This is a genomic window from Geodermatophilus sp. SYSU D00691, from assembly GCF_054050275.1.
In genome coordinates, this window is the sequence record NZ_JBJGYZ010000014.1 from 1 (window position 1) to 112,437 (window position 112,437).

The window sequence follows — 112,437 nt, forward strand, 5'->3', positions numbered from 1 at the left end:
AGCGGTCAAAAAAAACCCATAGTGTCCAGGTAAAATACCGCCCCCCACAACTGCGGCGGCGCCCGGGCCCCCCCCCCCCCCGCCCCTCGCTGGTCCCCGGGGTCGGGGGGATTGTGTCGGGCGTCGCCCGCCCCCTAGCGTGAGAACGGTCACCGCTGACCGTTCTGCCCTGGGAGGGCCCGTGTCCCTGGACGCCGCCGCCGTCGACCCGGACGCGATCGACCTGTCCGACCGCGAGTTCTGGGGCCGGCCGCCGGCCGAGCGCCACGCCGCCTTCGACGCCCTGCGCCGCGAGCGCCCGTTCGCGTTCTTCGCCGAACCCGTCGTGCCGTTCATCCCGGTGGGCCCCGGTTACCACGCCGTGACCCGCTACGCCGACCTCGATGCGATCAGCTCCCAGCCGCAGGTGTTCTGCTCGGGCAGGGGCGCGGTGTCCATCCCCGACATGCCGCCCGACCTCAACGAGTTCTACGGCTCCATGATCAGCATGGACGACCCCCGGCACGCCAAGATCCGCCGGATCGTCTCCAAGACGTTCACCCCCCGGATGCTCGAGCGGGTGGTGGAGTCGGTGCAGACGATCGTCCGCGACGTGGCCGTCCGGGCGCGGCGGAAGGCGGAGGAGGGCGACGGCACCATCGACGTGGTCGCCGACTTCGCCGCGCCGATCCCGCTGTGGGTCATCTGCGACATGATGGGCATCCCGGAGGAGGACCGGGCCCTGGTCCTGCAGAAGTCCAACATCATCCTGTCGCAGGGCGACCCGGATCTCATCGCGGACGAGAACCAGATCGTGACCGAGTTCCTCGACGCCGGCGCGGTGCTGTCCGACCTGCTGAACAGGCTGGCCGCCGAGCGGCGGGAGCACCCGGAGGACGACCTCATCACGGCGCTCGTGCACTCCGAGGTCGACGGCGAGACGCTCACCCACCAGGAGATCGCGTCGTTCTTCATCCTGCTGTGCGTCGCGGGCAACGAGACCACCCGCACGGCGATCGGCCAGGGCGTGCTGGCGCTGTCGGAACACCCCGAGCAGCGGGCGCGGTGGATGGCCGACCCCTCGCTGACCCGCACCGCCGTGGAGGAGATCGTCCGCTGGGTCAGCCCGGTCACCTGGATGCGGCGCACCGCGACGCGCGACGGCGAGGTCAACGGCCACCGGTTCACCGCCGGCGACAAGTTCGTGCTCTTCTACGCGGCGGCCAACCGCGACCCCGAGGTGTTCCCCGACCCGCACGTGTTCGACCTGGCGCGGGACCCGAACCCGCACGTCGGCTTCGGCGGCCACGGTCCGCACTTCTGCCTGGGGGCGCACCTGGCCCGCCGGGAGATCGGCGTGGCGTTCCGCACGCTGTTCGACGAACTGCCCGACCTCGAGGTCACCGGCGAGCCGCGCCGGCTGCGCTCGTCGTTCGTCAACGGGCTCAAGTCGCTGCCGGCCACCCTGACGGGGGTGCAGTGACCCGGATCGAGGTCGACCGCGACCTGTGCGCCAGCACGGGCGGGTGCGAGGCGCTGGCGCCGGACGTCTTCGAGATCGGCGACGACGGGGCCCTCGTCGTCCTCGTCCCCGAACCCGGGCCGGCCGACCTGCCCGACGTCCGCAACGCCGTCCAGGCCTGCCCGACCCGGGCGCTGCGGCTGGTCGGGTGAGGGCGGCGGAATCGGGCGCCCACGGCGGGAGTTGGGGCGAGGCGTGGAACCCACCGTGATCGACGCCCCCGACGAGCACCGGTACGAGATCCGCGAGGGCGACCGCGTGCTCGGCATCGCGGCCTACCGCCGTCGCGGCGACGTCCTGGTCTTCACCCACACCGAGGTCGACCCCCACGAGGGGCGCTCCGGGCTGGGCAGCACGCTGGTGCGCGGCGCCCTGGACGACGTGCGGGCGAAGGGCGGCAAGCTGATCGCGCAGTGCCCGTTCGTGCGCGGCTGGATCGAACGGCACCCCGACTACGCCGACCTCGTCCTGCACGAGTGCTGAACGCGGAGTGCCAGGACGCGGGAAGTGCGGTCCTGGACTCCGCTACAGCACCTGGGTGCCGTACATCTCCCCGAGCGGGTCGGCGATGAGTTCGATGCGGGCGCCGTCGGGGTCGCGGAAGTAGACCGACACCCCGCTGTGCACCTCGTGCGCGACCCCGGCCTCCTCCAGCCGGCCCACCAGCTCCTGCCAGTGGTCGGGGTCGACGCTGATCGCCATGTGGTGCAGCCCGCCGAGCACCTCGGCGTACGGGCCGACGTCGAGCCCGGGGAAGTCGAAGAACGCCAGCAGGTTGCCGTTGCCGATGTCGAAGAAGAAGTGCGACGAGCCCGGGTAGTCGCGGTTCTCGATCAGCTCGGTCAGCGGGAAGCCCAGCACGTCCTGGTAGAAGCGCACGGTCCGCTCGACGTCGCTGCTGATCAGGGCGGTGTGGTGCAGCCCGCGCGCCGTCGACGCGGGCCGGTCGCCCTTCGGCCGCAGGTGGGTGTCCCGGATCCGGGCCCGCTCGGCCTCGAGGACGTCGAGGTCGCGGCCGTCGGCGGTGGTCGTCATGCCCGCATTCTGCTCCCGGAGCGGGCCCTTCAGGCGAGTGCCTGCTCCAGGTCGGCGAGCAGGTCGTCGACGTCCTCGATGCCCACCGACAGCCGCACCAGGTCGCCGGGCACCTCGAGCGGCGAGCCGGCGGCGCTGGCGTGGGTCATCCGCCCCGGGTGCTCGATGAGCGACTCGACGCCGCCCAGCGACTCGGCCAGCGTGAACAGCTGCGCCCGCTCGCACACCCGCAGAGCCGCCTCCTCGCCGCCGGCCAGCCGGAACGAGAGCATGCCGCCGAAGCCGGACATCTGCTTGGCGGCGATGTCGTGCCCGGGGTGGCCGGGCAGGCCGGGGTAGAGGACGGCGGTCACCGCGTCGTGCCGCAGCAGGAAATCGGCGACGGCGGCCGCGTTGGCCGAGTGCCGGTCCATGCGCACGCCGAGGGTCTTGATGCCGCGCAGCACCAGCCAGGCGTCGAACGGCCCGTTGACCGCGCCCATCGCGTTCTGGTTGAAGGCGATCTCCTCGGCGAGCCCGGCGTCGGCCACGACCAGCGCACCGCCGACCACGTCGGAGTGCCCGCCCAGGTACTTCGTCGTCGAGTGGACGACGACGTCGGCGCCCAGCGTCAGCGGCTGCTGCAGGTATGGCGAGGCGAAGGTGTTGTCGACGACGAGCAGCGCGCCGGCGTCGTGCGCGACGCCGGCCAGGCCCGCGACGTCGGCGATGTTGAGCAGCGGGTTGGTGGGCGTCTCGCACCACACCACCCGGGTCTCCGGCTGCACCGCGGCGCGGACGGCGTCGAGGTCGCCCAGGTCGACCGGCGTGTGCGTCACGCCCCAGCGGGCCAGCACCCTCGCCAGCAGCCGGAACGTGCCGCCGTAGGCGTCGCCGGCCAGCACGACGTGCGAGCCGGGCACGCAGACGGTGCGCAGCAGGGTGTCCTCGGCGGCCAGCCCGGAGGCGAACGCCAGCCCGGCCGCGCCCTGCTCCAGCGCGGCCAGCGCCTCCTGCAGCGCGGTGCGGGTCGGGTTGGCGCTGCGGCTGTACTCGTAGCCGCCGCGCAGCCCGCCGACGCCGTCCTGCTTGTAGGTGGTCGTCAGGTGCAGCGGCGGGATCACCGCGCCGGTCGCCGGGTCGGGGTCCTGCCCGGCGTGGATCGCCCGCGTGTTGAAGCCGGTCATCGGCCCACCGTAGGAGCCAGCCCGGCGAGGTGGCCGAGCACGTCCTGCCGGGTGACCACCCCGGCCGGCTTGCCGTCGACGTGCACCACCAGCGCGTCGGCCTCGCCGAGGGCCGCCACCGCGGCGCTCACGGGCTCGCCCGAACCGATGATCGGCAGCGGCGCGGACATGTGCCGCTCCACCCGGTCGGCCAGGGTCGCCCGGCCGGCGAACAGCGCGTCGAGCAGCACCTTCTCGTCGACCGAGCCGACCACCTCACCGGCCGTGACCGGCGGCTCGGCCCGCACCACCGGCAGCTGGCTGACCCCGTACTCGCGCAGGATGTCGATCGCCTCGCGGACGGTCTCGTTCGGGTGGGTGTGCACCAGCGTCGGCGTCGCGCCCGACTTCGCCGTCAGCAGCTCGCCGACGGTCTCGCCGCCGGCGACGTCGAGGAAGCCGTAGTCGGCCATCCACTGGTCGTTGAAGATCTTGCCGAGGTAGCCGCGGCCGCCGTCGGGCAGCAGCACCACGAGGACGTCGTCCCTGGTCAGCTGCTCGGCCACCCGCAGCGCGGCGACGACGGCCATGCCGCACGAGCCGCCGACGAGCATGCCCTCCTCGCGGGCCAGCCGGCGGGTCATCGCGAAGGAGTCGCCGTCGGAGACGGCGACGATCTCGTCGGGCACCGACTTGTCGTAGGTGGACGGCCAGAAGTCCTCGCCGACGCCCTCGACCAGGTACGGCCGGCCGGTCCCGCCGGAGTAGACCGAGCCCTCCGGGTCGGCGCCGACCACGCGCACCCGGCCGCCGGAGACCTCCTTGAGGTAGCGCCCGACGCCGCTGATCGTGCCGCCGGTGCCGGCCCCGGTGACGAAGGCGGTGATGCGGCCCTCGGTCTGCGCCCAGATCTCCGGGCCGGTGGTCTCGTAGTGCGAGCGCGGGTTGGCCGGGTTGGAGTACTGGTCGGGCTTCCAGCCGCCGGGGGTCTCGCGGGCCAGCCGGTCGGACACCGAGTAGTACGAGCGCGGGTCGGCCGGGTCGACGGCGGTGGGGCAGACGACGACCTCGGCGCCGTACGCCTTCAGCACGTTGATCTTGTCCTGTCCGACCTTGTCGGGGCAGACGAAGATGCACCGGTAGCCGCGCTGCTGGGCGACCAGCGCCAGCCCGATGCCGGTGTTGCCGCTGGTGGGCTCGATGATCGTGCCGCCGGGCCGCAGCAGGCCGGCCTCCTCGGCGGCGTCGACCATGCGGACGGCGATGCGGTCCTTCACCGACCCGCCGGGGTTGAGGTACTCGACCTTGGCCAGCACCAGCGGCGCGTCGGGGCCCAGGTCGCGGGTCACGCTCCGCAGCCGGACCAGCGGGGTGCCGCCGATCAGGTCCAGGACGGACTCGGCGTACTGCACGGTGGTGCCTCCTCGGGCGCGCGGGCTGTGCGATCCATCCCACCAGACGGCGCTTGATCGCGGAAAAGCGCACGGGGGAGAGTGACGGCATGAGCACGCCCGAGACCGATCCGAACTGCGGCGTCGCCCACGGCGCGGCCGCCGAGCGGCCCGCCGGCCGCGTGCTGGTGGCCGTGTTCGCCTCGCCGGTCTCGGCCTGCCTGGTCCGCTACGGCAGCGACCTCGGCTTCCGCACCGTGCTGGTCGAGCCCGACGCCGGCCGCCGCCCGGAAGACGCCGCCGCCGACCTGGTGGTCGCCGGCTTCGACGAGCTGGACGACGACCTGGCCGGGCCCGATGCCGACGTCGTCGCCGACCACCACCGCGAGGAGCTCGGCGGGCAGCTGCGCGACGCGCTGGCCCGGCCGGTGCGCTGGGTGGGCGTCATGGGCAACCCGCGGCACGAGGGGCCGCACGTGGCGGCGCTGGCCGCGCTCGGCGTCCCGCCGGAGGAGGTGGCGCGGGTGCACCGGCCGATCGGGCTCGACATCGGCTCGCGCACCCCGGCCGAGATCGCGGTCTCCACGCTCGCGGGGCTGCTCGCCGACCGCAACGGGCGCACCGGCGGCTTCGCGCACGCCCGCTGACCGGCGGTGGACGTCGTCCTGGGCGCCGACGTCGGCACCAGCGGGCTGAAGCTGGTCGCGCTCGCCGCCGACGGCGCGGTGGTGGCCGAGGCCGAGGCCGGCTACGAGCCCGACCGCCCGCGGCCCGGGTGGGCGCAGAACGACGTCGCCACCTGGACCGCCGCGCTCGACGAGGCGCTGGCCCGCCTGCCGCTCGGGGGGCGCGTCCGCGGGCTGGGCCTGTCGGGGCAGATGCACGGCGCGGTGCTGGTCGACCGGGCCGGGACGGCGCTGGCGCCCGCGCTGCTGTGGGCCGACTCCCGCGCCACCGGCGAGCTCGCCCGCTGGCGGGCGCTGCCGCCGGCCGACCGGGCCGCGCTGGCCAACCCGCTCGTGCCCGGCATGACCGGTCCGCTGCTCGCCTGGCTGGCGGCGCACGAACCGGCCGTGGTCGACCGCGCCGCCGCCGTCCTGCTGCCCAAGGACGCGCTGCGGGCCACCCTGGTGCCCGGCTCGCTCGTCACCGACCGCAGCGACGCCTCGGCCACGCTGCTCTGGGACGTCGTCGCCGACGGCTGGTCGGCCGCGGCGGCCGGCGCGGCCGGGGTGCCGGCCGGCCTGCTGCCCGCGGTCCGGCCGTCGCACGAGGTGGTGGGGACGGCGCGGCTGCCGGTCGGGGAGGTGCCGGTGGTGGTCGGCGGCGCCGACACCGCGCTGGCGCTGCTGGCCTCCGGGGTGGGCGAGGGCGTGCTGGTCAACCTCGGCACCGGCGTCCAGGTGCTGCACGCCGGTGCCCGGCCGGTGGCGGCCGACGACCCGCCGGTGCACCGGTACGCCGACGTCGACGGCGGCTGGTACGCGATGGCCGCGCTGCAGAACGGCGGCTCGGCGTGGGCGTGGGTGCGCGAGGTCCTCGGGCTGTCCTGGGCCGACTTCTTCGCCGCGGCGGCCGCGGCGGACGACGGGGCCGGCGGCGTGCGCTTCGGCCCGTTCCTCACCGGCGAGCGCGGCGGCGTCGCCGGGCCCGACGACCGCGGGAGCTGGACCGGGCTGGGCCCCGGCACGACGCGGGCCGACCTGGCGCGGGCCGCCGTCGAGGGGGTCGTGCACGCGGTCGGGGCGGCGTTCGCGCTGCTCGACCGGCCGGACGGCGACGTCGTCCTCACCGGGGGCGGAGGACGGGACCCGCTGGTCCGGCGGCTGCTCGGCGACGTCCTTGGCCGGCCGGTCCGGTACCTGCCGATGCGCAGCGCGTCGGCGTTCGGCGCGGCGGTCCTGGCCGCCCGCGCAGCGGGGTGGCCGGAGCCACGCATGGAACGGGCCCCGGGCGGGCATCGTTCGAACAGGTGACGGGCCGCTTCCCCTGGCCCCCGGCGCGGAGGAGGAGCGCGATGAAGTCGTCGATGTTCGACAAGGTCAGCCAGTTCGCGAGGAGCCCCAAGGGGCAGCAGGTGATCCGGGAGTTCGCCGGCAAGGCGCAGCAGTTCGCCAAGGACCCGAAGAACCGGGCCCGGATCGAGGACGCCCGGCGCCGCTTCTCCGGCGGCCGCGGGGGCACGACTCCTCGCTAGCCAGCACGTCGAGAGGGCGCGCTCCCACCCGGGGGCGCGCCCTCCTCATGCCGCGTCGAGGGGCGGGCGGACGGTGCGCAGGGCCGCGTCGTGCAGCGCGCCGTTGGTCGCCAGCGCGCTGCCGCCGGCCGGGCCGGGCTTGCCCGTGAGGTCGGTGAACCGGCCGCCGGCCTCGCGGACGATGACGTCGAGCGCGGCGAGGTCCCACAGCGACACCTCGGGCTCGCAGGCGATGTCGACCGCGCCCTCGGCCAGCAGCACGTAGCTCCAGAAGTCGCCGTAGGCGCGGGTCCGCCACACCGCCCGGGTCAGGTCGAGGAAGCCGCCGAGCAGGCCGCGCTCCTCCCACCCGGAGAGGCTGGAGTAGCTGAGGCTGGCGTCGGCCAGCGTGCGCACGCCCGACACCTGGCAGCGGGTCGCCGACTCCAGCCGCCGCCCGGTCCAGGCGCCGACGTCCTTGGCCGCCCACCAGCGCCGGTTCAGCGCCGGCGCCGACACCAGGCCGACGACCGGTTCGTCGCCGTCCAGCAGCGCGATGAGCGTGGCCCAGACCGGCACCCCGCGGACGAAGTTCTTCGTGCCGTCGATGGGGTCGAGGACCCAGCGGCGGGAGCCGTGGCCGGTGGTGCCGAACTCCTCGCCCATGACCGCGTCGCGGTGCCGGGCCCGGTCGAGGGTGATGCGCAGCTGCTCCTCGACGGCCCGGTCGGCGTCGGTGACCGGGGTGAGGTCGGGCTTGGTCTCGACCGTCAGGTCCAGCGCCCGGAAGCGCTCCATGCTGATCGAGTCGGCCTGGTCGGCCAGCACGTGGGCCAACCGCATGTCCTCGTTGAAGCCCCGACCAGCCGTCATGGCACCCGAACCTACTGGGCGCCGCGCCGCGACGAGCGCATACGGTCGGGGAGTGGACGCCGCGACCCTCGTCGGGCTGCTCGCCGACGACACCCGGTTGAAGGTCGTCGCGGCCCTCGCGCTCGGCGCCGGGACCATCGAGGAGGTGGCGGAGGCGACCGGTCTGCCGCTCAAGGACGTCGCCCTGGCCGCCCGCCGGCTCGCCCGCGGCGGGCTGGTGCGCCGCGACGGGCGCGGCCTGGAGCTGCTCGCCGACCGGTTCGGCGCCGCGGCGCGTGCCGCGGCCGAGGCCGCCCCCGCGCCGGAGCCGCTGTCCGACGACCCGGCCGAGGACGCCGTGCTGTCGGCCTTCGTGCGGGGCGGTCGGCTGGTGTCGATCCCGGCGCAGCGGTCGAAGCGGCGGATCGTGCTGGAGCACATCGTGCGCGTCTTCGAGCCCGGGATCCGCTACCCGGAGCGCGAGGTCAACGCGCTGCTCGCCGTCTGGCACCCCGACCACGCGGCGCTGCGCCGGTACCTGGTCGACGAGGGGCTGCTCAGCCGCGAGGGCGGCCTGTACTGGCGCACCGGCGGTTACGTGGACGTGTAAGGACCTCCCTGCCCCCCACCGCTCGCGCGCTCGCGGCGGGGCCCTGCAGGGAGGCCACACTGTGGTGTGCCCACCGCCGACGACTTCGCCGCGCTCGCCCGGTCCTCGCCGTGGCGCTGGTCGGCGCTGCGCTTCACGTCGGGGCGGTACCGGGACGGCGCGTGGCAGCCGGTGATCCGGGCGTGGGTGCGCCGGCCCGATGCGCTGCGCGTGGAGACCGCCGACGGCGCGGTGCTGCGCGCCGGCTTCGAGCCGCCGGCCGTCGGCAGCCGCGCCGTCCTCGCGGCACCGGGCGACGAACCCGCGCAGCTCCGCGAGGTGCCCCCGCCGGTGTTCCGGCCGGACGGGCTGGTGGCCGGACGGCCGTCGCGCTGGGAGCAGCCCGAGCTCGACGCGCCCTTCTTCGAGAACTACTTCTGGGTGGCGGTGCTCGACCCGGTCGAGCTGGCCGACGGCCAGGACGGCCCACCGCTGACGGTCGAGGACGTCGCCGAGGTGGACCACCACGGCCGGCCGGCGTGGGAGGCCGTCGTCCGGACGACGCCCCGCTACGACCCCCGCTGCGGCTGCTGCCCGCTGCTGGACTCGCTCGACAACGCGCGACTCGAGTACGAGTCGAACGGCTACCCGCTGCCGCGCCCGCCGGAGGCCTACCCGGAGCGCTGGCGGGTGCGACTCGACGTGGGCACCGGCGTGTGCGTGCTCACCGAGGAGCTGCTCGACCTGCCCCGCGGCAACGGCCACGAGCTGCGCGTCGAGGCCGTCGACGAGCCCATGGACGACGCCCTGTTCCGTCAGTAGCCGGGACCGAGCTGGCCGACGGCGTCGACCAGGCGGCGGAAGCTGGCCAGCCGCTCGGCCCGCGCGGGCGGTCCGGCCGCCGCCCAGGCGTCCAGCGCGCAGTCGGGGTCCTCGGCGCCGTGCCCGCAGCCGGGCGGGCAGTCGACCGAGGCCTCCTCGAGGTCGTCGAAGGCGGCGAGCACGTCCTCGGCGGTGACGTGCGCGAGCCCGAACGAGCGGATGCCGGGGGTGTCGATCACGGTGCCGCCGCCGGGCAGGTCGAGCAGCACCGCCGACGACGACGTGTGCCGGCCCTTGCCCACCTTGGTCACCTCGCCGGTGGCCCGGTAGGCGTCCGGCACGAGCCGGTTGACCAGCGTCGACTTGCCGACGCCGGACTGCCCGACGAGCACGCTCATCCGCAGGTGCAGCCGGTCGACCAGCTCGTCGAGCGGCTGGTCGCGGGAGACCGCGACGGCGTCGAGGTCGAGGCCGGCGTAGCGGTCGAGCAGCGGCTGCGGGCTGCCGAGGTCGGTCTTGGTGAAGCACAGCACCGGGTCCAGCCCGCCGGCGTAGGCGGCCACCAGGCAGCGGTCGAGGAAGCCCAGCGCCGGCTCGGGGTCGGTCACCGCGGTCACCACCACCAGCTGGTCGGCGTTGGCGACGACGACCCGCTCGGTGGGGTCGGTGTCGTCGGCGGTGCGCCGCAGCACCGTCGTCCGCTCCTCGATGACGACGATGCGGGCCAGGGTGTCCGGCCGGCCGCTGGTGTCGCCCACGATGCGCACCCGGTCGCCGACGACGACGCCGTGCCGGCCGAGCTCCCGGGCCCGCATGGCGGTGACCTCGACGCCGGACTCCTCCAGCCGCACCGTCATCCGGCCGCGGTCGACGGCGATCACCAGGCCGGGCAGCGCGTCCTCGTGAGCCGGCCGCTGCCGGGTGCGCGGGCGCGAGCCGCGCCGGTTGGGCCGGACGCGGATGTCGTCCTCGTCGGACCGGCTGTCCAGCCTCCGCGGGCTCAGCGGTCGGCTCCGACCGGGTCCCCGAGCAGCCCGTTCCACCGCTCGACGAAGTCGGGCAGCGTCTTGGCCACCGCGCCGGGATCGGCCACCTCGACCCCGTCGACGGCCAGGCCGAGGACGGCGCCGGCGTGCACCATGCGGTGGTCGGCGTAGGAGTCCAGCCGGGCGGGCCGGCCGGGCCCCGGCTCGATGACCAGGCCGTCGGGCAGCTGCTCGACCCGCGCGCCGACGGCGGTGAGCACCTCGTCGAGCGCCTGCAGCCGGTCGGTCTCGTGCCCCCGGAGGTGGCCGATGCCGGTGAGCCGGGACGGTCCGTCGGCCAGCGCGCACAGGGCGGCGAGCACGGGCGTCAGCTCGCCCACCTCGCCGAGGTCGGCCGCCAGCGGCCGGATCGCGGGGCCGCCGGTGATCCGCAGGTCGTCGCCGGTCCGCTCGACGGTCGCGCCCATCGCGCGGAGCAGCCGGTCCAGCTGCGCGCCCGGCTGCGTGGTGACCTCGGGCCAGTCGCGGACGGTCACGCGGCCGCCGGTGACCAGCGCCGCGGCGAGGAAGGGTGCGGCGTTGGACAGGTCGGGCTCCACCACCCGGTCCCGCGCGGCGACCGGGCCGGGGGAGACCCGCCAGCCGCGCGGGGTGGCCGCCACCTCGACGCCGTGCTCGCGCAGCGTGGTCACGGTCATCTCGACGTGCGGCATCGACGGCACGCCGCCGGCGAGCGCGAGGTCGAGGCCCTGCTCGAACCGGGCGGCGGCCAGCAGCAGGCCGGAGACGATCTGCGAGGACTCGCTGGCGTCGACGCTGATCGCGCCGCCCTCGACCCGGCCGGTCCCGTGCACGGTGAACGGCGCCCGCCCGCGTCCGCCGTCGTCCACCTCGACGCCGAGGGCGCGCAGCGCGGCGAGCAGGCCGGCGTTGGGTCGCTCGCGCAGCCGCGGGTCGCCGTCCACCCGGACCGGGCCCTCGGCCAGTGCCGCGACCGGCGGCAGGAACCGCAGGACCGTGCCGGCCAGGCCGGCGTCGACCTCGGCGGGGCCGCGCAGCGGACCGGGGGTGACCACCCAGTCGTCGCCGTCCTCGTCGACCCGGACGCCGAGGGCGCGCAGCCCCGCGGCCATCAGGTCGGTGTCGCGGGCACGCAGCGGCCGCACGACCCGGCTCGGGCCGTCGGCCAGCGCGGCCACGACCAGCGCGCGGGCGGTGATCGACTTGGACCCGGGCAGGCGGACGACCGCGTCGACCGGCGTCGAGCGGTGCGGCGTCGCCCAGATGTCCGTCACGGGCGTGATTCTGCCCGGTCGGGGACGCCGCACCGCTCGCGCATCGACCTAGCCCGCCTGCGGCTTGCTCGCCTTCTTGGCCGGCAGCACGCGGGTCAGCTTGCGGTTGGCGAACTCGAACATGCCCAGCTCCGACAGCTCGCGGCCGTAGCCGGAGCGCTTCACGCCGCCGAAGGGCAGCTCGGGGGAGGAGCCGGTGGGCTGGTTGACCCACACCATGCCGGCGTCGATCCGGTCGGCGACGCCGCGGGCCTTGTCGAGGTCGCTGGAGAAGACGGCGGCGCCGAGCCCGAAGTCGCTGTTGTTCGCCAGCGACACGGCCTCGTCGGCGTCCTTCACCTTGTAGACGACGGCGGCCGGGCCGAACAGCTCCTCGTTGTACGCGCGCATCTCGGGGGTGACGTCGGTGAGGATCGTCGGCTCGACGAACGCGCCGGGGTGGTCGGGACGGCTGCCGCCGGTGACCACGGTGGCGCCCTTGTCGACCGCGTCCTGGATCTGCGCGTGCAGGTCCTTCGCCGCCTGCTCGCTGGAGAGCGGGGCCAGCGACGTCGACGGGTCGCTCGGGTCGCCGGGGGCGAAGGTGGAGAAGGCCTGCCTGAGGCCCTCGACGAACGGCTCGTAGATGTCCTCGGTGACGATCAGCCGCTTGGCCGCGATGCAGGCCTGGCCGCTGTTCTGCATCCGGCCCATGGTGGCGGCCTTGACCGTGCGGCCGAGGTCCTCGGTGTCGAGCACGATGAAGGGGTCGGACCCGCCGAGCTCCAGCACCGACTTCTTCAGGTACTTGCCCGCCAGCGAGGCGACGGCGCTGCCGGCCCGCTCGCTGCCGGTGAGGGTGACGCCCTGCACCAGCCGGTGGGCGATGACCTTCTCAACGTCGGGGATGCGCAGGAAGACGTTGGTGTAGACGCCCTCGGGGACGCCGGCGTCGCGGAAGCACCGCTCGATCGCCAGCGCGGTCTGCGGGTTGAGCTCGGCGTGCTTGAGCAGGATCGCGTTGCCCAGCACCAGGTTCGGGCCGGCGACGCGGACGACCTGGTAGAGCGGGTAGTTCCACGGCTCGATGGCGAGGATGACGCCGATGGGCTCGTTCTCGACGACGGCCTCGCCCTGCATCACGTCGATGCGCCGGGGCTCCAGGAAGCGGGGGCCGTTCTCGGCGTAGTAGGTCAGGATGCTCGCCGCCAGCATGACCTCGCCGGCGGCCTCCTGGATCCGCTTGCCCATCTCGCGGGTCACCAGGGCGGCGAACTCGTCCTTGCGCTCGAGCATCAGCTCACCGGCCCGGCCGACGATCCGGGCGCGCTCCTCGACCGGCCGGCGGCGCCACTCGAGGAAGGCGGCGTGCGCCTGCTCGACGACGCCGTCGACGGCGTCGCTGTCGAGGAAGGGGAACTCCTGCTCGACCTCGCCGGTGTAGGGGTTGACCGTCCGGTACGGGCGGGCGCCCGCGTCGCTGGCGGTCTTCGGCTGCTCGACGGGTGGGTTCTGCGTGGCGGTCACGGCTCGATCCTCGTCCTCGGTCCTCTGTCTGCGGTAGCGCCCTACCCGCCGCCCGGGGCGTCACGCGTCGCCCGGGGGCTGTCACCCGCGCCACCTAGAGTCGGGGGTGCAGCCGCCTCCCGAGGAGCCCCGCATGTGTGGTCGCTACGCCGCCAGCCGCAGCCCCGACGACCTCGTGGTCCAGTTCGAGGCGGTGCGCGCCGAGGGCCAGCAGCCGCTGCCCGCCGACTACAACGTCGCCCCGACCAAGGACGTCTACGTCGTGCGGCACAAGAAGGAGCGCGACGCCGAGGGCGCTCTCACCGGGGGCGGCCACCGCGAGTTGCGCGCCGTCCGCTGGGGACTGGTGCCCACCTGGGCCAAGGACCCGGCGGTCGGCAACCGGCTGCTCAACGCCCGGGTCGAGTCGCTCACCGAGAAGCCGGCGTTCCGCACGGCGGCCCGCTCGCGCCGCTGCCTGGTCCCGGCCGACGGCTGGTACGAGTGGGCCAAGCGGTTGGACAAGCCGGGCAAGCAGCCGTACTTCATCACCCCGCAGGACGGGTCGGTGCTCGCCTTCGCCGGGCTGTGGGAGGTGTGGGGCCGGGGTGAGGACCGGCTCTACACGTGCACGGTGGTCACCGCGCCCGCGGTCGGGGCGCTGCAGGAGATCCACGAGCGCATGCCGCTGGTCCTGCCGCAGGACCGGTGGGCCGACTGGCTCGACCCGGCCCGCGACGACGTCGAGGCGCTCACCGGGCCCACCCCGCCGTCGCTGGTCGAGTCGCTGGAGCTGCGGCCGGTGAGCACCCTGGTGAACAACGTCAAGAACAACGGTCCCGAGCTCGAGGCCCGAGCGGAGTCGGTGAGCGAGCCGGCCGACCAGCCCGCGCTGTTCTGACGTGGCGTCCTCCCGGACGGCGGCGCGCGACCGCTCCGCCGCCCTGCCCGGCTGGGCCGCCGCCGGCGCGACGTTCCTGTCCTCGGGCGTGGTGCTGGTCCTGGAGATCGTCGGGCTGCGGCTGATCGCGCCCTACGTCGGGATCACCCTGCAGACCAACACCGCGGTCATCGGCTTCGCGCTCGCCGCGATCGCGCTCGGCGCCTGGTCGGGCGGGGCGGCCGCCGACCGCGGCGACCCGCGCCGGCTGATCCCGCCGCTGATGGTCGGCGGCGGCGCGCTGACCGTCGCCGTCCTGCCGCTGGTGCGGTTCACCGGGGAGGCGCTGTCGGGGGCGCAGGCGGGCAACGTGCTCCTGCTCGCGGCGGTCGCCGTCGTCGTCCCGGCCGCGCTGCTGTCGGCGGTGCCGCCGATGGTCGTGAAGCTGCAGCTGGCCAGCCTGGACGAGACCGGCGCCGTCGTCGGCAAGCTGTCCGGCATCGGCACGCTGGGCGCGATCGCGGCCACGTTCGCCACCGGCTTCCTGCTGGTCGCCGTGCTGCCGAGCAGCGTCATCCTGGTTGGCGCCGGGCTGCTCATGGTGGCCGCCGGGGTGGCGATGGCGCTGCTGCTGCGGCGGCGCACCCCCGAGGCGAGGCCGCCGGCGGCGCTGGTCGCGGTGGCCCTCGCGGTGTCGGGGCTGGCCGCCGTCGCCCCGAGCCCGTGCGAGGAGGAGACCGCCTACCACTGCGCCCGCGTGGTGGCCGATCCCGAGCGCGAGAGCGGGCGGGTGCTGGTGCTCGACACGCTGCGGCACTCCTACGTCGACCTCGACGACCCGACGTACCTGGAGTTCCAGTACGTGCGCGCGATCGCCGCGGTGGCCGACTCCGTGGCCCCCGCCGGCCGGCCGATCTCGGCGCTGCACCTCGGCGGCGGCGGCCTGACCGTGCCGCGCTACCTGGAGCGGACGCGGCCGGGCACCGACAGCCTCGTGCTCGAGGTCGACCCCGGCGTGGTCGCGATCGACCGCGAGCAGCTGGCGCTGGAGACGTCCGACCGGCTGCGCGTGCGGGTGGTCGACGCGCGGGTCGGGCTCGCCGACGAGGCGCCCGGCGGCCGCGACCTGGTCGTCGGCGACGCCTTCGGGGGGCTGTCGGTGCCCTGGCAGCTGACCACCGTCGAGGCGATCGAGCTGGTCGACGCCGCCCTGGCCGACGACGGCATCTACGCCGCCAACCTGATCGACCACCCGCCGCTCGGCTTCGTCCGCGCCGAGCTGGCCACCCTGCGGGAGGTGTTCCCGCACGTCGCCCTGCTGGCCCGCGCGCCGGTCCTGGCGGGGGAGGACGGCGGCAACGTCGTCGTCCTGGCCTCCCGGTCGCCGCTGCCGCTGGGCGCGATCGAGCAGGCCATGGCCGCCCAGGACGTCACGTGGCGAGCGGCCGAGGGCGGGGAGCTGACCCGCTTCATCGGCGACGCCGAGCCGCTCACCGACGACCACGCCCCGGTCGACCAGCTCCTCAACCCCTACAGCTCGTAGCGCTCCCCGCGGGGAAACGGGCGGTCAGCGGCCGATCGGGGCCGTCCGCGCGCGGGTGAGGCGCACCAGCTCGGCGGGCGGCAGCTCCACCTGCAGCCCGCGCCTGCCGGCGCTGACGTAGACGGTGTCGAAGTCGAGCGCCGAGTCGTCGACCACCGTCGGCAGCGCCTTGCGCTGGCCGAGCGGGCTGATCCCGCCGACGACGTAGCCGCTGCTGCGCTCGGCGTCGGCCGGGTCGGCCATCACCGCCTTGCGCCCGCCCGCCGCGGCGGCGAGGGCCTTGAGGTCCAGCGAGCCCCCGACCGGGACGACGGCGACCGTCAGCGCGCCGTCCACGCGGGCCACGAGGGTCTTGAACACCCGCCGCGGATCGGCGCCCAGCGCGGCCACCGCGGCCTCGCCGTGGCCCAGCGCGGCCGGGTGCTCGGGGTCGTACGGGTGCAGCGTGTGCGGCACCCGGGCCTTCTCCAGCACCGTCACCGCCGGGGTCCCTGCCACGGCGCAGGAGCGTAGCGATCACGCGTCCGGGGAATCGGTCCCGTGCCGGCGCGGTTGGAGGAGGCGTGAGCAGCACCGTCTCCGCCGCCCGTCGGCAGTCCGTACGCAATCGGCCCCCGGGCCGCCCGGATGCCCCGCGACTAGGATCGACCGACGTGGTCTCCCGCATGCGGGGGTCGCAGAGAGGACGGTCGGTGCCCGAGGAGCCCACCAGCATCAATCCGGTCGACGAGCAGGACGACGCCCCGGTCGCGGGCGCCCCGGTCGAGGTCCCGGAGGCGGGGGAGGGCGGTAGCCGCACCCAGGCCGCCGAGACCCGCGAGGAGCGCGACGCCCGCTTCGAGCGCGACGCCCTGCCGTACCTGGACCAGCTCTACCCGGCCGCGCTGCGGATGACCCGCAACCCGGCCGACGCCGAGGACCTGGTCCAGGAGACGTTCGTCAAGGCCTACTCGGCCTTCCACCAGTTCGCCGAGGGCACGAACCTCAAGGCCTGGCTGTACCGGATCCTGACCAACACCTACATCAACAGCTACCGCAAGAAGCAGCGCCAGCCGCAGCAGTACCCCACCGACCAGGTGCAGGACTGGCAGCTCTACGCCGCCGAGGAGCACAGCTCCAGCGGGCTGCGCTCGGCCGAGATCGAGGCCCTGGACCACCTGCCGGACTCCGACATCAAGGAGGCCCTGCAGCAGCTGCCCGAGGACTTCCGGCTCGCGGTCTACCTCGCCGACGTGGAGGGCTTCGCCTACAAGGAGATCGCCGAGATCATGGGCACGCCCATCGGCACGGTGATGTCCCGGCTGCACCGCGGCCGGCGGGGGCTGCAGAAGCTGCTGGCCGACTACGCGCGCGAACGAGGGTTCGTCCGCGCCGGTGCCGGGGAGGAGGCGAGCTCCAAGTGACCGACGACGACCACGTGGGCGAGCCGATCGAGATCCACTCGTGCGACGACGTCCTGTCGCACGTCTTCGAGTTCCTGGACCACGAGACCGACGACTCGCGCCGGGCGGTGATCGCCGAGCACCTCGAGGACTGCTCGAGCTGCCTGCGCCAGTTCGGGATCGAGCAGGAGTTCAAGGCCCTGGTCCGCCGCCGCTGCGGCGGCGACGTCCCGCCCCCCGGCCTGCGGGAGCGGATCAAGCTGCAGCTGACCACCGTCTCCTTCGAGGAGGACGGCACCCAGGTCACCGTCGAGAAGGTGACGTCCGAGGTGGTCCGCGAGGCCGGCGAGCGGCCGACCCCCGCCTGACCCGTACGCACGAGGGCCCGGCTCCCCTCGTGGGAGCCGGGCCCTCGTGCGTTCAGGCGTTCGGCCGCTTGCCGTGGTTGGCGTTGCTCTTCTTGCGGCTGCGACGCTTGCGTCCGCGCTTGGACATGGCTGCCTCCTGGGGAGTCGGGGGATGCCGGAAAATTGGCGCCCAGGGGTGTACGTGGGCGGCCGACCGGCCAAGCTGACAGGGCAAGCCTCTCACGGGGAGGTCCGGCACCGGGCCGGACGGGGCAGTTGCGGGGAGCTGGGCAGAGATGGACCTGGGGATCGAGAGCGTGCTCGTCGCCGGCCGCGGACCCGCGGCCTGCGCCGTCATCGCCGCGTGCACCCGGCTGGGGGTCAAGGCGATCGCCGTCCACTCGGAGGCGGACCGGAACGCCCGGCACGTGCGGCTGGCCGACGACGCCGTGCTGCTCGGCCCCGCCCCGGCGGCCGAGTCCTACCTCGCCGTCGACCGGATCGTCGAGGCCGCCCTGCGCAGCGGCGCCGCCGCCGTGCTGCCGGTGCCACCCGCGCTGGCCGGCAACGTCCGCCTCGCCGCGGCGGTGCGCCGGGCGGGGCTGACCTGGATCGGTCCGGTCGCCGACGTGCTCGAGCGGCTCGGTGGGGACGGCGTCGAGCCGGCCAGCGAGCGCGGCTTCCTCGCCTGGGTCACCGACGAGGGCCTGCGCTACCTGACGCCGGTGTCCCGCGACCGCGCGGCCGGCATCGCGCGGGTGTCGTGGACCCCGAGGTCGGTCGAGGTGCCGCCCGCCGCCCGTCGGCTCAAGGACGTCGGCTGGCGGGGCCTGGTCACCGTCGGCATCTCCCCGGACGGCGAGCTGACCGAGGTCGCGGCGGGCTTCTCGCTGGACATGGCGGTGCTCGAGCGGGCGCACGCGGTCGACGCGGTCGAGCTGGCGCTGCGCAGCGCCTCCGGTCGCCGGGCGCGCGCCGCCGACCCGCAGCCGGGCACGCCGCGGGCGGCGGTCGCCGTCCAGCTGCGGTCGACGCTGCCGCCCGGCACGGCGGGGCGGGTCACCGGCCGGCTCCCGGCGTCCGGGCGCACGTCGGTGGCCGGTGCCGACGTCGTCGCGGTCAGCGGCTACGACCCCCGGGACCGGCTCGACGGCTGGTACGACGCGCTGCTGGCCACGGTGAGCGCCGGCGCCGAGGACACCCGCACGGCCGCGCAGGCGGTCAGCCAGGTGCTCAGCGGCCTGCCCGAGACCGGGGTGCCGCACGACGGCGAGGAGATCTGCGCCGTCCTCGAGCGGCTCGCCGCCGGGTCGCCGATCCCCGCCGGCTGATCCCCGCCGTCCGCCCGACGTGCCAGGATGTCCACGACAGCGGACGGCGAGTGCGGAGGAGGCCCGGCGTGGCGGTGGAGGAGATCCACGCGGAGATGGTCTCCAGCGTCTGGAAGGTCCTCGTCACCGCGGGCAGCGAGGTCGCGGCCGGTGACACGCTGGTGATCCTCGAGTCGATGAAGATGGAGATCCCGGTGCTCACCGAGCGGGCCGGGACCGTCAAGGAGCTCCACGTGAGCGAGGGCGAGGTCCTCCAGGAGGGGGACCTCATCGCCACGGTCGAGGATTAAGGACCCCCTGCCCCCCACCACTCGCACGCTCGCGGTGGGCCCCTGCAGGGGGCCTTAGAACTCCAGCACGTAGGCCATCAGGTTCACGCCGGGCAGCGGGGACCAGTCGCGCTCGGGCAGGCGGGTGAAGCCGAGCCGCTCGTAGAGCCGGTGGGCGGCCACCATCTTCGGGTCGGTCGACAGCACCATCCGCCGCTTGCCGGCCGCCCGCGCCTCGGCCAGGCAGGTCTCGACGAGCAGCTCGCCGACCCCGCGCCCGCGCGCGGCCGGGTCGACGACGAGCATGCGGAACGCCGCCTCCTCGGCGGAGTCGGTGATCTCCCCGAAGTCGCCGTCGAGCACCAGTGCCACGCTGCCGACGACCGCGTCGCCGTCGCGGGCCACGAGCAGCTGCGCCCGCTGCGCCCGGCCGGCGACGTCGCGCAGCTCGGCCAGGTACTCCTCCGGCGCCAGCCCCTCGTCACGGTAGACGCCGGCGGTGAGCTCCGCGATCCGCGGGAAGTCCTCGGGCGTCGCCGCGTCCACGCGCAGGGATGACGTCTCGACCACGCCGGCAGCGTAGGCGGTGGCGCCTCCTACGCTCGGAGCCACCATGAGAAGCCTCTCCGAGCGCCTGAACCGCGGGTCGGCGTCCTCCCCGTCCCAGGTCGACCACGCCCGCCGGCTGGTCGCCGACTGGCAGCTGCTGGCCGATCTCGCGTTCGCCGACCTCACGCTGTGGGTGCCGCTGCAGACGGGCAACTGGTGGTGCGTCGCGCAGGTCCGCCCGCTGACGGCGCCGACGAGCCAGCCCGACGACCTGGTCGGCGCCGAGTCCTCCGGGCCGGCCGCCGAGCCGTTCGTCGTCGCCTACCGGGAGGGCCGGCCGGTCACCGAGGGCGAGCCCGACTGGTCGGGGGCCAGCCCCCGGCGGCGCGAGGTGATCCCGGTGCGGCACGACGGCGTCGTCGTCGCCGTCCTGGCCAAGGACACCAACCTCGCCGTCACCCGCTCGCCGTCGACCCTCGAGCTCACCTACCTCGACATCGCCGCCGACCTCTGCCTCATGGTGTCGGCCGGCACCTTCCCCCCGCAGAAGCTGCAGGACGCCGAGATGAGCCCGCGCGTGGGTGACGGCCTGGTGCGCCTCGACGCCGAGGGCCGGGCCACCTACGCCAGCCCCAACGCGCTGTCGGCCTACCGCCGCATGGGCCTGACCGGCGACCTGTTCGGCGCCGACCTGGCCGAGCTGACCCGGTCGGCGTCGGCCGACCGGGTGGCGGGGGAGGCCGTGGCCGCCGGCATCACCGCGGCGGTCGCCGGCCGGTTCCCCGACCCCATGGACGTCGAGGGGCCGGCCGCCACGATGCTGGTCCGCGCCCTGCCGCTGCAGGCGCCCGGGGCGGAGGCCGGCGCGCTGGTGCTCGTGCGCGACGTGACCGACGTCCGGCGCCGCGACCGCGCGCTGCTGACCAAGGACGCGACCATCCGGGAGATCCACCACCGGGTGAAGAACAACCTGCAGACCGTCGCGGCGCTGCTGCGGCTGCAGGCCCGCCGCATGACCGAGCCGGCGGCGCGGGCCGCGCTGGAGGAGTCGGTGCGGCGGGTGGCGTCGATCGCCGTCGTCCACGAGACGCTGGCCGGCAGCCGCGAGGACGTCGTCGCCGTGGACGACGTCCTGGACCGGGTGCTGCCCATGCTCGGCGACCTGACCGTGGTCGGTCCCGCCGCGCGGGCCCGCCGCGTGGGCACGTTCGGGGAGCTGCCCGCCTCCGCGGCCACACCGCTGGTCATGGCGGTCACCGAGCTGCTGCAGAACGCCGCCGAGCACGCCTTCGGCGACGGCGAGCCGGGCACGATCGAGCTGGTCGCCGAGCGCGACGGGCCCGACCTCGTCGTCCGCGTCCGGGACGACGGGCTGGGGCTGCCCGAGGACTTCGACCCGGCGGCCAGCGACGGGCTCGGGCTGCAGATCGTGCGCACGCTGGTGACCGGAGAGCTGGGCGGCGGCCTCGAGATGGGGCCGGCCGCCGGCGGCCGCGGGACCGAGGTGGTCCTCAGCCTGCCCGGCGCCGGGCTGCCGCGCCGCTGAGCCCCGCAACGCCGCGAGGCCGGTCCGGGGGATCCGGACCGGCCTCGCGGCGTGGTGCGCGGGGTGCCGCGCCAGTGGTGCTCGGGACTCAGGCGGTGTACGCCCGGGTGCGGGCCTGGCGGCGCTTGAGCGCGCGGCGCTCGTCCTCCGACAGACCGCCCCAGACACCGGAGTCCTGGCCCGACCGGAGCGCCCAGTCGAGGCACGACTGGACGACCGGGCAGCGCCGGCACACCGCCTTCGCCTGCTCGATCTGCACGGTCGCCGGACCCGTCGTCCCGATGGGGAAGAACAGCTCCGGGTCCTCGTCGCGGCACAGGGCGCGGTGGCGCCAGTCCATGGCGGTGTACTCCTCGGTGTCGTCTACGGTTTGCGACAGGTCGCACGGCTTCGGTCCGCTCCGCGGTCCGACACCGGTTGCCCAGCGCCGTGGCTCAGCGACTACCTGCTTTGTTACCGGCAGGTTGCGTTCCTCTCGCGATGTTTTCACGAGCCGGACGCCTGTCAAGCGATTCGAGGTCGGGTGGGACCCCCTCGTGAGCAACCTCACCACGGGCGTGATAGGCGCGCCACTCGACGTGTCCACCACACCGGCGAAGGGCTTGACCGCAAGGGCCGGTTCCGTGCTAGGCGCCAGGTCAGCGCCTGTGCGCGGACCGTGTGGGACCGGTGGTCAGCAGATGACGCGCAGGGCCGCGGGGACGTCGCGCACGCGCAGCCCCGTCGCCGTCCCCAGGTGGTCGCCGTCGACCTGCCAGCCCTGCGGCCGGGACGCCGAGATCTCGACCTCCGGCAGGTCGTGCCAGCGGTGCACGCCCCGACCGCGGGCGTCGGGACGGCGGGCCATCACCTGCCGCAGCGTGTGCAGCATGCGCAGCGGGCCCATCCGGCCCATCGCGAAGACGTCCAGGCCGGTGTCGAACGAGGCCTCGGGGCTCGGGTTGACCGGCCGGGCGCCCAGGTAGGTCCAGGGGCTGACGTTGGAGAACAGGCACAGGAACAGCTCGTCGACCGGCGGCTCGCCGTCGACCCGGAGCGTCATCGCCGGGCGCCGGCGCTCCGTGCCCAGCAGGAAGGCGCTGGTGGCCTCGCGGACGTAGAGCGCGCCGGTGGAGCGCCGGCCCCGCGCCCGCTGGGCCTCCACCCGCGCGATGACGTCGGCGTCGAAGCCCAGCCCGGCGGCGAAGACGAACCAGCGCGGTGCGGTCCAGGTGGGGTCGGCGGCGGCGTCCGCGGCGGCGACGGCCGGCGCGCTGGCCTCGTCGTGCTGCGCCACCGGTGCGGTGCTGGTGCCGGTGGCGCTCGCCGTGCCCAGGGAGATCAGCCGGCTGCGGCCGGTGCGCAGCGCCTCGAGGATCTGGGCGGTGGCCTCGATCGGGCGGCGGGAGAGGCCCAGCGCCCGCGCGAAGACGTTCGTCGAGCCACCCGGGACGACGGCGAGGTTCGGCAGGTGCGGCGCCGGACCGTGCTCGAGGAGGCCGTTGACCACCTCGTTGACCGTGCCGTCGCCGCCGAGGGTCACGACGACGTCGACGCCGTCGGCCACGGCGCGCCGGCCCAGCTCGTGGCCGTGGCCGCGCCGCTCGGTCTCGACGACGTCCACCTTGAGCTCGCTGGCGAGCGCGCCCACGAGGACGTCGCGGCCCCGCGCGGTCGTGGCGGTCGCCGCCGGGTTGACCACCACGAGCGCGCGCATACCGCCAGGCTAGCCAGCGCGGGGCCACTGCACCGGCTGGAGACGGGAGCCGGGGGGCTGGTGTGGCGCGCGTAGTCTCGCGGCCGTGACGACGGAGCCCTCCCGCAGGCGCAGCCGCGCCGACCGGCTGCTGGGTGCCGCCGCCGAGCCGTCGGCGCCCAAGCCCGCGCGCGAGGAGTCGGTGACCCCGCGCAGCGTCCGGTGGGCGGCGCTGGTGGTGGCCCTGGAGGCGGTGTTCCTCGTCGTCGTCGCCACCTACCTGGGGCTGCGGACCCTCACCGGTGAGGCCGACAGCGACTCGGGCGCGTGGGGGCTGGTGGTGTTCGCCCTGCTCGGTGCGGTGCTGCTCGCCGCCTGCGCGCGCGGGCTGTGGCGGCTGTCGGCGTGGGCGCGGGGTCCGGTGGTGGCGGTGCAGCTGCTGCTGGGCGCGATCGGCCTGACGGCCGCGTTCGAGTACCAGCAGCAGCAGGTCGGCATCCCGATGCTGGTGCCGGTCGCCGTCACCCTCTACCTGCTGTCCACCCCCGAGTCGCGGCTGGCCTTCTTCCAGCGCCGGGGCGACTGAGGAAGGGCCCCTCCGCCCCCCACCACTCGCACGCTCGCGGCGGGCCCCTGCGGAGGGGCCCTAGACCAGGTCGATGACGTCGGCGATCGAGTCGCAGATGCGGCTGGGCCGGAACGGGAACCGCGAGACGTCGCCGGCCTTGGTCGAGCCCGAGAGCACCAGCACGGTCTCCAGGCCGGCCTCGATGCCGGCGACGACGTCGGTGTCCATGCGGTCGCCGACCATCACCGTCGACTCCGAGTGCGCCTCGATCCGGTTCATCGCGCTGCGGAACATCATCGGGTTGGGCTTGCCGACGAAGTAGGGCTCGGCGCCGGTGGCCTTGGTGATCATCGCGGCGACCGAGCCGGTGGCCGGCAGCGGGCCCTCGGGGGAGGGGCCGGTCACGTCGGGGTTGGTGGCGATGAACCGGGCGCCGTCGCCGACCAGCCGGATCGCGCGGGTGATGGCCTCGAACGAGTACGTCCGCGTCTCACCGAGGACGACGTAGTCCGGGTCCGTGTCGGTGAGCGTGTAGCCCGCCTCGTACAGCGCGGTGGTCAGCCCCGCCTCGCCGATGACGTAGGCGGAGCCGCCCGGCAGCTGGCTGGACAGGAAGTCCGCCGTCGCCAGGGCCGAGGTCCAGATGGCCTCCTCCGGCACCTGCAGCCCCGACCGCGAGAGCCGCGCCGCGAGGTCGCGCGGCGTGAAGATCGAGTTGTTGGTCAGCACCAGGAAGCGGCGCTCGCGCTCGACCAGCCGCCGCAGGAAGTCGGCCGCCCCGGGGAGCGCGTTGCCCTCGTGCACCAGCACGCCGTCCATGTCGGTGAGCCAGCAGTCGGCCCTCTTGCGCTCGGTGCTCACAGGGGCGGAGCCTAACCGGGCCTCAGCCGCCGCCCCTGATCAGGCGCAGGTGCGGCGCGGTCTCGACGTCCACCCGCGCGTCGGGGACCTCCGGCAGCCCGGCCAGCCGGCGCACCCGGTTCTCCGGCACGCCCAGGGCGGCGGCGAGCGCGACGGCGAGCCGCTCGCTGATCGGGCCGCGGTGCCGGTCGGCGGCCAGCCGCCCGATCGTCTGCGGGGAGACGGCCCACCGGGCCAGGCGGGAGGCCTGCTCGGGGGTGAGGTCGAGCTCCGTCATGCGGCGCCGCACGAGCGCCGGGAGGTTCTCGTCCGCCATCCCCCGAAGGCTAGGCGGGTCCCGGCGCGCCCGCCTCCCGGTCGGCGAAGCCGCGCAGGGCGTCGTCGGTGAGCCGGAAGACGGTCCACTCGTCCATCGGCACCGCGCCCTGGGCGCGGTAGAAGTCGATCGAGGGCGTGTTCCAGTCCAGCACCGCCCACTCCAGCCGGTCGTAGCCGCGCTGCACGCAGGTCTCGGCCAGCGTACGCAGCAGCTCCTTGCCCAGGCCCGTGCCCCGGTGCTGCGGCTGCACGTAGAGGTCCTCGAGGTAGATGCCGTGCGTCCCGCGCCAGGTGGAGAAGTTGAGGAACCACAGCGCCGTGCCGACGACGGCGCCGTCCACCTCGGCGACGTGGCCGAACAGGGCCGGGCGCTCGCCGAACAGCGACGCGGTGAGCTGCTCCTCGGTCAGCCGCACCTCGTGCAGCGCCTTCTCGTAGTCGGCCAGCTCGCGCACCAGGCCCACCACGGCGGGGACGTCGTCCGGGCGGATCGGGCGGACCGTCACGTGAGGGCTTCCTTGACCTTGTCCGGCACCAGCCTGCCCAGCGGCGACACCAGCGGGACCAGGACCGGCGCCAGCAGGTAGCCGTAGGCCAGGACGACGCCGGTGACCACCGGCACCGTCAGGAACCCGACGAGCAGCAGGACGGCGGTGGCGATCAGCCCGTAGGGCCGCCGGCTCTTGGGGCTGACCAGCGACCGGAACGAGCGGAACCGGACCCGGCTGATCATCAGCAGCGCCGGGACGGCGACGATGAGCAGCACCCACAGCCGGTCGCGGCCCTGCATCTGGTCGCCGAACGCGAACACCGAGGCGAGCACGACGCCGGCCGCGCCGGGGCTGGGCATCCCGACGAAGTACCGCTTGTCGGCCGTCGGGTCGATCGTGGTGTTGAAGCGGGCCAGCCGGATCGCGGCGCACGCCACCCACAGCGCGCAGGCGATCCAGCCGAGCGGGTCGAAGGCGTCGTCGCCCTCGGAGAAGAGGGTGAAGGCCAGCAACGCGGGCGCCATGCCGAAGGAGACCAGGTCGGCCAGCGAGTCGAACTGCAGCCCGAACGGGGTCACCGCCCCGACCAGGCGGGCCACCGCGCCGTCGGCGATGTCGAAGACCACCGAGAGGCCGACCAGGATCGCGGCGAGGGTGTACTGCCCGCGGATGGACACGAGGATGGCGGCGAAGCCGCACATCATGTTGGCCAGCGTGAACAGGCTGGGCAGCGTGGCGAGCGTGCGGCGGCGGGCGCGCCGGCCGGAACCGCGGACGAACTCGACGGTCGCCGTGCGGCGGGTGGGTGGCATGCGCTCAGCCCCCTCAGCGGGTTTCGGGCCAGCGCGCGACGACGGTCTCCCCGCCGCGCACGCGCTGCCCCTTCCGCACGGTGATGGTGCACTCCCGGGGCACGAAGACGTCCATCCGCGACCCGAACTTCATCAGCCCCATGCGCTCGCCGGTGGCGAGCCGCCGGCCGGTCCCGGTGCGGGTGACGATGCGCCGGGCCAGCACCCCCACGATCTGCCGGAACACGACGGTGCGCTCGCCGTCGCGCAGCCGGATCTCGCTGCGCTCGTTGCGGTGCGCCGACTCCTTGCGGTACGCGGCCAGGAAGCTGCCCTTGCGGTACGAGCTCTCGACCACCTCGCCGTGGTACGGCGAGCGGTTCACGTGCACGTCGACGACCGACAGGAACACGCTCACCTGCTGCCAGCCGCCCTGGGGCGCGTCCTCGGGGGCGACGCCCTCCTGCGGCTCGCCGGCGACCATCACCACGCCGTCGGCGGGGGAGACGACGTCGTCCGCGGCCGGGGCCTCGACGTCGCAGCGCCGGTCGGGGTCGCGGAAGAACACCGCCATGTAGGCGGACAGCAGGACGAACGGCCAGGCCAGCAGTCGGGTCCCCCGCCGCCGGGTGACCGCCAGGACGGCGGCGGGGGCGAGCGGCCCGGTGATGAAGGGCCACCCGGCCCGGTCGATGCGCATCGTGCGCAAACGGTACCGGGCGGGCCCCGGCGGCACCGCCGCGCACAGCCCAGCGCCCTCGGCCGTCGCGGACGCGCGGTCAGGCGCCGCCGGGCCGCCGGGGAGCCGAGGCCAGCTCGCGGTCGGCGCCGTACGTGCTGTCCCGTTGCCGGGGTGGCCCGCCGTACCAGTCGAGGCACACCAGGGTGGCGTCGTCGCGGAGGTCGTGGGCGGTCGCCCGCAGGACGGCGTCGCCCAGCGCGTGGACCACCTCCCGGGGATGCAGGTCGGCCGTGGCGACCAGCGCCCGGGCGACGTCGAGCGAGGCCGCGTTGCGCTCCTGCATGCCGTCGGTCAGCAAGACGACCCGGTCGCCCGGCTCCAGCGCGAGCCGCTGCAGGGTGAACCCCTTACCGGGCACGACCCCGAACGGCGGCTCGACGGCCAGGCGGATCTCCGCCACGCGACCGTCCCGCAGCCGGAGCGGGAACGGGTGGCCGGCGTTGAGGATCACGCCGGCCCCGGTGCGCAGGTCGATCCGGATCAGCTGGCCGGTGACGAACTGTCCGGGCGACGCGTGTGCGGCCAGGGCGTCGTTGGCGTACCGCGCCTGCCCGCCGAGGTCCAGCCCCTTGCGCCGGGCGTTGCGCAGGGCGCCCACGAACAGCGTCGCGAGCAGGGCGGCCGCGACCTCGTGGCCCACCGCGTCGGTGATCGACACCTGGAGCGCATGGCGGTCCAGCGCGTAGTCGAACGTGTCCCCGCCCACCGAGGCGGCCGGCTCCAGCCAGCCGGCGAGGGTGAACTGACCGGCCTCGCAGGTGTACGAGCTCGGCAGCAGGCGGCGCTGGATCTCCGCGGCGAGGGAGAACGGCGTGGTCCGCTGACCCCACTCGAACACGTCGGTGTGGCGCCGGGCCGCGATCACGACGTAGGCCAGCGCGTGCGCGGCGGCGGCGACGTCGGCCACGACCTCCGCACCGGGGGGACCGGGCAGGTCCAGCTCGATCAGCCCGATCGCGTCCCCCCGGTCGGTGACCGGGACGACCAGCCGGGCGCCCTCGTCCACCGGCTGCACGTCGGCCACCTGGGTGCGCAGGACCCGCTCGTAGCGGCTGCCCGGTAGCGGGACCGTCTCCGCCTGCTCGGCGGAGCGGGTCCGGCTCCCCTCGATCGCCGGGCCCCCGCTGGTCAGCCGGACCAGGGAGCGGCCGCTGAAGTCGGCGATCAGGAAGGTGACCCGGTGCGCGCCGGCCCACTCGCCGAGGGCGGCGGCGACCTGCTCGACCGCTTCGATGGGCGCGGCCGCCTCCACGCGGTCGAGCAGCGCGCCGACGTCGAAGGACGCGGCGCCGGAGGGATGCATGGGCAGACCCTAGGGGTGCGCGGTCCGCGTGAGCCGCACGGACGACGCTGCCGGGCCGCCCGTGCGGGCAGCCCGGCAGCGACCGGTCGGAGGGAGGATCAGGCCGCGGCCTTGGTCTCCCAGAAGATCTTGTCGATCTCGGCGATGTAGTCGAGCAGCTTCTGGCCCTCGGCGGGGTCCATGCTGCCCTTGCCGCCGGCCGCGCCGGCCTGCTTGGTGGCCTTGTTGAACAGCTCGTGCAACTGCGGGTACTTCTCGAAGTGCGGCGGCTTGAAGTAGTCGGTCCACAGCACCCACAGGTGGTGCTTGACCAGGTCGGACCGCTGCTCCTTGATCAGGATGGCGCGGGTGCGGAACGCCGGGTCGTCGTTGGCCTGGTACTTCTCCTGGATGGCCTTGACGGACTCCGCCTCGATGCGGGCCTGGGCCGGGTCGTAGACGCCGCAGGGGAGGTCGCAGTGCGCGGTGGCCTCGACGGCGGAGAACATGCGGGTCAGACGCATGGGTGTGCCTCCGGATGTCGTGAGATCGGGTCGTCTGCGACCCTACTCGCGGTGATCGGGGACGACAGGGGGAGCGGTGTGAGCCCGCTCGGGACGTCCTGGGTGCTGGCCCGCGTCAGCGGCCCGTCGATGTCGCCGACGGTCCGGCACGGCGACCGCCTGCTGGTCCGCCGGCTCCGCCCGGGGGCCGCGGTCGCGCCCGGCACCGTCGTCCTCGCCCGGTTCCCCGCCCGGCCGGAGCTCCTGGTGGTCAAGCGGGCCCTGCGCCCGGAACCGGGCGGCGGCTGCTGGGTGGTGGGCGACAACCCGCTGGTCACCGACGACAGCCGCGCGTACGGCGTCGCCGTGCCGGTGGGCCGGGTGGTGGCCCGGCTCTGGCCACGGCCGGGCCGGCTGGACGGACCTCCGCCCGACGTCCCGGAGCCGGGCGCGTAGCCGGCCTACCCTGCGCTGCCGCCCCGCAGGGGGCGTCAGGGGGCTGCCGCGGCGGGATTACGCTCCCCGTTCCATGGGTGACCAGCGCAACGATGCGGACAGTCCCGACCGCTTCGCCGGCGACCCGGCGTTCGCGGTGCACGAGGGCGGCAAGCTGCGGGTACGCCCCACCCGGTCCATCGAGTCCATCGCCGACCTGGCCCTGACCTACACGCCGGGCGTCGCCCGGGTCTCCAGCGCCATCGCCGCCGAGCCCGCCCTGGCCCGCCGCTTCACCTGGGCACCGCGGGTGGTCGCCGTCGTCTCCGACGGCACCGCGGTCCTCGGCCTCGGCGACATCGGCCCGGCCGCCTCGCTGCCGGTGATGGAGGGCAAGGCCTGCCTGTTCAGCGAGTTCGCCGGGCTGTCCGCCGTCCCTGTCGTGCTGTCGACCACCGACGTCGACGAGATCGTCGAGGCGGTGGCCGCGATCGCGCCGTCGTTCGGCGGGATCAACCTGGAGGACATCAGCGCGCCGCGCTGCTTCGAGATCGAGGACCGGCTGCGCGAGCGGCTCGACATCCCGGTCATGCACGACGACCAGCACGGGACGGCGATCGTCGTCCTCGCCGCCCTGCGCAACGCCGCGAAGGTGGTCGGGCGGGAGATCGGCGACCTGCGGGTGGTCGTCGCCGGCGCCGGCGCGGCCGGTGTGGCGTGCACGAAGATCCTGCTCGGGGCCGGGATCGGCGACATCTCGGTGGCCGACTCCAAGGGGGTCCTGCACGCCGGGCGCGAGGACCTCACCCCCGTCAAGCGCTGGCTGGTCGAGAACACCAACCGCGCCGGGCACGCCGGCACGATGGTCGACGCGCTCGCCGGCGCCGACGTCTACCTGGGGCTCTCCGGCGGCTCGGTGCCCGAGTCGGCGATCGCCTCGATGGCCGACGACTGCATCGTGTTCTCCCTGGCCAACCCGATCCCCGAGGTCGACCCGGACATGGCGGCGAAGTACGCCGCCGTCGTCGCCACCGGGCGCAGCGACCTGCCGAACCAGATCAACAACGTGCTGGCCTTCCCCGGCGTCTTCCGCGGGGCCATCGACGCCGGCGCCACGGCGATCACCGAGGAGATGAAGCTAGCCGCGGCCACCGCGATCGCCGACGTGGTCGGCGACGACCTGCGGCCGGACCACATCGTCCCCAGCCCGCTCGACCGGCGGGTGGCCGAGGCGGTCGCGGCCGCGGTCGCCGCCTGCGCCCGCGCGGAGGGCGTCACCGCCTGAGCGGAGTGGATCCGTCGCGGTGACGACGACGGATCCACTCCGACAGCACAGCACAGCACCGCGGCCACGGCCCGGAGGGCGGTCACGGTCGGGCGGGCCGGTAGACCAGGTCGAGGACGCCGGCCAGCAGCCGCTCGGCGACCGGTCGGGGGAGGGCGGCGACCAGGGCGTGCACCGGCGCCATGCGCTCGGGCAGCCGGCCGCCGCCGACGCCGGCGACCTCGAGCAGGGCGTCGACCTCGGCCACGGTGAGCGTCGCCGGGTCGATGGTGGCCGCCGCGGCGACCAGGTCGGGATCGGCTACCGGTGCGGGCAGGGCCGCCGCGGCCTTGGCGGCGTCGGCGAGATCGGCCAGCAGGGCGTCGACCCGGCCGGCGGTGGCGCCGGTGACGGTGAGGTGCAGCGTCGCTGGCAGGTCGGCGCCGCCGAGCTGGGCGAACGGCGGCTGGGGCTGCAGCAGCCAGCCGCGCGTGGTCATCTCGTCGGCGAGGTTGAGCACGTCGACGCCGTCCGGGCCGTCCTGCGCGACCGCGACCAGGGTGGCGACCGGTGCGCCGACGACCCGCAGGCCCTCGATCCCGGCGATGCCCTCGGCCAGCGCGACCGTCGCCGCGCGGGTGCCGCGGGCCAGCCGCCGGTAGCCGTCGTCGCCGAGGTACCGGTGCACCGCCCAGGCGGCGGCCATCGGCCCGGCCGGGCGGGTGCCGGCCAGCGTCGGGTTGACCACCGGGTAGCCGGGCCAGCCGGCGGTCGAGAACCAGTGCGCCTGCCGCAGCTCGGGCTCGGCGGTGAGCAGCACGGAGACGCCCTTGGGCGCGTAGCCGTACTTGTGCAGGTCGACCGAGAGCGAGGTGACCCCGGGGACGGCGAGGTCGAACGGCTCGGGGACGTCGTCGAGGAACGGCAGCACCCACCCGCCGATGCAGGCGTCGACGTGGCAGGGGACCCCCGCGGCGGCGGCGAGACCGGCGATCTCGCCGACCGGGTCGAGCACGCCGTGCGGGTAGGACGGCGCGCTGACCACGACCAGCGCCGTCCGCCCGTCGAGCGCGGCGCGGACCGCGGCCGGCACGGCGCGGCAGGTGTCCGGGTCGACCGGGACGTCGACGACGTCGAGGCCGAAGAGGTGTGCGGCCTTGCGGAACGCGGCGTGCGCGGTGACCGGCAGCAGCAGGGTCGGCGGTGCCGGGGTGGGCGGGGAGGCGTGCAGCGAGCGCCACCGCTCCCGGGCGGCCAGCACCGCCAGCAGGCAGCTCTCGGTGCCGCCGGAGGTGAGCGTGCCGACGGCCCCGGGCGGGCCGTGCAGCAGCTCCAGCGCGGCGCCGACCAGGTCGTCCTCGATGCGCGCGACGCTGGGGAAGGCGGTCGGGTCGAGCGCGTTGGTCCACTGGTAGGCGGCCTGGGCGGCGGCCGCGAGGTCGTCGAGGTCGGCGAGGCCCGAGTCGTAGACGTAGGCCATGGTCGCCCCGCCGTGGGTGGGCACGTCGCCGGCCTGCAGCGCGGTGAGCTCGGCCAGGACGTCGTGCGGGTTCACGCTGCCTCCAGTCGGTAGCGGGCGAAGACGGGGACGGCGGCCAGCACGATCAGCGCCGGGATCACGCTGAAGCCCAGCCGGACGGCGGTGACCGCGGCGGAGGTCTGCGCGACGTCGTCCCCGGTGGAGGAGACGTAGCCGGCCACCCCGAGCAGCAGGCCGAGCAGGCCCGGGCCGACGGCGAGACCGAGGGTCTCGGCGGCGGTCCAGACCCCGGTGAAGACGCCGGCCCGGCGCTGCCCGGAGGCCGCCTCGTCGGCGGCGATCACGTCGGGCAGCATCGCCAGCGGGAACATCTGCATGCCGGCGTAGCCGATGCCGACCAGCACCACGAGCGGGAGCATCGCGCCCGTGCCGCCGTCGTCGCCGAGGGCCAGGGCCGCGGCGCCGAAGGCGAACAGCACCGAGGACATGAGCAGGCCGGCACGCTTGCCGAGCTTCCGGCTGACCCGCAGCCACAGCGGCATGACCAGGATCGCCGGGCCCACGAGCGCCGCGAACAGCAGCGTGCCGGCGGCCTCGTCGCCGAGCACGTGCTGCGAGTAGTAGGGGACGCCGGCGAGCATCACGCCGATGCCCAGCGCCTGGACGACGAAGCCGATCAGCAGCACGCGGAACGGCCGCGAGCCCCAGGCCAGCCGCAGCGTCGTCCCGAGCCGGCCCTCGCTGCGCACCCGGGTGAGGGTGGGGGCGTCGCGGGTGCCCCACACCGCGCCGAGCATGCCCACGGCGAGCAGGACGGCGACGAACGCGGCCATCGCCAGGTAGCCGCCCCGGCCGCCGCCGGCCGCGTCGACCACCGCGGGCGCACCGGCCCCGGCCAGCAGGATGCCGACGGCCAGCGCGGCGACCCGCCAGGACATCAGCGTGGCCCGCTCGCCGGGGTCGTCGGTGATCTCGGCCGGCTGGGCGACGTAGGGCACCTGGAAGCAGCCGTACGCGGTGGCGGCCAGCAGGAAGGTGACCGCCACCCAGGCCGCCGCGACACCCGGCGAGCCGCCCGGCCCGGCGAAGACCAGCACGAACAGCAGCGGGAGGGTCAGACCGCCGGCCAGCATCCACGGCCGCCGCGGCCCCCAGCGGCTCTCGGTGCGGTCGGACCGGCTGCCGATCCACGGGTTGAGCAGCACGTCCCACGCCTTGGGCGCGAACACCACCGCGCCGGCCAGCCCGGCGGCCACCCCGAGCACGTCGGTCAGGTAGTAGAGCAGCAGCAGCCCGGGCACCGTGCCGAACGCCGCCGTCCCGATCGAGCCCACGGCGTACCCGACGTGCGTGCCCCGGCCGAGCCGCGCGGGGGAGGAGACGGCGGTCACGGCCGGAACCGTAACGGCTCGTGCGCCTGGAACCGGCCCCCCGCAGGGGCCCGCCGCCGAGCGTGCGAGCGGTGGGGGCAGGGGGTCCTTCGTCAATCGCCTTTGACGTTCACCAGCTGGCGGAGCGTGTGGCGGATCTCGACGAGGTCCTTCGCGTCCTCCATGACGACGTCCACCGGTTTGTACGCCTGGGGGATCTCGTCGAGGAAGACGTCGCTGTGCCGCCACTCGATGCCCGTCATCGCCTCGTCGAGCTGCGCCCGCGTGAACGTCCTCCGGGCGGCGCTGCGCGAGTACGCCCGCCCCGCGCCGTGCGGTGCCGACTCCAGCGCCAGCGGGTTGCCCAGGCCGGTGGTCACGTAGCTCGCCGTCCCCATGGAGCCGGGGATGAGCCCCTCCTGGCCGTGCCGGGCCTGGATCGCCCCCTTGCGCGACACCCACAGGTCGACGCCGTCGTGCGTCTCCCGCTGGGTGAAGTTGTGGTGGGCGTTGATCCGCTCGTGCTCGGGCGTCCCGTCGGCGCGCATGTGCCGGGCCAGGCAGTCGGCGACCCGGTCCATCATCTCCTCGCGGTTGAGCAGGGCGAAGTGCTGCGCCCACCGCAGCTCGGCGATGTACCGGTCGAACTCCGCCGTCCCCTCCTCGAGCCAGGCGAGGTCGCGGTCGAGCAGGTCGAGCCGTTCCCGGCGGGCCCGCTCGGCGGCGATCGCGATGTGCTTCTGCGCGATCTTGTTGCCCACCCCGCGGCTGCCCGAGTGCAGGAACAGCCAGACCCGCTGCCGCTCGTCGGCGGTGACCTCGATGAAGTGGTTGCCCGAGCCGAGGCTGCCCAGCTGCAGCGGCCAGTTCGGCGCCGTCGAGTTGACCGAGCCGAGGACGCCGAGCTCCTCGCCGTAGCGCTCGAGCCCGGCGACCCGCGCCTGCGCCGTCGCGGTCAGCCGCTTGTTGTACCGGCCGGCCGAGAGCGGCACCGCGCGCTCGATGTCACCGCGCAGCGGCGCGAGCGGCCCGCGGGCGCGGACGTCGTCCACCGACCACGGGGTGCGGACGGCGATCATGCCGCAGCCGATGTCCACCCCGACCGCCGCCGGGATGATCGCGCCGCGGGTCGGCAGCACCGAACCCACCGTCGCGCCCTTGCCCAGGTGCGCGTCGGGCATGAGGGCGACGTGCGGGTGCACGAACGGCAGGGACGCGGTGCGCTCGGCCTGCATCCGGGTCTGCTCGTCCAGGATGCTCGCCCAGTTCAAGAGCTTCTCGGACAGCTGTTCCACGCCGTCGGGCTACCCCCGGGCGGCGGCGGATCACCCGCTGCCGGTGATGCGGTCGACGACCGGCTCGACGGCCGCCGAGACGCCGGTGTTCAGGTACAGGAAGACGAGCGTCGCCACCGCGAACGCCGGGACCAGCAGCACCTTCTCGATCGTCGCGCCGGTGCGCAGGTGGATCGGCGAGAGCCGGCACCTGCGGATGGCCCAGAGCACCGGCACGGGGATGCCCTCGCGGGTGAGGAAGTCACCCACGATGTGCGCGAGCACGCCGACGCCCACCGCGTAGGGCAGCCACATCGGCGCGGGGGAGTGGTCGAGGAACAGCCAGGCGCCACCCCACGAGATGACCAGGTTGCCCAGGATCGTGTTCTCGGCCCGGCCCGGGATGACGAAGTGCAGCGCGCGCAGGGCCAGGCCGATCGCCAGGGCCAGCACCAGGAGGCTGGTGGCGAAGTTCTTCGCGGCGGCCATCGCCAGGAAGCCGAACACCAGCGGGGCCAGGACCGCGTCGTGCGTCCCCCAGCGGTGGCCGCCGGAGATCTTGTTGATCAGCGCCGCGGGCAGGTCGGTGATCGGCCCCCACATGCGCGAGATCGTCGTCCGCTGCTGGTCGAGGTCGGGCAGCATCGCGAACCCGCCGGCCGCGGCGACCCAGGCGCCCTGCGCCACCGCGCCGTGGACGGGCGCCCAGGGCAGGGTGGCCGCGCCCGCGGCGAGCCCCGAGAGGGCATGGGAGTGACCGAGCACGCACACAGCGTGCCGCCCACCTGCATCGACGTGGGGAAGGCGCACCGACGAGAACGGCGGTCTCGCACGCTTCGAGGGGTGAAAGCGTGCGAGACCGCCGATGTCGACGCGGGGACGACGCGGGTCCTTCAGTCCTCGTCGTCCTCGGTGCCGCCGCGGGCCAGCCAGGTGGCCAGCCGCTCGATCGGCACCTCGAAGTCGGGGTGCTGGTCGACGAAGGCCTGGAGCTGGTCGGCCAGCCAGGCGAGGGTCACCTGCTCCTCGCCCCGCCGGTCGGCCAGCTCCTCCAGCCCCCGATCGGTGAAGTACACGTCAGCGGGCGAAGGCCGACGCCACCAGCTCGCGCTGCTCGACGTCGTGCACCTTGGCCGAGCCGACCGCCGGGCTGGCCGACGCCTTGCGGCTGACGCGGCGCAGCGCACGGCCGCCGAGCTCCTCCGGCAGGTTGATCGCCATGAACTGCCAGGCACCCATGTTGGCCGGCTCCTCCTGCACCCACACCAGGTCGTCGGCGTTCGGGTACCGGTCGAGCACCTCGCGGATCTGCGCGGCGGGCAGCGGGTAGAGCTGCTCGACCCGGACGATCGCGGTGTCGGCGAGGCCCTCGGCCTCCCGGTGCGCGCCGAGGTCGTAGGCGACCTTGCCGCTGCAGAGCAGCACCCGGCGGACGGCCGACGGGTCGAGCGGCTCGCCGCCCACGCCCGGGTCGCCCAGCACCGGCTGGAAGTTCTCCTCGGTGAAGTCGGCGACCTGGCTGACCGCCGCCTTGGCCCGCAGCAGCGACTTCGGCGTGAACACCACCAGCGGCCGGTGCACGTCGGAGAGCGCCTGGCGGCGCAGCAGGTGGAAGTAGTTCGCCGGCGTCGTGCAGTTGGCGACCGTCAGGTTGTTCTCGGCGCACAGCTGCAGGAACCGCTCGATCCGGCCGCTGGAGTGGTCGGGCCCCTGGCCCTCCAGGCCGTGCGGCAGCAGCAGGACGACGCCGGAGCGCTGCCCCCACTTCGCCTCGCCGGAGCTGATGAACTCGTCGATCACCATCTGGGCGCCGTCGACGAAGTCGCCGAACTGCGCCTCCCACAGCACCAGGGCCTTCGGGTTGGCCACCGAGTAGCCGTACTCGAAGCCGAGGGCGGCGTACTCGGAGAGCAGCGAGTCGTAGACGAAGAACTTCGCCTGGTCCTCGGAGAGGTTCAGCAGCGGCGTGTACTCGCGGGCGTTGTCCCGGTCGATGAGCACCGAGTGCCGCTGCACGAAGGTGCCCCGGCGGGAGTCCTGGCCGGCGAGCCGGACGGGGACGCCCTCCATGAGCAGCGAGCCGAACGCGGTCAGCTCGCCCATCGCCCAGTCGATGTTGCCCTCGCTGGCCATCGCCGCGCGCCGCTCGAGCATCCGCTTGAGCTTGGGGTGGACCGTGAAGTCCTCGGGCAGCGAGACGTGGGCGTCGCCGATGGTCTTGAGGACCTCGGTGCTGATCGCCGTCCGGACCGTGGACTCCTGCGGGGTGCGCGGGTCCATCACCGGCTCCGGCTTGGCCGAGTCCTGCGCGTCGTGGGTCTCGGCGAACGCCCGCTCCAGCTGGCCGCGGTAGTCCTTGAGGGCCTCCTCGGCCTCCTGCAGCGTGATGTCGCCGCGGCCGACCAGCGCCTCGGTGTACAGCTTCCGGACCGAGCGCTTGCGGTCGATGATGTCGTACATCAGCGGCTGCGTCATCGACGGGTCGTCGCCCTCGTTGTGCCCGCGGCGGCGGTAGCAGATGAGGTCGATGACGACGTCCTTCTTGAACGCCTGCCGGTAGTCGACCGCAAGCCGCGCCACCCGGACGCACGCCTCCGGGTCGTCGCCGTTCACGTGGAAGATCGGCGCGCCGATCATCCGCGCCACGTCGGTCGAGTAGAGGCTCGACCGGGCGGCGGCCGGGCTGGTGGTGAAGCCCACCTGGTTGTTGATGACGACGTGCACCGTGCCGCCGGTGCGGTAGCCGCGCAGCTGGGAGAGGTTCAGCGTCTCGGCGACCACGCCCTGGCCGGCGAAGGCCGAGTCGCCGTGCAGCAGGACGGGCAGGACCGTGAAGCCGCTCTCGCCCTTGTTGATCATGTCCTGCTTGGCGCGGGCGATGCCCTCGAGCACCGGGTTGACCGTCTCGAGGTGGCTCGGGTTGCTGGCCAGCGAGACGTCGATCGAGGCCTCGCGGAACGGGTTGGCGAAGGTGCCCTCGGCGCCGAGGTGGTACTTCACGTCGCCGGAGCCCTGCACCGTCGAGGGGTCGAGGTTGCCCTCGAACTCGCCGAAGATCTTCGAGTAGCTCTTGCCGAGCACGTTGGCCAGCACGTTCAGCCGGCCGCGGTGGGCCATGCCGATCGCGACCTCGTCGAGCTCGTAGTCGGTGCCGGCGATGAGCACCTCGTCGAGGATCGGGATGACCGACTCGCCGCCCTCGAGGCTGAACCGCTTCTGCCCGACGTACTTGGTCTGCAGGAAGGTCTCGAACGCCTCGGCGGCGTTCAGCCGGCCGAGGATGTGCTTCTGCTTCTCACGGTCGGGCTGCTCGTGCTTGACCTCGATGCGCTTCTGCAGCCACTCGCGCTCCTCGGGGTCGGTGATGTGCATGTACTCCACGCCGACCGTGCGGCAGTAGGAGTTGCGCAGCACGCCGAGGATGTCGCGCAGGGCCATCGTGCGCTCGCCGGCGAAGCCGCCGACGGGGAAGTGCCGGTCGAGGTCCCACAGGGTCAGCCCGTGCTCGACGATGTCGAGGTCGGGGTGGGTGCGGACCTTGAACTCGAGCGGGTCGGTGTCGGCCATCAGGTGGCCGTTGCGCCGGTAGGCCTCGATGACCTCGATGACCCGCGCTTCCTTGTCGATCTGCCCCTCGTGGCTGATCCGCACGTCCGGCACCCAGCGGACCGGCTCGTAGGGGATGCGCAGCGAGCGGAAGACCTCGTCGTAGAAGCCGTCCTCGCCCAGCAGCAGGCCGTGGATGCGGCGCAGGAAGTCGCCGGACTCGGCGCCCTGGATGATCCGGTGGTCGTAGGTGGAGGTCAGCGTGATGATCTTGCTGACCGCCATCTCGGCGAGCGCCTCGGGGCTCATCCCCTGGAACTCGGCCGGGTACTCCATCGCGCCGACGCCGATGATCGCGCCCTGCCCGGCGGTGAGCCGCGGCACCGAGTGGTTGGTGCCGATGGTCCCCGGGTTGGTCAGGCTGATCGTGGTGCCGGAGAAGTCCTCGACGGTCAGCTTGCCCGCGCGGGCGCGCCGGATGATGTCCTCGTAGCCGCCCCAGAACTGGGCGAAGTCCATGGCCTCGGCGGCCTTGATGTTGGCGACCACCAGCGAGCGGGTGCCGTCGGACTTCGGCAGGTCGATCGCCAGCCCGAAGTTGACGTGCTCGGGCTGCACGAGCACCGGCTTGCCGTCGACCTCGGCGAAGGCGTTGTTCATGTTGGGGAAGTCGCGCAGCGCCCGGACCAGCGCGTAGCCGATCAGGTGCGTGAACGAGACCTTCCCGCCGCGCGAGCGCGCCAGGTGGTTGTTGATGACGATGCGGTTGTCGGCGAGCAGCTTCGCCGGCACGGCCCGGACGCTGGTCGCCGTCGGGACGGCCAGCGACGCGTTCATGTTCTTGACGACGCTGGCCGCGGCACCGCGCAGCGGGGTGCGCTTCACGCCGTCGCCCTCTGGGCGGGTGGGGGAGGACGAGGCGGGCGCCGGCTTGGCGGCCGGCTTCGGGGCGGGGGCGGCCGCCTGCTGCTGGTCGGCGCGGTCGGCGGCCCGGCCCACCACGGTGGCCTCGGTGCGCTCGGGGACCGGGGTCGCGCGCGGCGCGGACTCGGGGGCGCTCGGGGCGACGGCGGGGCCGCTCTGCTGGGTGGCCGAGCCCTGCGTGGCCGCGGCGGCCGGGGCGCTCTTGGAGGTGGCGGGCTCCGCCGGAGCGGGGGCGGGCGCGGGCTCGGCGGGCGCCGGGGCGGGGGCCGCGCCGTTCGGCTGGGCCGGCTGCTCGCGGTCGAGACCGGAGGACACCGGGCTGCCGGGTCGGTAGTCGGCGAAGAACTCGTGCCAGGCCTGGTCCACGCTGGACGGGTCGGCGAGGTACTGCTGGTACATCTCCTCGACCAGCCACTCGTTGGTGCCGAATCCCGCCACGGAGGAGGAGTTCGTGGAGGACGGCCGGGATGAGCTCACGCTTGACACGGGGGCGAGTGCCTTCTTCGTCTGTGGACGTTTTCGGACCGGGTGGCGAGTCTACGCCCGGGGCCTGCCCGGACACCGGGCGAACCCGGCCATGACGACTCGTCTCACACCGGGGGTCAGTCGGTCGCGCCGTGCGCCACGAGCAGCTCGGCCAGGGCGTCGCTGCGGGATGCCTGCCCGTCGTCGTGCCTGCGCGAACGCGCGGCGGTGACCCGGCTGATGTCGAGCGCGCTGGCGCCGTCGTTGGTGGTGGCGTTGACGTCGGCCCCGGCGGCCAGCAGGAGGCGCACCACCTCGGGCGCGTCGCCGGTGCCGCCCGCGGCCACGGCCGCGTGGATGGGGGTGCGGCCGGACTCCGGGTCGCGGCGGTCGACCTGCGCGCCGGCGTCCAGCAGCATCCGCACCAGCTCCACGTGCGCCCGCCCGGCGGCCGCGTGCAGCGCCCCGCCGTCGGCGTCGGCGCCGCGGTCGAGCAGCAGCCGGGCGGTGCCCGCCGCCCCGCCGTGCGCGGCGAAGGCCAGCAGGTCCACGCCGGTCACCGGGTCGGCGAGGCGGGCGCCCGCGTCGAGCTCGCGGGCGAGCTGGTCGACGTCGTCGAGGAACGCCGCGCTGGCCGCGTCGACGGGGGCGCCGAGCTCGCGCAGCACGGCCACCAGCTGCGGCGCGAACTCGAGCGCCACGTGCAGCGGCGTGCGGTCGTGCTCGGTGACGGCGTGGACGTCGGCCCCGGCCGCGACGAGCAGCCGGACGATCTCCTCCTGACCCTCGGCGACGGCCACGTGCAGCGGCGTCCACCCGCTGTGGCCGTCCCGCTCCGCGGTGCGCGCGAGCAGCCGCGGGTGCTCCGCCACGGCGGTGCGGACCGCCTCGGCGTCGCCGGCGGCGATCAGCCGGACCAGGCGTTGGACCGTCATGCGGGTGGTCATGCGCGATCGCCCCCGTCCCGGGTCGTCGGTGGCCGCGTGCGCAGCTCCCGGGGCGCCCGGACGACGTCACACGACGTCGCGCCGGACGGCGAGGAACGTCCCCAGGACGGCCGCCACCAGACCGTAGCCGAGCAGCAGCAGGCCGCCCTGCCAGGGCTCCAGGAGGTCCGGCGCCTGGAAGTCGGAGGTGACGGCCTGCACCGCGCCGCCGGGCAGCCACTTGTAGGCGCCCTGGATGGCGCCGATCGAGGAGACGATCGGCTCGACGACGTAGAGGTAGACCAGCGAGCCGACGATCGCGCCGACCTGGTTGCGCAGCAGCGCGCCCACGCCGACGCCGATCACGGTGAAGACCACCAGCACGAGGCCGGCCGCGGTGAGCGTCTGCAGGTTGTCGGCGTCCAGCGCGGGCGCATTGCCGCGGGCCCCCGCGTAGAGCAGGACCACGAGCACGTTCACGGCGAGGACCAGCAGCGCGAACGGCACCGCGACCAGCGCGTACGCCAGCACCTTGGCGGCCACGACCCGGCCCCGCTTCGGGGTGGTGAGGAAGGTCGGCGTCGCCGTCCGGTGCCGGTACTCCTGCGTCATCCCGATGATGCCCAGGATCAGCAGCAGCACGCTGGCGTTGGCCGCGACGGAGAAGACGAGCTCGGCGTACTGGGGATCGTCCACCGCCGGCAGGCCCGGCTGGCCGTTCTGCTCCACGCCGGCGAGCCCCGTGAACAGCGCGGCGAAGCCGCCGGCCATGACGCAGGCGCCGACGAGCAGGCCGATCCACACGCGGGTGGTGAACAGCTTGGTCCACTCGGCGCGCACCAGCCGCGTCATCGGGAGGTCTCCTGGGTGGGGATCGGGGTGGACGCGGCGTACTGCTCCTGCCCGGCGGTGAGCCGGAAGTAGATCTCCTCCAGGCCGCTGCTCCGCGGGCGCAGCTCGTGCAGCTCGACGCCGGCGGTGAACGCCTGGTGGCCGATGGCGGCCGCGGGCAGCCCGGTCACGGTCAGCGTCTCGCCGTCCTGGGCCGCGACGGCGTGCCCGGCGGTGCGCAGCACGTCGGCCAGCCGGTGCGCCTCGGGGCTGCGCACCAGCACGGTGCCGGCGCCGTCGGCACCGGAGCGCAGCTCGGCGATCGAGCCCTCGCGCACCAGCCGGCCGGCGCCGATGATCACCACCCGGTCGGCGGTGTGCTCCATCTCCGACAGCAGGTGGCTGGAGACCAGCACGGTGCGGCCCTCGTTGTGCGCCATGTGCTGCAGGAAGCCGCGCAGCCACTGGATGCCCTCGGGGTCCAGCCCGTTGGCCGGCTCGTCGAGGACGAGGACGGCGGGGTCGCCGAGCAGCGCGGTGGCCAGCGCCAGCCGCTGGCGCATGCCCAGCGAGTAACCGCCGGCGCGCCGCTTGCCGGCGTCGGCCAGGCCCACCTGGTGCAGCGCCTCGTCGGCCCGCGCGAGCGGCAGCCCCGCCGCCCGGCAGTACACGCGCAGGTGGTTGAGGCCCGACCGCGCGGGGTGGAACGCCGTCTCCAGGACCGCGCCGACCGTGCGGGTCGGCTCGCCCAGCGCCGCGTACGGGACGCCGTCGAACGTGGCCTGGCCGGCGTCCGGGGTCTCCAGCCCGAGCACCATGCGCAGGGTCGTCGTCTTGCCGGCGCCGTTGGGCCCGAGGAAGCCGGTGACCGAGCCGGGCTCCACGGAGAACGACAGCGTGTCGACGGCGCGGACGGTGCCGAACGTCTTCGTCAGCCCGCTGACCTCGACGCGCACGGGGTGGGCGCGGGGGGCGGTGGCGCTGGAGATGGCGCACTCCTCGGGTGGGTCCGGGCAGGTCGGTGCCCATCCAAGCGCACCCGCGCGCCGATCCGGGTCATGCCGGGCCCGCAACCGGTCCGCCGTCGGCGAACGGTCGCGGAACGGGAGGCGAACGGCCGCGGTCAGCCGGGGCAGACGTCCGGCACGAAGTGCTGGCTCGACCGGGGCGGGCGGACGTAGTCGTCGCGCACCGGCGGACGGGGCGGGAGCACCGGGGCTGCGGGGGTGAGGTCCTCGTAGGGCACCTGGCCGAGCAGGTGGCTGATGACGTTGAGCCGGGCGCGCTTCTTCACCTCGGCCTCGACCACCCACCACGGCGCCTCGGGGATGTCGGTCGCGGCCAGCATCGCGTCCTTGGCCCGGGAGAAGTCGACCCACCGGTTGCGCGCCTCGAGGTCCATCGGGCTGAGCTTCCAGCGCTTGGTCGGGTCGTGCAGCCGCGCCTGGAAGCGCCGCTCCTGCTCGGTGTCGCTCACCGAGAACCAGTACTTGACGATCTGGATGCCGCTGCGCACGAGCATGCGCTCGAACTCGGGGCACGAGCGCAGGAACTCCCAGTACTCCTCGTCGGTGCAGAAGCCCATGACCCGCTCGACGCCGGCGCGGTTGTACCAGGAGCGGTCGAACAGGACCATCTCGCCGCGGGCCGGCAGGTGGGCCACGTAGCGCTGGAAGTACCACTGCCCCCGCTCGCGCTCGGTGGGCGCGGCGAGCGCGACGATCCGGGTGAAGCGGGGGTTGAGCTGCTCGGTGATGCGCTGGATCGCGCCGCCCTTGCCCGCGGCGTCGCGGCCCTCGAAGACCACGACCACCCGCAGGCCTTTCGCGCGGATGTACTCCTGCTGCTTGACCAGCTCCACCTGCAGCCGGGTCAGCTCCTGCTCGTAGTACTTGGTGCTGAGCCGAGCGGCCGGCCGCGGAGCCTCCTCCACCGATGTCTTCGGGTGAGCAGCCATGCGCGGCAGCATGGTCCGGGCGGCGTCCCGCATCAACGGGTCCGGCCCTGCCGCGCTCACCGCGGCGGCCGGTCGTCGCGCTCCGGGGTGCCCCCGACCGGGGGAAACGTGGCGACCCGCCCCACAGGCGGTACCGCGCGTCACATACAGTGCGCGCCGTGAGCGACACCCCCTACCGGACCGTGGTCGTCGGCACCGACGGCTCGGAGTCCTCGCTGCGCGCGGTCGCGCGGGCCGGCGCCATCGCCGGGGCCTGCGGGGCCGCCCTCGTCGTCGCCTGCGCCTACCTCCCCTCCGACGCCGACGAGCGCGAGCTGGCGCGGGCGCAGGACGTGCTGGGGGACGAGGCCTACCAGGTGGTCGGGTCGCACCCGGCCGAGGACACCGTCAGCCGCGCGGGGGACCGGGCGCGCCAGGCCGGCGCGCGCGACGTGCGCACGGTCGCGGTGATGGGCTCGCCGGTCGAGGCCCTCCTCGACGTCGTCCGGCGGGAGGACGCCGACCTGCTGGTGGTCGGCAACAAGGGGCTCAACGGCATCAAGGGCCGGCTGCTCGGCTCGGTGCCGGCCGACGCCACGCGCCGCTCGGCGGTCGACGTGCTGGTCGTGCACACCACCTGAGAGGCACCATCCACCCATGGACGACGCCGGGCCGGCCGAGGGCCCGGACCCCCGCGAGGCGCTCGAGCGGCTGCTGCTCGGCGGCCCGCGCCGCTACACCCGGCTGCAGGTGGCCGAGCTCTCCGGCGTGCCCCTCGAGCGCACCCAGCGGCTGTGGCGCGCGCTCGGGTTCGCCGACTCCCCGGACGACGACCCGGCCTACAGCGACGCCGACATCGCCGCGCTGGGCGTGCTGTCCTCGCTGATCGACTCCGGCTTCGTCGGCCCCGACACCGAGGCGACCATCGCCCGCGCCATGGGCCAGGCGCTGTCGCGGCTGGCCGACTGGCAGACCGACATGCTCGCCGACGTGCTGGCCGGCGCGGCGACGCACGAGGGTCGCGGGGCGACGCCGGAGGAGGCGGTCGAGGCGGCGCGCCGGCTGCTGCCGCTGCTGCGCGACGTCCAGGACTACGTCTGGCGCCGCCACCTCGCCGCCAACGCCGACCGGCTGCTCGCCGCCGGCGCCACCGGGGACCGCCGCGAGCTGGCCGTCGGGTTCGCCGACCTGGTCGGCTACACCTCCCGCAGCCGCGGCATGGGCGGTCGCGAGCTCGGCGACATGGTGGAGGACTTCGAGAGCACCGCCGCCGAGGTGATCGCCCGGCACGGCGGCCGGGTGGTCAAGACGGTGGGGGACGGCGTGCTGTTCACCGCGGCCTCCGCGGTCGAGGGCGCCGAGATCGCCCTCGACCTGCCCGAGCGCTGGGCCGCCGAGGACCGCCCGCCGCTGCGGGTGGGCGTCGCCTACGGGACGGTGCTCACCCGGCTCGGCGACGTCTACTCGCCCGTGGTGAACCTGGCCAGCCGGCTGACCTCGATCGCGCACCCGCAGGCGGTGCTCGTCGACCGCGAGCTGGCCCGCCGGCTGCGCGGGCTGCCCGCCTACCGGGTGCGGCCGCTGCGCCGGGTGTCGGTGCGGGGCTACGACCACCTGCAGCCGTGGCTGGTGCGCCGCCGCCCCGGCGAGGGCGAGGACATCGCGCTGGAGGCCATGCTCGACGAGATGGCCGACGAGGTGCTCGCCCGGGACGACGAGATCGGCGGCTGAGCCCGCGCGGCACCCGCTACAGTGGGCCCGTGCTGTGACCCGGTGACCGACGTCGTCCGTCCTCGACCGCACCGGGAGCACCCCCCCACCATGAGCGCCACCCTCGTCGCGCGCGGCCTGGCCGCCGGCCACGGCGCCCGCGTCCTCTTCTCCGACCTCGACCTCGTCGTCGCCCCGGGCGACGTCGTCGGCCTGGTCGGGGTCAACGGCGCCGGCAAGTCCACGCTGCTGCGCACCCTCGCCGGCGAGCTGCCCGCCGAGTCCGGCAGCGTCGCGCTGTCCCCGCCCACGGCGACCATCGGCTACCTGCCGCAGGAGACCGAGCGCCCGGCGGGGGAGACGGTGCTCGCCACGCTGGCCCGGCGCACCGGCGTGACGGCGGCGCAGGCGGCCCTCGACGAGGCCACCGCGGCGCTGAGCGAGGGCCGGCCGGGGGCCGACGACGCCTACGGCGACGGGCTCGAGCGCTGGCTCGCGCTCGGCGGGGCCGACCTCGAGGAGCGGGCCGCCGAGGTGGTCGCCGAGGTGGCACCGGGCATCCCGCTGGACGCCGCGACCGCCGGCCTGTCCGGCGGTCAGGCCGCCCGCGTCGGCCTGGCCGCGCTGCTGCTCGCCCGCTACGACGTCCTGCTGCTCGACGAGCCGACCAACGACCTCGACCTGACCGGCCTGGCGCAGCTCGAGCGGTTCGTCGAGCAGGCGCGGGCCGGCATCGTCGTGGTCAGCCACGACCGCGAGTTCCTCGCCCGCACGGTCACCCGCGTCGTCGAGCTCGACCTCGTCCAGCAGCTGGTGCGGGTGCACGACGGCGGCTACGACGGCTACCTGGTCGAGCGCGAGGTGGCCCGCCGGCACGCGCGCGAGCAGTACGAGGAGTACGCCGAGACCAAGGCCGAGCTCGAGGCGCGGGGGCGGATGCAGCGCAACTGGATGGCCAAGGGCGTCCGCAACGCGGTCCGCAAGGCCGGCAGCGAGCCGGACAAGAACATCCGCGCGCACATGCGGTCGACGTCGGAGAAGCAGGCGGCCAAGGCGCGGATCACCGAGAAGCGCATCGAGCGGCTCGAGGAGGTCGAGGAGCCGCGCAAGGAGTGGGAGCTGCGGATGTCGATCGCCGCGGCCCCCCGCGCCGGCGCCGTCGTGGCCACGCTGCGCGGCGCGGTGGTGCGCCGCGGCGCCTTCACGCTCGGCCCCGTCGACCTGCAGGTCGACTGGGGCGACCGGCTGGCGATCACCGGCGCCAACGGCTCGGGGAAGACGACGCTGCTCGGCGCCCTGCTCGGCCGGGTGCCGCTCGACGGGGGGACGGCGACGCTGGGGCCCTCGGTCCGCATCGGCGAGATCGACCAGGCCCGCGGCCGCTTCCTCGGCGGCGAGCCGCTGCTCGACGCGTTCTCGGCCGAGGTCCCGTCCTGGCCGACCGCGGAGGTGCGCACGCTGCTGGCCAAGTTCGGGCTGGTCGCCGACCACGTGCTGCGGCCCGCGGCCACCCTCTCGCCGGGGGAGCGCACCCGCGCCGGGCTGGCCCTGCTGCAGGCCCGAGGGGTGAACGTGCTCGTCCTCGACGAGCCGACCAACCACCTCGACCTCCCGGCGATCGAGCAGCTCGAGCAGGCGCTGGCCGGCTACGAGGGCACGCTGCTGCTGGTCACGCACGACCGCCGCATGCTCGAGGCGGTGCACACCACCCGCCGGCTCGTGGTCGACGGCGGCCGCGTCACCGAGCGGTGAGCGCCGTCCCCGACCGCGTCCGGTGGGCGGTCGAGCTGCTCGACCCCCGGCCGGACGACGTCGTGCTCGAGGTCGGCTGCGGACCCGGGGTCGCCGCCGAGCTGGTCTGCGCCCGGCTCACCACCGGCCGGATGGTCGCCGTCGACCGGTCGGCGGTGGCCGTCGAGCGCACGACCCGCCGCAACGCCGAGCACGTCGCGGCCGGGCGGCTGACCGTCGTCGAGGCGGCGCTGGACGGGCTGGACCTGCCCGAGCACGGGGTCGACCGGGCCTTCTCGGTGAATGTGAACCTGTTCTGGACCGGGGACCCCGCCGCGGAGCTCGCGGTGCTGCGCAGGGCGCTGCGGCCCGGTGGGCTGCTGCTGGTCCTCTACGGCACCGGTCCGGGCGGTCCCGACAAGGCGACGGCCGCGGTCGCCGGGGCGCTGGCGGCGCACGGGTTCACCGGGGTGGAGCGCGTCGGGTCCGCGGCCGGCAGCGGGGTGCGCGCGCTCAGGGGATCGCAACCGCCTCGGACGAGCCCACCTGCACCAGGCGCGTGACGCCGGTCAGCGGGTCGAACACGGCCTCCTCCAGCCAGAAGACGTAGACCCCGCCCCGGGTCAGCCCCGTCAGGGTCGTGGTGACCGGTGTGCAGCCGGCCGGCTGGGCGACGGTCCGCCGGACCGGGTCGGGCTGCTCGCCGGGCACGACGTCCTGGGAGACCGCCTGCACGCGGTAGCCGGTCACCTCGGGCCGGCCGTCGGCCATCCAGCTGATGGTCGCCGTCCCCGGACCGGGGGTGGCGCCGGGGTTGATCCGCACCGGGTTGGCGTAGCCGCCGCAGACCGCGGGCGGCGGCTCGTCCTCGATGCCGACGCCGTGGGGCACCACGGGCGGCACGAACTCCGGCACCGACGGACGCGGGACGACCGGGGAGAGGCCGACCTCCGCGGGCTCGGACAGGTCGGGCACCGGCGGGACGACGCCGCCCGAGTCGAGGAACCAGGTCTGCCCGGCCGCCTGGCGGGTCGCCGCCGCCGGCTGCACGTCCGCGTCGGCCGCCGCGCACCCGGCGAGCGCCGCCGAGCACAGGACGAGGACGCCGAGCCGTCGCCGTCCGCCCGCGCGCATCCGCCACCGTCCTCGTCCGGGGAGCCGGTCTCCCTCCAGGACAGCGTCGGCACGCGGCCGCCCGGACTTGACCCGAGCCGGTCAGCCCGGGTCCGCGCCGAGCTCCTCGGGCAGGCCGACGGTGTCCATGCCCGACCACGTCTCGCCGACGTGGTGGGCCAGCACCATCAGGTCGCGCAGCCGGCCCTCCCGGTCGCGGATCTGGTCGCGCAGCAGCGCCTCCCCGCTGAACCCGAGCGCGGTGAACAACGCCAGCGCGGCGCCCTGCTCGGCCACCACCTCGACGACGAGCTTGGTCAGCCCGGCCCGCACCCCCTCGACGAGCGCGTGCCGTGCCAGGTCGCGGCCGAGCCCGCGGCCGCGCGCGTCCGGCGCCACCACCAGCCGGACCTCGCCGACGTGGTCGGACCAGCCGGGCAGCCGCAGCACGGCCACGTAGCCGTGGATCCGGTCGCCGTCCCGGGCGACCCAGCGCTCACCGCCGGTCGTCCACGACCGGACGGTCTCGGCGTCGGTGACGTCCTCCCGGATGAACGTGCGGTCGCCCTCGGGCAGCTCGCGGAAGAAGCGCAGCAGCGCCTCGCAGTCCTCCGTCGCCAGGGGGACGACGGCGGTCACGCGGCCTCCTCGCTGCGCCGGCGGAGGAAGTCCAGGATCGTCGGCACCGTCGTCCGCGCCGCCGTCCGCCCCACCACCAGCCCCATGTGGCCGGCGTCCAGGCACAGCTCGTGCTTGTCCGGGGAGCCGACCAGGTCGATCAGCGGGGCGGTCGCCGCCGGCGGCACGATGTGGTCGCGGACGGCCCGGACGGTCAGGAACGGCACGGTGACGTCGCGCAGGTGCACGGGGTCGCCGGCCACGGTGAGCCGGTCGGTGAGCATGCCGTTGTCGCGCACCAGCATCCGCACGGTCTCGCGGGCGGCCGCGCCGGGGAACGGCACGTGGTCGTCGGACCAGCCGGTCATCGCCTGGTAGGCCGCGACGTACTCGTCGTTCCAGAGCTGCTCCCAGAGCGTCACGTAGCGGGTCACCTCGGCGGTCGGGGTCAGGCTGCGGAAGCCCTGGACGACGACCGACGGCGGCACGTTGCCGTTGTCGTCGAGCACGTCGTCGACCTCCAGGCCGCCCACCCGGAAGAGGTCGGCCAGCGGGCCCATGTGCCGGAAGTCGACCGGGGTGGCCAGCACGGTCAGGCTGCGCAGCGGCGCGTCGGGGTGGTGCGCGGAGTACAGCAGGGCGAGGTCGCCGCCGAAGCAGTAGCCGAACAGGTTGACCTCGTCGCAGCCCGACAGCTCGCGGACCCGGTCGACCGCGGCGGGGATGTAGTCGTCGACGTAGTCCTCGAGCCGGTTCTGCGCGTCCCGCTCGTCCGGCTCGCCCCAGTCGACCAGGTAGACGTCGAACCCGGCGGCCAGCAACTGCTCGACGAAGCTGTTCCCCGGTGCCAGGTCGAGGACGAAGCTGCGGCTGATCAGGCTGAAGACGACGAGCAGCGGCGGCCGGTAGCGGACTCCGCCGGTGACGTCGGGGTCGCTGCGGTAGTGCCACAGCTGGCACCGACCGCGCTGCCAGACGACGTCCTTGGGAGTGAGGCCGACGCCCGGCCGGTCCAGGCCCGCGGCGAGCTTGATGCCGTTACGGGCCCGCAGGGCGTTGCGCTCGACGTCGCGCCGGACGCGGTCGAGGATCGTCTGCGGGCTCGGCACCGTCGGCACGGAGGTCCTCCACGATGGTCGGGTCGGTGGTCGTCCGGGAGCCCCGGCGCCGTTCGGTCTCCAGCTGCAGGTTCAGGCGGCGGACCTCGCGGTCGAGCGCGCCGATCTGCGCCCGCAGCCGGCTGACGTCGGAGCCGGCGGGGAGGTTGAGCAGGTGCCAGGCCCGGGCGGTCAGCCCGCGCGCCGAGTCCCGGGCCAGCTTCTGCGCCCGCTGCACGAGGGCGGCTCCCTGGGCGAACCCGGGGGTCCGCACGAACGCCTCCGCCCGCGGCGTCACCGCCCTGTCGACGGCGTCGTAGGCCTGCCGCCACCGGGGTCCGCTCGATGCCACATCGCTCCCGCGGGCCGCTCCGCTCCTCGCTCGTTCCTCGCTGCGATGCTCACGGCCCTGTCCGCTCATCGCACGCCCTCCGGCACCTCCACGGCGCGGCGCAGGATCTTGCCGGTCGGCCCCTTGGGCAGCGCGTCGACCAGCCAGACGTGCCGCGGGTACTTGTAGGCCGCCACCCGGGCCCTGGCCCACTCGCGCAGCTCGTCGGGTTCGGCGGTGGCGCCGGGCTTCAGCGCGACGGCGGCGGCGACCTCCTCGCCGAGCTCGGGGTGCGGCACGCCGACGCAGGCCACCTCGGCGACCGCGGGGTGCTCGTAGAGCGCCTCCTCGATCTCCCGCGGGTACACGTTGTAGCCGCCGCGGATGATCATCTCCTTCTTGCGGTCGACGATGAAGAAGTAGCCGTCGGTGTCCTGGCGGGCCAGGTCGCCGGTGCGGAACCAGCCGTCGGGGATCGCCTTCGCCGTCTCCTCGGGCTTGCCCCAGTAGCCGGTCATCACGTTCTCGCCGCGGATGGCGATCTCGCCGACGTCGCCCCGGCCGACGTCGCGGCCGTCGTCGTCGACCAGGCGCATCTCCACCCCGCGGATCGGCGTGCCGATCGAGCCCGGCTTGCGCTCGGCGTGGGGATGGTTGAAGGAGGCCACCGGCGAGGTCTCCGACAGCCCGTAGCCCTCCAGCACGATGCAGCCGAAGGTCTCCTCGAACGAGCGCATGACCTCCACCGGCATGGCCGAGCCGCCGGAGACGCACAGCCGCAGGCTCGAGACGTCGGCCTGGCCGGCCTCGGGCGCGTGCAGCATCGCGGAGAACATCGTCGGCACGCCCTCGAACACCGTCACCCGGTCGCGCCCGATCACCGACAGCGCCTTGGCGCCGTCGAAGCGGGGGACGAGGGTGAGCAGCGACCCGGCGAGCACGCCGGCGTTGAGCGCGCAGGTCAGGCCGAAGACGTGGAACAGCGGCAGGCAACCCATGATCACGTCGTCCGGACCGGCCTCGAGCAGCGTCTCGGTGGTGGTGCGCGCGTTGCTGCGCAGCCCGGCGTGGGTCAGCTCCGCGCCCTTCGGGGGCCCGGTGGTCCCCGACGTGTAGAGGATCACCGCCGGGTCGTCGTCGGCCCGCTCGACGGCCTCGGGGAGCCCGTCGGGTGCCATCGCCTGCTCGGGCAGCACGGGGTCGACGGCGATGGCCTCGATGCCGACGGTGGCCGCGGCCTCGGTCGCCGCCTGCGCGACCTGCTCGGCGGCCAGCACCAGGCGGGCGCCGGAGTCGCGCAGGTAGTACTCGACCTCGCGCGCCTTGAGCAGCGGGTTCATCGGGACGACGGCGGCGCCGGCCAGCTGCGCGCCGTAGAACAGCACCGGGAACGCGACGACGTTGGGCAGCACCATGCCCACCCGGTCACCGGGCTCGATGCCGCGCTGCGCGAGGAACGCGGCCACGCGGGCGGCGGCGTCGCGGAACTCGGCGTAGGTCAGCACGGCGTCGTCCATGCGCAGCGCGGGCCGGTCCCCGTGCCGCTCCGCGGTGTCGAGCAGGTTGTGCGCCAGGTTGCCCATCGATCTCTCCCCCTCGAGCACGCCGGGTGCGCGGTCTACCCGCCGGGTGACCTGTGCAACACCTGACCTACCGTCAGGTCGACGGCACGCGACGAGAGGGGACCTTCCGTGAGGGACCGCACGATCCTGGACCTGTTCCGGCTCGACGGCCGGGTGGCGATCGTGACGGGGGCGTCCTCCGGCCTCGGCGTCGACTTCGCCCGGGCGCTGGCCGAGGCGGGGGCCGACGTCGTCCTGGCCGCCCGCCGCGAGGACCGGCTGGGGCACGCCCGCAGCCTGGTCGAGGAGGCCGGCCGCCGGGCGCTCACCGTGCGCACCGACGTGTCGGTGCCCGAGGACTGCCAGGCGCTGGTCGACGCGGCGATGGCCGAGTTCGGCAAGGTCGACATCCTGGTCAACAACGCCGGGGTCGGCACCGCCGTCCCGGCGACCCGGGAGACCCCGGAGCAGTTCCGGCAGGTCATCGACGTCAACCTCAACGGCTGCTACTGGATGGCGCAGGCCTGCGGCCGGGTCATGCAGCCCGGCAGCTCGATCGTCAACATCTCCAGCATCCTGGGCCTGACCACCGCCGGGCTCCCGCAGGCGGCCTACGCGGCCAGCAAGGCCGGCCTGATCGGCCTGACCCGCGACCTGGCCCAGCAGTGGACCGGCCGCAGGGGCATCCGGGTGAACGCGCTGGCCCCCGGCTTCTTCGCCTCCGAGATGACCGACAGCTACCAGCCCGGCTACCTCGACTCGCAGCTGCCCCGCGTGCTGGTGGGCCGCCCCGGCGAGCCCGACGAGCTGGCCGCGGCGCTGCTGTTCCTGGTGAGCGACGCCGGTGGGTACGTCACCGGGACGACGCTGCCGGTGGAGGGCGGTCTGCTCACCAGCTGACCGCTGCGCCCGGACGGGTGACAGCGGGACCGACGACGCTGCCGCCGGCGGTCCCGGTGACATAGCGTGACCGCCGTCGGCCCGGTGCGGGCCTCGAGCGAGCGGGAGCGCGGCGTGAGCGATCCGTACGCCGGTCAGGGCTGGCCGCCCGGGCAGCCCTGGGGTGGTCAGCAGCCCGGGTGGGGGGTCCCGCCGGCGGCGCCGGACCCGCCGCCCTGGCAGCAGGCGCCACCGCAGCCGCCCGCCTGGCAGCAGCAGCCGGCCTGGCAGCAGCCGGCGCGGTCCTGGGGGTCGCTCGGCACACCGGGTGGCGGCGGGGGGACGAGCCGGAAGGGCCTCTGGTGGACCCTCGGTGCGGCCGGGCTGGCCCTCGTCGTCGCGGCCGGTGTCGTCGTCTTCCTGCTCCTGCGCGGTGTCGGCGAGCCCGGCGCCGTCGCGGTGGACGCCGACGACGACGGCCGGGTCGTGGTGAGCTGGGAGGCCGCGCCCCGCGCCGAGAGCTACGAGGTCTACCGCGACGCCGACCTGCTGGGCACGACCACCGAGACCAGCTGGCCCGATCCCGAGGCCCCGGGGGCGACGGAGGTGCGCTACTCCGTCGTCGCCGTCGGCGAGGACGGCGACCGGTCGGAGTCCGTGGCCGCCGACCCGTTCGTCACCCCGCTCGACGCCCCGGCCGCGGTGACGCTGACGGTCGAGGGCCCCGACGTCGTCGTCAGCTGGCGGGCGGTCGACGGTGCGGAGCGGTACGAGGTGCTCCGCGACGGCGAGGTGGTGGCCGCCGACGTCGCCGAGACCACCTTCACCGACGTGGTCCCCGAGAACGGTGACCACGTGTACGGGGTGGTCGCGCTGGACGACGACGGCGCCGGCCGGTCGACGGTGACGGAGCAGGAGGTCTTCGCCCCGGGTCCGTGGGAGGAGGCGTGGGCGATCGGGCAGGCCTTCCCCGACCTGGTGGGGCCCAAGCCGGGCGCGGCGGCCTGGATGGGCGCCACCTGCGAGATCAACACCGTGGACACGCTCGAGGCCTTCGTCTTCTGCGAGTACCCCAACGGGCTCTACGTCGAGGTCCTCCAGTTCCCCGACGTGGCGGCCCAGGACGCGCGGGTGGAGGAGATCCGCGACATCGCCGAGCCGGGCAACCGGACCTGGACGGGGCCGTCCGGCGAGGAGGAGGGCGGGCTGTTCCGCAGCCCGGCCGCCTCGGCGACCCCGTGGCTGTTCCTGACCTTCTGGGACGGCGAGCTCGACCTGTTCGCCGTCTACGCCGACTGGGAGGGCGGGCACACCGCCCAGGAGCTCGACGAGGTCTGGTTCGCCTACGCCCCGCTGCTCCCCGAGTGACCCGTCAGACCCGCTCGGCCCGCTGCACCAGCGCGGCGATCCGGTCGGTCAGCTCCGGCCAGACGGCGCGGGGCAGGTCGTGGCCCATCCCGTCGACCACGAGCAGCTCGGCGCCGGGGATCGCCGCGGCGGTGGCCCGCCCGCCGCTGACGTCGACCAGGGCGTCCTGCGCGCCGTGCACGACCAGCGCGGGCACGCCCACCGCGGCCAGGTCGGCGGTGCGGTCGGGCGTGCTCAGGATGGCGGCGAGCTGGCGGGCGACGCCGGCCGGGTTGTACCGGCGGTCGTAGGAGAGCCCGGCGCGCTCGCGGACGGCCGCCTCGTCGAGCTCGAAGCCGGGCGAGCCGATGACCCGGTAGGTGTCGACCGCGCGCTGGGCGGCGCTGTCCCGGTCGGTGGCCGGCGGTGCGAACAGCACACCCATGCCCGCCTCCGACGGCGTCCCCACCGCGGGGTCGCCGGTCGTCGACATGATCGAGGTCAGGCTGCGCACCCGCGCCGGGTGCCGGATGGCGACGAGCTGGGCGATCATGCCGCCCATCGAGGCGCCGACCACGTGCGCGCTGTCCAGGCCGAGCGCGTCGAGCAGCCCGACGGTGTCGTCGGCGAGGTCGGCCAGCGCGTACGGGACCGTCGACCGGTCGCCGCCGAGCACGGCGCCGAGGTCGGGCACCCCGCGGTCGTCGAGGTGGGTGGACAGGCCGATGTCGCGGTTGTCGAAGCGGACGACGAACAGCCCGCGGTCGGCCAGGCCGCGGCAGAACTCGTCCGGCCACCCGATCATCTGCGTGGCCAGGCCCATCACCAGCAGCACCGGTGGGTCCGAGCGGTCCCCGAACGTCTCGAAGGCGAGCTCGAGCCCGCCCGCCTGCGCCCGCTGGATCCGCGGCTCCGTCGTCGTCACGCCCCGGACGGTAGCCCGGCACCACGGGCGCGACCGCACCGGTCGAGGAAGGCGAGCGAGCGCTCGACGATGAGCTCCGTCGCCGCGGGGTCGTGGTCGTCGAGGCCGTCGTCGCAGACCAGGTGGCCGGTGCCGGGGTAGCGGAAGAGCTCGGCGCCGGGCACGGTGCGGGCCAGCTCCTCGGCGGCGGGGCGGTCCTCCTCGCTCCACGGGTCGTCGTCCACGAGGTGCAGCTGCAGCGCGACACCGTCGGGCCACGACCCGAACTCCTCGGCCGGCACGGCCGAGAACAGCAGCAGCGCGCCGAGGGCGCCGGCCCGCTCCTGCGCGAGCCGCTGGGCCGGCAGGACGCCGAGCGACAGGCCGGCGTAGACGGTCTCGGGCGGCAGGTCGGCCACGGCCGCGGCCCCGCGCTCCAGCACCGTGCCGACCCCGATCTCCTGCGCGTGCGCGACGCCCTCGTCGATCGAGCCGAAGGTCGCCCCGTCGAACAGGTCGGGGACGGTGACCCGGTGGCCGCCGGCGGACAGCCGCCCGGCGAACCGGCGGACGCCGTCGGTCAGCCCTCGGGCGTGGTGGAACAGGACGACGTCGGTCACCCTCGATCGTCGGCGTCGGCGCCGGCGGCCAGGCGGTCGGCCTCGGCGTCTGCCGCGCCCACCGCCTCGCCGCCGTCGGTGGCGCGCTCGGCGTCCGCGCCGGCGTCGAGCGCGCCCTCCTCGACGGTGTCCCGCAGCGGGGTGTCGCGGTCGGCGCCCGCCCGCCGGGCGTCCTCGGCGGCGTCGGCGGCGCCGACGGTCTGGCCGTCCTCGGTCGTGCGGTCGATCATGTCGTCCTGCGCGTCGCCGGCGGCGACGGGCGGGACGCCCTCGGAGCTGGACTGGATGGACATCGTCGGCCTCCTGGTGTTCAGCGGCGACCCCGCCCATACCCAGGGCGGACGCCGATCACAACGTCGCGGCGCGGGCCACCTGCTCGAGCGTGCGGGCGGGGTGCCCGGTGAGGTCGGGGACGGCGGTGCTGACGCCGGCCAGCTCGCCGGCGGCGATCGCGGTGTAGGTCGACACCCAGGCGTCCACCTGCCAGTCCGGCGCCCCGTAGGAGGCGCGCGAGGCGTAGGCCTCCTCGACCGTCTCCGGGACGTAGCGCACCTCCCGCCCGGTGACGCGGCCGAGCACCTCGGCGACCTCGGCGAGCGTCAGGGCCTCGGGCCCGGTGAGGTCGTAGGTGCGGCCGGCGTGCGGGGCGGGATCGCGCAGCACGGCCGCGGCGACGTCGGCGATGTCGTCCTGCGCGACCGCGGCGACGCGGCCCTCGCCGGCCGGGCCGCGCAGCACGCCGTCGTCCCCGATCATCTGCGGGAAGAAGTCGGAGTAGAGGTTGTCGCGCAGGAACGTGAACCGCAGGCCGGAGGCCCGGACGTGCTGCTCGGTGGCCCAGTGGTCGCGGGCCAGGGTGAACGTCGCGTCCGGCGCCGCGCCGACGAGGGAGACGTAGACGAGGTGCTCGACACCGGCCGCCGCGGCGGCGTCGACGAAGGTGCGGTGCTGGTCGACGCGGTCGGGGGTCTCGGCGGCCGACACCATGAGCACGGTCGGCAGGCCGGCCAGGGCGGTGCGCACGGCGTCGGCGTCGGCGTACGCCGCCCGGACGGCCTCGGCGCCGGGCAGCTGCGGGGCGCGGGCCGGGTCGCGGGCGAGGAGGCGCTGGGGCAGGCCGGCGTCGGCGAGGCGGCGGGCGATCCGCCCGCCCAGCCGGCCGGTCGCGCCGGTGACGGCGAGGGGGTGCGACATGCCCGCGAACGCTAGGGCACGCTAGGACAGGGGCAGCCCGGCCAGCCCGGCGGCGAGCCCGAGGACGGCGCAGACGCCCAGGGTGCGCAGCACCGACCACCGCACCCGGAACAGCAGCGCCGCGGCCACCAGGGCGATGGCGAGGGGCACCCACCTCAGCGTGGTCGGATCGGGCAGCTCCAGCGCGAACGGACCGCCGTCGACGGCCACGGTCTCGGAGAACAGCGTGTGGACGGCGAAGTAGACGCCGAGGTTCGCGATGACCCCGACGACCGCCGCGGTGATGCCCGACAGCGCCGCCGACAGCGACCGGTTCCCACGAAGCCGCTCCATGTACGGGGCGCCGAGCAGCACGAACAGGAAGCTCGGCACGAAGGTCACCCACGTGACCAGCAGCGAGGCCAGGACGGCCGCGACCCACGGGTCCAGGTCGCCCGGTGCGCGGTAGGCGCCGAGGAACGCGACGAACTGCACGACCATGATCAGCGGACCGGGCGTGGTCTCGGCCAGCGCCAGGCCGCGCACCATCTCGCCGGGGGAGAGCCAGCCGTAGACCTGCACCGCCTGCTGGGCGACGTAGGCGAGCACCGCGTAGGCGCCGCCGAACGTGACCACCGCCGCGCCGGAGAAGAACAGGCCCTGCTCGGTGAACACGCTGCCGGCACCGGTGAGCAGGGCGACCGCCGCGACCGGCAGCCCCCAGACGAGCAGCCCGACGACCAGCACCCGCAGGGTGCGGCGGGCGCTGGGGGTCTCGTGGTGCAGCACGTCGTCGGAGACCACCGGCGGCGGGCCGGCGTCCGGGCCCTCCGCCGCACGCTTCTGCGGCAGCGCGGCCGGCCGCCACCGGCCGAGGGCCCAGCCGGCGAGCCCGGCGACCGCCACCACCACGGGGAACGGGACGGCGAAGAGCGCGAGGGCGAGGAACGAGGCCACGGCGATCGCGACCAGCGCCGGGCTGTCCAGCGCCTTCTTCGCGACCCGGACGACGGCCTGGACCACGATGGCGAGCACCGCGGCGGCGAGGCCGGTGAACAGCGCGGTGACGGCGGTCGTGGTGCCGAAGGCGACGTAGACCGCCGAGAGCACCAGCAGGGCGACCACGCCGGGGAGGACGAACAGGCCGCCGGCGACCAGGCCGCCGCGGGTGCCGTGCAGCAGCCAGCCGACGTAGGTGGCCAGCTGCTGCGCCTCGGGCCCCGGCAGCAGCGTGCAGTAGTTGAGGGCGTGCAGGAACCGGCGCTGGCCGATCCACCGCCGCTCGTCGACCAGGGTGCGCTGCATGACCGCGATCTGGCCGGCCGGACCGCCGAAGGTCTGCAGCGAGATCAGGAACCAGGCCCGCACCGCGGTGCCGAACGGCACCCCGGTCTGCTGCGCCGGGCGGGTGTCGGGGTCCATGCGTCCTCCGGGTCAGGCCGGTTCGCGGCCGAGCAGCAGGCGGCGGCGGTGGAACTCGTAGAGGCCGTCGAAGAGCGGCCCGGAGACGGCGAGGGTGCGCCCGTCGGTGCCGGTCATCGACAGCCCGCGCAGGACGACGTCCAGTCCACGGGCCTCGGGGGCGTCGAAGCGCTCGTCGTCCAGGTCGGCCTCGTGCACGATCTCGGCGATCCGCCAGAGCACCGGGTCGGTGATCCCGTGGCGCCGGAGGATCGTCTCGAAGGAGCAGTCGCCGCCGGAGTGGCCCAGCTCGGCGCCGCGCATGTCGAACGGCGTGGCGTCGGCGGGCACCTGGGCGGGGTCGGAGACGAACACGAACTCCGCCTCGGGGTCGAGGAAGCGCCGGATCAGCCAGGCGCACGCGGCGCGGTCGATGTGCACGCCGGCCCGGGTCGCCCACCTCACCGCGCCACCGCCGTCTCCGCGGCGGCCACCGCGTCGGCGAGCTCGCGCAGCGCCGCCGCGGCGGTGTCCCGCTCGGCCGGCGGGAAGAAGTCGCGCTTGTCGATCGCCCGCCACTCGCCGCGCAGGCGGCGCAGCGCGCGGCGGCGCTCCGCCGGGTCGGCGTGCAGCGCCTCGCGGCACTCCTGCGCCAGCGACCCGTACTCCGCCGCCCGGGCCGCGGCCATCCCGGCGGCCAGCCGGCGCTCCTGCGCCTCCGACGTCGGCCGGGCGAGCCAGACGTCGGCGGTCCCGTCGCCCTCGACGACGTCGCCGGCCAGCCACTCCAGCTGCTCGCGCGTGCGCGCGTCGGCGGGCAGGGCCACCAGGCCGTCGGCGAGCTGGGCCACCCCGAGCCGCCGGAGCCGCCGCCACAGCGTCGTCCGCGGCCCGGACGGCTCGCGGGGGAGGCGGTAGGCCAGGAGCACCCACTCGCCGGGAGCCGCCGTCGTCACGGCGCCGATGCAACCACGGTTGCACTTCGGTGTCCAGCCAGGGGCGGCGTGCGGGGTCCCGTGTCTCACCGGTGTGCGCCGCGCCCACCGGCCCCCGCCGCCCCCCGACTTCGGACCGCTCGGCTGGTGGGAGCGGGTGCTGGTGGCCGCGGGGGTCATGATCTGCACGGCCGGCGTCCTGCTGGCCGGGGGAGCCGTGCCGTGGTGAGGGGACGTGGCGGAGGACGACGACTTGACGGAGTTCGTCCTCGAGCACCGCCGCGGGCGGTCGGGACGCCGCGCGGCCGAGCTGCACGACGAGTTCCTCGCGGTGCGCGACTGCCTGGTCGGGAACCGGCTTCGCGCCCGACCCGCCGGGACGCCCTCGTGCGCGCGGACGGCGAGGGCTGGGGCTCGTACGACGGGCTGCCCGGGAGCGCCGTGGTCGAGGGGGCCGGCGTCTGCCCGCTCCCGGCGGGCTGACGGTGGTGGTGTGTGCCCCCGGCAGGATTCGAACCTGCGCACCCGCCTCCGGAGGGCGGTGCTCTATCCCCTGAGCTACGGGGGCTCGTGTCGGTGGGGCAGGGGAGAAGTTACCAGCCGCCCCGGACCGACCTGCGCGCGCCCGTCACGGTGCCGGCAGCGGGTTGCCGCCGCGCGCGGTGAGCATGGCCGCCATCGTCGTCGTCTCGGCGTCCTGCGTGTCGGCGATCCGGCCGGCCAGCGTGCTGACGGCCCGCACCTCGGCGTGCTCCGCGGCGTGCTCGGCCATCTCGAAGCCGCCCTGGTGGTGCCGGATCATCAGCTGCAGGAAGCGGACGTCGAACGCCGTCCCGGTGAGCGACCCGAGCTCGCGCAGCTCCTCCTCGGTGGCCATGCCGGGCATGAGACCGCCGTCCGCGGCGTCGTGGTCGTGCCCGGACGCGCCCATCCAGGCCATGGGCTGGTCGCCGTTCTGCGACAGACCCCACAGCGACAGCCAGCCCTGCATGCGGCCGGCCTGGTTGGTCTGGGTGGACGAGATGTCGAAGGCCAGCTGCCGGACCTCCGGGTCGGACGTCCGGCTCAGCGCGAGGTTGGCCATCTCCACGCCCTGCAGGTGGTGGCGGGACATGTCGCGCGCGAAGCCCGCCTCCACGGAGTCGGCCGTCGGCGGCTCGTCGCGGCCGACGCCGAGCGCGACCGCGCCGCCGGCGCCGAGCAGCAGCAGCGCGACGCCGATCACCGCCAGCAGGGCGGTCCGCAGGGGACTGCGCCCCGGCGCGGCGGCGGGGGGCTGCTCGGCGGTCTCGGTCGGCTCGGCGGTCATCGTCATCTCAGGGGGTGCCGCTGCTGCTCTCGGCGGTCGGCGTGGTCGCCATGTCGCTGGACCCCACCGGCGCGCTCTCCTGGCCGGCGACCAGCGGGCTGGCCGCGAACTGCGGGTTCTCGCAGCTGGCGCCGATCTCCGGGTAGGCGTTGTCGACCTCGGAGTTGAAGGTCATCAGGTCGGCGAACTGCTCGACGCGCTCGTCGGTGGCTGAGTCGACCTTCAGCTGGTGGTTCCACGACTGGAGGCTGACGGCGGTGTCCAGGCCGGCGTACGGCGACAGCATGCGGCCGGCCTCGCCGTCGACCAGCTCGGCCAGCCGGTCGATGTCGTCCTGGCTGACCAGGTCGGGGTTGTAGGTGATCCAGACGGCGCCGTGCTCGAGGCTGTGCACCGCGTTCTCGTGGCGGACGTCGACGGTGTAGACGGTCCCGGTGCAGTCGGCCCAGACGCCGTCGTGCGGCCCGCCGACCGGCGGGGACTCGGTGTACTCGACCGGGGTGGTGACGTGCTGCTGGCCGGCCGCGTACTCGAAGGCCTGCACGCCCTCGATCTCGTCGATCGACGTCACGCGGCCCTCGTTGGCCTCGTTCACCCGGATGGTCGCGTAGGTGATGACCGCGGCGGCGAAGAGGACGACGGCGACCGCCGCGGCGATGAGGCCCCAGGGCTTGCGCTGCGCCGTGACGACCTGCGTCGGCGGCCGGGTGCGGCCGCCCTTGCGCGCGGTGCCGCTGCCGGCGCCCGCTGGCCGGGAGCCGCTCGAGCTGCCGGACCGGCTCGACCCCCCGCGGGTCTCGCCGCGCGTCGCGCGGGCGTTGTCGGGCTTGCGGTCCTTGGCCAAGGCCACTCCTCGTGCTGGGCGCGGTCGCGCCGCTGTCGTCGGGCGCAGAGGCCCTCCATCCGCGCGGGAGTCTAGGTCGGCATGCTGTGCGGACCGCGGAACCGCAGGACCTCCGGCCCGGGACGTCCGACACACGGCGGCCGGGGCCGGACGGCCGCTCAGTACGCTCGACCGGTGACACCCGAGCAGCTGCGCGACGTCGTCCGGACCGCCGTGGCCGCGGCCGTCGACCGAGGCGCGCTGTCGGTCGAGGTCCCCGACGACGTCCTCGTCGAGCGCCCGAAGAACCCCGAGCACGGCGACTACGCCACCAACGTGGCCCTGCGCCTGGCGAAGGCCGCCGGCCGCCCGCCCCGCGAGGTGGCCGAGGCGCTGGCCGCCGAGCTGCGGGCGCACGACGGCATCGCGTCGGTCGACATCGCCGGCCCCGGCTTCCTCAACCTGGTGCTGGCCAAGGACGCCCTGGGCCAGATCGCCGTCCGGGCCGTGACGGCGGGGGAGGCCTACGGCCGCACCGACGTCCTCGCCGGGCAGCGGCTGAACCTGGAGTTCGTCTCGGCCAACCCGACCGGGCCGGTGCACATCGGCGGCAGCCGGTGGGCGGCGGTCGGCGACGCGATCGGCCGGCTGCTCGAGGCCAGCGGGGCCGCGGTGACCCGCGAGTACTACATCAACGACGCGGGCGCCCAGATCGACCGGTTCGCGCGCAGCCTGCAGGCCGCGGCCAACGGCCGGCCGGTGCCCGAGGACGGCTACGGCGGCACCTACATCGCCGACATCGCGGCCTCCGTGGTGGCCGAGGTGCCCGACCTGCTCGCCCGCGACGAGGCCGAGCAGGTGCAGGTCTTCCGCGACCGCGGCGTCGCGCTGATGCTCGACGAGATCCGCCGGTCGATGGTGGACTTCGGCGTCGTCTTCGACGTGTGGTTCAGCGAGAAGTCGCTCTACGAGACCGGCGCGGTGGACAAGGCCATCGCCCGGCTGCGGGAGCAGGGGCACGTCTACGAGGCCGACGGCGCGGTGTGGCTGCGCACGACCGACTTCGGCGACGACAAGGACCGCGTCCTCGTCAAGGCCGACGGCGAGACGACGTACTTCGCCTCCGACTGCGCCTACTACCTCGACAAGCGGGCGCGGGGCTTCGACAAGGCCGTGATCATGCTCGGCGCCGACCACTCCGGCTACGTCGGGCGCTACAAGGCCCTGGTCGCCGCCACCGGGGACGACCCGGCGCAGAACCTCGAGATCCTCATCGGCCAGCTCGTCAACCTGCTCCGCGGCGGCGAGCCCGTCCGCATGAGCAAGCGGGCCGGTACGATCGTGCTGCTGTCCGACCTCGTCGACGCGATCGGCGTCGACGCCGCGCGGTACGCGCTGGCCCGGGCCTCGGTCGACCAGCAGATCGACATCGACATCGACCTGTGGAGCCGGCAGACCAGCGACAACCCGGTTTTCTACGTGCAGTACGCGCACGCCCGGATCGCCTCGGTGCTGCGCAACGCCGCCGATCTGGGGCTGCCGCTGGGCGAGGCCGGCGCCGTCGACACCGCGCAGCTGTCGCACCCGCGGGAGGGCGACCTGCTGCGGGCGATCGGCGAGTTCCCGCGGGTGCTCTCCACCGCGGCCGAGCTGCGGGCGCCGCACCGCGTCGCCCGCTACCTCGAGGAGCTGGCCGGCACCTACCACCGCTTCTACGACAACTGCCGGGTGCTGCCCCGCGGCGACGAGGAGGTGGGCCCGCTGAACACCGCGCGGCTGTGGCTCTGCGCCGCCACCGCGGTCGTGCTGCGCAACGGGCTGGGCGTCCTCGGCGTCTCCGCGCCGGAGCGGATGTGAGGGCGCACCCTGCGGGTCCCCTGCACGGGAACCTGCAGCAGCCCACGCCGGCCGGTCCGCCGCCGGCCGACCTCGGCGTGGTCGACCCGCATGTGTGGCCGCGCACGGCCGAGCGGGTCGACGGCGAGCTGCACCTCGGCGGCCGGCCGGTGACCGAGCTGGCCCGCGAGCACGGCACCCCGCTGTTCGTGCTCGACGAGTCCGACTTCCGCGGCCGGGCCGCCGACTTCGCCGCGGCCTTCGACGGCGCCGACGTCCACTACGCCTCCAAGGCGTTCCTGTGCGGGCAGGTGGCCCGCTGGATCGCCGAGGACGGGCTGCACCTCGACGCCTGCTCCGGCAACGAGCTGGCCCTGGCGCTGGCGGCCGGCTTCCCGGCCGCGCGGATCGCGCTGCACGGCAACAACAAGTCGCTGCTCGAGCTGCGCATGGCCGTCGAGGCCGGGATCGGCCGGATCGTGCTCGACTCCTTCGACGAGATCGAGCGGCTGGTCCCGCTGGCCGCCGCGCGCGTGGCCGCCGGGGGCGCTCCGGTCGCCGTCCTCGTCCGGGCCACCGTCGGCATCGAGGCGCACACCCACGAGTTCATCGCCACCGCGCACGAGGACCAGAAGTTCGGCTTCTCGCTGGCCACCGGCGACGCGCTGACCGCCGCGGTCCGGGTGATCCGCGAGCCGGCGCTGCACCTCGCCGGCCTGCACAGCCACATCGGCTCGCAGATCTTCGACACCGCCGGGTTCGAGGCCGCCGCGCACCGCGTCGTCGGCCTGCTCGGGCAGGTCCGCCAGGCCACCGGCGAGGCGCTCGGCGAGCTCAACCTCGGCGGCGGGTTCGGCATCGCCTACCTCTCCGACGACGACCCGGTGAGCCCGCACGACGTCGCGGCGAGGCTGCGCGCCGTCGTGGCCGCCGAGTGCGCGGCGCTGGACCAGCCGGTCCCGCGGCTGGCCGTCGAGCCCGGGCGGGCCATCGCCGGGCCGGGCACCGTCACCCTGTACGAGATCGGCACGATCAAGCCGGTCCGGCTCGGGGCCAGCGGCACGCCGGGTGCGCCGCTGGTGCGCAACTACGTCTCCGTCGACGGCGGGATGAGCGACAACATCCGCACCGCCCTCTACGACGCGGCCTACACCTGCGTGCTGGCCAACCGCACCTCCGACGCCCCGCCCGCGCTGTGCCGGGTGGTGGGCAAGCACTGCGAGAGCGGCGACATCCTGGTCCGCGACCTGTGGCTGCCCTCCGACGTGCAGCCCGGCGACCTGCTGGCGGTCGCCGCCACGGGCGCCTACTGCTGGTCGATGGCGAGCAACTACAACTACCTGCTCAAGCCCCCGGTGGTGGCTGTGCGCAACGGCACTGCCACCGAGGTGGTGCGGCGTCAGACACTGTCCGACGTGTTCGCCCTCGACGCGGTCCTGGCCGACGTGCCCGCGCCCACCCCCGCCCCCTCCCAGCCGGCGCCCGAGCACGCGGTGGTGCGGTCGTGACGCCGGCGCTGCGCGTCGCGCTGCTGGGCTGCGGCACCGTCGGCTCGGCGGTGCTGCGGCTGATCGCGGAGCAGGGGGAGGACCTCGCCGCCCGCATCGGCCGCCGGGTCGAGGTGGTGGGGGTCGCCGTCCGCCGTCCCGACCACCACCCCGACGTCCCGGCGGAGCTGCTCACCACCGACGCCGAGGCGCTGGTCACCCGCGACGACGTCGACCTCGTCGTCGAGGTCATCGGCGGCATCGAGCCGGCGCGCACCCTGCTGCTGGCCGCCTTCGAGGCCGGCAAGCCCGTGGTGAGCGCCAACAAGGCGCTGCTGGCCGAGGACGGCGTCGCGCTGCACGCCGCCGCGGCCAAGGCCGGCGTCGACCTGTACTACGAGGCCGCCGTCGCCGGCGCGATCCCGCTGCTGCGTCCGCTGCGCGAGTCGCTGGCGGGCGACCAGCTGCGGCGCGTCGTCGGCATCGTCAACGGGACGACGAACTACATCCTCTCCCGCATGGCCGAGACCGGCGCCGGTTTCACCGAGGCGCTGGCCGAGGCCACCGAGCTCGGGTACGCCGAGGCCGACCCCACCGCCGACGTCGACGGCTTCGACGCCGCCTCCAAGGCCGCGATCCTCGCCTCGCTGGCGTTCCACACCCCGGTCTCCGGCACCGACGTCTACCGCGAGGGCATCTCGGCGGTGACCGCGACCGACGTCGCGCGGGCCGCCGAGATCGGCTGCGTGGTCAAGCTGCTGGCCATCTGCGAGCGGGTGGCGGGGGAGGACGGCGACTCGGTGGCCGTCCGCGTGCACCCGGCGATGATCCCGACCTCGCACCCGCTGGCCGGGGTCAACGGCGCGTTCAACGCCGTGTACGTCGAGGCCGAGGCGGCCGGGCAGCTGATGTTCTACGGGCAGGGCGCCGGCGGTGAGCCCACGGCCAGCGCCGTCCTCGGCGACCTGGTCGCGGTGGCGCGCAACCGGCTGGCCGGTGCGCCCGGCCCGGCCGTCACCTCCTACGCGGGGCTGCCCGCGCGGCCGATCGCCGAGACCCCGACCCGCTACCACGTGAGCCTCGACGTCGCCGACCGCCCGGGTGTGCTCGCGGCGGTCGCGCACGAGTTCGCCGAGCAGGGGGTCAGCATCGCGACCGTCCGCCAGGACGGGCACGGTGACGCCGCCACGCTCGTGATCGTCACCCACAGCGCCCCGGACGCCGCCCTGTCGGCGACGGTCGCCGCGCTGCAGGGGATGCCCGCGGTCCGCGGGGTGACCAGCGTGCTGCGGGTGGAGGGCCTGACGTGACCGGGCGCGCGAGGTTCCGCGGGGGCAGAGCACCGTCGGGCGTGACGACGACGAGCGTCAGCGAGGAGTTGTCGTGACCGTTCCGAGGACCGTCTCGCCGTTCTGGCCGGGGCTGATCGAGGCCTACCGCTCCCGGCTGCCGGTCAGCGACACCACCCCGGTGGTGACGCTGCAGGAGGGCGCGACCCCGCTGGTGCCCGCGCCCGAGATCTCCCGGCTGACCGGCTGCGAGGTCTACCTCAAGGTGGAGGGCGCCAACCCGACCGGCTCCTTCAAGGACCGCGGCATGACGATGGCCATCACCAAGGCCGTCGAGGAGGGGTCGCAGGCGGTCATCTGCGCCTCGACCGGCAACACCAGCGCCAGCGCCGCCGCCTACGCCGCGCGCGCCGGCCTGGTCTGCGCCGTCCTCGTGCCGCAGGGCAAGATCGCCACCGGCAAGCTCGCCCAGGCGCTGGTCCACGGCGCCCAGCTGCTGCAGGTGCAGGGCAACTTCGACGACTGCCTGGCGCTGGCCAGCAAGCTGGCCATCGACTACCCGGTCAGCCTGGTCAACAGCGTCAACCAGTACCGGATCGAGGGGCAGAAGACCGCCTCGTTCGAGGTCGTCGACGTGCTCGGCGACGCCCCCGACGTCCACTGCCTGCCGGTGGGCAACGCCGGCAACATCACCGCCTACTGGCAGGGCTACCGCGAGTACGCCGCCGACGGGCCGGCGACGAAGCTGCCGCGGATGTGGGGCTTCCAGGCCGCCGGCGCCGCGCCCATCGTCACCGGCCAGGTGGTCGAGCAGCCGACGACGATCGCCACCGCCATCCGCATCGGCAACCCGGCGTCCTGGACCAAGGCGCTGGCCGCCCGCGACGAGTCCGGCGGCCGGATCGACGCGGTCACCGACCGGGCGATCCTGGCCGCCTACCGGCTGCTCGCCCGCAAGGAGGCGGTGTTCGTCGAGCCGGCCTCGGCGGCCTCGGTCGCCGGGCTGCTGCAGGTCGCCCAGGCGGGAGAGCTGCCCGCCGGCTCGCGGGTGGTCTGCACCGTGACCGGCAACGGGCTCAAGGACCCGGAGTGGGCCATCTCCGGCGCGCCCGCCCCGGTGTCGATCCCGGTGGACGCGGGCGCGGCCGCGGCCCAGCTGGGCCTGTGACGGCCGGCGTCCGGGTCCGGGTGCCCGCGACCACCGCGAACCTGGGTCCGGCGTTCGACTGCGCCGGCCTGGCGCTCTCGCTCCACGACGTCCTGGAGTTCACCGTCACCGACGGCGGGCTGTCGGTCGAGGTGACCGGCGTCGGCGCCGGCGAGCTGCCCACCGACGAGTCGCACATGGTGGTCCGCGCGTTCCGCGCCGCCTGCGACCAGCTCGGCTGGGCCCCGCGAGGGCTGCGGCTGTCGGCCGCCAACGAGATCCCGCAGGGGCGGGGGCTGGGCTCCTCGGCGGCCGCGGTCGTCGCCGGCGTGTACGCCGCCTGGGCGCTGTGCCCCGACGTCGGGACCGTCGACGGCGACGCGGTCCTGCGGCTCACCACCGAGCTCGAGGGGCACCCCGACAACGTGGCCGCGTGCCTGCTCGGCGGCGCCACCCTCTCGTGGCTGACGGCGGACGGCGCCCGCGCCGACAACTTCGACGTCGCCCCCGACATCGCCCCGGTCGTGTTCGTGCCGGCCACCACCCTGTCGACGCACGTGGCCCGCGGCCTGCTGCCGCAGGTCGTGCCGCACGCGGACGCCGCGTTCAACGCCGGCCGGGCCGCGCTGCTGGTGCACGCGCTGACGCGGGAGCCGGGGTTCCTGCTCGAGGCCACCGAGGACCGGCTGCACCAGCGGCAGCGCGGCGCCGCGATGCCCGCGTCGCTCGAGCTCGTCGACCGGCTGCGGGCGGCCGGGCACGCCGCCGTCGTCTCCGGCGCCGGCCCGAGCGTGCTGGCTCTCGCCCGGCGTCCCTCCGTCGCCCGGGTGACCGAACTCACCCCCACGGGGTGGCAGGCGCTGCCGCTGGACGTCGATCCGACCGGCGCGCGCGTACTCTCGGTGCAGGGCGCTCGTGGAGCAGAGGTATCGTCCTGATAACGAGGAACACGCCGGGACCGACCGGTGTTGTCGTGTCCGTGGGTCGCGTCTAGGCTCACGACGTAGCCGCCCCCAGGGGCGAGCCTCGCGCGGGGCGTTGCAGACGAACACCATCCGTCGCCGCTGATCCGCCTCGCACCCATGAGATCCGTCTTCTTCGGTGTCCCCTCTTCCCGACGGAGCCGACGAGGACGGGTCACCCCCTGCGCCAGTGGGCGCAGGTCACCGCAGGGAAGGACCTGTACGTGAGTGAAAGCACCGACCTCGCCGTGACCGGCGCGCAGGACGCGCCCGGCTCGAGCGGGGCACCTGCCGCTTCTGGGACGGCGGGACGTTCCCGTCGCCGCGGCAGCGGGCTGTCGGGGATGCTGCTGCCCGAGCTGCAGCAGCTGGCAGCCGAACTGGGCATCACCGGCACCGGCCGGATGCGCAAGGGCGACCTGGTCGCCGCCATCTCCGCCCGCCAGGTCGGGAGCGAGGCCAACGGCTCCGTGCCGGCGCCCGCCGCCCCCGCCGAGGGCACCGTGAACGGGCGCACCGGCGCCCCCACCGCGGCCGAGCCGCTGGAGGCCCCGGTCAGCGGCGGCGCCAACTCCGGTCCGGTCGTGGGTGACACCGCGGGCGCTCCCGCCCGCCGGCGCCGCGGCGCCAGCCGGCCCGCCGGCTCCCCGTCCGCCGAGGACGCCCCCGAGGCGCCCGCCGCCGAGGCCCCCGCGCCCGTCGAGAGCGCGGCGCCGGCCGACACGGCCACGCCCGCCGAGGAGCGCACCGACGCCGACCGGCCGGCGCGTTCCCGTGACCGCGACCGGAACCGTCGCGACAACCGGGACGGCGACCGCGTCGAGGGCGACCGTCCGGCGCGCACCCGCGACCGCGACGGTGGCCGTGCCGAGAACCGCGACGGTGGCCGAGCCGAGGGCCGCGACGGTGGCCGTGCCGAGGGCCGCGACGGTGGCCGTGACGGCGGGCGCACGGAGAACCGCGACGGCGGCAACCGCGGCCCCGACCGCGGCGACCGCCCGGCCAACCGGAGCGACAACCGCACCGACCGCGGTGACCGCACCGACCGCGACGGCGGCCGCAACGACCGCGACGAGGACGACGACGACTTCGAGGGCGGCCGCGGCCGCCGCGGGCGCCGCTACCGCGACCGCAACCGGCGCGGGCGCGACCGCTTCGACCAGACCGAGCCGACCATCAGCGACGACGACGTGCTGCTGCCGGTCGCCGGCATCCTCGACGTCCTGGACAACTACGCCTTCGTGCGCACGTCCGGTTACCTGACCGGCCCGAACGACGTCTACGTCTCGCTGTCGCAGGTGCGCCGCTACGGCCTCCGCCGCGGCGACGCCATCACCGGCGCCGTCCGGCAGCCGCGCGAGGGCGAGCGCAAGGACAAGTACAACGCCCTCGTCCGCCTCGACACGGTCAACGGCCTGGACCCCGAGCAGGCGCGCCAGCGCCCGGAGTTCCACAAGCTGACCCCGCTCTACCCGCAGGAGCGCCTGCGGCTGGAGACCGAGGCGCACCAGCTGACCACCCGGGTCATCGACCTGGTCATGCCGATCGGCAAGGGCCAGCGCGCGCTGATCGTCTCGCCGCCGAAGGCCGGCAAGACGATGGTGCTGCAGGCGATCGCCAACGCGATCACCCGCAACAACCCCGAGTGCCACCTCATGGTCGTCCTCGTCGACGAGCGGCCCGAGGAGGTCACCGACATGCAGCGCTCGGTGAAGGGCGAGGTCATCGCCTCGACCTTCGACCGGCCGCCGTCGGACCACACCACGGTCGCCGAGCTGTCCATCGAGCGGGCCAAGCGCCTGGTCGAGATGGGCCACGACGTCGTCGTCCTGCTCGACTCGATCACCCGCCTGGGCCGTGCCTACAACCTGGCGGCCCCCGCCAGCGGGCGCATCCTCTCCGGCGGTGTCGACTCGACCGCGCTGTACCCGCCCAAGCGGTTCCTGGGTGCGGCCCGCAACATCGAGCACGGCGGCTCGCTGACGATCATCGCCTCGGCGCTGGTCGAGACCGGGTCCACCATGGACACGGTCATCTTCGAGGAGTTCAAGGGCACGGGTAACGCGGAGATCAAGCTCGACCGCCGGCTGGCGGACAAGCGGGTCTTCCCGGCCGTGGACGTCAACGCGTCGGGCACGCGCAAGGAGGAGATCCTCATGTCGCCCGACGAGCTGGCCATCCTCATCAAGCTGCGGCGGGTGCTCTCCGCGCTGGAGCCGCAGCAGGCCCTCGAGCTGCTGCTCGACAAGCTGCGGAAGACCCGCAACAACGTCGAGTTCCTCATGCAGATCCAGAAGACGACGCTCGGCCCGGGCAACGACTAGAAGGACCCCCTTCCTCCCCGGCCCTCGCGCGCTCGGGCCGGGGCCCTGGAAGGGGGCCGTTCCAGCCCCCCACCACGATCAGGGATACTGGTCGGCCGAGCCCGCCGGGCGGGGGCGGAATGCACCGCCGTCCGCCCGCGTTCGACCCGGTGAACCACACAGACTTCGCAGAAGAGGCGACTTCATGAAGCCCGACATCCACCCGGCCTACAACGTCACCACCGTGACCTGTGGCTGTGGCAACACGTTCCAGACCCGCAGCACCGCCCCGAACGGTCAGCTGACCGTCGAGGTCTGCTCGGCCTGCCACCCCTTCTACACCGGCAAGCAGAAGATCCTCGACACCGGTGGCCGCGTCGCCCGCTTCGAGAAGCGGTTCGGCAAGCGCACCGCCGGCGCCGGCAAGTAGCGACCCGCACGGCGCCCGTGCCCACCCCGCGAGGGTGGGGACGGGCGCCGTTGCCATGTCCGCACCCGTCCACCGGTGCTTCATCGCGATGAAGCACCCGGGCTTGATCGCGATGAAGCGCACTGGGAGGCGACCGAGATGACCTCCGGCACCGAGGCCGGCACCGACCGGCTGGCCGGGCTGCTCGCCGAGCACGCCTCGCTGGAGGTCGAGCTCGCCGACCCGGCCGTGCACGCCGACCAGTCCCGCGCCCGCCGCCTGGGCCGGCGCTACGCCCAGCTCGCGCCGGTCGTCGAGACGGCCCGCGCCCTGGACAGCGCCCGCGACGACCTCTCCGCCGCCCGCGAGCTGGCGGCCGAGGACGCCTCCTTCGCCGCCGAGGCGACCGCGCTGGAGGGCCGCATCGACGAGCTGTCCGACCGCCTGCGCGAGCAGCTGCTGCCCAAGGACCCCGACGACGACAAGGACGTCATCCTCGAGGTCAAGGCGGGGGAGGGTGGCGCCGAGTCGGCCCTGTTCGCCGGCGACCTGCTGCGCATGTACCTGCGCTACGCCGAGCGGCGAGGCTGGTCGGCCGAGGTCATCGACGCCGTCGACGCCGAGCTGGGCGGCTACAAGGACGTGAGCGTCGCGATCAAGGCCCGCGGCGACGAGGGCATCTGGTCGCGGCTGAAGTTCGAGGGCGGCGTCCACCGCGTGCAGCGGGTGCCGGTCACCGAGTCGCAGGGCCGGATCCACACCTCCGCCGCCGGCGTGCTGGTGCTGCCCGAGGCCGAGGAGGTCGACGTCACCGTCGACCCGAACGACCTGCGCATCGACGTCTTCCGCTCCTCGGGCCCGGGCGGGCAGAGCGTGAACACCACCGACTCCGCCGTCCGGATCACCCACCTGCCCACCGGCATCGTGGTCAGCTGCCAGAACGAGAAGAGCCAGCTGCAGAACCGCGAGTCGGCGCTGCGCATCCTGCGCTCCCGGCTGCTCGCCGCCGCCCGCGAGGAGGCCGCCGCCGCGGCCAGCGACCAGCGGCGCAGCCAGGTGCGCACGGTCGACCGCAGCGAGCGGGTGCGCACCTACAACTTCCCGGAGAACCGGATCTCCGACCACCGCGTCGGCTACAAGGCCTACAACCTCGACCAGGTGCTCGACGGCGACCTCGACGCCGTCATCGACGCGCTCGACCGCGCGCACACCGCCGAGCTGCTGGCGGCCGGCTCCTGAAGACCCGCACGCTGCTCGGGGACGCCGCCCGGCGCCTGGACGAGGCCGGCGTCGCCTCGCCGCGCGTCGACGCCGAGCTGCTGCTCGCCTTCGCGGTGGGCACCACGCGCACCGGGCTGCTCACCCTCGACGAGGTCCCGGACGACGTCGCGGCCCGGTTCGCCGCCCTGCTCGAGCAGCGGGCCGACCGGGTGCCGCTGCAGCACCTCACCGGGCGGGCGCCGTTCCGCCACCTCGAGCTGGCCGTGGGCCCCGGCGTCTTCGTGCCCCGGCCCGAGACCGAGGCGCTGGTGGGCTGGGCGCTGGAGCGGCTGGCCGGGTCGGCCGCGCCCGTGGTCGTCGACCTCGGCGCCGGGTCCGGCGCGATCGCCCTGTCGATCGCCCACGAGCACCCCGGCGCCCGGGTGGTCGCCGTCGAGCGCGACCCGGTCGCCATCGAGTGGACCCGGACCAACGCATCCGGCTCGACGGTCGAGGTGCTGGCCGGCGACATGACCGACCCCACCCTGCTCGCCGACCTCGACGGCACGGTCGACCTGGTGGTGTCCAACCCGCCGTACGTCCCCGACGGCGCCCGCGTGCCCCGCGAGGTCGCCGACCACGACCCGCCGCTGGCGCTGTGGGGCGGGCCCGACGGGCTCGACGTCGTCCGGGGCCTGCTGGTCACGGCGGCACGCCTGCTGAGGTCCGGCGGGTGGCTGGGCATCGAGCACGCCGACCAGCAGGGCGGCGCGCTCCCGGCGCTGGTGCGGGCGCACGGCGGCTGGACCGACGTCGAGGACCACCCCGACCTGACCGGCCGGCCGCGGTACACGACCGCGCGGCGCGGCTGATCCCCCCGGCCCAGGAGGTTGCATGGAAGCGGGAACCCGGCTGCTCGCCGGTCGCTACGAGCTGCACGCCCTGATCGCCGGTGGCGGGATGGGCCAGGTGTGGCGCGGCCGCGACACGCTCCTCGACCGCCCGGTCGCCGTCAAGCTGCTGCGTGACGACATGGCCGGCGACGCATCCTTCCTGGCCCGGTTCCGGGCCGAGGCGCAGCACGCCGCCGTCCTCACCCACCCGCACATCGCCGCCGTCTTCGACTACGGCGAGACGCGCTCCGCCACGGGCGGCGCGCCGCTGGCCTACCTCGTGATGGAGCTGGTCGAGGGGGAGTCGCTCGCCGCGCTGCTCGCCCGGCAGCCGCGGCCCGGCGTCCAGCGGACCCTCGACCTGGTCCGCCAGACCGCGGACGGCCTCGCCGCGGCGCACGCCGCCGGCCTCGTGCACCGCGACGTCAAGCCGGCCAACCTGCTCGTCCGGCGGGACGGCGTCGTGAAGATCACCGACTTCGGGATCGCCCGGTCCGCGGCCGGCGTCCCGGTGACCGCGACCGGCCAGGTGCTCGGCACCGCGCACTACCTCTCGCCGGAACAGGCCTCCGGTGCGCCGGTCAGCGCCGCCAGCGACGTCTACTCCCTCGCCGTGGTCGCGTGGGAGTGCCTGGCCGGGCGGCGCGCCTTCGACGGCGACAACCCGGTCCAGGTCGCGGTCAAGCACATCCGCGAGGAGCCGCCGCCCCTGCCGGCCGACGTGCCGCCGGCCGTCCGCGCGCTCGTCGAGCGGGCCATGGCCAAGGACCCCGCCGAGAGGTTCCCGGACGGCGCCGCGGTGCGCGACGCGGTGGACCGGCTGGTCGCCGGCGCGCCGACCAGCCCGGTGGGGCCGGCGCCCACGCTGGTGCTGCCGGTCGCCGCGGTGCCGCCGACCTCGCCCGGGACGCCGCCGGCCGCCGCACCCGCCCGCCGGCGGCGCGTCGTCCCGCTCCTGCTGGGTGCGCTCGCCGCGATCGCCGTCGCCGTCGTGGTCGTCGTCCTCGCCGGCCGCTCCGCGCCGACCGACGCCGAGGAGGCCCCCACGAGCACGACGTCGAGCCCGGCAGGGGTCGAGGTCGCCGCCGAGGAGTTCCTGGGTCGGCCGGTGTCGGAGGTCCAGGCGGAGCTGATCGCCCGCGGGCTGGCGGTGGAGCTCGTCCCCGTGGAGACCGCCGACGTCGCCGCCGGGCAGGTCACGGCGGTCGAGCCGACCGGCACGCTCGCCCCCGGCGACGCGGTGCGGGTGTCCTACGCCGTCCCGCCCGTACCGGCGCCGCCCGCCGGCGACGAGGGGAACGGCAACGGCAACGGGAACGGCAATGGCAATGGCAACGGGAACGGGAATGGCAACGGCAACGGCAACGGCAACGGCAACGGCAACGGGAACGGCGACGAGGGAGGGGACGACGGCGACGAGGGCGACGGCTGAGCCGGGCGCTCAGGAGCCGCACTCCTCGAACACGTAGCCCGGCGTGCCGGGCGTGGTCAGCGCGAGGTCGCGGCGCAGCACCCGCACCTGCTCCGGGGCGGCGTCGCAGGGCCCGTACTCGACGTCCAGCACGACGTCGTAGGCCGCGGCGTACACGTCGCACTCGTCGAACGCCGCGCAGTCCTCGGTGATGGCGAGGTCGAACCCGAGGTCGTCGTCCGCGAGCTCGGCGGCGTTCTTCTGCGCGACGGCCAGGCCGGCGGCGTGCGCCCGGTCGACCAGCAGCCGGGCCATCGCCACGGCGTCCGCCCGGTCGAGCAGGCCGCCCGACCGGGTCCAGCTGTCGAGGTTGTCCGGTTCGACCGCCTCGAACCCGTGGGCGGCGCAACCGTCGATCCACCCGCCGACCACCTGCAGCAGCGCCTCGCGGTCGTCCTCGGAGGAGATGTCGAGGAGGAACTCCCCGGGCCAGGCCGGGTCCTCGACCGGGTCGCCGTCGGCGTCGCGGAGCAGCAGCTCCCCGGGGATCGAGGTGTCGCCCGGTTGCGTCTGGAAGGCGTTGACGTAGCAGACCGAGTAGAGCGCCGGGTCGGCCGGATCCTCCCGGTCGCGGACGACGATGCCGACCCCGGCCGCGGTCGGGTAGGCGCCGCCGAGCTGGTAGTCGAAGCCCCCACCGCGCGGCGGCTGGAGCACGTCGGGCACCCCGCCGCAGCCGGGCAGCACCAGCAGCCCGGCGACCGCGAGCGCCGCCCACCGCACGGGACCGCAGCGTAGGTGCGGCAGGATCGTCGGTCGTGGCCGACGTCTTCGACTGCTCCGATCCCGACGCCCGGGCTGCCGGCCTCGACGCCGCGGCCGCCGCGATCGCCGACGGGAAGCTGGTCCTGCTGCCCACCGACACCGTCTACGGCGTGGCCGCCGACGCGTTCAGCCCCGGGGCCGTCACCGGCCTGCTCGCGGCGAAGAACCGCGGCCGGGCCATGCCGGTGCCGGTGCTGGTCGGCGAGGCGTCCACCCTGTCCGGGCTGGTGCTGCACCTGCCCCCCGTGGCGAACGAGCTGGCGCAGGCGTTCTGGCCCGGCGGGCTGACCCTCGTCGTGGAGCACGCGCCGTCGCTCGCCTGGGACCTCGGCGACGCGGAGGGCACGGTCGCCGTCCGCCTGCCCGACGACGACGTCGCCCGCGACCTGCTGCGGCGCACCGGCCCGCTCGCGGTGTCCAGCGCCAACCGCTCCGGCCGCCCGGCCGCGACGACCGCGCAGGAGGCGGTCGACCAGCTCGGCGAGCACGCCGCCGTCGTCCTGGACGGCGGACCGCGGGCCGGCTCGGCGGCGAGCACGATCGTCGACTGCACCGCGCCGACCCCGCGCGTGCTGCGGGTCGGCGCCATCCCGGTGGAGCGCCTGCGCGAGGTCGTGCCCGACATCACGGACTGAGCGGAGTGGATTCGCGCCGGTCACCGGCACGGATCCACTCCGTTCCAGGCCCGGGCGATACCGTGGTGCGACAGCCCCCCGCCCGACGCCTCTGGAGCGCGCCGCGATGAGCACCCCCTACTGGGGCCCGGACTTCGACGCCCTGGCCGACTTCGATCCCGACATCGCCGGCGTGGTCGTCGACGAGCTCGACCGCCTCCGCGGCGGCCTGCAGCTCATCGCCAGCGAGAACTTCACCAGCCCGGCGGTGCTCGCCGCCCTGGGCAGCACGTTGTCGAACAAGTACGCCGAGGGCTACCCCGGCCGCCGCTACTACGGCGGCTGCGAGGTCGTCGACCGGGCCGAGGAGATCGGCATCGCCCGCGCCAAGGAGCTCTTCGGCGCCGACCACGCCAACCTGCAGCCGCACTCCGGCGCCAACGCCAACCTGGCCGCCTACGGCGCCTTCCTCAAGCCCGGGGACACCCTGCTGGCGATGGCGCTGCCGCACGGCGGGCACCTCACGCACGGCGCCAAGGTGTCGTTCTCGGGCAAGTGGTTCAACGCCGTCCAGTACGGCGTGCACCCCGAGACCGAGCACATCGACTACGACCAGGTCCGCGACCTGGCCCGCGAGCACCGGCCGAAGATGATCATCTGCGGTGGCTCCGCGATCCCGCGGCTGATCGACTTCGCCGCCTTCCGCGAGATCTGCGACGAGGTCGGCGCGATCATGATGGTCGACGCCGCGCACTTCATCGGCCTGGTCGCCGGCAAGGCCATCCCGAGCCCGGTGCCCTACGCCGACGTCGTCACCTTCACCACGCACAAGGTGCTGCGCGGCCCGCGCGGCGGCGCGATCGTCTGCAAGGAGGAGCACGCCAAGGCGATCGACAAGGCCGCGTTCCCGATGATGCAGGGCGGCCCGCTCATGCACGCCGTCGCCGCCAAGGCGGTGAACCTCAAGGAGTGCCTGCAGCCTGAGTACCAGGCCTACGCCCGCCAGGTCATCGCCAACGCGCAGGCGCTGACCGAGGGCCTGGCCGCCGAGGGCCTGCGGCCGGTCGCCGGCGGCACCGACACCCACCTCGCCCTCCTCGACCTGCGCGAGACGGGCGTGACCGGCGCCGACGCCGAGGCCCGCTGCGACGCCGCCGGCATCGTGCTGAACAAGAACGCCATCCCGTTCGACCCGCAGCCGGCGTCGGTCGCCTCCGGCATCCGCGTCGGCAGCCCGGCGGTCACCACCCAGGGCATGACCGAGACGGACATGAAGGAGATCGCCTCGCTCATCGGGACGGCGATCCGCGACGCCGAGGGCAGCCGCACCACCGAGGTGGCCACCGCCGTCCGCGAGCTCGTCTCGGCCCACCCGGCCTACCCCGAGCCGCAGCACGCCGGCTGACCGCCGCCGCCCATGCGCGAGTACGCCGTCGTCCTGCTCACCGCCGGCCTGGTCACCTTCCTGGCCACGCCGGTGGTGCGGATGGTGGCGATCCGGCTGCGGATGATGGCCGCCCCGCGCGAGCGGGACGTGCACGTCATCCCCACCCCGCGCGGCGGCGGCGTGGCCATGTACTTCGGGGTCGCGGCGGCCGTGCTCGTGGCCACCCGCCTGCCGGCGCTGCAGCGCACCTTCGACGACTCGCAGACCGCCGCGGTCCTCGCCGCCGGCGGCCTGATCTGCCTGCTCGGCGTGCTCGACGACAAGTTCGGCCTGGACGCCCTCACGAAGCTCACCGGCCAGATCGCCGCGGCCGGGGTCATGGTGCTGCTCGGCGTGCAGCTGGCCTTCGTGTTCCTGCCCGTCGCCGACATCGGCACCCTGTCGCTCGGCCCCGACGTCGGGGTGCCGCTGACGATCCTGCTCACCGTCCTCACGGTGAACGCGCTGAACTTCATCGACGGCCTCGACGGGCTGGCCGCCGGGGTCTCGGCGATCGCGGCGCTGGCCTTCTTCGCCTACAGCTACAACCTCGGTCTCGTCGGCTACGACGACGTCGCGAGCGCCCCTGCGCTCATCACCGCGACGCTGGCCGGTGCCTGCCTGGGCTTCCTGCCGCACAACTTCAGCCCGGCCCGCATCTTCATGGGCGACTCCGGCTCGATGCTGGTCGGCCTGATGCTCTCGGCGGCGGCGGTGACGGCGACCGGGGGAGTGGACCCCCAGTCGTTCGACTCCGCGGCCAGCCTGCTGCCGCTGACCCTGCCGCTGCTCGTGCCGATCGCGATCCTGCTCATCCCGTTCGTCGACCTGGTCATGGCCGTGGTCCGCCGGAGCCTGCGGGGCAAGTCGCCGTTCTCGCCGGACAAGATGCACCTGCACCACCGGTTGCTCTCGATCGGCCACTCGCACCGCCGCGCGGTGCTGGTCATGTACTTCTGGGCCGCGCTGCTGTCGTTCGGCGCGGTGACGCTGTCGATCACCGGCGGCCGCGCCGAGCTGCTGGTGGCGATCGGCGTCCTGCTGGTCGTCGGCGTCGTCGTCGTGCTCAGCCCCCGGGCCCGCCGGGCCGCCCGCGAGGCGCGCGCCGCCGAGCTGCTGGCGCAGAAGGAGCGCAGCCGCGCCGACCACCCGACCGCCCGGGCGGCGCGGGCCGCCGCCGTGCAGCCTCCGCTGCCGGCCGCCCCTCCCGAGCAGGAACCGCGGACGCCCGGCGTGCGGCAGGTGGTCCCGTGACCACCCCCGCCGCCCGGTCCGACGCCCCCTGGGACCTGTCGTTCCTCCGGGTGGGCGCCCTCGTCGCCGCCGCCGTCACCGCGGTGGCCGCGCCCGTCGTGGGGCTGCTCGCCGGGTGGGACGACGCCGTCGGCGTGCTGGCCGGGGCCGTCGTCGTCACGGCGTTCTTCTGCGCGTCCGGCCTGGTCGTCGCGTGGGCGGGGCGGATCAACGACTCCTTCACGCTGCCCGCCGCGCTCGGCATGTTCTTCGTCAAGGCGGTCGTGCTCTTCGGCGTGCTCAACGCGCTGCCGGAGGAGGGCTGGCTCGACCGGCTCGCCCTCGCCTGGAGCGTGATCGTGGGGGCGCTGCTGTGGAGCGGCGTGCAGCTGCGCTGGGTCTGGACGCGGCAGATCTACTACGTGCCACCGCCCGCGCCGCCCCGGACGGGTGACTGACGGCCCCCGCTCCCGGGCTGGGACAGAGCGCCTGATCCCCGGCTGATACTGTCGGCCGCGATGGCCGAGGACCTTCCCCCTCGTGGGGAGCCCCGGCCTCGACCTGCGGTCACGCCCGGGCAGGGCAGTGGTGCCGAGACCGGCTACGCCGTCATCGGGACGCTGATCTCCGGGATGGCCGTGTGGGGCGGGGTCGGCTGGTTGCTCGACCGGTGGCTGGACACGAAGGTGTTCGTCCCGGTCGGGATCCTCCTCGGCATCTCGGTCGCCATCTACCTGGTGGTGGCCAGGTACGGAGGCCTGCCCCCGGCCGACGGGAGCGGGCAGGGCACGACCCCGGGCGGACGACGGAGCCGGCCCAGGACGCAGAAGGGACAACGGTGACCTCGAGCGCCCTCGCGCTAGGGAACGTGCTCGCCGCCGCCGAGGGCGGTGGCGGTGACGGCTTCCAGGCCCCCGGTATCGAGGAGTTCTACCCGGAGCCCCTGTTCTCGTTCACGCTGCTCGGCATCCCGTTCGAGGTCACGCGGATCACCGTCTGGCTGTGGATCGCCACGATCGCGATGCTGCTCTTCCTCGTCGCGACGGTGCGCAAGCCGTCGATCGTCCCGAGCAAGCTGCAGTTCGTCGGGGAGAGCGGCTACTCGCTGGTCCGCGACGGGATCGCCCGCGACGTCGTCGGGCCGAAGGGCCTGCCGTTCGCGCCGTTCCTGGCCTCGCTGTTCTTCTTCATCCTCGCGAACAACATGCTGTCGATCATCCCGTTCGCGCAGATCTCGCCGATGTCGAAGTTCGCGTTCCCCCTGGTGCTGGCCGCGATCTGCTGGGTCCTCTACATCTACATCGGGATCCGGGAGCAGGGCGCCGGCCGCTACTTCAAGGACATCCTGTTCCTGCCCGGCGTGCCCAAGCCGATGTACATCCTGGTCACGCCGATCGAGATCCTGCAGAACTTCATCGTGCGGCCGTTCACCCTCGCGGTCCGGCTCTTCGCGAACATGTTCGCCGGCCACATGCTGCTGGTCGTCTTCTCCCTCGGCGCGGTCTACCTCTTCAGCCGCGACAACTTCTCGTTCATCTTCGGCCCGGTCTCGGCGCTGATGGCGATCGTCATGACCTTCTTCGAGCTGCTGGTCATCTTCCTGCAGGCCTACGTCTTCACGGTCCTGATGGGCACGTACCTGAACGGGTCGATCGAAGCCGAGCACTGAGCCAGCGCACCCCCGAACCGCACCACCGCACGACCCCCGCCAGCCGCCCGGACTCCGCCGGGCGACGACACAGGAGGAACACCCCGCAATGGACGTTCTCGCGGAACTGACCGGCAGCATCGGCTCGGTCGGCTACGGCCTCGCCGCCATCGGCCCGGGCATCGGCGTGGGCATCGTCTGGGCCGCCTACATCCAGGCGACCGCCCGTCAGCCCGAGTCGGCCGGCCTCACGCGTACCTACGCCTTCCTCGGCTTCGCCCTCTCCGAGGCGCTCGCCCTGATCGGCTTCGTCGTCCCCTTCGTCTTCGGCATCTGACCCGTACCTCCCGGTACGGGCGTCCACTCCAGACAGGGACACTGAGAGCATGAGCATCCTCGCTGCGGAGGAACACAACCCGCTGCTCCCGCCGGTCGGCGAGATCATCATCGGGCTGATCGCGTTCGGCATCGTGCTGCTGGTGCTGTTCAAGTTCGTCGCGCCGCGCTTCGAGCAGGTCTTCCGGGCCCGCCGCGAGGCGATCGAGGGCGGGATCGAGCGGGCCGAGAGCATGCAGGTCGAGGCCAAGGCGGCGCTGGAGCAGTACCGCGCCCAGCTCGCCGAGGCGCGCACCGAGGCGGCGCAGATCCGCGACGCGGCCCGCGCCGAGGGCCAGCAGATCATCGAGGAGCTGCGGGCCCAGGCGCAGGAGGAGTCGGCGCGCATCGTCGCCCGCGGCGAGGAGCAGCTGGCGGCCAACCGCCAGGCCGTGGTGAACGAGCTGCGCGGTCAGCTCGGCGCCCTGGCCGTCGAGCTCGCCGGCCGGGTGGTCGGCGAGTCGCTCGCCGAAGAGGCGCGCCGGCGGGGCACCGTCGACCGCTTCCTCGACCAGCTCGACGGCATGGCGGCGGCGTCCGACGGCCGGGGCGGCAGCACCGTCGCCGCCCGGGACGGCGGCCGCTGATGGAGGCCTCCAGCCGGGAGGCGCTCGCCGCCGTCCGCGAGCTGCTCACCGAGCGGACCCGGGGCGCCTCGGGCCTGCTCGAGAAGGCGCGCGAGAAGGTCTCGGGCAGCCCGCGCGCGGCCACCGACGCCGAGCTGCTCCAGCTCGGCGACGAGCTGTTCGCCGTCGCCCGGGTCCTCGACCAGCAGCCGACGCTGCGCCGTGCGCTGTCCGACCCGAGCGCCCGGCCGGACGACCGGGCCGGTCTGGCCCGTCGGCTCTTCGACGGCAAGGTCTCCGGCCGCACCGTCGACCTGCTCGAGGGCGTCGCCCGGCAGCGCTGGTCGCGTCCGCTCGACCTGGCCGAGGCGCTCGAGGCCCTCGGCACCGACGCCTCGCTGTCGGCGGCCGAGACGCGTGGCGAGCTCGACAGCGTGGAGGACGACCTGTTCCGGTTCGCCCGGATCGTCGGCGGCGACGCCGAGCTGTCCCGCCTGCTCAACGACCACGCCGCGTCGGCGAAGGGCCGTGCCGAGCTGCTCGACCGGCTGCTGGCGAACCGGGTCAGCCCGGTCACCGCGCAGCTGCTGCGCAACGTCCTGACCGCCGCGCACGTCGGCCAGGCGGAGACCGCGATCGAGCGGCTGTCGGAAGCGGCCAGCGCCCGGCGGGGGCAGTCGATCGCGTACGTCACGTCGGCGGTCGCGCTGACGGCGGCGCAGGAGCAGCGGCTCAGCCAGATCCTCGGCCGCCTCTACGGGCGGGCGATCGGGCTGCAGGTCACCGTCGACCCCGAGGTCCTCGGCGGCCTGGTCATCCGCGTCGGTGACGAGGTCATCGACGGCAGCATCGTCCACCGCCTCGAGACCGCGGGCCGGCGACTGGTCGGCTGACCGCCGCCCCCGACACCACAAGCCTCCAGAACGACGAAGAGCAGGGAAGAGGACGCCGCCATGGCCGAGCTCACCATCTCCGCGGACGAGATCCGCAGCGCCATCCAGAGCTACGTCACCGACTACGCCCCCGACGTCTCCCGCGAGGAGGTCGGGATCGTCACCGAGGCCGGTGACGGCATCGCCCGCGTCGAGGGCCTGCCCTCGGTCATGACCAACGAGCTGCTCGAGTTCGAGAGCGGCGTCCGCGGCCTGGCGCTGAACCTCGACACCCGCGAGATCGGCGTCGTCGTGCTCGGCGACTTCGCCGGGATCGAGGAGGGCCAGCAGGTCCGCCGCACCGGCGAGGTGCTCTCGGTGCCCGTCGGCGACGGGTACCTGGGCCGGGTCGTCGACCCGCTCGGCAACCCGATCGACGGCGCCGGCCCGGTGGAGACCTCCGGCCGCCGCGCCCTGGAGCTACAGGCCCCCACGGTGGTGCAGCGGCAGTCGGTCAAGGAGCCGCTGCAGACCGGCATCAAGGCCATCGACGCCATGACGCCGATCGGCCGCGGCCAGCGCCAGCTCGTCATCGGCGACCGGCAGACCGGCAAGACCGCGATCGTCGTCGACACGATCATCAACCAGAAGGAGGCCTGGGCCACCGGCGACCCGGCGCAGCAGGTGCGCTGCATCTACGTCGCCGTCGGGCAGAAGGGCTCCACGATCGCCGGCATCCGCGCCGCGCTCGAGGACGCCGGCGCGATGGAGTACACGACGATCGTCGCCGCCCCCGCCTCGGAGGCCGCCGGCTTCAAGTACATCGCCCCCTACACCGGCTCGGCCATCGGCCAGCACTGGATGTACGAGGGCAAGCACGTCCTGATCGTCTTCGACGACCTGACCAAGCAGGCCGAGGCCTACCGCGCGGTGTCGCTGCTGCTGCGCCGCCCGCCGGGCCGCGAGGCCTACCCGGGTGACGTCTTCTACCTCCACTCCCGGCTGCTGGAGCGCTGCGCGAAGCTCTCCGACGACCTGGGCGCGGGCTCGATGACCGGCCTGCCGCTGATCGAGACCAAGGGCAACGACGTGTCGGCGTACATCCCGACCAACGTCATCTCGATCACCGACGGGCAGATCTTCCTCGAGACCGGTCTGTTCAACTCCGGTGTCCGCCCGGCCATCAACGTCGGCATCTCGGTGTCGCGGGTCGGCGGGTCGGCGCAGATCAAGGCGATGCGCTCGGTGGCCGGACGCCTGCGGCTGGACCTCGCGCAGTACCGCGAGCTCGAGGCGTTCGCCTCGTTCTCCTCCGACCTCGACGCCTCCAGCCGGGCCACCCTGGACCGCGGCCAGCGCCTGGTCGAGCTGCTCAAGCAGGGCCAGTACTCGCCGTACCCGGTCGAGCGCGAGGTCGTCTCGATCTGGCTGGGCACCACCGGCAAGCTCGACAAGGTGCCGGTCAGCGAGGTGCGCCGGTTCGAGAGCGAGTTCCTCGACTTCCTCGCCCGCAACCACGGCGGCGTCTACGACGAGATCCGCACCTCCAAGCAGCTCGGCGACGACGCGGTCTCGACCCTGGAGCAGGCCGTCGACTCCTTCTACGGCCAGTACCAGACCTCCGAGGGCGGCACGCTGCGGATCAACGAGCCCGAGGCCGAGGCGATGGACGCGTCGGAGCGCGGCCAGGAGCGCGTCCAGGTCAAGCGGAGCGCGTGACGTGGCCGGTTCCCTCCGCGCGCTGCGGCGCCGCATCCGCTCCACCCAGTCGACGAAGAAGATCTTCTCGGCGCAGGAGCTGATCGCCGGTGCCCGCATCGTCCGTGCCCAGGCGCGGGTGGAGGCGTCCAAGCCCTACGCCCGGGAGATCACCCGGGTGCTGTCGGCGCTGGCGTCGTCCGCCTCGCTGGACCACCCGCTGCTCACCGAGCGGCAGAACCCGCGCCGCGCGGGCGTCCTGGTGATCACCTCCGACCGCGGGTTCGCCGGCTCGTACAACGTCAACGTCCTGCGCCGCACCGAGGAGCTGCTGTCCCTCCTGCGGCAGGAGGGCAAGGAGCCGGTGCTCTACGTCGTCGGCCGGAAGGGGGAGACCTACTACTCCTTCCGCAACCGGCCGTTCGAGCAGTCGTTCACCGGCTTCTCCGAGCAGCCCGGCTACGTCAACGCCCAGGAGGTCGGGCGCGTCCTCATCGACGCGTTCACCGCCGGTGAGGACGACGAGGACGGCGGCCCGGGGGCCGACGACGTGCTCGGGGTCGACGAGCTGCACATCGTCTACACCGAGTTCCGGTCGCTGCTCAGCCAGGTCCCGGTCGCCAAGCGGATGGCACCGCTGGAGGTCGAGGAGGTCGAGGAGTTCGACTACGAGCGCGAGGACCGCGAGGCGGGGCGCACCGGTGACTCCGGTGTGCCGACGTCCTACGAGTTCGAGCCCTCGGCCGAGTCGCTGCTCGACGCGCTGCTGCCGAAGTACGTCACCACCCGGATCTACGCGGCGATGCTCGAGGCGGCCGCCTCGGAGTCGGCGTCGCGGCGCCGGGCGATGAAGTCGGCCTCGGACAACGCCGAGGAGCTGGCGAAGAACCTCTCGCGGCAGGCCAACCAGGCCCGCCAGGCCGAGATCACCCAGGAGATCAGCGAGATCGTCGGCGGTGCCGACGCCCTCGTGTCGGCCGGCGCCGACGACTGACCCCATCCGAACCGCACCACACAGCCGCAGGGCAGGAGAGCAGTACAGATGACCGTCACCGAGGACCGCTCGACCACCTCGCAGACCCAGGGCGCCACCGGCCGGGTCGTGCGGGTCACCGGGCCGGTCGTCGACGTCGAGTTCCCGCGCGACGCGATGCCCGACCTGTTCAACGCCCTGAAGGTCGACGTCACCCTGGCCGACCTGGGCAAGACGCTGACCCTCGAGGTCGCCCAGCACTTGGGTGACAACGTGGTCCGCACCATCTCCATGCAGCCCACCGACGGCCTGGTCCGCGGCGCCCCGGTCGGGGACACCGGCTCCGCCATCTCGGTGCCGGTCGGCGACGTGACCAAGGGCCACGTGTTCAACGCCCTCGGCGAGTGCCTGGACCAGCCGGGCTACGGCGAGGACGCCCCGCACTGGGAGATCCACCGGCACGCGCCGCGCTTCGACCAGCTCGAGGGCCGCACCGAGATGCTGGAGACCGGCATCAAGGTCATCGACCTGCTCACGCCGTACGTGGCCGGCGGGAAGATCGGCCTGTTCGGCGGCGCCGGCGTGGGCAAGACGGTGCTCATCCAGGAGATGATCCGCCGGGTCGCCCAGGAGTTCGGTGGTGTGTCGGTGTTCGCCGGCGTCGGCGAGCGCACCCGCGAGGGCAACGACCTCATCACGGAGATGACCGAGTCCGGCGTCATCGAGTCGACCGCGCTGGTCTTCGGCCAGATGGACGAGCCGCCGGGCACCCGGCTGCGGGTGGCGCTGTCGGCGCTGACGATGGCGGAGTACTTCCGTGACGAGCAGAACCAGGACGTGCTGCTCTTCATCGACAACATCTTCCGGTTCACCCAGGCCGGCTCCGAGGTGTCGACGCTGCTCGGCCGCATGCCGTCGGCCGTGGGCTACCAGCCCACCCTGGCCGACGAGATGGGCGAGCTGCAGGAGCGGATCACCTCGACCCGCGGCCACTCCATCACCTCGATGCAGGCGATCTACGTGCCCGCCGACGACATCACGGACCCGGCGCCGCACACCACGTTCGCCCACCTCGACGCGACGACCGTGCTCTCCCGGCCCATCTCCGAGAAGGGCATCTACCCGGCCGTGGACCCGCTGGACTCCACCAGCCGGATCCTCGACCCGCAGTACATCGGGCAGGAGCACTACAACGTCGCCCGCGAGGTGCAGCGCATCCTGCAGCGCTACGTCGAGCTGCAGGACATCATCGCGATCCTCGGCATCGACGAGCTCGGTGAGGAGGACAAGGTCACCGTCCAGCGGGCGCGGCGCATCGAGCGCTTCCTCTCGCAGAACATGTTCGTGGCCGAGGCCTTCACCGGTCAGCCGGGCTCCTTCGTCCCGCTGTCGGAGACCCTCGAGGCGTTCAAAGCGCTCACCGAGGGCAACTACGACCACGTGCCGGAGCAGGCCTTCTTCATGTGCGGTGGCCTCGAGGACCTCGAGCGCAACGCGGAGAAGCTCAAGCGCGGCTGAGCCGTTCAGCTCGTATCGGCGGCCGGGTCCCCTCGCGGGGGCCCGGCCGTCGGCGTTCCGGGGGCGTCGTCACCCGGCCGGGTGACTCATCATGAGAAAACTCCTTCCACCCGGCCCGGGCTACCGAGCATCCTCTGTGGTGGCGCCCAGCCCGTGGGCACCGTGGGAGACGACAGTGGAACCGCAGGACACGAGGACCATCGACGCCGGCGCCGGCTGGAGCTGGCCCGCCTACGCGCCGTGGGAATCCCTCGACGACGCCCGCTACGCGCTCGACGAGTGGGCCCCCGCGTCCACGGTGCGCCACCCCTGGGTGCGGGTCGGCCGCTGGACCCTCCTGTACCGCCGCGCCGCCTGATAGGAGGACCCCCTGCCCCCACCGCTCGCAGGCTCGCGGCGGGACCCTGCAGGCAGGCCATGGGCTGCGCGCGGCCGGTCGACGACGCGCCGCTACAGTGAGCAGGACTCGTCGTCGCGCCCTCCGGGGCCGGCGACCCGTACCGCCATCGTCGGTGGACCCCGAGGAGTGTCGTGGCGACCCTGCAGGTCGAGTTGGTGGCCGTCGAGCGCAGGCTCTGGTCGGGCGAGGCCCGCATGGTGATCGCCCGCACCACCGAGGGGGAGCTGGGCGTCCTGCCCGGGCACGCCCCGCTGCTCGGGCAGCTGGCCGAGGGCGGCGTGGTGACCATCCGCACCGAGTCCGGTGAGGACGTCGTCGTCGCCGCGCACGGCGGCTTCCTGTCGGTGACCGACAAGGGCGTCTCCATCCTCGCCGAGACCGCCGAGCTCTCCGGCGACATCGACGTCGAGCGCGCCCGCGAGGCGCTGCGCCGGGCGCAGGACGAGGACGACCCCGAGTCGGTCGCCGCCGCCCGCCGAGCGATCGGCCGGCTGCGGGCCGCCGGTCAGGACGTCTGACCCGGTCCGCTCCCGCTCCCCCCGGATGCCGCAGGACGTGCCGTGACCACCGTTGTGCTCGTCCTGGCGGGAGTGCTGGTGGTCGCGGTCGTCGTCGCCTTCCTCCTGCGCCGCCGCTTCCTGCTCACCGGGCTGGGTGCGGTCACCATGTGGCTGCGCCCGGCCCACTCCGCGCGCTGGTCGGTCGGCGTCGCCTGGTTCGGCGACGACAGCCTGCTCTGGTACCGCGCGCTGTCGCTGGCGGTGCGCCCGCAGCGACGGCTGCCGCGCGCCACGCTGGCCGTCGAGGGACGCCGGCGGGTGACCGCGGACGACGTCGCGCTCCCCACCGACGTCGTCGTCCTCACCTGCCGGACCGACGTCGGACCGCAGGAGCTCGCCATGGAGCCCTCGACGCTGACCGGCTTCCTGTCGTGGGTGGAGTCCGCGCCGGGAGTGCGCTGACCTACTCGGTCGCCTTGGCCGCGCGCTGGGCGTGGACCCCGCTGTGCGCGCCGGGCTCCCACAGCACGTCGCCGCCGGGGTTGGCCACCCGGGCCAGGATGAACAGCAGGTCCGACAGCCGGTTGAGGTAGCGCGCCGTCTCGGGGTTGGTGCGCTCGGCGTCGACGGCCAGCAGCGCCCAGACGCTGCGCTCGGCCCGCCGCACCACCACCCGCGCCTGGTGCAGCAGCGCGGCCGCCGGGGTGCCGCCGGGCAGGATGAAGCTGTTCAGCTTGGGCAGCGCGGCGTTGTGGGTGTCGCAGGCCGCCTCGAGCCGCTCGGTGTAGGCGGCCGTGATCCGCAGCGGCGGGAACTCCGGGTCGGGCGTGATCGGCGTGGAGAGGTCGGCCCCGACGTCGAACAGGTCGTTCTGGATGCTGCTGAGCAGCTCGGCGACCCCGGCCGGCGGGGAGCCCAGGGCGAGCGCCACGCCGAGCACGCTGTTGGCCTCGTCGACGTCGGCGTAGGCGACCAGCCGCGGGTCGGTCTTGGCCACCCGGCTCATGTCGCCGAGGTGCGTCTGGCCGGCGTCGCCGGTCTTCGTGTAGATGCGGGTGAGCCGGACCGTCACGGCCGCGAGCGTAGCCCGGCGCGTGCCCACCGTAGGGTGGACCGGTGGAGTGCTTCCAGGTGACCGGGGGGACGGCCCTGCGCGGGCGGGTCCGGGTCACGGGCGCGAAGAACAGCGCCCTCAAGCTCATGGCCGCCGCGCTGCTGGCGCCCGGCACGACCGTCCTCGACGAGGTGCCCGACATCCTCGACGTCGCGATCATGAGCGAGGTGCTGCGCCGGCTCGGCTGCGGCGTCTCCTACGAGCGCACGCCGGGCAGCGGCGGGGGCGGCCGGGTGACCATCGACGTCCTCGAGGCCCCGTCGACGGAGACCGACTACGACCTGGTCCGGCGGATGCGCGCGTCGATCAGCGTCCTGGGCCCGCTGGTCGCCCGGTGCGGCAGCGCCCGGGTGGCGCTGCCCGGCGGCGACGCGATCGGCTCCCGCGGCCTGGACATGCACATCTCCGGGCTGGAGAGGCTGGGCGCCACCATCACCAGCGAGCACGGCTTCCTGGTGGCCAGCGCGCCGTCGCTCACCGGGACGTCGATCTGGCTGGACTTCCCCTCGGTCGGGGCCACCGAGAACCTGGTCATGGCCGCCGTCCTGGCCGAGGGGACGACGGTCATCGACAACGCCGCCCGCGAGCCCGAGATCGTCGACCTGTGCTCGATGCTGGCGCTCATGGGCGCCAAGCTCGACGGCGCCGGCACCTCGACCATCACCGTCGAGGGCGTGGGGTCGCTGTCGCCGGTGACCTACTCGACGGTGCCCGACCGCATCGTCGCCGGCACGTGGGCGATCGGCGCCGTCATGACCCGCGGGGACGTCGTCATCGAGCGCGCCGTGGCCGACCACCTGACCGTCGCGCTGGACAAGCTGCGCGCCGCCGGGGCGCACGTCGAGGTGCTGCCCGACGGCGTCCGGGTCGCCATGGACGAGCGGCCGCGCGGCGTCGACGTCGTCACGCTGCCCTACCCGGGCTTCCCGACCGACCTGCAGCCGATGGCGGTGGCGCTGGCCGCGGTCTCCACCGGCACGGCGCTGATCACCGAGAACGTGTTCGAGGGCCGGTTCATGTTCGTCAACGAGCTGGTCCGGCTCGGCGCCTCGGTGCGCACCGACGGCCACCACGCCGTCGTCCGGGGCCGGGAGCGGCTCTCCAGCGCGCCGGTCGTGGCCACCGACATCCGGGCCGGGGCCGGGCTGGTGCTGGCCGGGCTGGTCTCCGACGGCGTCACCGAGGTGCAGGAGGTGCACCACGTCGACCGCGGCTACCCGGACTTCGTCCAGCAGCTGCGCGGCCTCGGCGTCGAGATCGAGCGCATCCAGCGGGACTTCTGAGGCTAGTCCGTCGACGGGAACGAGGCGGCCAGCGCGCGGGCCCGGTCGGCGTCCTCGGGGAAGACGAGCACCACGGCGCGGTGGGCCTCGGGGAAGCGGATCGTCGAGCGGATGCCGGCGTCGGAGAGCACCGCCCGCAGGGCCAGCGCCGACTCCCGCCGCGACAGCGTGGCCACCTTGGTGAGCAGGCCGTCGTCGGTCGCGGTGGGGCGGGACCGGGCGGAACCGGAACCGGTCGACGCCCAGCGGAGGAACAGGCCGAGCAGCACCACGACCGCGAGCGCGATGACCGGCCCCACCAGGAAGTGCAGGCTGCCCGCCTCGATCGGCACCCGGGACCTCCTCGGCTCGGCCGTCCTCCCGCCGAGTGTGCCACCGGTCACGCTCTCCCGTCCGGGGCTGCTACTGGCCGGTAACCGCCCCTAGACTCCCGCCATGCCGTTCCCTTCAACGCCGAAGGAGCGCGACCGGCCCTGGGTGATGCGCACCTACGCCGGCCACTCCTCGCCCGCGGAGTCCAACGCGCTGTACCGGCGCAACCTGGCCAAGGGCCAGACCGGGCTGTCCGTCGCCTTCGACCTGCCCACGCAGACCGGCTACGACCCCGACGACGAGCTGGCCGCCGGCGAGGTGGGCAAGGTCGGCGTCCCGGTCACCTCGCTGGCCGACATGCGGGGGCTCTTCGACGGCATCCCGCTCGACGAGATGAACACGTCGATGACCATCAACGCGACGGCGATGTGGCTGCTCGCGCTCTACCAGGTGGTGGCCGAGGAGCACGGGCACGACGTCTCGAAGCTGGCCGGGACGACGCAGAACGACATCATCAAGGAGTACCTGTCGCGCGGGACGTACGTGTTCCCGCCCGGGCCCTCGATGCGGCTGATCACCGACATGGTCGCCTACACGGTGACGGCCATGCCGAAGTGGAACCCGATCAACATCTGCAGCTACCACCTGCAGGAGGCCGGCGCGACGCCGGTGCAGGAGATCGCCTACGCCCTGTCGACGGCGATCGCCGTCCTCGACTCGGTGCGCGACTCCGGGCAGGTGCCGCAGGAGCGCTTCGGCGAGGTGGTCGCGCGCATCTCCTTCTTCGTCAACGCGGGCGTCCGCTTCGTCGAGGAGATGTGCAAGATGCGCGCCTTCACCCAGCTCTGGGACGAGCTGACGGCGGAGCGCTACGGCGTCGAGGACCCCAAGCACCGCCGGTTCCGCTACGGCGTCCAGGTCAACTCGCTGGGGCTGACCGAGGCCCAGCCGGAGAACAACGTCCAGCGGATCGTGCTGGAGATGCTCGCGGTCACGCTGTCCAGGGACGCCCGCGCCCGCGCCGTGCAGCTGCCGGCGTGGAATGAGGCGCTGGGCCTGCCGCGCCCGTGGGACCAGCAGTGGTCGCTGCGGCTGCAGCAGGTGCTCGCCTACGAGACCGACCTGCTCGAGTACGACGACCTGTTCACCGGCTCGGTCGTGGTGGAGCGGAAGGTCGCCGCGCTGGTCGAGGGCGCCCGCGAGGAGATCGCCCGGGTGCAGGAGATGGGCGGCGCGGTCGCCGCGGTCGAGAGCGGCTACATGAAGGGGCAGCTGGTCGCCTCGCTGGCCGAACGTCGGCGGCGCATGGAGAGCGGCGAGGACGTCGTCGTCGGCGTGAACAGGTTCGAGTCAACCGAGCCCAACCCGCTGCTGGCCGACCTCGACACCGCGATCCAGACGGTCGACCCGGCGGTCGAGGCCGCGGCCTGCGAGTCGGTGGCGAAGTGGCGCTCCGAGCGCGACCCCGCGCCGGTGGAGCGGGCCTTGGCGCGGCTGCGCGAGGTCGCCGGGACGTCGGAGAACCTCATGGAGGCGACCCTCGAGTGCGCCCGCGCCGGCGTGACGACGGGGGAGTGGGCCGGCGTGCTGCGCGAGGTGTTCGGCGAGTACCGGGCACCCACCGGGGTCGCGGCGGCCACCGGCGGCGGCGAGGCCGACGAGTCGCTGGCGTCGGTGCGCGAGCGGGTGCGGGCCACCGGCGAGGAGCTGGGTGGCCGGCTGCGCTTCCTGGTGGGCAAGCCGGGGCTCGACGGGCACTCCAACGGTGCCGAGCAGATCGCCGTCCGCGCCCGCGATGCCGGCTTCGAGGTGGTCTACCAGGGCATCCGGCTGACCCCGGCGCAGATCGTCTCGGCGGCGGTCGACGAGGACGTCGACGTCGTCGGCCTCTCGGTGCTCTCCGGCTCGCACCTGCAGGTGGTCCCCGCCGTGCTGCAGGGCCTGCGGGAGGCCGGCCTGGACGACGTCCCGGTGGTGGTCGGCGGGATCATCCCCGACGCCGACGCCCGCCGGCTGCGCGAGCAGGGGGTGGCGCGGGTGTTCACGCCGAAGGACTTCGGGCTGACCGACATCATGGGCCAGGTCGTCGACGTGATCCGCGAGGCCCAGAAGCTCTGACCGGAGGCCGGGAGCGCAGGTCCGCTGCGCTCTCAGCCTCCGCTCGGCGGGCCGAAGCGGGCGTCGTCCACGCCGGGTGAGAAGAGCACGCTCAGCGGTGGGACGGTGATCGGCGGGAGACCGGCCGCCGCCAGCGGGTCACCGTCCAGCACGGTCAGCTCCGCGGCGCACAGCGGCCAGGGCCGGTGCGCCAGGGGCAGGTGCACCGTGCGCCCGGCGACCCGGGTGTGCAGCCCCCACCGGGCGGTGAGGAACAGCTCCCGCGGACCGGGGACCACCGGTCCGCCGATCCGCAGCTCGATCCGCCGCGGGCCGGCCACGGCCTCGTAGCGGTCGCCGTCCCGGCGCACCCTGGTGCGCGACCAGACGTAGGGCAGCCGGAGACCCGCCCGCGCGGCGAGCACGGGCACCAGGCGCCCGGCGTCCATCCGCAGGAAGACGACGGCCCGCCGGCCCCGCCCGTCCACCGAGTACAGCCGCACGTTCATCTCGTCGAACGACCCCAGCCAGGGCACGCGCGGTCCGCGGCCGGGGGCGGTGCGCGAGATCCGCAGCGCGACCACGCCGGCGTAGGTGGTCCCGTCCAGGACGTCGGGCCAGGTGCCCGGCGGCAGGTGCGCCGCCGCGAGCGCCGGGTCCAGCGGCCAGTGCAGGAAGGCGACGTCGCTCAGCGCCTGCCGCAGCAGCACCGGCCGGCCGTCGTCCATCAGCGCAGCGCCACGACGACGCCCTCGGTGGCGCTGCGGCGGGCGGCGTCCAGCACGGTGGCGGTGACGACGGCGTCGCGCGCGGGCACCGGCACGTCGCCGTCCCCGCGGACCGCGGCGGCGAACGCCGGGTAGAAGGTGTCCCAGGCGCCGTCCGACGTCGGGACGACCTCGCCGTCGTCGCCGCGGCGCAGCCGGCCCCAGCGCTCCTCGGGCTCGGCGCCCCAGCCGGCGCCCTCCGTGGCGGGCGTGCGGCCGGCGAGCAGGGCCGCCTCCTGGCCGTCCATCGGCCCGCCGACGGTGTAGGCGCCCTCGGTGCCGTTCACCCGGAACCGGTCGCCGGGCGCCCCCTGGGTCCAGCTGCCGTTCAGGTGCGAGCGGGCGCCGTCGCGGTGGGCGAGCGCGACGAAGAAGTCGTCGTCCAGACCGTGCGCGTTGACGTGCCACTCGGCGTACACCGACGCGACCGGGCCGAGCAGCACCAGGGCCTGGTCGACGAGGTGGGCGCCGAAGTCGCGCAGCGTGCCGCCGCCGGCCGCCGGCGGGCCGGGCTCGGGGTCGAAGCGCTCGAAGCGCGACTCGAAGCGGGTGACCGTGCCGAGCCGGCCGCTGTCGACCAGGGCGCGCACGGTCAGGAAGTCGGAGTCCCAGCGCCGGTTCTGGTACGGCGCCAGCGGCAGCCCGAGGCGCTCGGCGCGCTCGACCGAGCCGCGCGCGGCCTCGGCGTCGAGGGCGAACGGCTTGTCGCAGACCACCGCCAGCCCGAGGTCGAGGGCGCGGTCGGTGAGCGCGGTGTGCGTGTCGGCCGGGGTGGAGATCGCCACCGCCTCGGCGCCGGCCTCGGCCAGCGCCTCGAGGGAGTCGAACGTCGTCGTCCCGGGGTGCTCCCGGCGCGCGAGCTCGCGGCGCTCCGGGGACGTGGTGACGACGCCGAGGAAGTCGCACTCGGGCGCGCTGGCCAGCAGCGGGGCGTGGAAGTACCGGCCGCCGAAGCCGTACCCCACGAGGCCGAACCGGACGGGCTCCATGGGGCGATCTTGCCGGGTCCGCCCCGCGGTGGTGGAGTCGGCCCATGACCGAGGACGGCGCACCGCGGGTGGAGCGCGACGGCGACACGATCTGCATCACGATGACCCGGGGCGCGCGGCGCAACGGGCTCTCCCGGGATCACCTCCATCAGCTGGTGGCCGCGTTCACCGACGCGGCCACCAGCGACGCGAGCGGCATCGTCCTGGCGGGGGAGGGGCCGGTCTTCAGCGCGGGCCACGACTTCCGGGACGTCGTCGGACGACCGTTGCCGGAGGTCCGCAGCCTGCTACAGCTCTGCACCGAGCTCATGCAGCTCGTCGAGAGCGTCCCCCAGGTGGTGATCGCGCGCGTGCACGGTCCGGCCGTCGCCGCCGGCTGCCAGCTGGTGGCCTCGTGCGACCTCGCCGTCGCGGCCGAATCCGCGCAGTTCGCCGCCCCCGGTGGGAAGGGCGGCTGGTTCTGCCACACGCCGATGGTCCCCATCGCGCGCAATGTCGGCCGCAAGCGGGCGATGGAGATGGCGCTCACCGGGGACGCGATCGACGCCGGCACCGCGCTCGACTGGGGCCTGGTCAACCGGGTCGTGCCTGACGACGAGCTCGACGAGGCGGTGCGCGGGCTCATGGACCGCGCCACCCGCGGCTCGCGGACGAGCAAGGCTCTCGGCAAGCAGACGATGTACGCCCAGCTCGACCGGCACGAGCGGGACGCCTACGCGATCGCGATGGAGGTCATGGCGGCGGCCAGCCAGCTTCCCTCGGCCTCCGAGTGGGGCGCGTCGTTCCTGGAGAAGCGTCGGCCGGTCTGGACCGATTGAGGTAGCACCCTGCAGGGTGGTCTAGCGTGGGTCGGGCGTGTCCTGGCAGCAGACGTCGGCTAGACAGTGCTCATGACCGAGGTGGCGCAGTCGGGCACCAGTTGGCTCTCCCGCGAGGAGATGGACGCCGCCCGCGAGCGCCTGCCCATCGTCTACGTCGACGCCGTCCCCGTGCGCGTGGACGAGCGCGGCACCGTCACCGAGGTCGGGCTGCTGCTGCGCATGGGCGAGGACGGCCAGGTCAAGCGGGCGCTGGTGTCGGGGCGGGTGCTCTACCACGAGCGGGTCCGCTCGGCGCTGCTCCGCCACCTCGAGAAGGACCTCGGCCCGCTGGCGCTGCCCCGGCTGCCCACCGCGCCGCAGCCCTTCACGGTCGCCGAGTACTTCCCGACGCCCGGGGTGACGCCGTTCCACGACCCGCGGCAGCACGCGGTGTCGCTGGCCTACGTGGTGCCGGTGGAGGGTGACTGCGCCCCGTCGCAGGACGCGCTGGAGCTCACCTGGTTCACCCCCGAGCAGGCGCGCCAGCCCTCCGTGCTCGCCGAGATGGCCAACGGGCAGAGCACGCTGCTGCTGCAGGCGCTCGCCCACGTGGGGGTGTGACGCCGGGGTGAGGGTGCGCACACCCGGGATGGTTGCGCGCCGGGACGGCATTGACCCTGCCGTGCACAACCTCTGGGGCCTGACGCGCCGCCGCGCGCTCGACTTCGGCCGGGTGACGACCGCCGGCTGTTGACGCCGCCGCGCCGTCGACCCTCCCGAACCCCTGAAAGGCACCCCCTCCTCGTGCTCACACGTCTCCGCCGCGTCCCGTTCGCGGCGCAGGTCCTCCTCGCCCTCGTCGTCGGCGTCGCGCTCGGTCTGGTCGCCCGCGACCTCGGCCCGGTCGCCGACGGCACCCCCAACTGGCTGACCAGCACCCTCCAGACGATCGGCAGCACCTTCGTCACGCTGCTCAAGGTCCTCGTCCCGCCGCTGGTCGTCACCGCCGTCATCGTCAGCATCGCCAACCTCAAGCAGGTCACCAACGCCGCCCGGCTGGCCGGCCAGACGCTGCTGTGGTTCGCGATCACCGCGCTGATCGCCGTCTCGATCGGCATCGGCCTCGGCCTGCTCACCGAGCCGGGCCGCAACAGCTCGGTGGACGCCGCCGCCCAGCAGGTGCCCGAGAGCACCGGCTCGTGGTGGGACTTCCTCACCGGCCTGGTGCCGGGCAACGTCCTCGGGCTGCAGGGCTCGGCCGAGGGCGCCCTGTCGTTCAACGTCCTCCAGCTCATCGTCATCGCGGTCGCGATCGGCGTCGCGGTGCTCAAGGTCGGCGAGCCGGCCGAGCCGTTCCTGGCCGTGGTCCGCGCGGCGCTGGCCGTCGTCCAGAAGGTGCTGTGGTGGGTCATCCTCCTCGCGCCGCTGGGCACGGTCGGCCTGATCGGCAACGCCGTGGCCAGCTACGGCTGGGAGTCCCTGGGCTCGCTCGGCGTCTTCGCCGGGGCCGTCTACGCGGGCCTCGCGCTGGTGCTCTTCGTCGTCTACCCGGTGCTGCTGCGGCTGCACGGCCTGTCGCCGCTGCGGTGGTTCGCCGGTGCCTGGCCGGCGATCCAGCTGGCGTTCGTCTCCCGCTCCTCGATCGGCACGCTGCCGGTGACCGAGCGGGTGACCGAGCAGAACCTCGGCGTCCCGCGCTCCTACGCCTCGTTCGCGGTGCCGCTCGGCGCGACGACCAAGATGGACGGCTGCGCCGCGATCTACCCGGCGCTCGCGGCGATCTTCGTGGCGCAGTTCTTCGGCGTCGACCTGTCGATCACCGACTACCTGCTCATCGCCCTGGTCTCGGTCGTCGGCTCCGCGGCCACCGCGGGCGTCACCGGCGCCGTCGTCATGCTCACCCTGACGCTGTCCACCCTCGGCCTGCCGCTGGCCGGTGTCGGTCTGCTGCTGGCGATCGACCCGATCCTCGACATGGGCCGGACGGCGGTGAACGTCGCGGGCCAGTCCCTCGTGCCGACGATCGTCGCCAAGCGGGAGGGCATCCTCGACGTCGACCGCTACCGGTCGACCTCCACGGTGGACCCGCTCGCCCGGGTCGACGAGCGCGGCGGTGTGGACGCCGACCTGCGCGAGCCCGTGCGCGCCTGAGCCGCGCCACCGGTGCCCCGGTCCTCCGTCCGCGGAGGGCCGGGGCGCCGTCGTCTCAGCCCTCGCGCAGGTCGGCGCACCCGGTCTCGTGCGGCAGCAGCGGCCGGAAGGTCAGCGACCACCGGGCGCCGTCGGCCGACAGCCACGGGGTGAGCTGGTTGGCCGCGCGCGCGGCCTCGAGCACCGGCGCGGTCTGCTCGCCGCCGGCGAGCACGCAGCCGAGGCCGAGCGGCCCGTCGAAGGGCTCGCCGGGCAGCGGCGGACCGGGCCACGCGGTGTCGGGCTGGGGGAACTCCGGCTCGGCGGCGTAGGGGGTGACGAGCGCGGCCACCGCCGCCGGCTCGTACGGCTCCGTGGCCGCGGCGCCGAGCCCGGTCAGCTCGTCGAGGAAGCCCCTCAGCTCCGCGCGGGCGGCCACCTGCTCCTCGGTGAGACCGTCCTCGGCGCCGTCCACGAGGGCGTAGACCTCGCGGACGATCGTCTCCAGCCCGGTGGACACCGTGAAGCGGGTGGTGGGCACGTCGGCGATCGGCGGCATCCCCAGGTCGGTGGTGTCGGCGACGCCGGCCTCGAGGGCGGCGTCGACGAGCTCCTGCACCTCGTCCTCGCCGATCTGCCGGACCTGCACGTTGGGCAGGGCCGGCCCGGGGTAGATCGCCGGCACCGGCCCGTCGGTGAGGACGCGGCCGTCGCCGTACACGCTCACCAGCGGCAGCCGCGCCGCGGCCGTCTGGGGCATCACGAACCCGCCGGTCCACGCCACCTGCAGCACGAGGTCGTCGGCGGCGTAGGGGTAGGGGCCCTCGGTCCCGCCGCCACCACCGCCGTCGTCGGCGGCCGGGGCCGCGCACGCCGCCAGCACGAGCAGCAGCGCCGTCGCCACCGTCGTCCGGATCGTCGTCACGGCCCTAGGACGACCCACGGGGCGCGCCGGTTCCGGCCCGTGCCGGCGACGAGAAAGGTCGCCGGCACGACGACGGCTCCGCTGCACACCGGGGACCTTGGCGCACCGCCCGCGACACGAGCCCGCGACACGCTGTGACGGAACCGGACGGGTAGCGTCGGCGCCCGTGCGTCTGGTCATCGCCCGCTGCTCCGTCGACTACATCGGGCGGCTGACCGCCCACCTGCCGATGGCCACGCGGCTGCTGCTGGTCAAGGCCGACGGCTCGGTGTCGATCCACGCCGACGACCGCGCGTACAAGCCGCTCAACTGGATGAGCCCGCCCTGCACGCTCAAGGACGAGCTCACCGACGGCGCCGGGACGTGGACGGTCACCAACAAGGCCGGCGAGCAGCTGATCATCACGGTCGAGGCGGTCGAGCACGACTCCTCGCACGACCTCGGCGTCGACCCGGGCCTGCAGAAGGACGGCGTCGAGGCCGAGCTGCAGCGGCTGCTGGCCCTGCACGTGGAGACCTTCGGCGCCGGGTGGTCGCTGGTCCGCCGCGAGTACCCGACCGCGATCGGCCCGGTCGACCTGCTCTGCCGGGACGCCAGCGGCACCACCGTCGCGGTCGAGGTGAAGCGGCGGGGGGAGATCGACGGCGTCGAGCAGCTGACCCGCTACCTCGAGCTGCTCAACCGCGACCCGCTGCTGGCGCCGGTCAAGGGCGTCTTCGCCGCGCAGGAGATCAAGCCGCAGGCGCGGGTGCTCGCGCAGGACCGCGGGATCGACTGCCTGACCGTCGACTACGCCGTCCTCAAGGGCACCGACGACCCCTCCCAGCGCCTCTTCTGAAGCGGAGTGGATCCGTCGCGGTGACCGCGACGGTTCCACTCCGTGAGGTCGGTTACCCGCCAGTAGCCCACCGCGCGCGGCCGCGCCCGCGGGTGAGAGACTTCCTGCGATCCGCGGACGGCAGGAGGAGTGGCAGCGTGGCCAGAGAACTGACCGAGGTCGGCGTCGTCGGACTGGGCACCATGGGTGCCGGCATCACCGAGGTGCTGGCCCGCGCGGGGCTGCACGTGACCGCCGTCGAGGTGGGCGAGGAGGCGCTGGGGCGCGGCCGCGGGCACCTCGAGCACTCCACCGACCGCGCGGTCAGCCGCGGCAAGCTCGACCCGGCCGAGCGCGACGCGATCTTCGAGCGGATCCGGTTCAGCACCTCGCTGGAGGACCTCGCGCAGGCCGAGCTGGTCATCGAGGCCGTGCCCGAGCGCATGGAGCTCAAGACCGAGATCTTCGCGGCACTGGACAAGATCTGCCCGGCCGACACGATCCTGGCGACCAACACCTCGAGCCTGTCGGTCACCGAGCTCTCGGTCGCCACCGGTCGCCCGAGCAAGGTCATCGGGATGCACTTCTTCAACCCGGCGCCGGTCATGAAGCTGGTCGAAGTGGTGCGCACCGTCGTCACCGACCCCGCGGTCATCGAGGACGTCGAAGCGCTGGCCGAGCGGCTGGGCAAGGTCGACGTCACCATCGGCGACAAGGCCGGCTTCATCGCCAACGCGCTGCTGTTCGGCTACCTCAACCACGCCGTGTCGATGTACGAGAACCGGTACGCCAGCCGCGAGGACATCGACGCGGCGATGCGGCTGGGCTGCGGCCTGCCCATGGGCCCGCTGGCGCTCATGGACCTCATCGGCATCGACACCGCCTACGAGATCCTCGACACCATGTACAAGCAGTCGCGCGACCGGCTGCACGCGCCCAGCCCGATCATCAAGCAGATGATGACCGCGGGCCTGCTGGGCCGGAAGACCGGCCGCGGCTTCTACACCTACGCCGAGCGCGACTCCGCCCAGGTGGTGCCGGACGCGCTGACGCCGGCCGAGGGCGGCGCGTCCGAGGGGGCGCGGCCGGTGTCGAAGGTCGGCGTCGTCGGCTCGGGCACGATGGCCACCGGCATCATCGAGGTGGTCGCCAAGGGCGGCTTCGACGTCACCTTCGTCGCCCGCACCCTGGACAAGGTCGAGGCGGTGCAGTCCGTGCTCGCGAAGTCCCTGGACAAGCAGGTCTCCCGCGGCCGGCTGGAGGAGTCGCAGCGCGACGAGGTCCTGGGGCGGATCCGCGGCACCACCTCGCTGGACGACCTCGCCGACGTCGACCTCGTCATCGAGGCGGTCGTCGAGCACCTGGGCACCAAGCAGGCGCTGTTCGCCAACCTGGGCGAGATCTGCAAGCCGGGGGCGGTGCTGGCCACCACGACGTCCAGCCTGCCGGTCATCGAGTGCGCCAAGGCCAGCGAGCGGCCCGCCGACGTCGTCGGCATGCACTTCTTCAACCCCGCCCAGGTGATGAAGCTGGTCGAGGTGGTCTCCACCATCGCCACCGCGCCCGACGTCGCCGCCACCGCGCACGCGGTGAGCGCGCAGCTGGGCAAGCACGCGGTCTCCTGCACCGACCGCGCCGGGTTCATCGTCAACGCGCTGCTGTTCCCCTACCTCAACGACGCGGTGAAGATGCTCGAGGCGCACTACGCGACCGCCGACGACATCGACGCCGCGATGAAGGTCGGCTGCGGCTACCCGATGGGCCCGTTCGAGCTGCTCGACGTCGTCGGCCTCGACGTCTCGCTGGCGATCGAGCGCGAGCTCTACACCGAGTTCCGCGAGCCGGGCTTCGCGCCGGCGCCGCTGCTCGAGCACCTGGTCACCGCGGGCTACCTGGGTCGCAAGACCGGGCGCGGCTTCCGGGACTACGCGAACCGCTGACGGCGGTGCCGCGGCGCAGGAGGGGCGGTCCGCCCGCGCCCGGTCGACGGTCCCTCCCCCCGCCGCCGCGCCGCGAGACCGTCGAGGAGGCCCCGGACGGCGACTGGGTCGTGCGGGCGCTGACCGGCTCGGCGTCCACCAAGGCCTACCGGTGCCCGGGCTGCGACCAGGAGATCCTCCCGGCGACGCCGCACGTGGTCACCTGGCCGGCCTACGCCCGCGACTCCGACCTCGACCCCTGGGACACCGACTCGGCCGCCGACCAGCGGCGGCACTGGCACACCGCCTGCTGGCGGGCCCGCAGCCGCCGCTTCTAGCCCTCACGGCGCCAGCCGGGCGGACACCACGACGTTGTCGACGTAGCTGCGCTCGCCCCGGTCGAAGGCGCCGCCGCAGGTGATCAGCCGCAGCTGGGCGTCCGGCGTGGGCGCGTACACCTCGCCCACCGGGAAGGCCGTCTTGGGGTAGCGCGCCGCTCCGGTCACCACGAACCGGGCCGTCGTCCCGTCGGCGCGGTCGACGAGCACCGCGTCCCCAGGGACGAGCCGGTCGAGTCCGTGGAAGACCGCCGGGCCCAGGTAGGAGTCGACGTGGCCGGCGATCACCGCCGGTCCCGGGTCGCCCGGCGACGTCCCGGCCGAAAACCAGCCGGCACGGTCGAAGTCCGCCGGCGGGACGAGGACGCCGGCCGCGTCGACACCGAGCAGCGCCAGCGGGCTGTCGACGCCGATCGCCGGGATGCGCACGCGCACCGGCGCCGCGGCCGGCGGGCTCACCACCGGCACGGGACCGGCCTCGATCAGCGCGGCGGCGAGCGTCAGCAGCCCGCCCAGGGGTGACGCGCCCCCAGCCCCCGTCTCGACCCCGCCCACCGGCACCACGGGGGACGACGTGGCGTCGCGCACCAGGCGGACGTCGAGGCCACCGCCCTCCCGGTCGAGCAGCAGGAGGCTGTGCACCGTCCCGGCCGCGACGGTGAGGGGGAGCTCCACGGGGGCGCTGCCCTCCGGTGCGATCCGCAGGGTCGTGGACCCGCCGGGGACGTCGACGTACCCCCCGACCTCCCCGAATTCCAGTCCCGAGGCGAGCGGCGGCGCCCCGGGCGCACCCACCTCCACCACCGGGGCTCCGGCGGCGGCCGCCAGCACGCGCACCCGGGCGCTCCCGCTCGGCGGCCGCGAGAGGTCGTCCGCGAGCACCGCCAGGGCCAGGTCGGCGAACGCGCCGACCCCGGCGACCGTGCTCGCCGTCCCGGCCCCGACCTCGACGGTGGTCGAGAGCACCGCGGGGCCGGCGGGATCGGCGCCGGCGGCGCGCACGCTGACCGTGTAGGTGCCGGGCGCCACAGGGGCGTAGTCGGAGACCGTGCCGTAGCCGACCCCGGCGACCGTCACCGGCGGCACCGCGTCGCCGGGGTCGTCGACGGTCATGTCGACGGCGGGCGAGTCGGGGGACAGGTGCGCGACGCGCAGCAGGCCCTCGTCGGCCGCTGCGGCCGGGGACGGCGGCTGCAGGGATCCGGCCACCACCGTGGCGACGAGCAGGACGACGGCGCGCCGGACACGCGACGGGCCCCCACGAGCGGACTCGCGGGGGCCCGGGGCGTGCGGGTTCAGCGGCGGCCCTGGCTCGGCGACTCGATGACCTGGGTCTGCGGGGCGGGGGCGGGCGTGGTGCCGGTCGTGCCGCTGCCCGCCGGCGTCGGGGACGGCGACGGACGCGGCGGCACGGGCACCCGGGCGCCGCCGGTGGCCGGCTCCTGCGCGGCCGAGGGCTGGACCTGGGGCTGCGGCTTGGTCGCGGACCGCCGCTCGGTCGGCTGGTCGACGGTGACCGCCGGCTGGACGGCGGTCGGCGGGCCGGACGGGGCGGGGGACGTCGGCGCCTCCTGCCGGATCGGCTGGCGGGCGGCCGCCGACTCGCCCTCCGCGGTGCGGACGGTGAGCTGGTTGGTCGTCGGGCCCGTGGGCTGGGGACGGCGCTCCTCGGTGGGGGCCGGCCGCTCGGCCTGCGGGCGCTCGGCCTGCGGGCGCTCGGCCTGCGGGCGGTCGCCGAGGTCGGGCAGGCTGCTCAGCAGCTGACGCGCCTGCAGCAGCCGGGAGGTGAGCTCGTCGCGCACCTCGCGGATCGCCGCCGCCTTGGCCTCGGCCTCGGCGACGATCTGCGCGGCGTGCTGCTCGGCGGCGGCCACCCGCTGGCGGGCGGCCTGCGTGGAGACCCGCTCGCGCTCCTCCTCCTGGCGGGCGGCCTCCGCGCGCTTGGTGCGCAGCGCGATCTCGAAGTCCTCCTCGGCCTTGGCGCGGCGGGCCTGCGACTCGGCGTCGAGGCGCGCGACGCGCTCCTGGGCCTTCTGCACCAGCTCGTCGGCGCGGATCTGCGCCTTGGTGGCGATCTGCTCGGCGTTCTGGCGGGCCTCGGCGAGCATCCGCTCCACCTCGGCCTGACCGGCGGCGTGCCGCTCGGCCATGGCGCGCTCCTCGGCCGCGGTCTGCTCGCGCACCGCCTGGGCGTCGCGCTCGGCGACGGCGCGGATGTCGGCGGCCTCCTCCTCGGCCAGCCGGAGCATGTGCGAGATGCGCTCGCTCATGTTCTCGAAGGTCGGGGCGGCGGCGGTCGCGGCCCTTCGGCGCAGCTGCTCGATCTCGCCGTGCATCGCCGAGAGCTGGCCGGCGAGGTCGGAGGAGCGGGCGACCGCGGCGTCCCGGTCGGCGATCGCGATGCGGAAGTCCGCCTCGAGGCGCTCGATCGTCTCCGCGACCTGGTTGCGGTCGTAGCCCCGCAGCACCACGTCGAAGGAGTGCTGAGCCTCGTGCATCGGGATCATGTCGCGGTGCGGGTCGCTCATGGGGCCATCCTCTCAGACATCGGGGTCGGCCCGGGCGTGTCGGGGGGAGTCGAGGCGCGGTTCCCAGCTGGTTGACAGCAACAGCGCCCCGGCCCGTCCCTCACACCCCGCGGAAGCGGTTGATCTGCTGCTCGAAGCGGGCGCGCTTCTCGGGGTCGCGGACGCCGAGGCCCTCCTGGGGGGCCAGGGTGAGCACGCCGACCTTGCCCTGGTGGGCGTTGTTCTTCACGTCGAGGGCGGCCTGGCCGACGTCGGCCATCGGGTAGGTCTTCGACAGCGTGGGGTGGATGAGGCCCTTGTCGATGAGCCGGTTGGCCTCCCACGCCTCCTTGTAGTTGGCGAAGTGCGACCCGATGATCCGCTTGAGGTTCATCCACAGGTAGCGGTTGTCGTAGGAGTGCATGTACCCGCTGGTGGAGGCGCAGGTGACGATCGTGCCGCCCTTCTTGGCGACGTAGACGGATGCGCCGAAGGTCTCCCGGCCCGGGTGCTCGAAGACGATGTCGACGTCGTCCCCGCCGGTCAGCTCGCGGATCCGCTTGCCGAACCGCTGCCACTCCTTGGGGTCCTGGGTGTCCTCGTCCTTCCAGAACTTGTAGCCCTCGGCGTTGCGGTCGATGACCAGCTCGGCGCCCATGGCGCGGCAGATGTCGGCCTTCTCCGGGCTGGAGACGACGCAGACGGGGATGGCGCCGCCGTTGAGGGCCATCTGGGTGGCGTAGGAGCCCAGCCCGCCCGAGGCGCCCCAGATGAGGACGACGTCGCCCTGCTTCATCTGCGCGCCGTTGTGGCTGACCAGCTGCCGGTAGGCGGTGGAGTTGACCAGCCCCGGCGCGGCCGCCTCCTCCCAGGACAGGTGGGCCGGCTTGGGCATCAGCTGGTTGGTCTTGACCAGGGCCAGCTCGGCCAGGCCGCCGAAGTTGGTCTCGAAGCCCCAGATCCGCTGCTGCGGGTCGAGCATCGTGTCGTCGTGCCCGGCGGCGTCCTCGAGCTCGACCGACAGGCAGTGCGCGACCACCTCGTCGCCGGGCTGCCACTTGCTCACGCCCGGGCCGGTGCGCAGCACGACGCCGGCCAGGTCGGAGCCGACCACGTGGTAGGGCAGGTCGTGCCGCTTGGAGAGGTCGTTGAGCCGGCCGTAGCGCTGCAGGAACCCGAAGGTGGACACCGGCTCGAAGATCGACGTCCAGACGGTGTTGTAGTTCACCGACGAGGCCATGACGGCGACGATCGCCTCGCCCGGGCCGAGCTCGGGCGTCGCCACCTCCTCCACGTGCAGCGACTTGCGCGGGTCCTTGTCCTTGGTGGCGAGGCCCTCGAACATGTCCTGCTCGTCCTTGCGCACCAGCACCGCCCGGTAGGACTCGGGCACCGGCAGCCCGGCCACGGCGTCCAGCTGATCGGCGAGGATGGCGTCCCTGATCTCGTTCACTGCGTCTCCCGGGTCTTCGTCGGCTGCGGGGTGCGGTGCGGGCGGGGGAGGGCCCGGCGGTGCGGACTGCGGCGGATGTTACCGGTCGGTAACCGGTACCGCGAGTTCGGGGTTCAGTGACCGGTGGCGGCCGGCTGGACGAGCTCCACGAGGACGCCGCCGGCGTCCTTGGGGTGCACGAAGTTCACCCGGCTGTCCGACGTCCCGCGCTTGGGGGCGTCGTAGAGCAGCCGGAGCCCTCGCTCGCGCAGCGTGGCGCTGACCGCCTCGACGTCGTCCACCCGGAAGGCCAGCTGCTGCAGCCCCGGGCCGCTGCGCCCGATGAACTTGGCGATCGTCGACTCCGGCGTCAGCGGGGCGAGCAGCTGGATGCGCGTCTCGCCGTCACCGACGGCCAGCATCGCCTCGCGGACGCCCTGCTCCTCGTTCGTCTCCTCGTGCACCGAGCGGACGCCGAAGGCCGTCGCGTAGAAGGCGATCGCCTCGTCCAGGTCGGGGACTGCGATGCCGACGTGGTCGATCGTGGTGAACAGGTCCTGGGGCAGACCCGTGCGCTCCTCGGAGGTCATCCCGGCATCGTGGCGCAAGACGTCTCAGACGACATCCCGATGTGGGAGGCATCACGTCCCGGGTTCTCGTCTGGGTCGGGCGCCGGTCGCCGTCCTATCCTGAGCGGCAGCCCGACGCACCCCCTGGTGCGCCCCGAGACTCGGTCGCCGGCGACGGCGGCCCGGCACTGGAGGCCCCCATGCCCCGATCGGTCATCGTCAGCGGCGCCCGCACCCCCATGGGCCGCCTGCTCGGCTCGCTCAAGGACTTCTCCGCCGCCGACCTCGGCGGCGTGGCGATCAAGGCCGCGCTGGAGCGGGCCGGGATCTCCGGCGACCAGGTCGACTACGTGATCATGGGCCAGGTCATCCAGGCCGGCGCCGGCCAGAACCCGGCCCGCCCGGCCGCGGTGGCCGCCGGCATCCCGATGTCGGTGCCCTCGTTCACGCTCAACAAGGTCTGCCTCTCCGGCATCGACGCGATCGCGCTGGCCGACCAGCTGATCCGCGCCGGTGAGTTCGAGGTGGTCGTGGCCGGCGGCATGGAGTCGATGACCCAGGCCCCGCACCTGCTGATGAACTCGCGCACGGGCACCAAGTACGGCGACACCGCGCTGGTCGACGCGATGGCCCACGACGGGCTGTCGGACACCTTCGACCAGATCGCGATGGGCGCGCTCACCGAGCGCGCCAACGCCGCCTACGAGCTCACCCGCGAGGAGCAGGACGCCTTCGCCGCCGCCTCGCACCAGCGGGCCGCGGCCGCGCAGAAGAACGGCCTGTTCGACGACGAGGTCGCCCCGGTGCTCATCCCGCAGCGCAAGGGCGACCCGATCGAGTTCCGCGAGGACGAGGGCATCCGCGCCGACACGACGGTGGAGAGCCTGTCGAAGCTGAAGCCGGCCTTCGCCAAGGACGGGACGATCACCGCCGGCACCGCGTCGCAGATCTCCGACGGCGCCTGCGCGGTCGTGGTCATGAGCGCCGAGAAGGCCGCCGAGCTCGGCCTCACGCCGCTCGCCGAGATCGGCGCGCACGGCGTCGTCGCCGGGCCGGACGCCACCCTGCAGACGCAGCCGTCGCGGGCGATCGCCAAGGCCTGCGCGCGCGAGGGCATCGACCCCACGGACCTCGACCTGGTCGAGATCAACGAGGCGTTCGCCGCCGTCGGCATCGTCTCCACCCGCGAGCTCGGCCTCGACCCGGAGAAGGTCAACGTCAACGGCGGCGCGATCGCGCTCGGCCACCCGGTCGGCATGAGCGGGGCCCGGATCGTGCTGCACCTGGCCCTGGAGCTCGGCCGCCGCGGCGGCGGCGTGGGTGCCGCGGCCCTGTGCGGCGGCGGCGGTCAGGGCGACGCGCTGGTCCTGCACGTGCCCGCTCGTTGACCGACGGAACCGCGGTCCAGGCGCCGGCCCCCGCCGCCCCGCTCGGGCGGCGGAGGCGGCGGCAGGCCGACGTCCCCGACCTGGTCTCGCGCGCCCGCGAGGGCGACGCGCGGGCCGTGGCCCGGCTGATCTCCCTGGTGGAGGACGCCAGCCCGGCGCTGCGCGAGGTCGCCGTCGCGCTGGCCCCGCACGCCGGGGGAGCGCAGGTGATCGGCCTGACCGGGTCGCCGGGGGTCGGCAAGTCGACCACGACGACCGCGCTGGTCCGCGCCTTCCGGCGGGCCGGCAGGCGGGTGGGGGTGCTCGCCGTCGACCCGTCGTCCCCGTTCTCCGGGGGAGCGCTGCTCGGCGACCGCGTGCGCATGCAGGACCACGCCGGCGACAGCGGCGTCTACATCCGCTCGATGGCCTCCCGCGGTCACCTGGGCGGGCTGGCCTGGGCCACGCCGCAGGCCCTCCGGGTGCTGGACGCGGCCGGGTGCGACGTCGTCCTCGTCGAGACCGTCGGGGTCGGCCAGTCGGAGCTGGAGATCGCCTCGCTGGCCGACACCACGCTGGTGCTGGTGGCGCCGGGCATGGGCGACGGCATCCAGGCGGCCAAGGCCGGGATCCTCGAGGTCGCCGACGTCTTCGTCGTCAACAAGGCCGACCGGGACGGCGCCGAGCAGACCGTGCGCGACCTGCGCTACATGCTGTCGCTGGGCGGGCGGCACTCCGAGGCCGGGGCCTGGCGGCCGCCGATCGTGAAGACCGTCGCCGCCCGCGACAAGGACAACGGCATCGACGACGTGCTGGCCAAGGTGGACGACCACCGGGCGTGGCTCGACTCCTCCGGCGAGGGGCGCCGACGGCGCACCGAGCGGGCCGCGGCCGAGATCGAGGCCATCGCGCTCGCGACGCTGCGCGAGCGGCTCGGTGACGTGCACGGCTCGGCCGCCCTCGGCGCGCTCGCCGGCAAGGTCGTCGCGGGTGAGACCGACCCGTACTCGGCGGCCGACGAGCTGGTCGCGCAGCTCTAGACGTTCGACCCGGGCCCGCGGGGGGAAGGGAGCCGCGGTGAACGGAGAGCCGGACGCCGTCGTCGTCGGAGCCGGGCCGAACGGGCTGGCGGCCGCGCTGCGGCTGGCCGCGGCCGGCCTGCGGGTGCGGGTGGTGGAGGCGGCGGAGCGCCCCGGCGGCGGGATGCGCACCGAGGAGCTGATGCGCCCCGGCTACCACCACGACGTGTGCTCGATCGTGCAGCCGATGGCCGCGGCCGCGCCGTTCTTCCGCGAGTTCGACCCCGAGAGCCGCGGCGTGCGGCTGGTGCAGCCCGAGCTCAACTACGCCCACCCGCTCGACGGCGGACGGGCCGCGGTGTCGCACCGGTCGCTCGAGCAGACCGCGGCCGGGCTCGGGCCCGACGCCGACGCCTACCGGCGGCTGTTCGAGCCGCTGGTCGCGCACGGCACCGACGTCGTCGACTTCTTCCTCACCAGCCGGCTGCGGGCGCTGCCGACCCGGAGTCCCCTGCAGATCGCGCACTTCGGGCTCAACGGGCTGCCGAACGTGCGCTGGCTGGCGCGCCGCTACTTCCAGACGGAGGAGGCGCAGGCGCTGCTCGGCGGGGCGGCGGCGCACGGCATGCTCGACCTGAGCCAGCCGCTGACCTCCGCGCTGGGCATGCTGCTGACGATGCTCGCCCACCACGTGGGCTGGCCGCTGGTCGAGGGCGGCTCGCAGAAGCTGGCCGACGCGATGGTCACCGCGCTGGAGGAGCAGGGCGGCGAGGTGGTCACCGGCCACCACGTGACCGACCTGCGCGAGTTCGAGGGCGTCCCGGCCGTGCTGCTCAACACCACGCCCGAGGCGTTCGTCGCGATGGCCGGCGACCGGGTGCACGAGGGCTACCGCCGGTGGGTGTCGCGGTACCGGCACGGCGCCGGCGTGTTCAAGGTCGACTGGATCCTGTCCGAGCCGGTGCCGTGGACCAACCCCGACGTCCGCCGGGCCGGGACGATCCACGTCGCCGGCACGCTCGAGGAGACGATCGCCGGCGAGCGGGCGCCGAACCAGGGCCGGCTGACCGACAAGCCGTACGTGCTGGCCGTGCAGCCCACGGTGCCCGACCCCACCCGGGCGCCCGAGGGCGGGCACGTCTTCTGGGCCTACGTGCACGTCCCGCACGGGGCGGACGTCGACGTCACCGAGGCGATCGAGAAGCAGATCGAGCGGTTCGCGCCCGGCTTCCGCGACACGATCGTCGAGCGGGTCACCAAGAACGCCGTCGAGATGGAGCGGTGGAACCCCAGCTACATCGGCGGCGACATCTCCAACGGCCAGGCGACGCTGCGCCAGATGCTCGCCCGCCCGGTGCCGCGGTGGAACACCTACAAGACGCCCGTGGACGGCGTGTACCTCGCCTCGGCCGCGACGCCGCCCGGGCCCGCGGTGCACGGCGCCTGCGGCGACAACGCCGCGCGGGTGGCGCTGCGCGAGGTCTTCGGCGTCCGGGAGGTCCCGCCGCTGAAGCCCCCGCTGCGCTGAGATTCGCCGCAGGGTCCGGTCCGGCCCGTGGTCGCGCGCGTCAGGCGAAAGTCGGTGCGGCCAGCGCGGCCCGGATGCGCGCGAGGAGCCGTTCGGGACGCCGCAGGTCGCGCTTGGTCACGAAGATCACCCGCCACCCGGCCGCGAAGATCCGGTTCAGCCGCTCCCGGTCCTCGGGGACCTGCTGCGGAGCCCCATGCCACTCGCCCTCGTACTCCAGAGCCAGCTTGTGCTCGGGCCAGGCGAAGTCGACGCGGCCCGCGAAGCCGGAGGCGTCGCGCACGCGGTGCTGGGCCACCGGCTCGGGCAGGTCGGTCCGCCCCAGCAGGAGCCGGAGGCGGGTCTCCTGCGGCGACTGCGCCAGGCCGTCGGCGCGGGCGAGGGTCCGCCGGACGTACCGGCAGTCCCGTCCGCTGGCGCGCGCGGCGGCGGCCCGCACGTCGTCGACGGGGGTGCGGGTGGCCACCAGGAAGGCGTCGACAGCGACCACGGCCTCGTCGGGCGGGCGGATGGCGGCGAGGTCGAGCGCCGTCCGGATCCGAGTGGTGACGCGGATGCCCCGGTGCACCGTCACCTCGTCGTCGCCCAGCGCACGCCGGCGCAGTCGAACCCCGGGGACGACGCCGCCGCGGAACCCGGGCGGAACGGTGAGATCGACGTCGTCGTCCGCCTCGGCCAGCCGCGCGCCCCAGATCGTCGCCGCGCTCGCGCCGCTCGCCGCTGCTCCGGGCAGCAGGAGACAGGTGGCCGCCATGACCCGCAACCCGTGGGTCAGGCGCAGGGACGAGCACGCCCAGACGTCGGGGAAGACGCGCTGCCACGCCGTCGAGCCCAGGTGCGACCGCGTCAACAACCCGGCGCGGACCACGTGCGAGGCGCGGAACACCTTGCCCCGCAGCTCGGGGGGACGCGTCGGGGCCGGCGGCACCGGGGCAGCGTGCCGGGAACCGCGGCCCCCGCGCTGACGTCGTCCACAGGTGCGTCGAGATGCGCGTGAGGGGTCTGTCCAATCGAGTGAGTCACCTCTCAGCCGCATCTCGACGACGACTACCGCCCGGTAGCGTTCCGGGCATGGTCCGTGCGCTGGGGCTGCCCTTCGACCCGATCGAGCGCGCCGGGGAGACCTGGGAGCAGCGCTTCGGTCCCGCCGCGGCGATGCGCGCGGCGACCTCGGTGTTCCGGGTGCAGCAGATCCTGCTGGCCCGCTTCGACGAGGTGCTCAAGCCGCACGAGCTGACGTTCGCGCGCTACGAGGTGCTGGTGCTGCTCACCTTCAGCCGCACCGGCCGGCTCCCGCTCAAGGTGATCGGCAGCCGGCTGATGGTGCACCCGACCAGCGTCACCAACGCGATCGACCGGCTGGTCGCGGCGGGCTACGTGGAGCGCCTGCCCAACCCCGCCGACGGCCGCGGGGTGCTGGCCGGGATCACCGAGGCGGGGCGCGCGGTCGTCGAGGTGGCCACCCACGAGCTCACCGCGCTCGACTTCGGCCTGGGCGACCTGCCCGACGCCGAGCTGGACACCCTGTTCGACATCCTGCGGCGGGTCCGCCTCGGGGCCGGTGACGTCGCCGACGTCGCCCCGGCAGATAGTCGGACGTCCTAGCAGATTTTGTTCGGACGTCCTAGCATCTCGGCATGAGCGACGACGCCCGGCAGCGGTGGCAGCAGCGGTACGACACGGCGCTGGCCGCGGGGAAGGTCCGCGACGCCGACTTCACCACGCTGTCCGGCGTCGAGGTCGACCCCGTCTACGGCCCCGCCGACGAGTCCGCCGTCCCCGGCTTCGAGCGCATCGGCTACCCCGGCGAGTTCCCCTTCACCCGCGGCCTGCACGCCACCGGCTACCGCGGGCGGGCGTGGACCATCCGCCAGTTCGCCGGCTTCGGCAACGCCAAGCAGACCAACGAGCGCTACAAGATGATCCTCAAGGAGGGCGGTGGCGGCCTCTCCGTCGCCTTCGACATGCCGACCCTCATGGGCCGCGACTCCGACGACCCGCGCTCGCTCGGCGAGGTCGGCCACTGCGGCGTGGCCATCGACTCAGCCGCCGACATGGACGTCCTGTTCAGCGACATCCCGCTCGGCGACACGACGACGTCGATGACGATCAGCGGCCCCGCCGTCCCGGTCTTCTGCATGTACCTGGTAGCCGCCGAGCGCCAGGGCGTGGACCTCGGCCGGCTCAACGGCACGCTGCAGACCGACATCTTCAAGGAGTACATCGCGCAGAAGGAGTGGCTCTTCGCCCCCGAGCCCCACCTGCGCCTCATCGGCGACCTCATGGAGTACTGCGCCGAGAACATCCCGGCCTACAAGCCGATCTCGGTCTCGGGCTACCACATCCGCGAGGCCGGCTCGACCGCCGCGCAGGAGCTCGCCTACACCCTCGCCGACGGCTTCGCCTACGTGGAGCTCGGCCTGTCCCGCGGGCTCGACATCGAGACGTTCGCCCCCGGCCTGTCGTTCTTCTTCGACGCGCACGTCGACTTCTTCGAGGAGATCGCCAAGTTCCGCGCGGCCCGCCGGATCTGGGCCCGCTGGCTGCGCGACGTGTACGGCGCGAAGACGGAGAAGGCGCAGCAGCTGCGCTTCCACACCCAGACGGCGGGGGTCAGCCTCACCGCCCAGCAGCCGGACAACAACATCGTCCGGACGGCGCTGGAGGCGCTCTCCGCCGTCCTCGGCGGGACCCAGTCGCTGCACACCAACGCCCTCGACGAGGTCCTGGCGCTGCCCAGCGCCAAGGCCGCCCAGATCGCGCTGCGCACCCAGCAGGTGATCATGGAGGAGACCGGGGTCATGAACGTCGCCGACCCGCTCGGCGGCTCCTGGTACGTGGAGGCGCTCACCGACGACATCGAGCGCCAGGCCGAGGAGATCTTCGCCCGGATCAAGGAGATGGGCTCCGACGGCACCATGACCTCGGGCATCCTGCGCGGCATCGAGGAGGGCTGGTTCACCGGCGAGATCGCCGAGGCCGCCTTCGTCTACCAGCGCGCGCTGGAGAAGGGCGACAAGAAGGTCGTCGGCGTGAACACGCTGACCGGCTCGGTGGACGCCCACGACCAGCTCGACATCCTGCGGGTCAGCCACCAGGTGGAGAAGGACCAGAAGGCCGAGCTCGCCGACCGCCGTCGCGACCGCGACGACGAGGCCGCGCGCCGGGCCGTCGTCCGCATGGTCGAGGTGGCCCGCACCGAGGAGAACATGGTGCCCGCGATGCTGGACGCCGTCCGCGCGGAGGCCACCCTCGGCGAGATCTGCGACGCGCTGCGCGAGGAGTGGGGCAGCTACACGGAGCCCGCCAGGTTCTGAGCCCGACGGGGGTCCGACACGCCCGGTCGCGCGGTGGGATGATCGTCGCCATGCAGCCCACCCGTCCCGGACGTCCCGACCCGCGGGCTCAGGCGCAGCAGGCGCAGATGGCCGCCTCGCTGGCCGGTGCCGTCGACCTCGCTGCCGTGAAGGCCCGCTCCGAGGCGGCCGCGCGCGCCCAGGCGGCGCCGCCGCCCACCGCCGGCGCGCCGGCCGGCTCACCGGGCAGCGCCGTCGTCGACGTCACCGAGGCGACCTTCCAGTCCGAGGTGCTCGACCGCTCCTTCCAGGTGCCGGTCGTGCTCGACCTCTGGGCCGAGTGGTGCGGGCCGTGCAAGCAGCTCTCCCCGGTCCTCGAGCGGCTGGCCGCCGAGGGCGGCGGCTCCTGGGTGCTGGCCAAGATCGACGTCGACGCCAACCCGGCGCTGGCCCAGGGCCTGCGGGTGCAGGGCATCCCGGCGGTCAAGGCGGTGTGGCAGGGCCAGCTGGTCGCCGAGTTCACCGGTGCCATCCCCGAGGAGCAGGCGCGGCAGTTCGTCACCGAGCTGGTGCGCGCGACCACCGGGGGAGCGGTCCCGGGCGGCGGCGAGCTCGACGACGCCGGACCCGAGGACCCGCGGCTCGACGCGGCCGAGGCCGCCCTGGAGCGCGGTGACCTGGCCGGCGCGGAGGCCGCCTACCAGGCGATCCTCGCCGAGGACCCGAACCACCCCGACGCCGCGCTCGCGCTGCGCCAGGTGCAGCTCTTCCGGCGCGCCGAGGAGGCCGGGCCGAACGCGCTGGCCGACGCCGACGCCGCGCCCGACGACGTCGCCGCGCAGACGCGCGCCGCCGACTTCCTGCTCGGCACCGGGCAGGTGGAGGCCGCCTTCGACCGGCTGCTCGACGTCGTCCGCCGCACCTCGGGGGAGGACCGCGACCAGGCCCGCAAGCACCTGATCGAGTTGTTCGCGGTCGTCGGCGACCAGGACCCGCGCGTGGGCACGGCCCGCCGGCAGCTCTCGCTGGCGCTCTTCTAGGCCGCTCAGGCCTGCACGTCGCAGGGCCCGGGGCCGCCGACGAAGCCGTTGCGGAGCAGGTCGACCAGCTCGAAACCGGTCAGGTCGACGTCGGGCAGCACGGCCGGGTCCCGGGCGTACCGCAGCAGGAACTGCACGCTCTCGTCCAGGTCCCCGGGGGAGACCGTCGCGGTCCGGAGGGAGCCGGCCACCAGCTCGGCGCTGAACCAGCCGGTCAGGCACACCGCGGACCGGTAGGCGTCCT

119 protein-coding genes and 1 tRNA gene (1 of these 120 only partly in view) are annotated in these 112,437 nt (G+C 74.5%); 64 read left to right on the forward strand and 56 right to left on the reverse strand.

Annotated elements, in window-relative coordinates; genetic code table 11:
- Positions 1–181: 181 nt before the first annotated feature.
- From ACI797_RS12110 to ACI797_RS12120, 3 genes are read left to right on the forward strand one after another with little or no spacing between them, the layout of a single operon-like run.
- Positions 182–1,462: a cytochrome P450 gene (locus tag ACI797_RS12110; protein ID WP_456858870.1), complete on the forward strand. Its 1,281-nt coding sequence runs from the start codon at positions 182–184 to the stop codon at positions 1,460–1,462.
- Positions 1,459–1,653, forward strand: coding sequence for a ferredoxin (locus ACI797_RS12115; RefSeq protein ID WP_456858872.1), 195 nt, complete (start codon positions 1,459–1,461; stop codon positions 1,651–1,653). The genes ACI797_RS12110 and ACI797_RS12115 overlap by 4 nt, the downstream gene beginning before the upstream one ends.
- Positions 1,654–1,696: 43 nt before the next feature.
- Positions 1,697–1,984, forward strand: a complete 288-nt coding sequence (locus ACI797_RS12120; RefSeq protein WP_456858873.1) for a GNAT family N-acetyltransferase — start codon at positions 1,697–1,699, stop codon at positions 1,982–1,984.
- A gap of 42 nt (positions 1,985–2,026) precedes the next feature.
- Here the strand turns inward: ACI797_RS12120 and ACI797_RS12125 are convergent, their stop codons facing one another.
- From ACI797_RS12125 to ACI797_RS12135, 3 genes are read right to left on the reverse strand one after another with little or no spacing between them, the layout of a single operon-like run.
- A complete protein-coding gene (locus ACI797_RS12125; protein ID WP_456858874.1) occupies positions 2,027–2,536 on the reverse strand; it encodes a VOC family protein in 510 nt (169 codons plus the stop codon).
- Positions 2,537–2,565: 29 nt separating this feature from the next.
- The gene (locus tag ACI797_RS12130) at positions 2,566–3,702 is read right to left on the reverse strand and encodes a cystathionine gamma-synthase (protein WP_456858875.1); all 1,137 of its coding nucleotides are present in this window, start codon (positions 3,700–3,702) and stop codon (positions 2,566–2,568) included.
- Positions 3,699–5,093 (reverse strand): cystathionine beta-synthase, encoded by a 1,395-nt coding sequence (locus ACI797_RS12135; protein WP_456858876.1) that lies wholly within the window; start codon positions 5,091–5,093, stop codon positions 3,699–3,701. Before ACI797_RS12135 ends, ACI797_RS12130 begins: the two co-directional genes overlap by 4 nt.
- Before the next feature lie 89 nt (positions 5,094–5,182).
- Here ACI797_RS12135 and ACI797_RS12140 point away from each other — a divergent pair, with 89 nt between their 5' ends.
- Genes ACI797_RS12140 through ACI797_RS12150 form a run of 3 tightly spaced genes read left to right on the forward strand, consistent with a single transcriptional unit; the run spans position 5,183 to position 7,269 of the window.
- A complete protein-coding gene (locus tag ACI797_RS12140) occupies positions 5,183–5,719 on the forward strand; it encodes an XdhC family protein (RefSeq protein ID WP_456858877.1) in 537 nt (178 codons plus the stop codon).
- Between the two features lie 6 nt (positions 5,720–5,725).
- Complete coding sequence (locus ACI797_RS12145; RefSeq protein WP_456858878.1) at positions 5,726–7,048, forward strand: FGGY family carbohydrate kinase; 1,323 nt, start codon at positions 5,726–5,728, stop codon at positions 7,046–7,048.
- Positions 7,049–7,089: 41 nt separating this feature from the next.
- On the forward strand, positions 7,090–7,269 hold the full coding sequence (locus ACI797_RS12150; RefSeq protein ID WP_456858879.1) for a hypothetical protein: 180 nt from the start codon (positions 7,090–7,092) through the stop codon (positions 7,267–7,269).
- Positions 7,270–7,314: 45 nt separating this feature from the next.
- On the opposite strand, the gene hisN is transcribed toward ACI797_RS12150, so the two are convergent.
- A complete protein-coding gene (gene hisN / locus ACI797_RS12155) occupies positions 7,315–8,121 on the reverse strand; it encodes a histidinol-phosphatase (protein ID WP_456541491.1) in 807 nt (268 codons plus the stop codon).
- A gap of 52 nt (positions 8,122–8,173) precedes the next feature.
- On the opposite strand from hisN, the gene ACI797_RS12160 reads away from it, so the two are divergent.
- Positions 8,174–8,710: a DUF2087 domain-containing protein gene (locus ACI797_RS12160; protein WP_456541490.1), complete on the forward strand. Its 537-nt coding sequence runs from the start codon at positions 8,174–8,176 to the stop codon at positions 8,708–8,710.
- Between the two features lie 66 nt (positions 8,711–8,776).
- Positions 8,777–9,511, forward strand: coding sequence for a hypothetical protein (locus ACI797_RS12165; protein ID WP_456858880.1), 735 nt, complete (start codon positions 8,777–8,779; stop codon positions 9,509–9,511).
- On the opposite strand, the gene rsgA is transcribed toward ACI797_RS12165, so the two are convergent.
- The 3 genes from rsgA to ACI797_RS12180 are packed head-to-tail and all read right to left on the reverse strand — an operon-like array spanning position 9,505 to position 13,298.
- Positions 9,505–10,554, reverse strand: a complete 1,050-nt coding sequence (gene rsgA / locus ACI797_RS12170) for a ribosome small subunit-dependent GTPase A (protein WP_456858881.1) — start codon at positions 10,552–10,554, stop codon at positions 9,505–9,507. The two genes, ACI797_RS12165 and rsgA, sit on opposite strands and share 7 nt — an antisense overlap.
- Positions 10,512–11,792: a 3-phosphoshikimate 1-carboxyvinyltransferase gene (aroA, locus tag ACI797_RS12175; RefSeq protein WP_456858882.1), complete on the reverse strand. Its 1,281-nt coding sequence runs from the start codon at positions 11,790–11,792 to the stop codon at positions 10,512–10,514. The genes rsgA and aroA overlap by 43 nt, the downstream gene beginning before the upstream one ends.
- Before the next feature lie 48 nt (positions 11,793–11,840).
- Positions 11,841–13,298, reverse strand: coding sequence for an NAD-dependent succinate-semialdehyde dehydrogenase (locus ACI797_RS12180; RefSeq protein ID WP_456858883.1), 1,458 nt, complete (start codon positions 13,296–13,298; stop codon positions 11,841–11,843).
- Between the two features lie 133 nt (positions 13,299–13,431).
- Here ACI797_RS12180 and ACI797_RS12185 point away from each other — a divergent pair, with 133 nt between their 5' ends.
- On the forward strand, positions 13,432–14,178 hold the full coding sequence (locus ACI797_RS12185; protein WP_456858884.1) for an SOS response-associated peptidase: 747 nt from the start codon (positions 13,432–13,434) through the stop codon (positions 14,176–14,178).
- Between the two features lies 1 nt (position 14,179).
- A complete protein-coding gene (locus ACI797_RS12190) occupies positions 14,180–15,700 on the forward strand; it encodes a fused MFS/spermidine synthase (RefSeq protein WP_456858885.1) in 1,521 nt (506 codons plus the stop codon).
- A gap of 24 nt (positions 15,701–15,724) precedes the next feature.
- Here ACI797_RS12190 and ybaK read toward each other — a convergent pair whose 3' ends face one another.
- Entirely contained in the window at positions 15,725–16,198 is a 474-nt protein-coding gene (ybaK, locus tag ACI797_RS12195; RefSeq protein ID WP_456858886.1) for a Cys-tRNA(Pro) deacylase, read from the reverse strand.
- A 194-nt stretch (positions 16,199–16,392) separates the two neighbouring features.
- On the opposite strand from ybaK, the gene ACI797_RS12200 reads away from it, so the two are divergent.
- Positions 16,393–17,103, forward strand: a complete 711-nt coding sequence (locus ACI797_RS12200) for a sigma-70 family RNA polymerase sigma factor (protein WP_456858887.1) — start codon at positions 16,393–16,395, stop codon at positions 17,101–17,103.
- Positions 17,100–17,450 carry a mycothiol system anti-sigma-R factor gene (gene rsrA, locus ACI797_RS12205; protein ID WP_456541481.1) on the forward strand — a complete coding sequence of 117 codons (351 nt, stop codon included), beginning with the start codon at positions 17,100–17,102 and terminating at the stop codon, positions 17,448–17,450. Before ACI797_RS12200 ends, rsrA begins: the two co-directional genes overlap by 4 nt.
- A gap of 52 nt (positions 17,451–17,502) precedes the next feature.
- Here the strand turns inward: rsrA and ACI797_RS12210 are convergent, their stop codons facing one another.
- On the reverse strand, positions 17,503–17,577 hold the full coding sequence (locus ACI797_RS12210; protein WP_436277841.1) for a 50S ribosomal protein bL37: 75 nt from the start codon (positions 17,575–17,577) through the stop codon (positions 17,503–17,505).
- Between the two features lie 148 nt (positions 17,578–17,725).
- Between ACI797_RS12210 and ACI797_RS12215 the strand changes: the two genes are divergently transcribed.
- Positions 17,726–18,760, forward strand: coding sequence for a biotin carboxylase N-terminal domain-containing protein (locus ACI797_RS12215; protein WP_456858889.1), 1,035 nt, complete (start codon positions 17,726–17,728; stop codon positions 18,758–18,760).
- A gap of 68 nt (positions 18,761–18,828) precedes the next feature.
- Positions 18,829–19,050 (forward strand): biotin/lipoyl-binding carrier protein, encoded by a 222-nt coding sequence (locus ACI797_RS12220; RefSeq protein WP_456858890.1) that lies wholly within the window; start codon positions 18,829–18,831, stop codon positions 19,048–19,050.
- Positions 19,051–19,104: 54 nt separating this feature from the next.
- On the opposite strand, the gene ACI797_RS12225 is transcribed toward ACI797_RS12220, so the two are convergent.
- A complete protein-coding gene (locus tag ACI797_RS12225; protein ID WP_456858891.1) occupies positions 19,105–19,599 on the reverse strand; it encodes a GNAT family N-acetyltransferase in 495 nt (164 codons plus the stop codon).
- A gap of 43 nt (positions 19,600–19,642) precedes the next feature.
- Here ACI797_RS12225 and ACI797_RS12230 point away from each other — a divergent pair, with 43 nt between their 5' ends.
- On the forward strand, positions 19,643–21,124 hold the full coding sequence (locus ACI797_RS12230) for a sensor histidine kinase (RefSeq protein ID WP_456858892.1): 1,482 nt from the start codon (positions 19,643–19,645) through the stop codon (positions 21,122–21,124).
- Between the two features lie 88 nt (positions 21,125–21,212).
- Here the strand turns inward: ACI797_RS12230 and ACI797_RS12235 are convergent, their stop codons facing one another.
- Together ACI797_RS12235 and ACI797_RS12240 are read right to left on the reverse strand one after the other, a co-directional pair.
- Positions 21,213–21,464: a WhiB family transcriptional regulator gene (locus ACI797_RS12235; RefSeq protein ID WP_456541476.1), complete on the reverse strand. Its 252-nt coding sequence runs from the start codon at positions 21,462–21,464 to the stop codon at positions 21,213–21,215.
- A 333-nt stretch (positions 21,465–21,797) separates the two neighbouring features.
- On the reverse strand, positions 21,798–22,820 hold the full coding sequence (locus ACI797_RS12240; RefSeq protein ID WP_456858894.1) for a diacylglycerol/lipid kinase family protein: 1,023 nt from the start codon (positions 22,818–22,820) through the stop codon (positions 21,798–21,800).
- A gap of 85 nt (positions 22,821–22,905) precedes the next feature.
- On the opposite strand from ACI797_RS12240, the gene ACI797_RS12245 reads away from it, so the two are divergent.
- On the forward strand, positions 22,906–23,385 hold the full coding sequence (locus ACI797_RS12245; protein ID WP_456858895.1) for a hypothetical protein: 480 nt from the start codon (positions 22,906–22,908) through the stop codon (positions 23,383–23,385).
- 60 nt (positions 23,386–23,445) lie between these two features.
- Here the strand turns inward: ACI797_RS12245 and ACI797_RS12250 are convergent, their stop codons facing one another.
- The 7 genes from ACI797_RS12250 to sodN all read right to left on the reverse strand — a co-directional run bounded on the left by ACI797_RS12250 (position 23,446) and on the right by sodN (position 28,376).
- Entirely contained in the window at positions 23,446–24,228 is a 783-nt protein-coding gene (locus ACI797_RS12250; protein ID WP_456858896.1) for an HAD-IIA family hydrolase, read from the reverse strand.
- 22 nt (positions 24,229–24,250) lie between these two features.
- Positions 24,251–24,544 (reverse strand): helix-turn-helix domain-containing protein, encoded by a 294-nt coding sequence (locus ACI797_RS12255; RefSeq protein ID WP_456858897.1) that lies wholly within the window; start codon positions 24,542–24,544, stop codon positions 24,251–24,253.
- 10 nt (positions 24,545–24,554) lie between these two features.
- Positions 24,555–25,052, reverse strand: a complete 498-nt coding sequence (locus ACI797_RS12260; protein WP_456858898.1) for an N-acetyltransferase family protein — start codon at positions 25,050–25,052, stop codon at positions 24,555–24,557.
- The gene (pssA, locus tag ACI797_RS12265) at positions 25,049–25,849 is read right to left on the reverse strand and encodes a CDP-diacylglycerol--serine O-phosphatidyltransferase (RefSeq protein ID WP_456858899.1); all 801 of its coding nucleotides are present in this window, start codon (positions 25,847–25,849) and stop codon (positions 25,049–25,051) included. Before pssA ends, ACI797_RS12260 begins: the two co-directional genes overlap by 4 nt.
- Positions 25,850–25,862: 13 nt before the next feature.
- Positions 25,863–26,528 carry a phosphatidylserine decarboxylase gene (locus ACI797_RS12270; protein ID WP_456858900.1) on the reverse strand — a complete coding sequence of 222 codons (666 nt, stop codon included), beginning with the start codon at positions 26,526–26,528 and terminating at the stop codon, positions 25,863–25,865.
- A 79-nt stretch (positions 26,529–26,607) separates the two neighbouring features.
- On the reverse strand, positions 26,608–27,873 hold the full coding sequence (locus ACI797_RS12275) for a PP2C family protein-serine/threonine phosphatase (RefSeq protein WP_456858901.1): 1,266 nt from the start codon (positions 27,871–27,873) through the stop codon (positions 26,608–26,610).
- 98 nt (positions 27,874–27,971) lie between these two features.
- A complete protein-coding gene (gene sodN / locus ACI797_RS12280) occupies positions 27,972–28,376 on the reverse strand; it encodes a superoxide dismutase, Ni (RefSeq protein WP_456541468.1) in 405 nt (134 codons plus the stop codon).
- Positions 28,377–28,454: 78 nt separating this feature from the next.
- Between sodN and ACI797_RS12285 the strand changes: the two genes are divergently transcribed.
- Together ACI797_RS12285 and ACI797_RS12290 are read left to right on the forward strand one after the other, a co-directional pair.
- Positions 28,455–28,811, forward strand: coding sequence for a S26 family signal peptidase (locus tag ACI797_RS12285; protein ID WP_456858902.1), 357 nt, complete (start codon positions 28,455–28,457; stop codon positions 28,809–28,811).
- 73 nt (positions 28,812–28,884) lie between these two features.
- The gene (locus tag ACI797_RS12290; protein WP_456858903.1) at positions 28,885–30,075 is read left to right on the forward strand and encodes an NAD(P)-dependent malic enzyme; all 1,191 of its coding nucleotides are present in this window, start codon (positions 28,885–28,887) and stop codon (positions 30,073–30,075) included.
- Between the two features lie 82 nt (positions 30,076–30,157).
- Here ACI797_RS12290 and ACI797_RS12295 read toward each other — a convergent pair whose 3' ends face one another.
- The 10 genes from ACI797_RS12295 to ppk2 all read right to left on the reverse strand — a co-directional run bounded on the left by ACI797_RS12295 (position 30,158) and on the right by ppk2 (position 42,827).
- Entirely contained in the window at positions 30,158–31,609 is a 1,452-nt protein-coding gene (locus ACI797_RS12295) for a pyridoxal phosphate-dependent decarboxylase family protein (RefSeq protein WP_456858904.1), read from the reverse strand.
- Positions 31,606–32,925 carry an MFS transporter gene (locus ACI797_RS12300; RefSeq protein WP_456858905.1) on the reverse strand — a complete coding sequence of 440 codons (1,320 nt, stop codon included), beginning with the start codon at positions 32,923–32,925 and terminating at the stop codon, positions 31,606–31,608. Before ACI797_RS12300 ends, ACI797_RS12295 begins: the two co-directional genes overlap by 4 nt.
- 92 nt (positions 32,926–33,017) lie before the next feature.
- Positions 33,018–34,199 (reverse strand): RtcB family protein, encoded by a 1,182-nt coding sequence (locus tag ACI797_RS12305; RefSeq protein WP_456858906.1) that lies wholly within the window; start codon positions 34,197–34,199, stop codon positions 33,018–33,020.
- Between the two features lie 30 nt (positions 34,200–34,229).
- Positions 34,230–34,943, reverse strand: a complete 714-nt coding sequence (locus ACI797_RS12310) for a metal-dependent hydrolase (protein ID WP_456858908.1) — start codon at positions 34,941–34,943, stop codon at positions 34,230–34,232.
- 128 nt (positions 34,944–35,071) lie between these two features.
- Entirely contained in the window at positions 35,072–35,254 is a 183-nt protein-coding gene (locus ACI797_RS12315) for a DUF6104 family protein (RefSeq protein ID WP_456541456.1), read from the reverse strand.
- 1 nt (position 35,255) lies between these two features.
- On the reverse strand, positions 35,256–39,125 hold the full coding sequence (locus ACI797_RS12320; protein WP_456858910.1) for a multifunctional oxoglutarate decarboxylase/oxoglutarate dehydrogenase thiamine pyrophosphate-binding subunit/dihydrolipoyllysine-residue succinyltransferase subunit: 3,870 nt from the start codon (positions 39,123–39,125) through the stop codon (positions 35,256–35,258).
- Positions 39,126–39,250: 125 nt separating this feature from the next.
- Positions 39,251–40,048 (reverse strand): ankyrin repeat domain-containing protein, encoded by a 798-nt coding sequence (locus tag ACI797_RS12325; protein ID WP_456858911.1) that lies wholly within the window; start codon positions 40,046–40,048, stop codon positions 39,251–39,253.
- 78 nt (positions 40,049–40,126) lie between these two features.
- A complete protein-coding gene (locus ACI797_RS12330; RefSeq protein WP_456541453.1) occupies positions 40,127–40,891 on the reverse strand; it encodes an ABC transporter permease in 765 nt (254 codons plus the stop codon).
- Entirely contained in the window at positions 40,888–41,826 is a 939-nt protein-coding gene (locus ACI797_RS12335) for an ABC transporter ATP-binding protein (RefSeq protein WP_456858912.1), read from the reverse strand. Before ACI797_RS12335 ends, ACI797_RS12330 begins: the two co-directional genes overlap by 4 nt.
- Before the next feature lie 167 nt (positions 41,827–41,993).
- Entirely contained in the window at positions 41,994–42,827 is an 834-nt protein-coding gene (ppk2, locus tag ACI797_RS12340) for a polyphosphate kinase 2 (RefSeq protein ID WP_456858913.1), read from the reverse strand.
- Positions 42,828–42,985: 158 nt separating this feature from the next.
- Between ppk2 and ACI797_RS12345 the strand changes: the two genes are divergently transcribed.
- The 4 genes from ACI797_RS12345 (at position 42,986) to ACI797_RS12360 (ending at position 46,810) form a co-directional block, all read left to right on the forward strand.
- A complete protein-coding gene (locus ACI797_RS12345) occupies positions 42,986–43,447 on the forward strand; it encodes a universal stress protein (RefSeq protein WP_456858914.1) in 462 nt (153 codons plus the stop codon).
- A gap of 16 nt (positions 43,448–43,463) precedes the next feature.
- Positions 43,464–44,537 (forward strand): adenylate/guanylate cyclase domain-containing protein, encoded by a 1,074-nt coding sequence (locus ACI797_RS12350; RefSeq protein ID WP_456858915.1) that lies wholly within the window; start codon positions 43,464–43,466, stop codon positions 44,535–44,537.
- 90 nt (positions 44,538–44,627) lie between these two features.
- Complete coding sequence (locus ACI797_RS12355) at positions 44,628–46,268, forward strand: ABC-F family ATP-binding cassette domain-containing protein (RefSeq protein ID WP_456858916.1); 1,641 nt, start codon at positions 44,628–44,630, stop codon at positions 46,266–46,268.
- A complete protein-coding gene (locus tag ACI797_RS12360) occupies positions 46,265–46,810 on the forward strand; it encodes a class I SAM-dependent methyltransferase (protein WP_456858917.1) in 546 nt (181 codons plus the stop codon). Before ACI797_RS12355 ends, ACI797_RS12360 begins: the two co-directional genes overlap by 4 nt.
- Here ACI797_RS12360 and ACI797_RS12365 read toward each other — a convergent pair.
- The 5 genes from ACI797_RS12365 to ACI797_RS12385 all read right to left on the reverse strand — a co-directional run bounded on the left by ACI797_RS12365 (position 46,761) and on the right by ACI797_RS12385 (position 50,989).
- The gene (locus ACI797_RS12365) at positions 46,761–47,381 is read right to left on the reverse strand and encodes a hypothetical protein (protein ID WP_456858919.1); all 621 of its coding nucleotides are present in this window, start codon (positions 47,379–47,381) and stop codon (positions 46,761–46,763) included. The genes ACI797_RS12360 and ACI797_RS12365 overlap by 50 nt on opposite strands.
- An 81-nt stretch (positions 47,382–47,462) precedes the next feature.
- Positions 47,463–47,999 (reverse strand): N-acetyltransferase family protein, encoded by a 537-nt coding sequence (locus ACI797_RS12370; RefSeq protein ID WP_456858920.1) that lies wholly within the window; start codon positions 47,997–47,999, stop codon positions 47,463–47,465.
- Positions 47,996–49,096 carry an alpha/beta fold hydrolase gene (locus ACI797_RS12375; RefSeq protein WP_456858921.1) on the reverse strand — a complete coding sequence of 367 codons (1,101 nt, stop codon included), beginning with the start codon at positions 49,094–49,096 and terminating at the stop codon, positions 47,996–47,998. Before ACI797_RS12375 ends, ACI797_RS12370 begins: the two co-directional genes overlap by 4 nt.
- Entirely contained in the window at positions 49,017–49,427 is a 411-nt protein-coding gene (locus tag ACI797_RS12380; protein ID WP_456858923.1) for a hypothetical protein, read from the reverse strand. Before ACI797_RS12380 ends, ACI797_RS12375 begins: the two co-directional genes overlap by 80 nt.
- A gap of 65 nt (positions 49,428–49,492) precedes the next feature.
- Positions 49,493–50,989 carry a long-chain-fatty-acid--CoA ligase gene (locus tag ACI797_RS12385; RefSeq protein WP_456858924.1) on the reverse strand — a complete coding sequence of 499 codons (1,497 nt, stop codon included), beginning with the start codon at positions 50,987–50,989 and terminating at the stop codon, positions 49,493–49,495.
- A 108-nt stretch (positions 50,990–51,097) separates the two neighbouring features.
- On the opposite strand from ACI797_RS12385, the gene ACI797_RS12390 reads away from it, so the two are divergent.
- Both ACI797_RS12390 and ACI797_RS12395 read left to right on the forward strand, forming a co-directional pair.
- Entirely contained in the window at positions 51,098–51,868 is a 771-nt protein-coding gene (locus tag ACI797_RS12390) for an SDR family NAD(P)-dependent oxidoreductase (RefSeq protein WP_456541441.1), read from the forward strand.
- Between the two features lie 114 nt (positions 51,869–51,982).
- Complete coding sequence (locus ACI797_RS12395; RefSeq protein WP_456858926.1) at positions 51,983–53,215, forward strand: fibronectin type III domain-containing protein; 1,233 nt, start codon at positions 51,983–51,985, stop codon at positions 53,213–53,215.
- A 4-nt stretch (positions 53,216–53,219) separates the two neighbouring features.
- Here the strand turns inward: ACI797_RS12395 and ACI797_RS12400 are convergent, their stop codons facing one another.
- From ACI797_RS12400 to ACI797_RS12430, 7 genes are read right to left on the reverse strand one after another with little or no spacing between them, the layout of a single operon-like run.
- Positions 53,220–54,119, reverse strand: a complete 900-nt coding sequence (locus tag ACI797_RS12400; RefSeq protein WP_456858928.1) for an alpha/beta fold hydrolase — start codon at positions 54,117–54,119, stop codon at positions 53,220–53,222.
- The gene (locus ACI797_RS12405) at positions 54,116–54,718 is read right to left on the reverse strand and encodes a dienelactone hydrolase family protein (protein WP_456858929.1); all 603 of its coding nucleotides are present in this window, start codon (positions 54,716–54,718) and stop codon (positions 54,116–54,118) included. The genes ACI797_RS12400 and ACI797_RS12405 overlap by 4 nt, the downstream gene beginning before the upstream one ends.
- On the reverse strand, positions 54,715–55,011 hold the full coding sequence (locus ACI797_RS12410; protein WP_456858931.1) for a hypothetical protein: 297 nt from the start codon (positions 55,009–55,011) through the stop codon (positions 54,715–54,717). The genes ACI797_RS12405 and ACI797_RS12410 overlap by 4 nt, the downstream gene beginning before the upstream one ends.
- A 55-nt stretch (positions 55,012–55,066) precedes the next feature.
- Positions 55,067–55,912 carry an SDR family oxidoreductase gene (locus tag ACI797_RS12415; RefSeq protein ID WP_456858933.1) on the reverse strand — a complete coding sequence of 282 codons (846 nt, stop codon included), beginning with the start codon at positions 55,910–55,912 and terminating at the stop codon, positions 55,067–55,069.
- A 21-nt stretch (positions 55,913–55,933) separates the two neighbouring features.
- Positions 55,934–57,313 carry a chromate efflux transporter gene (chrA, locus tag ACI797_RS12420; RefSeq protein ID WP_456858935.1) on the reverse strand — a complete coding sequence of 460 codons (1,380 nt, stop codon included), beginning with the start codon at positions 57,311–57,313 and terminating at the stop codon, positions 55,934–55,936.
- Between the two features lie 12 nt (positions 57,314–57,325).
- Entirely contained in the window at positions 57,326–57,757 is a 432-nt protein-coding gene (locus tag ACI797_RS12425) for a chromate resistance protein ChrB domain-containing protein (protein ID WP_456858936.1), read from the reverse strand.
- On the reverse strand, positions 57,754–58,248 hold the full coding sequence (locus ACI797_RS12430) for a Chromate resistance protein ChrB (RefSeq protein ID WP_456858937.1): 495 nt from the start codon (positions 58,246–58,248) through the stop codon (positions 57,754–57,756). Before ACI797_RS12430 ends, ACI797_RS12425 begins: the two co-directional genes overlap by 4 nt.
- 73 nt (positions 58,249–58,321) lie before the next feature.
- On the opposite strand from ACI797_RS12430, the gene ACI797_RS12435 reads away from it, so the two are divergent.
- Positions 58,322–58,456 carry a hypothetical protein gene (locus ACI797_RS12435; protein ID WP_456858938.1) on the forward strand — a complete coding sequence of 45 codons (135 nt, stop codon included), beginning with the start codon at positions 58,322–58,324 and terminating at the stop codon, positions 58,454–58,456.
- A 267-nt stretch (positions 58,457–58,723) separates the two neighbouring features.
- On the opposite strand, the gene ACI797_RS12440 is transcribed toward ACI797_RS12435, so the two are convergent.
- The 3 genes from ACI797_RS12440 to ACI797_RS12450 form a co-directional block, all read right to left on the reverse strand.
- Positions 58,724–58,795 (reverse strand) — tRNA-Arg (locus tag ACI797_RS12440).
- Positions 58,796–58,855: 60 nt separating this feature from the next.
- Entirely contained in the window at positions 58,856–59,536 is a 681-nt protein-coding gene (locus ACI797_RS12445) for a DUF305 domain-containing protein (protein WP_456858939.1), read from the reverse strand.
- Between the two features lie 7 nt (positions 59,537–59,543).
- Entirely contained in the window at positions 59,544–60,380 is an 837-nt protein-coding gene (locus ACI797_RS12450; RefSeq protein WP_456858940.1) for a DUF3105 domain-containing protein, read from the reverse strand.
- Positions 60,381–60,554: 174 nt separating this feature from the next.
- Between ACI797_RS12450 and argS the strand changes: the two genes are divergently transcribed.
- The 10 genes from argS to ACI797_RS12500 all read left to right on the forward strand — a co-directional run bounded on the left by argS (position 60,555) and on the right by ACI797_RS12500 (position 73,317).
- Positions 60,555–62,216, forward strand: coding sequence for an arginine--tRNA ligase (argS, locus tag ACI797_RS12455; protein WP_456858941.1), 1,662 nt, complete (start codon positions 60,555–60,557; stop codon positions 62,214–62,216).
- Positions 62,213–63,703, forward strand: a complete 1,491-nt coding sequence (gene lysA / locus ACI797_RS12460) for a diaminopimelate decarboxylase (protein ID WP_456858942.1) — start codon at positions 62,213–62,215, stop codon at positions 63,701–63,703. The genes argS and lysA overlap by 4 nt, the downstream gene beginning before the upstream one ends.
- Positions 63,700–64,992: a homoserine dehydrogenase gene (locus ACI797_RS12465; RefSeq protein WP_456858943.1), complete on the forward strand. Its 1,293-nt coding sequence runs from the start codon at positions 63,700–63,702 to the stop codon at positions 64,990–64,992. The genes lysA and ACI797_RS12465 overlap by 4 nt, the downstream gene beginning before the upstream one ends.
- A 73-nt stretch (positions 64,993–65,065) precedes the next feature.
- A complete protein-coding gene (gene thrC / locus ACI797_RS12470; protein WP_456858944.1) occupies positions 65,066–66,139 on the forward strand; it encodes a threonine synthase in 1,074 nt (357 codons plus the stop codon).
- Positions 66,136–67,056 (forward strand): homoserine kinase, encoded by a 921-nt coding sequence (gene thrB, locus ACI797_RS12475; protein ID WP_456858945.1) that lies wholly within the window; start codon positions 66,136–66,138, stop codon positions 67,054–67,056. The genes thrC and thrB overlap by 4 nt, the downstream gene beginning before the upstream one ends.
- 248 nt (positions 67,057–67,304) lie before the next feature.
- Positions 67,305–69,404, forward strand: a complete 2,100-nt coding sequence (gene rho, locus ACI797_RS12480) for a transcription termination factor Rho (protein ID WP_456858946.1) — start codon at positions 67,305–67,307, stop codon at positions 69,402–69,404.
- A 184-nt stretch (positions 69,405–69,588) separates the two neighbouring features.
- The gene (rpmE, locus tag ACI797_RS12485) at positions 69,589–69,813 is read left to right on the forward strand and encodes a 50S ribosomal protein L31 (RefSeq protein WP_456542908.1); all 225 of its coding nucleotides are present in this window, start codon (positions 69,589–69,591) and stop codon (positions 69,811–69,813) included.
- 138 nt (positions 69,814–69,951) lie between these two features.
- Positions 69,952–71,031, forward strand: a complete 1,080-nt coding sequence (gene prfA / locus ACI797_RS12490; protein ID WP_456858947.1) for a peptide chain release factor 1 — start codon at positions 69,952–69,954, stop codon at positions 71,029–71,031.
- An 11-nt stretch (positions 71,032–71,042) separates the two neighbouring features.
- Positions 71,043–71,864 carry a peptide chain release factor N(5)-glutamine methyltransferase gene (gene prmC / locus ACI797_RS12495; protein ID WP_456858990.1) on the forward strand — a complete coding sequence of 274 codons (822 nt, stop codon included), beginning with the start codon at positions 71,043–71,045 and terminating at the stop codon, positions 71,862–71,864.
- A gap of 22 nt (positions 71,865–71,886) precedes the next feature.
- The gene (locus ACI797_RS12500) at positions 71,887–73,317 is read left to right on the forward strand and encodes a serine/threonine-protein kinase (RefSeq protein WP_456858948.1); all 1,431 of its coding nucleotides are present in this window, start codon (positions 71,887–71,889) and stop codon (positions 73,315–73,317) included.
- A 9-nt stretch (positions 73,318–73,326) separates the two neighbouring features.
- On the opposite strand, the gene ACI797_RS12505 is transcribed toward ACI797_RS12500, so the two are convergent.
- The gene (locus tag ACI797_RS12505) at positions 73,327–74,079 is read right to left on the reverse strand and encodes an endo alpha-1,4 polygalactosaminidase (RefSeq protein WP_456858949.1); all 753 of its coding nucleotides are present in this window, start codon (positions 74,077–74,079) and stop codon (positions 73,327–73,329) included.
- A gap of 35 nt (positions 74,080–74,114) precedes the next feature.
- Here ACI797_RS12505 and ACI797_RS12510 point away from each other — a divergent pair, with 35 nt between their 5' ends.
- The 15 genes from ACI797_RS12510 (at position 74,115) to ACI797_RS12580 (ending at position 86,406) form a co-directional block, all read left to right on the forward strand.
- Positions 74,115–74,756 carry an L-threonylcarbamoyladenylate synthase gene (locus ACI797_RS12510; protein WP_456858950.1) on the forward strand — a complete coding sequence of 214 codons (642 nt, stop codon included), beginning with the start codon at positions 74,115–74,117 and terminating at the stop codon, positions 74,754–74,756.
- A gap of 106 nt (positions 74,757–74,862) precedes the next feature.
- Positions 74,863–76,140: a serine hydroxymethyltransferase gene (locus ACI797_RS12515; RefSeq protein ID WP_456858951.1), complete on the forward strand. Its 1,278-nt coding sequence runs from the start codon at positions 74,863–74,865 to the stop codon at positions 76,138–76,140.
- Between the two features lie 12 nt (positions 76,141–76,152).
- Positions 76,153–77,415: a glycosyltransferase family 4 protein gene (locus ACI797_RS12520; protein WP_456539887.1), complete on the forward strand. Its 1,263-nt coding sequence runs from the start codon at positions 76,153–76,155 to the stop codon at positions 77,413–77,415.
- On the forward strand, positions 77,412–77,852 hold the full coding sequence (locus tag ACI797_RS12525; RefSeq protein ID WP_456539888.1) for a hypothetical protein: 441 nt from the start codon (positions 77,412–77,414) through the stop codon (positions 77,850–77,852). Before ACI797_RS12520 ends, ACI797_RS12525 begins: the two co-directional genes overlap by 4 nt.
- Before the next feature lie 60 nt (positions 77,853–77,912).
- Positions 77,913–78,236 carry an AtpZ/AtpI family protein gene (locus ACI797_RS12530; protein WP_456858952.1) on the forward strand — a complete coding sequence of 108 codons (324 nt, stop codon included), beginning with the start codon at positions 77,913–77,915 and terminating at the stop codon, positions 78,234–78,236.
- Positions 78,233–79,063, forward strand: a complete 831-nt coding sequence (gene atpB / locus ACI797_RS12535) for a F0F1 ATP synthase subunit A (protein ID WP_456539890.1) — start codon at positions 78,233–78,235, stop codon at positions 79,061–79,063. Before ACI797_RS12530 ends, atpB begins: the two co-directional genes overlap by 4 nt.
- 88 nt (positions 79,064–79,151) lie before the next feature.
- On the forward strand, positions 79,152–79,379 hold the full coding sequence (gene atpE / locus ACI797_RS12540; RefSeq protein WP_135139887.1) for an ATP synthase F0 subunit C: 228 nt from the start codon (positions 79,152–79,154) through the stop codon (positions 79,377–79,379).
- A 49-nt stretch (positions 79,380–79,428) separates the two neighbouring features.
- A complete protein-coding gene (locus ACI797_RS12545; protein WP_456858954.1) occupies positions 79,429–80,004 on the forward strand; it encodes a F0F1 ATP synthase subunit B in 576 nt (191 codons plus the stop codon).
- Positions 80,004–80,876, forward strand: coding sequence for a F0F1 ATP synthase subunit delta (locus ACI797_RS12550; RefSeq protein WP_456858955.1), 873 nt, complete (start codon positions 80,004–80,006; stop codon positions 80,874–80,876). The genes ACI797_RS12545 and ACI797_RS12550 overlap by 1 nt, the downstream gene beginning before the upstream one ends.
- 60 nt (positions 80,877–80,936) lie before the next feature.
- Positions 80,937–82,574, forward strand: coding sequence for a F0F1 ATP synthase subunit alpha (atpA, locus tag ACI797_RS12555; protein ID WP_456858956.1), 1,638 nt, complete (start codon positions 80,937–80,939; stop codon positions 82,572–82,574).
- Position 82,575: 1 nt separating this feature from the next.
- A complete protein-coding gene (locus ACI797_RS12560) occupies positions 82,576–83,547 on the forward strand; it encodes a F0F1 ATP synthase subunit gamma (RefSeq protein WP_456858958.1) in 972 nt (323 codons plus the stop codon).
- A gap of 48 nt (positions 83,548–83,595) precedes the next feature.
- Positions 83,596–85,044, forward strand: coding sequence for a F0F1 ATP synthase subunit beta (atpD, locus tag ACI797_RS12565; RefSeq protein ID WP_456858959.1), 1,449 nt, complete (start codon positions 83,596–83,598; stop codon positions 85,042–85,044).
- 175 nt (positions 85,045–85,219) lie between these two features.
- A complete protein-coding gene (locus tag ACI797_RS12570) occupies positions 85,220–85,402 on the forward strand; it encodes a hypothetical protein (RefSeq protein WP_456858960.1) in 183 nt (60 codons plus the stop codon).
- Positions 85,403–85,575: 173 nt separating this feature from the next.
- Positions 85,576–85,962, forward strand: a complete 387-nt coding sequence (locus ACI797_RS12575) for a F0F1 ATP synthase subunit epsilon (RefSeq protein ID WP_456539897.1) — start codon at positions 85,576–85,578, stop codon at positions 85,960–85,962.
- A 42-nt stretch (positions 85,963–86,004) separates the two neighbouring features.
- Positions 86,005–86,406 carry a DUF2550 domain-containing protein gene (locus tag ACI797_RS12580; protein ID WP_456858961.1) on the forward strand — a complete coding sequence of 134 codons (402 nt, stop codon included), beginning with the start codon at positions 86,005–86,007 and terminating at the stop codon, positions 86,404–86,406.
- Position 86,407: 1 nt separating this feature from the next.
- Here the strand turns inward: ACI797_RS12580 and ACI797_RS12585 are convergent, their stop codons facing one another.
- Positions 86,408–87,016 (reverse strand): cob(I)yrinic acid a,c-diamide adenosyltransferase, encoded by a 609-nt coding sequence (locus tag ACI797_RS12585; RefSeq protein ID WP_456858962.1) that lies wholly within the window; start codon positions 87,014–87,016, stop codon positions 86,408–86,410.
- A gap of 44 nt (positions 87,017–87,060) precedes the next feature.
- Between ACI797_RS12585 and murA the strand changes: the two genes are divergently transcribed.
- A complete protein-coding gene (gene murA, locus ACI797_RS12590) occupies positions 87,061–88,341 on the forward strand; it encodes a UDP-N-acetylglucosamine 1-carboxyvinyltransferase (RefSeq protein ID WP_456858963.1) in 1,281 nt (426 codons plus the stop codon).
- A 2-nt stretch (positions 88,342–88,343) separates the two neighbouring features.
- Here murA and ACI797_RS12595 read toward each other — a convergent pair whose 3' ends face one another.
- Positions 88,344–88,673: a hypothetical protein gene (locus ACI797_RS12595; RefSeq protein WP_456858964.1), complete on the reverse strand. Its 330-nt coding sequence runs from the start codon at positions 88,671–88,673 to the stop codon at positions 88,344–88,346.
- 103 nt (positions 88,674–88,776) lie between these two features.
- On the opposite strand from ACI797_RS12595, the gene ACI797_RS12600 reads away from it, so the two are divergent.
- On the forward strand, positions 88,777–90,771 hold the full coding sequence (locus tag ACI797_RS12600) for a protein meaA (protein WP_456858966.1): 1,995 nt from the start codon (positions 88,777–88,779) through the stop codon (positions 90,769–90,771).
- Positions 90,772–90,803: 32 nt separating this feature from the next.
- Here the strand turns inward: ACI797_RS12600 and ACI797_RS12605 are convergent, their stop codons facing one another.
- Both ACI797_RS12605 and ACI797_RS12610 read right to left on the reverse strand, forming a co-directional pair.
- Entirely contained in the window at positions 90,804–91,478 is a 675-nt protein-coding gene (locus ACI797_RS12605) for a YqjF family protein (RefSeq protein ID WP_456858967.1), read from the reverse strand.
- On the reverse strand, positions 91,478–92,506 hold the full coding sequence (locus tag ACI797_RS12610; protein ID WP_456858968.1) for a Gfo/Idh/MocA family protein: 1,029 nt from the start codon (positions 92,504–92,506) through the stop codon (positions 91,478–91,480). The genes ACI797_RS12605 and ACI797_RS12610 overlap by 1 nt, the downstream gene beginning before the upstream one ends.
- Before the next feature lie 44 nt (positions 92,507–92,550).
- Between ACI797_RS12610 and ACI797_RS12615 the strand changes: the two genes are divergently transcribed.
- From ACI797_RS12615 to ACI797_RS12625, 3 genes are all read left to right on the forward strand, one after another.
- Positions 92,551–93,324 (forward strand): enoyl-CoA hydratase-related protein, encoded by a 774-nt coding sequence (locus tag ACI797_RS12615; protein WP_456858969.1) that lies wholly within the window; start codon positions 92,551–92,553, stop codon positions 93,322–93,324.
- 72 nt (positions 93,325–93,396) lie between these two features.
- The gene (locus ACI797_RS12620; protein WP_456858970.1) at positions 93,397–93,927 is read left to right on the forward strand and encodes an NUDIX hydrolase family protein; all 531 of its coding nucleotides are present in this window, start codon (positions 93,397–93,399) and stop codon (positions 93,925–93,927) included.
- A gap of 183 nt (positions 93,928–94,110) precedes the next feature.
- A complete protein-coding gene (locus ACI797_RS12625; protein ID WP_456858971.1) occupies positions 94,111–95,457 on the forward strand; it encodes a dicarboxylate/amino acid:cation symporter in 1,347 nt (448 codons plus the stop codon).
- 55 nt (positions 95,458–95,512) lie between these two features.
- Here ACI797_RS12625 and ACI797_RS12630 read toward each other — a convergent pair whose 3' ends face one another.
- Positions 95,513–96,361, reverse strand: a complete 849-nt coding sequence (locus tag ACI797_RS12630; RefSeq protein ID WP_456858972.1) for a hypothetical protein — start codon at positions 96,359–96,361, stop codon at positions 95,513–95,515.
- Positions 96,362–96,527: 166 nt separating this feature from the next.
- On the opposite strand from ACI797_RS12630, the gene nucS reads away from it, so the two are divergent.
- The 3 genes from nucS to ACI797_RS12645 all read left to right on the forward strand — a co-directional run bounded on the left by nucS (position 96,528) and on the right by ACI797_RS12645 (position 99,435).
- Entirely contained in the window at positions 96,528–97,199 is a 672-nt protein-coding gene (nucS, locus tag ACI797_RS12635; RefSeq protein WP_456858973.1) for an endonuclease NucS, read from the forward strand.
- A 137-nt stretch (positions 97,200–97,336) separates the two neighbouring features.
- Positions 97,337–99,118: a 3-hydroxyacyl-CoA dehydrogenase family protein gene (locus ACI797_RS12640; RefSeq protein ID WP_456539909.1), complete on the forward strand. Its 1,782-nt coding sequence runs from the start codon at positions 97,337–97,339 to the stop codon at positions 99,116–99,118.
- Positions 99,119–99,228: 110 nt separating this feature from the next.
- On the forward strand, positions 99,229–99,435 hold the full coding sequence (locus ACI797_RS12645) for a hypothetical protein (protein ID WP_456858974.1): 207 nt from the start codon (positions 99,229–99,231) through the stop codon (positions 99,433–99,435).
- A gap of 3 nt (positions 99,436–99,438) precedes the next feature.
- On the opposite strand, the gene ACI797_RS12650 is transcribed toward ACI797_RS12645, so the two are convergent.
- The 4 genes from ACI797_RS12650 to mce form a co-directional block, all read right to left on the reverse strand.
- Positions 99,439–100,647, reverse strand: a complete 1,209-nt coding sequence (locus ACI797_RS12650) for a class F sortase (RefSeq protein WP_456858975.1) — start codon at positions 100,645–100,647, stop codon at positions 99,439–99,441.
- Between the two features lie 83 nt (positions 100,648–100,730).
- Positions 100,731–101,963 (reverse strand): hypothetical protein, encoded by a 1,233-nt coding sequence (locus ACI797_RS12655; protein WP_456858976.1) that lies wholly within the window; start codon positions 101,961–101,963, stop codon positions 100,731–100,733.
- 100 nt (positions 101,964–102,063) lie between these two features.
- Positions 102,064–103,395: a crotonyl-CoA carboxylase/reductase gene (gene ccrA / locus ACI797_RS12660; RefSeq protein ID WP_456858978.1), complete on the reverse strand. Its 1,332-nt coding sequence runs from the start codon at positions 103,393–103,395 to the stop codon at positions 102,064–102,066.
- 113 nt (positions 103,396–103,508) lie between these two features.
- Complete coding sequence (gene mce / locus ACI797_RS12665) at positions 103,509–103,964, reverse strand: methylmalonyl-CoA epimerase (RefSeq protein WP_456858979.1); 456 nt, start codon at positions 103,962–103,964, stop codon at positions 103,509–103,511.
- A gap of 179 nt (positions 103,965–104,143) precedes the next feature.
- Between mce and ACI797_RS12670 the strand changes: the two genes are divergently transcribed.
- Genes ACI797_RS12670 through ACI797_RS12680 form a run of 3 tightly spaced genes read left to right on the forward strand, consistent with a single transcriptional unit; the run spans position 104,144 to position 107,857 of the window.
- On the forward strand, positions 104,144–105,331 hold the full coding sequence (locus ACI797_RS12670; protein WP_456858980.1) for an acetyl-CoA C-acetyltransferase: 1,188 nt from the start codon (positions 104,144–104,146) through the stop codon (positions 105,329–105,331).
- A complete protein-coding gene (gene meaB, locus ACI797_RS12675; protein WP_456858981.1) occupies positions 105,328–106,350 on the forward strand; it encodes a methylmalonyl Co-A mutase-associated GTPase MeaB in 1,023 nt (340 codons plus the stop codon). The genes ACI797_RS12670 and meaB overlap by 4 nt, the downstream gene beginning before the upstream one ends.
- 37 nt (positions 106,351–106,387) lie before the next feature.
- The gene (locus ACI797_RS12680) at positions 106,388–107,857 is read left to right on the forward strand and encodes a phytoene desaturase family protein (protein ID WP_456858983.1); all 1,470 of its coding nucleotides are present in this window, start codon (positions 106,388–106,390) and stop codon (positions 107,855–107,857) included.
- Positions 107,858–107,897: 40 nt separating this feature from the next.
- Here the strand turns inward: ACI797_RS12680 and ACI797_RS12685 are convergent, their stop codons facing one another.
- On the reverse strand, positions 107,898–108,785 hold the full coding sequence (locus ACI797_RS12685) for an endonuclease domain-containing protein (protein ID WP_456858984.1): 888 nt from the start codon (positions 108,783–108,785) through the stop codon (positions 107,898–107,900).
- Positions 108,786–108,928: 143 nt separating this feature from the next.
- Here ACI797_RS12685 and ACI797_RS12690 point away from each other — a divergent pair, with 143 nt between their 5' ends.
- The 3 genes from ACI797_RS12690 to ACI797_RS12700 are packed head-to-tail and all read left to right on the forward strand — an operon-like array spanning position 108,929 to position 112,193.
- A complete protein-coding gene (locus tag ACI797_RS12690; protein WP_456858985.1) occupies positions 108,929–109,462 on the forward strand; it encodes a MarR family winged helix-turn-helix transcriptional regulator in 534 nt (177 codons plus the stop codon).
- 32 nt (positions 109,463–109,494) lie between these two features.
- Positions 109,495–111,174 carry an acyl-CoA mutase large subunit family protein gene (locus ACI797_RS12695; protein ID WP_456858986.1) on the forward strand — a complete coding sequence of 560 codons (1,680 nt, stop codon included), beginning with the start codon at positions 109,495–109,497 and terminating at the stop codon, positions 111,172–111,174.
- 50 nt (positions 111,175–111,224) lie between these two features.
- Positions 111,225–112,193 carry a tetratricopeptide repeat protein gene (locus tag ACI797_RS12700; RefSeq protein WP_456858987.1) on the forward strand — a complete coding sequence of 323 codons (969 nt, stop codon included), beginning with the start codon at positions 111,225–111,227 and terminating at the stop codon, positions 112,191–112,193.
- Between the two features lie 5 nt (positions 112,194–112,198).
- On the opposite strand, the gene ACI797_RS12705 is transcribed toward ACI797_RS12700, so the two are convergent.
- A protein-coding gene (locus ACI797_RS12705; RefSeq protein WP_456858988.1) for a neutral zinc metallopeptidase crosses the window boundary here: on the reverse strand, positions 112,199–112,437 show its 3' end. It continues 1,150 nt past the right edge of the window; 239 of the gene's 1,389 nt are visible here — the last part of the coding sequence; the start codon falls outside the window, past its right edge — the gene reads right to left on this strand; it ends in the stop codon at positions 112,199–112,201.

Coding starts and splice junctions, on each gene's coding strand:
- ACI797_RS12500 (WP_456858948.1), top strand. CDS start 71,887: ATGGAAGCGGGAACCCGGCTGCTCGCCGGTCGCTACGAGCTGCACGCC.
- ACI797_RS12520 (WP_456539887.1), top strand. CDS start 76,153: ATGCGCGAGTACGCCGTCGTCCTGCTCACCGCCGGCCTGGTCACCTTC.
- ACI797_RS12290 (WP_456858903.1), top strand. CDS start 28,885: ATGGGTGACCAGCGCAACGATGCGGACAGTCCCGACCGCTTCGCCGGC.
- ACI797_RS12125 (WP_456858874.1), bottom strand. CDS start 2,536: ATGACGACCACCGCCGACGGCCGCGACCTCGACGTCCTCGAGGCCGAG.
- ACI797_RS12350 (WP_456858915.1), top strand. CDS start 43,464: ATGGACGACGCCGGGCCGGCCGAGGGCCCGGACCCCCGCGAGGCGCTC.
- ACI797_RS12410 (WP_456858931.1), bottom strand. CDS start 55,011: ATGTCCATCCAGTCCAGCTCCGAGGGCGTCCCGCCCGTCGCCGCCGGC.
- ACI797_RS12655 (WP_456858976.1), bottom strand. CDS start 101,963: ATGAGCGACCCGCACCGCGACATGATCCCGATGCACGAGGCTCAGCAC.
- hisN (WP_456541491.1), bottom strand. CDS start 8,121: ATGACGGCTGGTCGGGGCTTCAACGAGGACATGCGGTTGGCCCACGTG.
- ACI797_RS12600 (WP_456858966.1), top strand. CDS start 88,777: ATGCCGTTCCCTTCAACGCCGAAGGAGCGCGACCGGCCCTGGGTGATG.
- ACI797_RS12270 (WP_456858900.1), bottom strand. CDS start 26,528: ATGCGCATCGACCGGGCCGGGTGGCCCTTCATCACCGGGCCGCTCGCC.
- prfA (WP_456858947.1), top strand. CDS start 69,952: ATGACCTCCGGCACCGAGGCCGGCACCGACCGGCTGGCCGGGCTGCTC.
- ACI797_RS12365 (WP_456858919.1), bottom strand. CDS start 47,381: ATGCGCGCGGGCGGACGGCGACGGCTCGGCGTCCTCGTCCTGTGCTCG.
- mce (WP_456858979.1), bottom strand. CDS start 103,964: ATGACCTCCGAGGAGCGCACGGGTCTGCCCCAGGACCTGTTCACCACG.
- ACI797_RS12355 (WP_456858916.1), top strand. CDS start 44,628: ATGAGCGCCACCCTCGTCGCGCGCGGCCTGGCCGCCGGCCACGGCGCC.
- ACI797_RS12130 (WP_456858875.1), bottom strand. CDS start 3,702: ATGACCGGCTTCAACACGCGGGCGATCCACGCCGGGCAGGACCCCGAC.
- ACI797_RS12670 (WP_456858980.1), top strand. CDS start 104,144: ATGCCCCGATCGGTCATCGTCAGCGGCGCCCGCACCCCCATGGGCCGC.
- ACI797_RS12620 (WP_456858970.1), top strand. CDS start 93,397: ATGACCGAGGTGGCGCAGTCGGGCACCAGTTGGCTCTCCCGCGAGGAG.
- ACI797_RS12605 (WP_456858967.1), bottom strand. CDS start 91,478: ATGGACGACGGCCGGCCGGTGCTGCTGCGGCAGGCGCTGAGCGACGTC.
- ACI797_RS12615 (WP_456858969.1), top strand. CDS start 92,551: ATGACCGAGGACGGCGCACCGCGGGTGGAGCGCGACGGCGACACGATC.
- ACI797_RS12695 (WP_456858986.1), top strand. CDS start 109,495: ATGAGCGACGACGCCCGGCAGCGGTGGCAGCAGCGGTACGACACGGCG.
- atpE (WP_135139887.1), top strand. CDS start 79,152: ATGGACGTTCTCGCGGAACTGACCGGCAGCATCGGCTCGGTCGGCTAC.
- ppk2 (WP_456858913.1), bottom strand. CDS start 42,827: ATGGCTGCTCACCCGAAGACATCGGTGGAGGAGGCTCCGCGGCCGGCC.
- ACI797_RS12150 (WP_456858879.1), top strand. CDS start 7,090: ATGAAGTCGTCGATGTTCGACAAGGTCAGCCAGTTCGCGAGGAGCCCC.
- ACI797_RS12550 (WP_456858955.1), top strand. CDS start 80,004: ATGGAGGCCTCCAGCCGGGAGGCGCTCGCCGCCGTCCGCGAGCTGCTC.
- ACI797_RS12515 (WP_456858951.1), top strand. CDS start 74,863: ATGAGCACCCCCTACTGGGGCCCGGACTTCGACGCCCTGGCCGACTTC.
- ACI797_RS12690 (WP_456858985.1), top strand. CDS start 108,929: ATGGTCCGTGCGCTGGGGCTGCCCTTCGACCCGATCGAGCGCGCCGGG.
- ACI797_RS12275 (WP_456858901.1), bottom strand. CDS start 27,873: ATGCATCCCTCCGGCGCCGCGTCCTTCGACGTCGGCGCGCTGCTCGAC.
- ACI797_RS12610 (WP_456858968.1), bottom strand. CDS start 92,506: ATGGAGCCCGTCCGGTTCGGCCTCGTGGGGTACGGCTTCGGCGGCCGG.
- ACI797_RS12415 (WP_456858933.1), bottom strand. CDS start 55,912: ATGTCGCACCCCCTCGCCGTCACCGGCGCGACCGGCCGGCTGGGCGGG.
- ACI797_RS12215 (WP_456858889.1), top strand. CDS start 17,726: ATGGACCTGGGGATCGAGAGCGTGCTCGTCGCCGGCCGCGGACCCGCG.
- ACI797_RS12255 (WP_456858897.1), bottom strand. CDS start 24,544: ATGGCGGACGAGAACCTCCCGGCGCTCGTGCGGCGCCGCATGACGGAG.
- atpA (WP_456858956.1), top strand. CDS start 80,937: ATGGCCGAGCTCACCATCTCCGCGGACGAGATCCGCAGCGCCATCCAG.
- ACI797_RS12385 (WP_456858924.1), bottom strand. CDS start 50,989: ATGGGCAACCTGGCGCACAACCTGCTCGACACCGCGGAGCGGCACGGG.
- chrA (WP_456858935.1), bottom strand. CDS start 57,313: ATGGACCCCGACACCCGCCCGGCGCAGCAGACCGGGGTGCCGTTCGGC.
- ACI797_RS12545 (WP_456858954.1), top strand. CDS start 79,429: ATGAGCATCCTCGCTGCGGAGGAACACAACCCGCTGCTCCCGCCGGTC.
- atpD (WP_456858959.1), top strand. CDS start 83,596: ATGACCGTCACCGAGGACCGCTCGACCACCTCGCAGACCCAGGGCGCC.
- ACI797_RS12445 (WP_456858939.1), bottom strand. CDS start 59,536: ATGACCGCCGAGCCGACCGAGACCGCCGAGCAGCCCCCCGCCGCCGCG.
- ACI797_RS12330 (WP_456541453.1), bottom strand. CDS start 40,891: ATGACGCGGCTGGTGCGCGCCGAGTGGACCAAGCTGTTCACCACCCGC.
- ACI797_RS12240 (WP_456858894.1), bottom strand. CDS start 22,820: ATGCGCGCGCTCGTGGTGGTCAACCCGGCGGCGACCGCCACGACCGCG.
- ACI797_RS12530 (WP_456858952.1), top strand. CDS start 77,913: ATGGCCGAGGACCTTCCCCCTCGTGGGGAGCCCCGGCCTCGACCTGCG.
- ACI797_RS12230 (WP_456858892.1), top strand. CDS start 19,643: ATGAGAAGCCTCTCCGAGCGCCTGAACCGCGGGTCGGCGTCCTCCCCG.
- rpmE (WP_456542908.1), top strand. CDS start 69,589: ATGAAGCCCGACATCCACCCGGCCTACAACGTCACCACCGTGACCTGT.
- pssA (WP_456858899.1), bottom strand. CDS start 25,849: ATGCCACCCACCCGCCGCACGGCGACCGTCGAGTTCGTCCGCGGTTCC.
- ACI797_RS12700 (WP_456858987.1), top strand. CDS start 111,225: ATGCAGCCCACCCGTCCCGGACGTCCCGACCCGCGGGCTCAGGCGCAG.
- ACI797_RS12325 (WP_456858911.1), bottom strand. CDS start 40,048: ATGACGGTCCAACGCCTGGTCCGGCTGATCGCCGCCGGCGACGCCGAG.
- ACI797_RS12140 (WP_456858877.1), top strand. CDS start 5,183: ATGAGCACGCCCGAGACCGATCCGAACTGCGGCGTCGCCCACGGCGCG.
- ACI797_RS12185 (WP_456858884.1), top strand. CDS start 13,432: ATGTGTGGTCGCTACGCCGCCAGCCGCAGCCCCGACGACCTCGTGGTC.
- ACI797_RS12235 (WP_456541476.1), bottom strand. CDS start 21,464: ATGGACTGGCGCCACCGCGCCCTGTGCCGCGACGAGGACCCGGAGCTG.
- sodN (WP_456541468.1), bottom strand. CDS start 28,376: ATGCGTCTGACCCGCATGTTCTCCGCCGTCGAGGCCACCGCGCACTGC.